We start from the raw sequence: 115,343 nt of genomic DNA on the forward strand, positions 1-115,343 counted from the left end.
TCCATGACTCGATGGAAGCCACTGTGGACCCTTATCCCGGGGTCCCGATTGGATGCCGATCACCCCGAAAACGGGGTCCTTATTCCATGCCGAAACACATTTGCCTTCTTCATGCCAATCCGCTTGGCGAGCTTCATGCCCGAGGCGTTGAGGGAAGACCACTTTTGGGTTCGATAAAGAAGAACAGTGGCGGCCTCGAACAAGTAAGTTCGGAGAAGCCGGTCGCCCCATCGAGATATCTTTCCGTTGGTGTCAGTTTCGCCGGATTGGCTGCGTCGCGGCATAAGGCCGAGGTAGGCGCCGACTGTCGAAGCCGATCGGAAGCGCGAGGGGTCATCGATCGTGTGGCGGAACGTTAGGGCCGTCACGACGCCGACACCTGGGACCGTCATCAGGCGACGCGTCGTCTCGTCCAGTTTTGCCAACCGGCGGACCTCGTTGTCGAACTTACCCTGTTGTTGACAGACGTTCTCATGGATCGAGAGCAGCGGCGATATCACGCTGAGAAGTAAATGATCAACGCCCAAGAGTTCGCTGACCTGGTCGCCGAACTGTTGGCCGATCGCGCGAGGGAATAGTAGTCCACATTCCTTGATCAAGCTGCGGACCTGGTTCTCGATGTCTCGGCGCATGGACACGAGCCGAGATCTGGCGACGAAGATCGCTCGGATCTTCTGGCTTTCCTCGCTTTTGACTTTGACCTCTCGATACCATCCAACCCGCACCAGTTCGGCAAGGCCTCGTGCATCATTTTGATCGCTCTTGTTCATACGGACCGACAAAGCTGCGTGCGCATGCCGAGCGTCGATGCAGACCGCCGGAAGCTCACCCCTGCGGAGTTCATGCCATAACCAACTCGCCATCGCCCCGGTCTCAAAGCCGACACACTCGGCATGAGGCGCATGTTTGCGAAGCAGGTCAGTCAAGGCTCCAGGATTAGACTTCGCTTTTCCTTCGAAGATTACTTGACCAGTCTCGTTGACAATGCACACAGCGGTTTCTCTTCGGGAGACGTCCAGCCCGACGTACTGCTTCATGGGAGCTCCTTCGAATCATTTGATTGCGAGGGCTCGACGATAACGGAGCTTGCCCGCCACGAGCGCTGACCGCAATTACGTCATCGTTTGGAAATTTGGCCGCTCGTATTGCCGCATCCGCGAGTGTTAGCCTAATGGCACCATTGCCAATGACGGTCGGATATCGATTGATCGGCCGCGCCAGATGGTTTTCCCAGCTTGCTCGACGAGAGGGGCTGTGGGCGGGTCGGCCCTACATAGCCCGAGCCGTCCGCAACCCCGGGCAATGGGGCAGCGGTCATGGCGTCGCCGAGCGGGCCTTGGGCGACCAACCGTTCGGCAGCCGTCCGTCTGAGCACCCTCAGCAGACGTTGCACAATCGAATGCTGTCTCTTTCCGAACTCCTCGGGGTATTTCTCGCTCAGCCGGCCGACAATTGCGAGAGCCGTGAGCTGCGGCTGCTCTGCGAGCCAGGCTTCGATCGCAGCAAGATGCGGGTCGAGCTTGGATGGCATGCGAACTCTGGTCTTATAGGGCCGACGAGTTCGCCAGTGCGTTCCATGCGGCTCGCCGACCGTTACCGTCTTGCCGAGCGGCTTCGCGAACGTCGCCGCGGTCGCTGGCAGGGCGCTAGTGTGAGCGGGTTGCAGGCCGCGCGCCTGTCCGGCACGATGATCGACGCGATTGCTTAGCTCCTCTTGGGTTGCGCGAATCTCCGCCAACAGTGCGACCAGATCAAGCGAGCGATACTGATCGCGGAGCCGTTTCTTCACGGCCGCGGTCACCTTGGGATGCGCCAATGCACGGTCGTTCACTTTAGCCCCTTCGCTACGCTTCTCCTTCAGCTTGAACGACGGCTGGAAGAAGTTGACATAGAGCCCGTGCGGCCGCATAGAGGCGGCCCATCATACGCGCCGTCTCGACGCCATCGAACCGGCCATAGAGCATGAGGCGGCGGACGACCGCACCATTCTTCTGCTCGACGCTCTTGAACCGCCAGCTATCGTTGCCGGTCTCGACAATGTCGCAGTGATAGGCTCAATCGGTCGAGCAGCGCGGTGGTCATCTTGGAATCGCCGAACACACTCGGCCATTCGCCGAAGGCGAGATTGGTGGTCACGATGACGGAGGCGCGCTCATAGAGCCGGCTGACGAGTTGGAAGAGAAGCTCCCCGGACTGAGAGGAGGGCAAATAACCGAGTTCATCCAGCACGATGAAGTCGATCCGGGCCAGATGCTCGGCGAGCCGTCCTTGCCTTCCGTTGTGGGTCTCGCTCTCAACGCGATTGACGAGATCGACGACGTTGTAGAAGCGGCCTCGGGCACCAGATCGGATGCAGCTTCTGGCGATGGCGATGGCGAGGTGGGTTTTACCGGTGCCGGTGCCGCCGACCAGAACGACGTTGCGCTGCCGTGCGATGAAGCCGCCGCCGGCGAGATCATTGACGAGCGTCTGGTTGATCGGCGTGCCGTCGAACGGAAGTCGGCGATGTCCTTGGCGAGCTGGTCTTTGATCGACCTGGCTTGCTTCTCGTTGATCTCGGCGTGGAGCAGGTCGCCGACAATGCGCTGGGGTTCGTGCTGGCGCTTGACAGCGATTGGCTAGGTGGCCGGACGGGATCATTCAAGCGTGGCGAGATCGGCCCGGATCTGTTCCGAGCCGCCTTTCGTGGCGGCCGGTCCTTCGGACAGTACGTCTATGTCCGGCGGGTGGTCGCTGCCGTCCAGAGTGCGTGGCGTCAGCACGAAGACCCCGACGCCAACGCCGGAACCTGGGCGCTGCTCGGAGCCGCATTGCGCGCACTCCGAGCGGCCGGCGTAGTAAAAATGTGTTCGCCAACGCGCAGCGTTGACGGCCGGATTTGCCGAAGTCCGTGTCTGTTTTCGAGGGGTAAAGCGGGACACACACACACACACACACACACACACACGAACTGTCGGCGCCTGCCCCAAACGGACTCGACGCCCGACCCAAGCCGATAGCAGCTTTTGGGCCCGATGCGGACCTCTCAGCGCTTTCTTTAAGATTGGCGCGCTTCAATATAAAGGAGGTTGATCTATCTTTGGCATGCAACTGGCAATTGTCGTTCAGGTGTCGACCGTCCGACTGAACAGGGGCACTGCATGTTTGGACGTGTGATTGGGATCGCTCTGCTTGCAGGATTAGCTGCGGTCTCGCAGTCACTTCAAGTCAGGGCCGAGAGCTTCGTTTAGTCAGCATTTTGTAGACGATGGCTGCAGCAGCGCGACGTCACCCCATTGGCGCCGATGCTGCTGAAATTGGATGGCTTCTGACGGAACAGGCTCGACCGTACGGCGCAAGCCTGGCGCGGAGCAGCCGCTTCGGCGCAAGCCCCTGGGCGCAATCGGCTCACGGATGGACACGGCGGCGAGGTCGTCAGCGAGGCGGCCTGTCAACTCCGCCGGTCAGCGCCTCCCCTCTGCTGCCGGAAACCGCAGGCGAGCCGCTTGCGAACATATCATCATAGGAGAACGGGATCCGTCGTTCCTGGCGCGTCCACGTCAGCACCGCCGCCTCCAATTGCGGGCGGACTTGCACTGCAAGGAACCTCGCTATCGACGGCTCGGGTCTGGCGCAGCTCGGCTGCCGAAACGCGATTCTGCCGTCATGGTGCGACCTATATTGTGGACGCCGGGGCCGTGCCTCCTCGCAGGACGCACGGCTACCCTCGCGATCAAAACTACGGTGTTTACTTGGCGTTCGCGCCGGGGCGGTCGTGCGGATTCCCTGCGAAGACGTCTACCTTGTGGTCACCCTCATTCTTGCCGCTTCCCTGGGCCGGCGGTGCGCCACCGTGGACAAAATCCAACTCGGTTTCGGCGATCTCTCTCAAATCGTCCATCTTTTTCAACGGAGTATCCATGACATTCTCCTTGGATCTGTATTGGACGAATTCTTGATCGGCGTTCGATCCCGCCGACTACTGGAGTCCCGGGGGCAGGTCTTTATTTTGGCCCGGAGGGGCATTACCATTCCCTGAAGTAGTGGTCATCTGCGATGCACCGTGGGGCTGCCCGCCCGGGTTCGCAGTTGTTAATTTTCCACCACAGACCTGCTCTAGTTCTTTCTCACTGAGTTCTCTCAGCGTCCGTCTGTCTTGCATGACGTTCTCCTTGCTTTGCTTGGAAGCGAACTGCTCTCGCGCGTTTGCCCCCGCAATACTCTCGCCAGAAACAGGCGCCTGCAATTCAGCGTTGGCTTTATGTCCTTCGATTTACGTCGTTCGGTAATCGGGACTCTAGCCCCACCAACGTGCGTTATAGCCTGCACTCGGGATGGGAACGCCGCAATCCGAACGCGCGCGCTCGCGCCATGAAACAAGAGGAGAAGTCGGGCAATCAGGCCACAGATTTAACAGCCGTAAGTAAGTAGCCAAGTCGCATTCCTTGATTATGACGTCCGCTTTTGATGCTGTGGACGGCTCCTCCACGGGCACGAGAGTGCCAAGGATCGGGCGCCGTTTGAGGCTCCCACGATTCGGAGGAGCAGCCTATGCAGTCAATTTCGACGATCGGTCTGGATATCTCGAAGTCCGTCTTCAAGTGCATGGCGTCGATGCAGCCGGCCAGGTGGTGATCCGGCGCCAACTCAAGCGCCGTCTCATGCTGTCGTTTTTTGAGATGTTGGCCGCCATGCCTGGTGGGGATCGAGGCTTGCGCGTCATCCCACTATTGGTCCCGCGACTGCAGGCGTTGGGGCATACCGTGCGGTTGATGCCTCCGGCGTACGTGAAGCGCTACGTCAAGCGGCAGAAGAACGACACCACGGACGCAGAGGCGATTTGCAGGCGGTCACGAGACCCAACATGCGGTTCGTGCCGACCAACACGGTCGAGCAACAGAGCTGTCTGATGCTGCATCGCGCGCGCCATCTCTTTATCCGCCAGCAGACTGCCGTGATCAATTCAATCCGGGCCTATCTTGCCGAGTTCGGGATTGTCGCCCCGGTCGGTCGCCGAGGTGTCGAGCAACTGCTGGAAGTCGTCGCCGATACAGCTGACCGCCGGCTCCCGGAGGTGGCCCGCGCGTGTCTTGAGGCTCTCGGCAGTCAGTTGCGGGCACTGAAGGCCAAACTCCTGGAGTTCGACAGACGCATCATCGCCTGGCACAGATCAAGCGCGACGAGCAAACGGCTGGACGCGATTCCTGGTGTCGGTCCGGCGCTGGCAACGGCGCTGGTCGCGAGCGTTGCTGATGCCAAGGCCTTCCGATCAGGTCGGGACTTCTCGGCCTGGGTTGGACTCGTGCTGAAGCAGAACTCGAGCGGAGGCAAGGACAAGCTTGGCAGTATCAGCAAGCAGGGCGATCGCTATTTGCGCAGCCTGTTCACGGCAGGCGCACTCGCCGTGATACGCTATGCCAACATCCATGGAACGGGGCATCGACCCTGGCTCTCCGCATTGCTGGCGCGGCGAGCAACCAAGGTCGCCGCCATCGCGCTCGCCAACAAACTCGCCAGGATAGCCTGGGCGATAATGGCGAGGAACGAACGCTACAAGGAACCCGCCGCTCTCATGGCGTAAAACGAGATCACGCCGGACATGCCGGTGTGACTTAACGGTTGGAAGGGCGAACAGCACTTAATGCAGCACCGGTCGATCCGGCGATCAGGACAACCCACACGGGCCACGGCATCGTTGAATGCGTGCTTTTGATCGGGACCTGATCCGCGGAGGGCAGTATGGCCAGCGGTCACGTGAACCGCGCAAACAGGCCGAACACATGGCCGCACCGACCAACGCCGCAAAGTGAAGATTCTCCTTGCCAACCCGGAGCCGTCCACAATGGCGCCGGAGGCGAAGATCGCGATGGGAATCAGCGAGTCAGCTATTCCTCAAACCCCAGATCGTCGTCGGCTCAATCCAATATGACTTCCGCGCTTGAGAAAGAGCTTGAGCGTGGGGAACGAGGCGCATCACACAAGGTACGTGCCGGCCATGACACGGAAGGTCGGGCAAATACCTCGAAAGAGGTATTATTCGGCTGATGAGCCCACGTTAGAGTGTCGGACCACGTATGGGCGTCCAAATTTTGACCTTGCCTGATCGAGGGTGGAATCACACAGGCGCGAGCGCAGATCGAGGCAACGATAAGCGTCATGAAATATCGGGGAGGCGCGACGTGCAGGCCCGATTGGTCTAAGGCAGCTTGGCCGATCTAAAGGCACATGCGACGCGACAGGGCTAGGCGGAGACCGTACGATGAAAATAGGATCAAGAGGCATCTTCATTGCCATTGTCGAGGACCGCCAGAAAGCTTGTAGATCGCATCACAAGCTTCTGCCTGTGCGAATGGCGATCGTTGTTTTCTTGCTATTGGCCTGCGTGTTTCATCAGGCTATGCCATCGATCGCGCGAACGAGTGAGCCTGAAGCTGAACCACAGATACAGCCCTATCCAATGCAGGCCATGCCTCGCCTGGCACAAGCCAAGCGCTCCCCTAACTCAAATACGGTTGGGATCGTGACGGGTCGCCCAAACGCGACTGACTTTGCAATCGCTCATGAGATCTCGACGGTTCTCGCGACCGGACAGGAGACTGGTCCGAGAGGGGAGGTCGCACTGCGGATTCTGCCGATGGTCGGCAAGGGCGGCATTCAGAACGTTCGTGACGTGCTAACCCTACCGGGCGCCGACATGGGCATTACGCCCACAATTCTGCTCGAGCGCCTGCGCGCCAGCAAGGAGTTGGGTGATATCTCGAAGAGCTTGGTCTACATCGCCCCCCTCTTCCACGAAGAACTCCACATCCTTGCGCGCCCAGAGATCCGCACTGTTGCTGACCTCGCTGGAACACGCGTCAACCTTGGGGAGGAGGATGGCGGTACGGAAGTCTTGGCGCGGGACATCCTCGGTCGACTGGGCGTGAAAGTGACAGAAATTAATGTTGATCAGAATGCAGCTGCGGAAGGCATGCGGAGCGGCGACATTGCGGCCACCTTGTTCATCACGGGCAAACCCGCCCGTTGGCTCGAACGATACGGGCGCGAGGACGGCTTCCATCTCGTTCCGGTGCCATACACTTCATCCTTGGAAGAGGATTATCTGCCGGGGACTTTCACCCACCAGGATTATCCGAACCTGATCGCTTCTGACGGGCGCATCGAGACGCTTGCGGTTGGTTCGGTCCTCATTGCTTCCAACTCGCCTCGGACAAGCGAGCGATACCAACGCTTGGAGACGTTCGTTTACGCGTTCTTCTCGCGCATTTCGGAGTTTGAGGGTCCAGCGCGGCACCCGAAATGGAAACAGATCAATCTTGCGGCGGTGTGGCCCGGGTGGAGCCGCTTCGCTCCCGCGGAACGCTGGCTGAAGCAGCACCCCTTGGCAACACCCGATGCCGACTCGCGGGCGGAGTTTGAGCGGTATTTGGATCAGTCGGGCATTGTTCCTTCCGCCACCGAGCGCGAACGCTTGTTTCAGGGTTTCCTGCGCTGGTGGCGGGAGCGGAGAGGCCGCTGACCGATCTCATATCCGTACAGGGTGGCCTTCGAGCAGCAATGGTAGGGGCATAACAATGATGAAGTGTGTATGTGCCATAGGCTTTCTGGCCCTGGCCATCCTCGCCGTGCCTCTGGCGGCGAACGCGCAGACAGCACGCAAAACCGAGACGCTCACGCCCAGTCCGCCGAATCGATTGGCGGTGCACATAAGCGACCGTGCTTTCGACCTTAGGGGCAGATTGAGCAGCACGATCTACATGCACAGGCGCAAGCCTAAACGAGTGGCGGTGCACATCAGCGACAGACGGAAGAGCGAGCGCATAGGATATAAGCAGGTGAGCTCGCTCGTAGATTTTCCGCCCTTCTTCCCCGGTATCGGCGCGCTTTACGTTCAGCCCAACACGCTCCCGAACGGACCATACCGTGCTTTCGACCGCAACGGCAGATTGAGCAGCACGATCTACATGCTCCCTATCGAGGACCTTGAGAATCGAAAACGATTCGATCTTGAAGGCCTCGCCGGAAAGGGGGACCACGTAACCGCCTACTTCAATTCCGGTCATCCTGGACTCGATAAGCCCCATTATCACATCCACATTTGGCACGTGAGCAAGAAGGGGGAAGAGCAGGTTAAATAGCGAGTAGCAGGATCTTAGGCATTGCCAGGATCGTGTGTGTCCGCAGACATTTGGTGAAGCAACTTCGGACTCCGCAGACGCCGAGATGGTGCAGGCGAAGTGTTGGACAAAAACATCCTGCCGCAGATTCCCGTCAAGCGCCTCGCGAACCGGAGGAGATCGCGCGCAGGGGTTTTCCTCGCCACCGACGAGGCTGGTTTCATCATCATGTGGCGCCCTCTCGTGGCTCCTGAGTTGAGGATTCTCGCGGACCAATGCTGATGTCGGGCATCGCCTTTGGCGCAAGGACCGGTCGGTCACTGCAGCGCTGTGGCACGCGATGCCCGCGCCCGACTTGCTTCACATCGACGACGCGCCCGGTCCGGACGATGGGTGCCTTGTAGTCCGGGAATACGCCTAGCATCGGCGCTAAATTACCGCCATGTTGATTGATCACGCGAAACAGCGCGCTGATGGCGGCTTGGTTGGTTGTGATCGAATATAGATTGCAGATGGTTCCACCTAACCCGATTTGCAACTCGACCTAACGTTCTTCAGTTGGATGCACGCACTTGTAAGGCGTGATTTGACGCGCCTCGATCAACTTGATCATGCGCGCGGGCGGCGCGTATCGCGGTGTGCGGCACGATCGGCACTTCAGCGAAGCTTCCAGCTTCGAGAGCGGCGTATCTTTAGGCCGGCGGATGGCGTCGAGAGGCAGGCTCGCGCGCGTCTTTGCAGCGGACGCACTCGACCTCCAGCCAACCAAGGCCGCCGTTGAGGCACTGACCGACCGTTGGGGAGGGCTGGGCAGGTCCGCCGTAGCCCTCCATGCGCACAGACCAGGCTGCGGCCTCCGCACGATCTGCCTCACGTTCGGCCTCCTGGGCACGCTTGCGGGCACCCTGCGCATGGATCTTCGCGCCCATGATCCGGCCGCCCCAGTTGACTTCGCGCGACTTGGTGCCCATGCGACATAGATTCCGGCGAACGGGCTGGGAGGCAAGCCGCTAGGCCTAGCGGCGTCGCCTGGCATGACGCCAAAAGGTTGGTCAACGACCAAAGAGCCGGCCTGAGAATATTTTTGAAATACCGAAATTTTCGGTTGATCCGTCGGGCAAAACAGTGGTTCATAAGGCGCTGGTTCAGTAACGAGGGTCAGCGCATATGGCCGATGAAATCGAGACAACTTCCGAGCTGTCAAAGATTGCAAAGCTCAATGGAGACTTCAGGAGGAACTATGGCACACTACTAGGGGCATTCCTGTACTTGCGGTCGATCAGTGCTGCGCGCAGTCGCTCCGCGTTTTGGGCCGCGTTCGCGTCCGTGGTCTCTTCTGCTGGCTTAGCGTTGTTGTGGAAGCACGGTTTTGAATGGCTGACCGGCGGCTGACCTCGCGTTCATGCAACTCAAAGCCGCACTGAGGTCCATCCAGCCGCTGATGCAGGGCGCTGATGACAGTCGCAAATGTGGGGCACCTACTTTGACCAAAGACCCGCGTCGAAATTCGCACGCGTCCGTCTCTTGTCTTGGGCAGATTAGCTGTGGGGAGCAGGAAGAAATCCTGGATCCGCTCATTGGCGGCATCAAGTCTAACGATCAGGACGAGATCAGATTTCTTGTACTTGAGCCTTAGTACCTCCCATCGAGGAGTAGGTCCGGAATATTGTTCTCCGTCAGATACCGCCCGCGCCAAGGTGACCGATACAGTCACATTGCTGCTTATAGTCAGCAGGCGGAGCTCTTGAAGAAAAGTGATGCTGCGCCGGCGTTTTTCCACCTCGCCGATGATGTCGCGGGCGATGGAGGCGATCAGTCGGTCCACCTTTGCCGCGGTCTCGCGAAAGCAATAGCGGGGATTGGGTTCGAAGCCGACCAGCCTGAATGCCTCCGCCAGCGATCCGAAACGTTGAGCGTAGGTCTTATTGTGGGGGATACTCTTTGTGGTCATCATCAATTTCAGCGACAAGCGGCGCTTCCGGCGGAACAGGGTGCGTAGGCGCTCGAGCATCTGTGCGTTGGACAGGACGCGTCCATGCTCGACCTGCGCAAGTCGACGCTGCGCCTTAGCGAAGAGACGTGGCGCAATGAGAGGCTTGAAGGCATTGTCCCCGCGAACCCACATCTCAGGCGGGTTGGCCACCTGCTTTTCGCCGAGCTTCTGAGAGCGACGGTTATAAACCAGATGCCCGGCATAGGCCTCGTTCTTGAGGGTGTTGCTGATGGTCAGCGAGGTCCACGGCTTGCCGCGTGCGTTGGGAATGCTGTTCGCATTCAAGTCGATCGCGATCTGCGTTCGGCTCTTTTTCCGGTCGACGAACGCCTTGAAGATGCGGCGCACGACCTTCTGCTCCGGCGCGGGACCAGGCACTAGCACGGTGCGCTGAGCTTTTAGGCTCTTGTGTTCCCCGTACTCCAGGACCCCTTTAGGCTTACCATGCTCGTCAAGCAGCATGCGGCGCAACCCATAGCCGGCCGGACCGCCGCGCCAGTAGCCGAGGCTTACGACCTGACACTGTCCGAGGAAGACTTTCTTTGACAGCTGCTTGCTGTAGTCGGCAGCCGCGACCCGCTTGATGTTCTTGAGAACAATGGAGGCCAAGCTCCCGTCGTTCTCGAACTCATCGGCGCAGTAGTGGACACGGACGCCCGCGCGTTTGCAAATAAACTCATAATAGGCGCTTTCATCCACGTCCTGAAACCGTCCCCATCGTGTGATGTCATACACCAGCACGCAATCGTAGTCGGCGCGGCCAAGCTGGACGTCCCGAATAAGATCCTGGAGCCCGGCGCGTCCCTGGATGCGAAGCCCACTGCGGCCGGCATCGGCATAAGTGCGGACAATTTTGATGTGCCGCCGCGCGGCGTGCGCGGCTATCGCCGCCATTTGGTTCTCGATCGAGTATTTCTGGGCATCCGTTGACATGCGGACGTATTGCGCGGCTTTCAATCCACGCAAAGCGGCATCGGCGGGAGGTGCTGTTGTCTGCATGGAACCGGCCCCGCTTGACTTTGAAAGGCAAGACTGGCCTGGAGAGGTGCACCGTCCGTTTCCGGCACCGGTCCGAGTTGAGACGAATACGATCAGTCTTTACGTGCTGGTGGGCCTCGAACTCGATAGGGAAGCACACCAGGGCAGGCGGAGGTTGGCAAGTATTCCTGGTGCCACTCACAAATGCTTTCCGGCCCGCTGCGTGATGAGCATTTTTATAGGTTCGGCCTTGCTTACAACGATGTGCAAGGCAATCAGCGTCGCGCCTACTGGGAACGTTGCCCGATGGGAGCGCACAAAGTCGATCCGGGCCATCAGCAGCATTCCGGCGATGATGATCAAGGGATCAGTGAATACGAAGTACTCAACCTTTAGACAGCGACGAGCGCCGAGTGCATCAATTGTGAGTGCAGCAAACATCAAAAGGCTGGCCTGACAAGCAAGCTGCCTGTGGCCCCGGCGCCACGCGTAGATGACACCCGGCACAATGAGCCACGTCAGGAAGACTATGGGGCGCGGGGAGGTAAAGAATCGGCGGCCTTTTGGCGGACTACCAAGTCCCGACGGCCCGAGTTAGGCTGCTCGCCGGTAAGAAAACAGGACCTCCGAAATAGTGGGTTTAGCGATGTAGCGGACCCCCGCTACCAAATCCAGCGTACACATTTGATTTCCCAAGACTTGGTCGATCGACATTTCGACGCGAGGGATGTCTCATTGATAGATCCGGAACGGTCGCTCATCAATGTCAAGCTAGCGCAAAACGAGCGCTCAGATCCGGGTCGCACACGCCCGGCTTGTCGCTGCGAGGCACTACATCTGGCAAATGGGGATCGTGGGAGCTTGCTGATCCTTTGGTGTTGGCAGACGGTGCGTGGCGATCCAGCGGTCTAAGCAATATCAGCGATCTCGCCAGCGCATCCTGGCGCAAACTGTGCCGAAACATCGGCGTAGCCCTCTTCGACCTGCCTTGAGGCAACTGAGCGAGCCGCATCTCGATCCGCTCAGCACCTTCATCGTGCGACCGAGCTGAGGGACGCAGCGGTTCCCCCAAAGGGGGCGCCGTTCCCGAGCGGATGGCCTGTTCGAGCGAGAATCGGGGCGACGCAATGCATGAACAACGGACGAGAATCTCCGTAATACCCACGTCGTTTGAAGCGAAGTCCTGTGCACAGATGCCGATGCACCGCCTCAATCGACCCGTCGTGGCGTCATGACAGCCCCTTGGAGCTTCCGCGTAAACGTGCTCTGCCAAAGCCAGAATTCACACTCAAAATCAAAGCGTTGCTCCGATACCATCGCCTCACGGCCGCGTGATATTTGTGCAACATCGGCGCGAAAACGATCCACTTGAGGGCAAAACGGTGACGTCTTTCGTTGATTGATCAAGGCTCTTAGGCTCTTATCCAACCCGCGACGGAGGGGGGCATCCCGAGGTCGTCCCGTTCTAGGTGGTTCGCTTAAGTCCCTCGCGTTCAGCGGGTGTGTCCGAAGGCGCGAAGCGACTAAGCGGTGAGTTAAGGGACAAGGGAACCAACCTTAGGGTGTCGTCACCCAGCGGATCCGGAACCTTCCCTATAGAGCAAACTTGGAGGTTTAACATGAAGTTGGTTAAGAGCCTTTTGCTCGGTTCAGCGGCGGGTCTGATCGCCGTTGGCGGAGCGCAGGCAGCCGATCTCCCCGTGAAGGCCAAAGCGGTCGAATACGTGAAGATCTGCTCCCTGTATGGTGCCGGATTCTACTACATTCCGGGCACTGACACCTGCATCAAGCTGGGTGGTTACCTGCGCGCTGAAGTCGCGCTGAACACCAACTCGGTCTATAATGGTCAGTTCAGCTCGAACAACGGTTCGCGCAACCGTCTGACGAACTACTACACGATGCGCGCTCGTGAAGATCTGAACATCGACACGCGCACCGCGACCGAGTACGGCGTTGTCCGCACCTTCTTCGATGGCGTCTTCTCGTGGACGACGGGTAACTATGCTGGCAGCGGCAGTGCGACCGGCGCGACCGTCTACAGCAGCACGCTGGGCCTCAACACCTCTGGTGCGACCCCGGCGCTGGTTGGTTCGACGATCAACCCGACCGACGGCGGTACCTCGGGCGGTTCGCTCGGCGTGTACTACGCCTTCATCCAGTTCGCCGGCTTCACCATGGGTAAGGCCGTGTCGCAGTTCGACGCGCCCTGGACCAACTATCCCGGCAACAACTATGACGGTCTCGTCGGCGGCAGCGGCACGGTCACTGGTGTCAACCAGTTCACCTACACCGCTGACTTCGGTCAGGGCGTGACGGCATCGTTCTCGGCGGAAGATAGGGCGGCCTACTATGATGCCGGCAACCTCAACATGACCGGCGCGACGGCGGGCGGCATCATTGGTGGCGCGTATGGCACCAACGCCATCGGCGGTACGCGTTCGCCGAACCTCGTCGGTATGGTGCGTGTCGACCAGGCCTGGGGTCTCTTCCAGGCGTCGGTGGCCGCGCATGACAACCACGTTGCCTATTACGGCGCGACCGAGCCAACTGGCCACCCCGACGACAAATGGGGTTGGGCGGTTCAGCTCGCTCTGTCGATCAAGAACATCCCGACCGGTGCGGGTGACGTGATCAACATTTCGGGCGTCTACACCGACGGCGCGACCCGCTACAACTTCCAGAATCTGGCGGGCAGCAGCTACTCGATGTTCGGCAGCTCGGGCATCGCCTACCAGAGCATCGGCTTTGCCAGTGCTCCGGACACCGTGTTCGTCACTGGTAGCCAGCAGGAGACCGTTAAGACCTGGGGCTTCCGCGGCGCTTACACTCACAACTGGGATCCCTACTGGAACACCGCAATCTACGGTGCTTACGCTCAGGCGCAGTTCGGCTCGCTTGCCAAGACCGCGATCTGCGGCGTTGGTGGCGCTGGCGGCGTGTTCGGTGGCCTCGCGGGTGTGACCGGTTGTAACCCCGACTTCGCCATCGGCCAGGTCGGTGTGATCACCCGGTGGACTCCGGTCAAGAACCTGACGTTCTCGGCTGACCTCACCTGGACCCACCTCGACCAGAAGTATTCTGGCGTGGTTGGCCTTACCCCCTCCGGTACGACCGCAAAGCCGACCGCGTTCTACGAGCTGAAGGATCAGGACACCGTTACCCTGCTCCTCCGCGCTCAGCGCAACTGGTAAGTTCGGTCTAACGACCTGACAGAGAGCCCCGGCGGGAAACCGCCGGGGCTTTTTTTGGTTTGCTTGCCGCGGAGCTTGCCTGCAATCAGGCGCCGGAGGTGCTTGTTGGCCTCGGGACGTCCGACATTGAGCCGGCTGATGCAACAACGCGCAAAGTCCGGAAGGCTCAGGAGAGCAATGATGTCCTTGTCCTCGCATGCGTCGCGGCCAAGGCTTGGGGCATATTCCCGAAAGATGCACCCGAATTTGGGTCGCGCCCGCGTAATGCTGACCGCAATTCAGGCAAGTTTCTCGAATTACTGCTGATTTTCCGGTTTTGGGATGGCGCGGCGGATCCCGCTGCCGCGACCAATGACCTTCAAAGCGCATCGATCTCCGGCAGCGGCCGCATCGCGCAGCGAAGCTCGCGCGAGGAAAGGAACTCTTGCGCATGATCGCGGCTTGAATCCGCGGACCAGCGTCGCCGCCGATTGCTGGTCTGCACGGCCCCGCCTCCAAGCCCCCATACCCCCCAAGGATGGGGCCGTGCTTCACAGCAGGAGATGCCCATGCCTGAGCCGACCGAGCAGGACATCAGAGAGCGCGCGCACCGACTGTGGGAGCAAGCTGGCAAGCCCGAAGGCCGTGAGGACGAGTTTTGGCAGGCTGCCGAGCAGGAGCTGCGCAACGAGGATAAGTCGAACACCACGCGGACGCCGGATACGCTGTGACCCGCAAGAAATGCCCATTCTGCTTCGGTCTGGGATGGGTCTGCTCAAACCATCCGCTCCGGGCCTGGAGTGACAAGCTGGGCGGCTGCCGGTGCGGTGAGGGGATGCCGTGCACCTGCAACACGGCCGAAGATCCCGAGATAAGAGTGGTGATCGTGGAAGCGGACACGACGTGGCACTAAAACAGCGACAGGTCCCCTCAGCTCGAAGTGCTGATTTTGGCTGCGTCTGAGGCTGCGCGGAACGGAGCTTTCAAAAATGAATTGAGGCTCTGAGCAGCACGGGCTGCGCCGCAGACCGATTCGCAGGGCGTGGTGGCCACCGTGGACGAGCAGCAAAAGATCGAGCACCAGATTGAGCTCGCAACGCGAGCCGCGGCGCTCGCCAAAGACGAAACCACTGTCGGGCGATTCCGGAGCTTTGCCGACGAGCTGACGCAAAAGCTCCTCCGCATGATGCGGCGCGGCAAGGTGCGGGCACGCGCCTACGAGCTCTGGGAGCAGGCCGGCCGTCCGGCCAACCGCGAACTGGACTTCTGGCTCGAAGCGGAGCGGCAGATCGAAGAAGAACGCGAACACAGGAAGGGCTCGGGACCGTCATAGCGACGATCGGTGCTGGCGCTGGATACCGACATTGGCAGCAAGGCGCTTGGCTCCGGCCGCTCGTCTCCTTGCGATAGAAAAAAGCCGCCGGGTTCTTCACCCTGGCGGCTTCAGAAGTCCGCAGCTGTTGATCGCCTCCCAGCTCGTGCGTACCGCCGTTACCTTGTTTGCGGCCATGCCTGGTCTTTGTAGGCGGACGCGGGTGATTCTGCTGTGACTTGAAGCACACAGTGGAAGGATGATGTCGGGTTTCGCGAAGATGCGCGAGAGCTCGGGGCAGGTCGGATGGGTAGAGCCCAGCAAAATCCATCACGCCTCGTATCCAATACAAGTCGGCAACGACGATCGTGAAGCCGAATTGCGGGTGGGACTGCTTCTCTGCCGCCCATCGGACAAAACCCCCGCCCGCCCGTTAACCCCCTTCCCACATAGATACTTCGCTTTATTGAAATTCGGGATCGATGTGTCGCCCGCCCTGGGCCCTCTTGGCTTTGAGAGGGTGGAGCGACGAAGTAAAGCTCGCAAAAGGCACTGCGAGACCGAAAAAACGTGCCTGCGAACCGGAGACGAGACCTCAAGCGGCGAGGAACGCTTCAGACCGCTCTCCGTTAGCGGAGCAAACTCCCGGAGCCGTCGCATGACCGATTATCCAAAGCCGCCATTTCCCGCGCAGCAGCAACCCATGCCTGGTTCGACCCGAGCGATGAATCCCAGGCCGGATCACGGCGAGGAGAGTTACAGGGGCGCCGGTCGTCTGGCTGGAAAGAAGGCGATCATCACCGGGGGCGACAGCGGCATCGGCCGCGCGGTCGCGATCGCCTATGCGAGGGAAGGTGCCGACATCGTCATCTCCTATTTGAACGAGGACGAGGATGCCGCCGAGGTCAAGGCGCTGGTGGAGCGGGAGGGACGCAAAGCCGTTCTGATACCCGGTGACATCCGCAATCCCGAGCATTGTCGTACGATCGTTCGGCGGACCATCGAGGAACTCGGCGGCCTGGACATCCTCGTCAACAATGCCGCTCATCAGGCCACGTTCAAGGACATCGCCGACATCAGCGACGAGGAATGGCAGCGGACCTTCGAGACCAACATCCACGCGATGTTCTATCTGACCAAGGCCGCGGTCCCGCATATGCGCCCGGGCGCCGCGATCGTGAACACGGCCTCGGTGAACTCCGACATGCCGAACCCCAGCCTGCTCGCCTATGCCACCACCAAGGGAGCCATCCAGAATTTCACCGGCGGACTTGCCCAGATGCTGGCGGAGAAGGGCATTCGGGTCAACGCCGTCGCCCCGGGTCCGATCTGGACGCCGCTCATTCCCTCGACGATGCCGGAGGATAGGGTCAAGAACTTCGGCAAGCAGGTTCCAATGCAGCGCGCCGGCCAGCCGGCCGAGCTCGCCACCGCCTATGTCATGCTCGCCGATCCGCTCTCGAGCTACACATCAGGGGCGACCCTGGCCGTCACGGGCGGCAAGCCGTTTATCTGACCGGCGACGTCAATCATCGCAATGACGACGTTGAGAGAGCATGGCTGCGCTCCTCTCGTGCCCCGGACGCAGCCACTTCAGCGATGCGCGGCAGAGCCTGGGCCCATCTTGCCGCATCGTACTGTCCGTCTTCTCGGCCGCGGCTCTGCGCTACAATGCTCAAAGCGTTGCAGCTTGTTCGGGACACGTGAGTGAGCGCCGACGATGTTGCTTGCGCTCACCCGGGCCCCGTCAGCTGCGATACCACGCCCCCAGATTCCACGTTATGGTGTCCCACCCCGAGATGTCGACCATGAGGTTGTTGACGCCGGCGTTGACGATGTTGCGCGAGAGCAGCGGCAGGAACACGTTGGCTTCACAGAAGATCTCGTCGACCTTGATCAGCAGCGCGGCGCGCTTGACCGGATCGAGCTCGTTCTGCGCGGCCTTATAGGCCTTGTCGGCCTCGGGATCGGAATAGCGCGAGTTGTTGCGGCCGAGCCATTTGTTGTCCTTGCTGGCGATCTCCCAGGAGACGCACTGGTTCAAGAACCGCTCCGGATCGGGCTGCGGCTGCGTCGTGTTGTACATCTCCATGTCGGCATAGAATTTCGAGTAGGTGTCGGGGTTGCCGACGTCGGAGGAAAAGAACACCGATGCGGTGACCGATTTGAGCTCGATCTCGATTCCGGCCTTCTGGCAGGCCTGCTTGATGATGGCCTGGGTCTTCTGGCGCGGGGCGTTGGTCGAGGTCTGGAAGACGTATTTGAGCTTCTTGCCGTCCTTCTCGCGGATGCCGTCCGCGCCCTTCTTCCAGCCGGCCTCGTCCAAGATCTTGTTCGCCTTGTCGATGTCGAACTCGTATTTGAGCTTGCTGGACTTGAACTGCGGAGGCTGGTTGACGAAGCTCGCGGTCGCGATGCCGCCGCGACCGTAGATGAATTTCTGGATCGACTCGCGGTCGATCAGCAAGTTGATCGCGCGGCGCACGGCCGGATCGGACAGCGTCGGGTGCTTGGTCTTGACGCTGGAGCGCTCGCCGTCGACCTCGGTCCACGGGTCGGTCGTGTTGAGGATGATGAACTCGACATTGCCGGACACGGTGACGTCGACCCTGCCTTTTCCGCTCGCCTCCATGCGCTTGAGCACCTCCTCCTCCACCTGCATGTTCCAGGCATAGTCGTATTCGCCGGTCTGCAGCACCGCGCGTGCCGCGGACACCGCGTCGCCACCGCCCTTGACCTCGAGCGTGTCGAAATGCGGCTGGTTCTTGACGTGATAGTCGGGATTGCGTTCGGCGCGGATCATGTCGCCCGGCTTGAACTCCACGAACTTGTAGGGCCCTGTGCCGACCGGCCTCAGATTGCCGGGCGCTTCGCGCGACTTGGCGCCGGCATAGTCGCCGAAATGATGCTTTGGCAGGATCTGACCGACTGAGCCGACGAACGGGTCGGCCCAGAACGGCGTCGGCGCCTTGAAGGTCACCTTGACTGCGTGGTCGTCGATCTTCTCGACCTTGATGTCCTTGTAGGAGCCCGTGGTGTAGGCGGCGGTTGCGAGATCCGCGGCGTACTGCCAGGTAAAGACGACGTCGTCAGCGGTGAAAGGCTTGCCGTCATGCCATTTGACGCCCTGCTTGAGCTTCCACATCACGCTCATGCCATCCGCTGCGAGGCCGCCGTTCGCCTTGGTTGGAACCTCGGCGGCAAGGCAGGGGATGAGATTGCCGTCCTTGTCCCAGCCGGCGAGCGGCTCAAAGAAGACGCGCGAGGCGATCTGGTCCTTGGTGCCGCTCGCGAAATGCGGATTGAGCAAAGTGGGAGCCTGCCAGAGCAGGAGTTTGAGCGGGCCGCCGCCGCCCGCCTTGGTCGGCTTGTACGGCAGCGTGGCATCCGCCATCGCCACATCGTGCCAGACCAGGATCTGGCTCGCGATCGGCGCTGTGATTCCGATCGTGGCTACCCTTTGGATGAACGAGCGTCGCGACAGCGTGCCTTGCTTCACCTCCGCGATCAGATTGCGGATTTCATTCTCGTTCATCAGATGCTCCCCACTCGTCCCAAGAAAAAAGTCGTCACCAGCCGTGACGCAGTCTAGCTCAGGAGGTGAGCGCGGTGGAGTCGAAGATGTCGCAGTGGTGCGGAGACGAGGCGACCACGTCGCGGTCAGGCGGCGTTGGGATCTTGGCGTTCTCGCCCTTGCGCAGCGCCACCGTTCGCCGGATGCCGCTTTGCCGTGACGCGCCTCCCGCCTGTGGAAGGTGCCGTCGCCGCCGTGATTTCGTTTCCTGTTTGGTGCCGAATGGAGAAAGTGCGCCCGCCACGGCCGGCCAATATGGATTTCAATTTCATTGATTTCGCGCGGCGGAGAAGCGAATACGGTTCCAATCGTTGCCGCAAGACCATGGAGACCAAGATGTCGTTTCGCCTGCCCCTGATCCTCTCGACTTTGCTCGCGGCCTGGTCGGCGGCGGCTGCCGCCGAGACCGTCAAGATCGGCGTGACGCCGGGACCGCACGCGCAGATCTTGGAAGCGGTAAAGCCGATCGCCGCCAAGCAGGGCCTCGACATCCAGTTGATCGAGTTCTCCGACTATGTCGTGCCGAACGCGGCGCTCGATGCCGGCGAGATCCAGGCCAATTCATTCCAGAATCAGCCCTACCTCGACAACCAGAAGGCCGACCGCGGCTACAAGATCGAGGCCGTCGCGCTCACCGTGAACTTCCCGATCGGCGTGTACTCGAAGAAGCACAAGGCCTTCTCCGATATTCCCGACGGCGGCAAGATCTCGATTCCGAACGATCCAACCAATGGTGGTCGCGTGCTGCTGCTGCTGCGCGACAAGGGCGTGATCAAGCTGAAGGAGGGCACCGGCTTCAAGCCGACCGTGCTCGATATCACCGAGAATCCCAAGAAGCTGAAATTCATCGAGGTCGATGCAGCGCAGGCGCCGCGCGCACTCGACGACGTCGACGCCGCTGCGATCAACACCAATTATGCAACTCAGGCGGGCCTCGATCCCGTCAAGGATCCGATCCTGCGCGAGGACCCGAAGGGGCCCTATGTCAACCTGATCGCCGTCCGCAGCGCGGACAAGGACAAGCCCTGGGTCAAGACCCTCGTCGACAGCTACCACACGCCGGAGGTCAAGGAGTTCGTCCTGACCAAGTTCAAGGGCGCGGTGCTGCCGAGCTGGTAGGCAACCTGCTCAGCCATGGTCCAGCACAGCGGTGATCCCGGCGGGCAGCCCTGCGCAATGCCCGCTTGTCTGGAGCTGCGGCAACCGACATCATCGGCTCGTGGCCATCCTCGCCCGACAGGGGTCGTATGAAACGCTTTGCAAACCTGAAACGACTGGGATTTTTCACGCGGCTGCTCGATGAGGCTCCGCCGGCCGAGCGATATCGCCATGCGGCCGAGCAGATCGTGCACGCGGAAAAGGCGGGGCTCGATTCCGCCTGGATTGCCCAGCATCATTTTCACGAGCGCGAAGGCGGCCTGCCGTCGCCCTTCGCCTTTCTCGGCTACGTCGCCGCGCAGACCTCGCGCATCCGTCTCGGCACCGGCATCGTGACGCTGCCGCTGGAGAATGCGGTGCGGGTGGCGGAGGATGCCGCGGTGCTCGATCTCCTCTGCAATGGCCGTTTCGAGCTCGGCGTCGGCACCGGCGGCAACCCATCGGCCTTCGCCGCCTTCGGTCTCGACAGTGCGCAGCGCAACGAGATCTTTGCCCGCAATCTGGAGGTCGTCCGCGCGGCGTTGGTCGGCAAACCTCTTGATGGCGGGGACAGGCTCTATCCGCAACGGCCGGAATTGGACAAGCGCATCTGGCAGGCCACATTCTCGGTCGCGGGCGGTGCCCGGGCAGGCAAGGCGGGCGATGGCCTATTGCTGTCGCGCACCCAGCCGCGGACCAAGGAGGCGCCGAAGGCCACGCTGGCCGAGATCCAGAATCCGATCATCGATGCCTATCTCGAAGCGCTGCCGCCAGGATGCGAGCCGCGCATCATGGCCTCGCGCAGCGTCTTCGTCGCCGATGACCGGGCTGAGGCGATGCGCCTTGCCGACATCGGGCTGCGGCGCGCGCTGCCGCAATTCCTCAAGGGCGGCCACGCCAGGCCCGGCGAAACTCTGGAGGAGATGATCACCGCGTTCGACACTCATGTCGGCGCAGCCGACGACGTCATCGCCTCGCTGCGCAACGATGCCACGCTGGAACGGGTGACCGATCTGGTGTTCCAGGCGCATTCGGTCGATGCGCCGCATCCCTATATCCTGCGCTCGATCGAGCTGGTCGCGGAAAAGGTCGCGCCGGCACTGGGCTGGACCCGAGCAGCGCCCGCTGTGGCCTTGGCGGGCTGATCGGAATCAACGGGAATTACCTCGCAAGGCTGATGATGGGAACGCAAGATATCATCGACACACTCGCCGGCATCGAACCGGGATCGGCTCTGGATGCCATCCGCGCACGTCGCCTTCAGGCGCGCGAGAACGCGCAGAAGAGCTATCTCGCGCTGTTCGAGCCGATCGATACGAGCGCGTTCTCGCTTACCGAGCGTGCCGCGGTCGCGGCCTTCGTGACCGGACTTCATGGCGAGTCTCCCGTCGCAGCGTTCTATCGCGAGAAGCTTGCGGCGAATGCGGATGGCGCGCCTTTGCTCGAAGCGATCAAGGCCGAGATCGAACGCGGCAAGACCTCAGGCCCGTATGGCGCGTATCCAGCAGGACCATTGTCAGTCGAGAACACGGCCGGCTTGATCTACCGCGTGAGCGCGGAAAGCAAGCCGGTCCTTGGCGCCCGGCTCGTTGCGGCGCTCGAGCATGCGCATCTGTTGGTGTTCCGTCCCCGCGATGCGGCCTCTGCCGACATGAAGGCGCTGCTCGTCGCCGGCTGGTCGAACACCGGCATCGTCACCTTCTCTCAGCTCGTTGCGTTCCTGTCGTTCCAGGTGCGCGTCGTCACCGGCCTGCGCGTACTCGGCGCTTCGCTCGGGCCTACCGCGGCGGGAGCGTAAGGAGACTGCACATGAGCGCTGCAAACAATGTCAATCCACCCGTCGTCTTCACCCAGGACGAGCTCGGCTGGGTGTCGTGGATCGATCCGCTGCCCGAGGGCGAGCTGACCGAGCGGCATTTCGCTGGCCTCGTCGATCGCGCCCGCGCCAAGTCGGAATATTTTCGCCTGCTGGTGCGCGACCCTGAGGTGCTCGAAGCCCGCACCAAGACCGACAAGGATATTTTCTACAACGTCGCCGACGGCCTGCCGCGCGCCGAGCGCGAGCTCGCGGCGGCTGCGACGTCGCGCTACAACGGCTGCATCTATTGCGCATCCGTGCATGCGCGGTTTGCCAGCACCTATTCCAAGCGCCGCGACGACGTGCAGCGCCTGCTCGACGAAGGGGTTAAGGCGGACCTCGGCGAGCGCTGGAACGCCGTGGTCAAGGCGTCGGTGGCGCTGAGCGCAACGCCGATCGCGTTCGGCCCCGACAACGTTGAGGAGCTGCGCCACGCCGGTCTCGACGATGCCGAGATCGTCGATGTCATCAACGGCGCGTCGTTCTTCAACTGGGCGAACCGGCTGATGCTGTCGCTTGGCGAGCCCACTAGATAAGCAGTGTCACTGGCACATAAATTGCCGCTTGTTCGTAACACCTGAATGGATGGAGCCGTGCATGAGCAACATCGATCGTCGGTCCCTGGTTAAGGGCTCGCTTGCCGCCATGATGGCGGGAGCCGCCATCTCGCGCAGCGCATTCGCCCAGTCGTCCGAGCCGATCCTGCTCGGCGTCAGCGGTCCCCTGACGGGGCCCAACGCCCAATACGGCGCGCAGTGGAGGCAGGGCTTTGATCTCGCGCTCGACGAGATCCACGCCGCCGGCGGCATCAACGGCCGCAAGCTCGCCTACCAGTTCGAAGACAGCCAGAGCGATCCGCGCCAGTCGGTGGCGATCGCGCAGAAGTTCGTCTCCGATCCCCGCATCGTCATGGAGCTCGGCGATTTCTCGAGCCCGGCCTCGATGGCGGCCTCGCCGATCTATCAGCGCGGCGGCCTGGTGCAGTTCGGCTTCACCAACTCGCATCCCGATTTCACCAAGGGCGGCGACTTCATGTGGAGCACGTCCGTAAGCCAGGCCGACGAGCAGCCGCTGCTGGCATCCTATGCCGTGAAGCGACTCGGCTTGAAGAAGCTGGCGGTGCTGCACCTCAACACCGATTGGGGCCGCACCAGCCGCGACCATTTCGTCAAGGCGGCCAAGGAATACGGCGCCGAAATCGCGGTTACCGAAGGCTACATCGCGGAGGAGCGCGATTTCCGCTCCACCCTGGTGCGCGTGCGCGACGCCAATCCCGACGGACTGATCCTGATCTCCTATTATTCCGACGGCGCGCTGATTGCGCGTCAGGCGCGCCAGGTCGGCCTGAAGCAGACCATCTGCGCGGCGAGCTCGGTCTACTCGCCGAAATTCCTGGAGCTCGGCGGCGAGGCAGTCGAGGACGTCCACCTCGGCACGCGCTATTTCCCGGAAGACCCGCGGCCCGAGGTGAAGAAATTCATCGCGGGCTTCAAGGCCAAGTACAACGGGCAGGAGCCCGACGCCTTCAACGCCTATTCCTATGACGCGATGAACATGGCCGCCGCCGTCCTCAGGATCGGCGGCACCGATCGCCGCGCTATCCGCGACGCTTTCGCCAAGGTGAGAGACGTCTCCAGCGTCATCTTCGGCTCGGCGACGTTCGACGTCGAGAGCCGCCGCGTCAAGGGCGCCATGAATGCCGAGCTGGTCGTGCGTAACGGCAAGTTCGCACTCTGGGACGGCAAACGGGCCTGATAATGATGACCGGAGCGATCGCTCCGGTCCCCTTCCTCTGATTGGAAATGCTGCGTGGCTTCCTGGCTCGACTACACGATCAACGGGCTGATCGTCGGCAATGTCTACGCCCTCGTTGCGGTCGGGCTCGCGCTGATCTTCGGCGTCAGCCGGCTGATCAACTTTGCGCAAGGCTCGATCTATCTCGTCGGCGCCTATATCGGTTGGGTCGCGGTGGTGCAGCTGCATACTCCGCTGCCGCTCACCATCATTGTGGTCGCGGTCGCTGCCGCGATCGTCGGGTTGATCATCGAGCGGTTCGGCCTCCGTCCGCTGCAGAACTCGGTGCGTATCGCGCCGCTGTTGGCAACGATCGGCATCAGCTTCGTGCTCGATCAGCTGGTGATGCTGACCTTCTCGCCCAATCCGCGTGCGCTTCCGAGCCAGTTGCGGGACGTCCGCTTCCAGGTCGGTAACGGCACGATCGGGCCGCTTGATCTGCTCATCGCCGGCGTTGGCGTCACCAGCGCGCTGCTGCTGTTCGTGTTCCTGCGCTACACCAAGCTCGGCTGGGCGGTGCGCGCTACCGCGCAGGACCGTGACGCCGCCATGCAGATGGGCGTCGACGTCAACCGCGTCAATCAGGCCGTATTCGGCATTGCAGCGGCGCTCGGCGGGGTCTCCGGCATGCTGGTCGGCATGTACTACAATCAGATCGACACCGCGATGAGCCTTCAGGCCACGCTCAAGGGCGTGGTCGCGGAAGTCGTCGGCGGCGCCGGCAACGTGCCAGGCGCGGTGGTCGGTAGCCTGCTGCTGGGATTGGTCGAGAGCTACGGCGTCGCCGTGTTCGGTACCAGCTATCGCAATCTGTTCGCGTTCCTGTTGTTGGTCGTCGTGCTCGTGCTGCGGCCGAACGGGCTGTTCGCGAGTGCGCGGCAGGCGCCGCCGGAGCCGCTCACCGGCACCTTCATCGCGCCGAGCCGTCCTGTGCGCATTCCGCGCTGGGCCTTGGTGCTTGCAGTCGGTGGGTTCGCGATCCTGCCGCTGTTGCCGGTGTCGTTCTACGTGCTCCAGACGCTGATCAATGCCTGGCTGCTCGGCATGCTCGCGCTCAGCCTGACGCTGGTTGCGGGGACTGTGGGCCAGGTCTCGCTCGGCCATGCCGCGCTGCTGGCGATCGGCGCCTACACCGCCGCGCTTCTGTCGCTGACCTTCTCTGTGCCGGTCGGTCTCGCCATCATCGGCGGCGGCCTGATGAGCGCTGCGCTCGGTACGCTCCTGATCTCGCCGTCGTTCCGCCTGCGCGGGCACTACGTGTCGATCGCAACGCTCGCCATCGGCGAGATCGTGTCGCTGGTGATCCTAAATTGGGAGAGCGTCACGCGCGGCCCAATCGGCATCTCCGGCATTCCGCCGCTATCGCTGTTCGGCTACGACCTGATCAGCCCATCGTCGGTCTATTGGTTCAGCCTTGCAGTGATGGTCGTGCTGGCGCTGCTGCAGGGGCGTCTGCTGACCTCGCATCTCGGCCGCAGTTTTCGTGCCATCCGCGATGACGACATCGCCGCGCGCGCCTATGGCCTCAGCCTCAACCGCTACAAATCGCTCGCCTTCATCTTCGGCGGCTTCGCTGCCGGCGTCAGCGGCGGCATCGCCGCGCATCTCTATTCCTACATCAACCACGAGACCTTCAACACGCAGCAATCCATTCTGGCGCTAACCGTCGTGATCCTCGGCGGCCTCGGCAATGTCGTCGGCGCAATTCTCGGATCGGTGGCGCTGGTCGGCCTGCCCGAGGTCTTCCGGATCGCGGCGGAGTATCGAATCCTGATCTACGGCATCGTGCTGCTGCTGCTCGTGCGGTTCAGGCCGCAGGGCCTGCTGGGGACGATCTGATGGCGGAGCAGCACCTGCCCATGTTGTCCCTGCGGGGCCTGACGCGTCGCTTCGGGGGTCTCACCGCAGTCGATGCCATCGATCTCGATCTCGCCAGAGGCGAGCTGATCAGCATCATCGGCCCGAACGGCGCCGGCAAGACGACGCTGTTCAATCTCGTGACCGGTCTCGATCGGCCCGACGCCGGTAATGTCAGCTTCGCAGGGCAGGGCATCACCGGCCTGTCGCCGGAGCGGCTCGCCGGCCAGGGCATCGCGCGCACGTTCCAGCTCGGTCGCGTCTTCGGCAATCTCAGCGTGATGGACAACGTCTTGATCGGCGCGCATACGCGGCTGCGTGCGGTGAAGCCGGCCGTGCCGGTGATCGGCCCGCTGCTGGAGCTGGGCCTTGCGCTGCTGCGGCCCTCCAGCGTCAAAGCGGAGGAGGAGCGGCTGCGCGAAGAGGTGAAGACCATTCTCGCTCGCTTCGGCGAACGGCTGCTGCCGCGGATCGAACAGCCGGCCTATAGCCTCTCCTACGCCAACCGCCGCCGCATCGAGATCGCGCGCGCGCTGGCGCTGAAGCCGCGGCTGCTGCTGCTGGACGAGCCGACTGCCGGCATGAACCCAACTGAAACTGCGGAGATGCAGGCCCTCGTCGCCGAGCTCAAGGCGGAGGGGCTGACCATCCTCCTGATCGAGCACAAGCTGGAAATGGTGATGCGCCTGTCGGACCGCGTCATCGTCATGGACGGGGGCAAGAAGATCGCGGAAGGCCCGGGCGAACAGGTGCGGAGCGATCCCAAGGTGATCGAGGCCTATCTCGGCCATGGTCTCTCCGGAAAGGCGGAGCAGGAGAGCGCGGCATGACGAACTCCTCGATGGAGCCGTTGCTGGCATTGTCTGATGTCAACACCTTCTACGGCCAAGCCCAGGTACACTTCGACCTCTCGATATCGGTCGCGCGCGGTCACATCGTCTGTCTGCTCGGCGGCAATGCCAGCGGCAAGTCCACGACGATGAAGATCATTCTGGGCCTGGTGAAGCCGCGCTCTGGTGATGTGAGGTTCGACGGTGCCTCGCTCATCGGGCTGACCACGCCGCAGATCGTCCGTCGCGGCATCGCCTCGGTGCCGGAGGCGCGGCGGCTGTTCGCGGACATGAGCGTGCGCGAGAACATCCTGATGGGCGCCTTCGTGCGCAACGACCGCGATGTCGTGGCCCAGGATCTCGACAGGATGCTCACGCTGTTCCCGAAGCTCGGCCAGCGGTTGTCGCAGCGCGCCGGCTCGCTCTCCGGCGGCGAGCAGCAGATGGTGGCGATGGCGCGGGCGCTGATGAGCCGTCCACGCATGATCGTGATGGACGAGCCGACGATGGGCCTGTCGCCGCTCTATGTCGATCGCGTGCTCGAGCTGATCCGTACCATCAACCAGGACGGCGTCTCGGTGTTCATGGTCGAACAGAATGCCAGCCTTGCGCTCGAGATCGCGCATGAAGCCTATGTGCTCCAGACCGGCAAGATCGTGCTCTCCGGCCCGGCGCGGACACTGAAAGACGATCCCCGCATCCGCGACGCCTATCTAGGCGGTTCCGAGGCGGCGTAGAGCGAGCCGATCTCATGGTTCGGGACGGCCGCTATGGCGGGCTCCTCACCATGAGGGCCCAGGGCTTGGTCGCAAAACAAGACGTCATCCTGGAGCCCGCGCGAGCGGGGGTCTCGAAGGATGGCTGCATGCGCTGCTGCAGAACCGTGTCGTCCCTCGGGGATTGCACTGGTCAGTGTGATCATCTTGTGAAAAGATCATACCGGTGGCGCGACGGGGCGTGCAACGGACGGAATGGTTGTCGTGACGAGATGGTCTTTGCGGGCGGTCGAGCCCGGAGCTGCGCTGCTGTTCAGCGGGCTCATCGCCGCCAACATCGCCGCGTGGACCTGGGCCTTCGCGCTGTTCGGCGACCGGCCGACGGTGATGGCGACCGCGCTGCTGGCCTGGGTCTTCGGGCTCCGCCACGCCGTCGATGCCGACCACATCGCCGCCATTGATAACGTCGTGCGCAAGCTGATGCAGGTGGGCGGCGCGCCGCGCAGCGTCGGCCTCTATTTCGCGCTGGGCCATTCCACCGTCGTGGTGGTCGCGACCATGCTGCTCGCGCTCGGCGTGGTGAGCCTCGGCGGCGACAGCCTGCTCAAGGAGATCCGCGGCCTGATTGGCACGTCGGTCTCGGCGCTGTTCCTGCTCATGATCGCGGCCATCAATCTCGCGATCTTCGCAGGCTTGTGGCGGACGTTTCGCATGGCGCGCGAGCAGGGCGTTCACGACGCCGCGGGCCTCGATGCGTTGCTCGCCAATCGCGGCATCCTGGCGCGGCTGCTTGGCCCGATGTTCCGCCTGGTGACGAAACCCTGGCACATGTATCCGCTCGGCTTCCTGTTCGGCCTCGGCTTCGATACCGCGACCGAGATCGGCCTGCTCAGCATTTCCGCCAGCGAAGCCGCGCGTGGTACCTCGCTCGCCGATGTCCTGGTCTTCCCGGCGCTGTTCGCCGCCGGCATGGCGCTGGTCGACACTGCTGACTCCGCGCTGATGGTGAGTGCCTATCGCTGGGCCTTCGTCGATCCCTTGCGCAAGCTCTGGTACAATCTCACGATCACGGGGGCTTCGGTCGCGATCGCACTGTTGATCGGCGGCATCGAAGCGCTTGGCCTGATCAGCGATCGTCTCGGCTTGGCCGGCGGCGTGTGGGCGGTGGTCGATGGTCTTAACGAGTCGCTGGCGAATGTCGGCTTCGTCGTGATCGCGCTGTTCGCGGTCGCCTGGCTCGTCTCCGCTTTGCTCTATCGCCGCATGTTCGCGGAGAACGGGAGCAATGCGGCGCGCGGCTTCGATGCGGCCGAGGCGGCGTCGGTGATGAGACGCTGAATCCAGGCTTAGAGCGCGGCCGCGCTTGGCGAAGGCTCGGCTGGCATATCATCGCCATTGGGATCGCCCGGCGCCGTCGCCCAGGCGAGCTCCACCAGCGTCACGATCCGGCGTCCGGCACCGTCGAGCTGGCAGACGATCAGGCCTTGCTCCTCCATATAGCTGAGCAGGCGCTGCGCGCGGCGCAGTGAATGCGAGCCATAGGCGCGCGCGATCGCGGCATCGCCGGGACACGGCCAGCCTTCCTTCGCCGCCCTCGCGATCATCATGAACACGCCCTGCATGTCGTCGGGCAGGATCGAGGCGCGCAGCGACACGTCCTGCCAGGCGTCGTCCTCAGCCAAATCGGTGCCGAGCCCGGCGCGCGCGTGCGTCAGCATGCGGCGGAATTCGTTGAGATCAGGCACTGCCGCACCGAGCCCCTCGATGCGGCAGCGGACCACGAATTCCTGATAGAGCACGCCGATGGCGCGGAAGCCGGCATCGGGGTCGGCGAGCACGGCACGAAGGGTACGATCCACGCGCTCGCGCCGTTCAGCGAGCTCTTCAGCGCTGACCGGCAGCTCGATCGGCTCCGTGCGCGATTCCGGCGTAGCTGCCGCTTTCGCGGCGCGGAGCTGCTCGAGCAGATCCGGCGCCGGCCGGCGCTGCGGCCGGCTGGCGTCGGGCGGCGGCGCGGCCAGGATCACGGCGCGCGCGTCTTCCAGCATCGCTTCCGGCAGCGGCATCAGCCGCGGCGTGGAATTGCGCGGGCAGGTAGCGGTCGGGCCGATGTTCAAACGCAGGGGACGGCGCGATAGCGCAGGTCCCAGCGCCATGAACTGGCCACGCTCGAGATCGCGAAAAGCTTCGGCCTGCCGCCGCTCCATGCCAAGCAGGTCGGCGGCGCGCGCCATGTCGATGTCGAGGAAGGTCCGTCCCATCAGGAAGTTGGAGGCTTCCGCCGCGACGTTCTTGGCAAGCTTCGCCAGCCGCTGGGTCGCGATGATGCCGGCGAGCCCGCGCTTGCGGCCGCGGCACATCAGATTGGTCATCGCGCCGAGCGACAGTTTGCGCGCTTCGTCCGAGACCTCGCCCGCAACCGCCGGCGCAAACAGCTGTGCCTCGTCGACAACCACCAGCATCGGGTACCAATGGTCACGATTGACGTCGAACAGCCCGCCGAGGAACGCCGCGGCGCGCCGCATCTGGTTCTCGGCATCGAGCCCCTCGAGATTGAGCACGGTGGAGACACGATGCAACCGCGCGCGCTCGCCGGCGACCTGAAGGCCGCGCTCGGTGTGATCCTCGGCCTCGATCACCAGATGGCCGAAGCGATCGGCCAGCGTGACGAAGTCGCCCTCGGGATCGATGATGGCCTGCTGCACCCAGGGCGCGCTCTGTTCCAAGAGCCGCCGCAACAGATGTGATTTGCCGGAGCCCGAATTGCCTTGCACCAGGAGCCGGGTCGCCAGCAGCTCCTCGAGGTCCATGGCCGCCGCGGCGCCTGCCGTGGTCTGCCCCATCTCGATCGCAACCGTCATGTCCCCGACTCAAGTCCCGTCATTCGCGGACAGGGGCTTATCAACCCGGCCGGGGCGCGTCGAGCGCTACCGCGCGAATCAGGCCGCGTTGCCCACGGCGGAGTTCAGGCGTGATGCGACAACCGTAAAAGCGCGGGCCGATATGGCGGATGCGGATTGTCGTCCTCGTTCTCGGGAATGGCGCAGGAGCCGAATTCCTGCCTGATCCGTTCGATCTCGGCGATGCGCCCATGCAGCCGCTGCAAATGCTCGGGCGACGTCGCCCGCCAGAACCGGAAGGTGTCGGCGGTGAGCGGCACGAACGCGGTGCCGAACAGCGTCGGCTCCGGAACAATGGTGCGTCCGAGCAGCAGGAACCGCTCGGTGCCGGACACGACGAGGGTCGCGTAGCCGCGGTTTCCGATCCGCCTGACGCCGTTCAGCGACCATTCGGCAAGCTTGCTGAAATACGGCTCCTCGCGCCACCGGTCGGGACAATCGTCGTCCACCGTGACGTTGACGGCGTCCTGGCTGAAATGCACCACGATGCCCGACTTCGCCGGAAACCAGTCGTCGTCGAGATGGCCCTGCAGCCAGGCACAGACGAACGACCGGCACATTTGCGGGCGGCGATCGTAGATGGTGCATCCGGTGCCGGCCTGCCAATGTTTGCAGAGCTGGTTCACCGGCTTGTCGACGCCGGCGACTTCGAGGATATCGCAGCAGGCGTTGCACGATCCGCATTGCCGGGCAGGGCGGGCCGCCTTCGGCAGGCCGGTCGCGCGAAAGCCCTGGCCGTCGCGCACCAGCAGCTTCTGCTTCTCCAGTGCGGTCAACGCCCGCTCGATCTTGAGACGGGACAGTCCGGTTGCGTCGATCACGCCCTTCATCGTCGTCGCGCCTGCCTCGACCGCGCGGACGACGCTCAGCATCGCCTGGTCCATTGTTGTTGTTCTTGTTCTGGTTCTCTCAGCCGTGCATTGCGTTTGGGCCGGACAACAGACCGGCAAACAGGTCGTAGACACTTGACCTAAAAAGATATGTTGCTCATCTCTCTGTCGGCTGGGCAATAAGCCGAGCCTGTCCCGCGTGCATGCAACGTCTGCGCGAATGAAGGTCCGGCACGTAAAGGAGAGCTCATTCGCGTCGAATCGGCTCGCTTTGCTCGCGAAGCGCCGGGATATGACGGGCGGCATGCCGTCGTCTCACGCAGTCGTGATATCAGCGGCCTGCGCGTCGGCGCGATGTGAAGGCGACCGGACCGCGTGACCAATCGAGATGCGACGACTATCGTTGAGTTTGCCCCACCCCGGGAACAGTGCCGTACGCCGAACCTGCAGTGATGCTGGTTCAGATCGCCACGGCGGGCGCAGCGTGGGTGACGTTTGGTGCAACGATCGGCCGGTCGCGCTGGTCGCGGTGACCGGCCTGATCTGGATCAATCGCTCTGCAGCCTGTGAGCGCCGATGTCGCTGGAAGCGGCGCCCCTACTGCGCGCCGGATCCGCCCTGCACGATCTTCTCGTTGAGCTTCTGGTCCACGGTGTCGACCGTGCGGTCGATCTCGGCATTGGGCACACCGAGCTGATGCGAGATCAGCTTCACCAGCAAATCGACGCGCTCGATGAAGGGCGCGCCGCTCGCGACCGCGCGGGCGGCCGACGACGGCTTGAGGAGGCTTTCGGCGGCCTTGGCATATTTCGCGAACGGCACCTGGTCCTGCGGGTCGGCGCCGAGGCGGCGGGCGATGGCATCGACATGATCGTAGATCGTCTGCGAGCGCGCGAGATCGCCATGCACGGCGTCGCGGATCGACTGCGGCTCATTCGGCGTGATGCAGCGGTAATTGCCGGTCAGAAGCATCGACCATTTCGCCAGCGGCACGAACAACGAGTCGAACACCTTTAGCTTCACCGGCACGTCCTGGCGGTCGAGTGTCACCGCGTCGATGTCGGCTTCGAGCTCGCGCAGCAGCTTGTTGTGCTTCTCGTCTGCGAATACCGATGCCTTGAAGTTCGTGGGCAGGCCGACATGGAGCACATTCGCCGCCTCTTCCGGCGGACGGAACGCCTGCGGGTCGGGCGAGCACAGCGTCACCAGCCCGGGCTCGAATCGCTCCCACACCTGCGCATTGGTGTAGGCCTCCTCGAGATCCATGTCTGCGAGGGCCGGAATCCGCTTCAGATAGGGTAGCGGCGGCATGTTCATGATCGACAGGCACGGCAGCTTCGCCGCGGCGATCTTGACCATGAGAACGCGCACGGTGTGGTTGGTGTATTGCGGCTCCTGCATCGCGAGGCCGACCAGGTCGTAGCGGGAGAGGTCGACATTGGCCGGCGTCACCGCGTCGAGCTTGCCGGGCAAGTCGCGCGAGAAGATCGCCCGGTGCACCGCCTCGTCGCGCAACTTGATGCGCACTTCGGTACCGTCCCGATTGATCAGCTCCGCGGTCTTGGCGCGACACACCAGGGTCACGTTATGCCCAGCCATCAAGAGCTTCGTGCCCAGTAGGGATCCGTAAGAAGCTCCGAGAATCAGGATGTTACGCGCCATATTTCGTCCCTTGGCAGTCGTGCAGTTTTGTCCCCTCCGCCGTCCGGAGGGGGAATTGCGGGCATGTAAAGCGAAGTGCGTGGGGATGGCAACTGGGATAATGCATACAACGGGGCACCGATGGACGGATGGTGCGGAAAGCGAAATCCGGAGGCGCTCGCCCGGCGGGCAGCTTCTATCGCCCCATATCCCGGCTCAACCGAGAGGGGTGATCATGTGTCGCGATGAGCGCAAGACGTACGGCGTCCCGCGCTGACGTTAGATGCTAAAGGGCGGCCCGTTCGGCCGCCATCTAGATTTCGGCGCGCCGATCTCACTTCACCATCGCGCCGTAAACGATGTCCTGGACCTGTTCGCGATAATACTTCCTGAGCTCGCCCGGCGCCGCCGTTCCCACGACGACGACGAGACGCTCCTTGGGATCGCAGAAGAACTGCGTCCCGTAGGCGCCGTTCCAGGTGAACTCGCCGGGATTGCCGGGGACCGACGAGAGGCCTTCGCTGGTGCGGACCGCAACCGAAAGGCCAAAGCCGAAGCCGCCGCGATGCGGCTCGATGTTCGCCACGTTGTTCTTGATCTCGGGACCGAGATGGTTGGCCGTCATGTGATGCACGGTCTTGGGGGAGAGAATGCGCTGGCCATCGAGCTCGCCACCATTGAGCAGCATCTGCCCGAAACGGACGTAGTCGCCGATCGTCGCGAACGCGCAGGCACCGCCACAGTCGAATTTAGTCGGCGTGTCCAAAAGCTTGATCGCCTGGGGCTTGCCGGTCAGCGGATCATTGGCGAACGGGCGGGCAAGGCGAGGGCGCTGTGCGTCCGTCGGGTGGAAGGTCGCATCCCTCATGGCGAGCGGCTGCCAGACGTTGGCAGCGAGATAGTCACCGAGCTTCTGCTCGCTCACCTTCTCGACCACAGCACCAAGCACGTCGATCGAAAAACCGTATTCGAACTCAGTCGAGGGCTGATGCGCCAGCGGCAGTTTTGTGATGCGATCGATGAAGGCCTGGGTGTCGCCTTCGATCGCAGGCGCTATGCCATCGGGATATTGCCGCGCCACCGGACTGGAGCTGTCGGGGCGGCCGCCATACATCAGCCCGGACGTATGCCGGTAGAGATCATGGATGAAGATCGGCGAGGCCTGCGGCTCGAGCTTGAGCGATCCGTCTGCCTGATGCACGCCGACCTTCATGTCGGCAAAGCCCGGATAGTAGTCGGACAGCTTGGCCTGAAGCGGCAACTGGCCTTTTTCCATCAGCGTCAGGCCCGCGACCGCTGCCATCGGCTTGGTCATCGAGGCCAGCGCGAAGATCGCGTCGACAGGCATCGGCGTGCCCTTGTCTGGATCAAGCATGCCGTAAGCTTTGTAGTGCAGGAGCTTGCCGTCCCGCGCCACCGCGACGACCGCGCCGGGTACGCGTTTGGCGGCGATCTCGCGCGCGAAGAAACTGTCGACGCGTGCAAGGCCCTGTTTGGAGAAGCCGACATCGTCGGGATTGGCTTCCGGTAGCGGCGCTGCACTGGCCGTACCGAACGCGATGGCGGCAGCCGCCGCCGCGATCATGGCGATCGTCTTGTTCATTGCGTCCTCCCAAAGGCGCGAGCTCGTTATGCAGTGGCTCGCGAATGCCGAGATCACACGTCCGCGACCGAGCGGAGTCAAGCGCGGGCAGAACATGTCTGGGACGCGCCGGAGATGCCGGAACCTATCGTCCTTCGCCGGCGCGCCACAGCGCATCGAGGCCGTGCCGGTAGGTCGGGTGAGCAAGCGTGACGCCGAGCTCGCGCTTAAGTTTCGCGTTGGAGACCCGGGCGCTGCTGGCATAGAAGCTGCGGGCCATCGCCGACATCTCGGCTGTCGCGAACGCTTCTTCGGGCGGCGGTGCAACGCCCATCAGCTGCGCGGCGTAGGCGATCACGTCCTGCGGCGGCGCGGGCTCGTCGTCGCACACGTTCCAGGTGCCGCCGTTCGGGTGACGGACAGCGGCCATGATGGCGCTCGCGATGTCGTCGACGTGGATGCGGTTGAAGACCTGTCCCGGCTTGATGATGCGCCGGGCCGTTCCCGCACGCAGGGTTACGAGCGCATTGCGGCCGGGGCCATAGATGCCCGCAAGCCTGAGGATCGCGGCAGCGCCGCCTGTTGCGTCCGTCCAGGCTTGCTCCGCCGCGAGCCGCATCCGCGTGCGTTCGAACATCGCCTGTGGCGGCGTGCTCTCGTCGACCCATCCGCCGCAGTGATCGCCATACACGCCGATGGTCGAGAGATAGACGACGTTGCGGCGACCTGCCGCCACTACGTCCGCAAGACCGGTGACAGCGGGATCGCCGGAGCTGCCGGGCGGGATCGATATGAGAAGGACGTCGGCGTCGCTGATGCGTTCGACCGTGGTGCGATCCAGATCACTCCCGGAAAAGGCTTGCACCTCGATGTCGGTGAGATCATCCCGCTGCCCGGGATCGCGCACGGTACCGGCGACGTGCGAGAAGGCGCCGCCGAACCTGCAGACGAAGTGCCTGGCGCTATAGCCGATGCCAAGGATGAAGAGCCGCATGCCTCTGCCGTGCTGGTCGGAGTTCCCGTCGCGCTCGCTGCGCGCCTCTCCGCTCATAAGAGATTTTTGGGGCGGGCAAAAGATATTGCAATTTGTCTCACCTGCGGCCGCGGGCGATGGTCACCCGCGCATTAGGAGAGATCATCGATCATGCAGGCAGAAGCATCCGCCACGCCGGTAGCATGCAATGCTGCCGACCTGATCCGGCGCGCCGCCGCGCTCATCTTCGATGTCGACGGCACGCTTGCCGAAACGGAGGAACTGCACCGGCAGGCGTTCAATCATGCCTTCTCGCGCCACGGGCTCGGCTGGGAATGGGACCGCGCCGTCTACAAGGACCTGCTGCGGGTGACCGGGGGCAAGGAACGCATGCGCGCCTACCATGCAAGGCTGCGGATCGCCCAGCCATTGACGGACGAGGACATCGCGGAGCTTCATCGCATCAAGACCGCCCATTATGCCGAGCTGGTCGAGACCGGCTGCTGTCCGTTGCGGCCAGGCGTGGCGGAGCTGCTCGCCGCGGCGAGGGCGCGCGGCCAGCGGCTCGCGATCGCGACCACCACTTCTCACGGCAATATCGACGCACTGCTCTCGCAGGCGCTGGGGCCGGGCTGGGCCAGGGTTTTCGACGCGATCGTTGCCGGCGACGACGTGCGGCACAAGAAGCCTGCACCGGACGTCTATCTCGAGATCCTGGCACGGCTGAAGCTGACGGCGCACGATTGTGTGGCGATCGAAGACTCCGCTAATGGCCTGATCGCGGCCTCACGAGCCGGCATACCGGTTCTGATCACGCGCAGCATGTTCTTCCGGGACGATGATTTCAGCGCTGCGCGGGCCGTGCTGGACGATCTGTCGAGGCTTGGATGAGGTGCTAAACAAAAAACTCGCAAAACAACCCCATGCACAGTAGATCACGCCGGCGTGATCATCGTGTTCAGTGGACGCGGTGGCTCGGGCTATCCTCTTCCGCCTGCCCGACAATCTGCGCGATCGGGCTTGATTGGTGATGCACCAGGCGCCAGCCGTCGCCGACGCGGCGGAAATGGTTCGCCGCCGCCAAAGCGGTGCCGTCGACGATCTCGATGCAGAGCACGCGCGCGCTGTCGCCGTCGACGATGGCCTGCGGTTCGGCGCAGACGATCTGCGGCCGCTGCGGATTCTGCAGGATGTCGCGCCAGCTTCCGATCACGGTGGCCCGCCCGATAATGGCCGGCCAGCCGGAATGGATGCAGGAAATGGCGTCATCATCCGCCCACATCCGCTCCATTTCGTTGAAATTGCCGGCCGAAAAGGCGGCGTAGAAGGCCGCGTTCGCAGCGATGACCTTGCTGTCTTTTGCCATGCCTCCCGGGTGCGGCAATGGCAGGCAAAAATCAAGCGCGACTTCCGTCCGCTTTGACCGCGGTGCAGCATTCAAGATGCTGCGCGCGTTGTGGTCACGCCCAAACGTGCGCCGCCACCGCCCGCCGTGCGCCATCCTGGTAGAGACGGCCGAGCGCCGAAGTCACGGCCTCGCGCAGGCGCGGCTCTGCGCCAAAAGGTCCGAACACCTTGGCGACCCCGAGCATTGCGGGCGCGAGCCGTTCGGCGATGGGACCTGCCTCGCGCGCCAGTGCGGCGAATTCGCCGGCGAGCGGATCGCGCACGTCAATTGCGCGGCCCTGCTCGTCGAGGCCAGTGACATAGCGCATCCAGCCGGCCACCGCGAGCGCATGGGTTGCGATCGGCAAATCCTTGCGCAGGCGATCCTGCATCGCGCCGAGCAGGCGCTGTGGGAGCTTTTGCGAGCCGTCCATCGCAATCTGCCAGGTGCGGTGGTGAAGTGCAGGATTTGCGAAGCGCTTGAGCAGCGAGGCGCGATAGGCGGCGAGGTCCGTGCCTGAAGGCATTGTCAGCGTCACCGCGGCCTCTTCCATCACCTGCGCGGCGAGACGGGCGAAATGCGGGTCCTGCATGGTGTCGGCGATGGTCTCGTAGCCTGAGAGATAGCCGAGATAGGCCAGCGCCGAATGGCTGGCGTTGAGCAGCCGCAGCTTCATCAGCTCGAACGGCTTGACGTCGCTGACGAGCTCGACGCCTGCGGCGGCGAGATCGGGCCGGCCCGCGGTGAAGCGGTCCTCGACCACCCATTGCGTGAACGGCTCGGTCATCACCGGCCATGCGTCGTGAAAGCCCAGCGCGGATGACACCGCATCCCGGTCGGCATCCGTGGTTTCCGGCACGATGCGGTCGACCATCGTGCAGGGGAAAGCGACTGCATCCGCGATCCACTTGCCGAGCTCCTTCGAGCGCAGCGCGGCGAACTGCGTCACGATGCGCTGCACGGTTTGGCCGTTGGCGGCGAGGTTGTCGCAGCACAGCACGGTGAAAGGTGGAAGGCCCTGCGCCCGCCGGCGCGCCAGCGCGGCAACAATGAAGCCCGGAGCCGAGCGCGGTGCGTCGAAATTGTTGAGATCGTGCACGATGTCGGGATTCCGCTCGTCGAGATCGCCGGTTTGCGGCGTGTGGCAATAGCCCTTCTCGGTGACGGTCAGGGACACGATGCGAATGGCGGGATCGACCATGCGCCCGACCAGCCGTGCCGGATCCTCGCGAGCGACGACGCTGTCGAGCAGAGCACCGATGACGCGGTGCTCGGTGCCTTCGGCCGATCGTATGGCAACTGTGTAGAGGTGGTCCTGTGGGGCAAGGGCGTCGCGCGTGTCCGGGCTGCGCAGGCTCGCGCCGACGATACCCCAGGACGCGCTGCCTGCGGCAAGGCAGTCGTCGATGACGACGGCCTGGTGTGCACGGTGAAACGCTCCCAAGCCCAGATGCACGACGCCCGGCGTGACGCGGGAACGGTCATAGGCCGGGCGGCGGATGCCGGGCGGCAGCCGCTCGAGATTGGTGCGGCCAAGGCGCGTTGAACGAAGGCGCATGGACGTCTCCCCTTTGCTTTGCCGCTGCTTGACATGGCGCCTGTCCTCGGTCAATGCTCCGGTCAATTGGTAAGACCAATTTTCCAAATTGGCCGGTCGCGGGTACACGAGGTGCCTCGCGACCCGTTCGGGAGGACCAGCGTGCCGCTGGAAGCTGTGGAGGCGAGACGGCTCTATCGCCAGGTCGCCGATCAATTGCGAAGCCTGATCGACAGCGGCGAGTACGCCGTCGGCAGCCGCTTGCCGACCGAGCGCGAGCTCGCCGAGCAGCTCAAGGTATCGCGGCCGACGGTGCGCGAAGCTTTGATCGCGCTCGAGGTCGAAGGCCGTCTCCGCATCCGGGTCGGGTCCGGCATCTACGTGATCGAGCCCGCCGCCGTTGCGGCACCGGCACCCGCATCCGTCATCGAGGGCCCGTTTGAGCTGCTGCGCGCCCGCGAATTCCTGGAAAGCGCCGTCGCCGAAGAGGCCGCGCGCGTGGCGACCAAGGACGACATCGCCCGCATCGATGCGTTTCTTGTCGCGATGGAGAATGTCGAGCATCCCGGCGAAGCCTCGATGGTCCATGATCGCGCGTTTCACATCGCGATCGCCGGGAGCCTCGGCAATGCCGTTCTGGTGCGCGTGGTCGGCGAGCTGTTCGATCAGCGCCTCAATCCCTATTTCGCCCAGCTTGCGCATTATTTCGAGAGTCCGGGCACGTGGCGCACGGCGCTCGACGAACATCGCGCGGTGCGCGATGCAATCGCGGCGCATGATCCGCAGGCCGCGCGCGATGCCATGCGCAATCATCTGGCGCGCTCCCAGGAACGCTTCGCGCAGAATTTTGGCGCCGAGAACGCGGTGGGATCCTCGTCCGGACCCAGCCGCACGGTGCGAGCCGCGGCAAAACCGTCAAAACCGAAACATGCGCCGAAGAAGCGGGCTGCGAGCAGCAGCGCACGACGGCGATGAGATTGGGCGGCTCGCTTCCGCTTTGGGGCGGGCGAACAAGAAGCAGACTTGAACGATGGAGGAAAAGTCGATGTTGAAGAAGATGACGATTGCCGCGGCGCTCTCCGCCGCCGCGCTGCTGGCTGCGACCAATGCAGGCATGGCGCAGACCAAGCTCAAATGGGCCCATGTCTACGAGACCTCGGAGCCGTTCCACACCGCATCGGTTTGGGCCGCGCAGGAGATCGGCAAGCGCACCAATGGCCGCTATCAGATCGAGGTCTATCCGGCCTCACAGCTCGGCAAGGAAGCCGACATCAACCAGGGGCTCTCGCTCGGTTCGGTCGACATCATCATCTCCGGCTCCAGCTTTGCGGCCAAGAGCTTCCCGCCGATCGGCGTGACCTACTATCCCTACACTTTCCGCAACGCCGACCATCTTCTCGCCTATACCAAGAGCGACATCTTCAAGGAGCTCGCCAAGGGCTACGAGGACAAGAGCGGCCATCACATCGTCGCGGTGACTTATTACGGCGTGCGCCAGACCTCGTCGAACAAGCCGATCAAGACCTGCGCCGATATGAAGGGCCTGAAGATGCGCGTGCCCGACGTGCCGGCCTATCTCGCAATGCCGCGCGCCTGCGGCGCCAACACCGCGCCGATCGCGTTCGCCGAAGTCTATCTCGCGCTCCAGAACGGCACCGTCGAGGCGCAGGAGAATCCGCTGACCACGATCGAGGCCAAGAAGTTCTACGAGGTGCAGAAGCACATCGTGCTGACCGGCCACATCGTCGACCACCTCAACACTGTGATTGCGGGCGCGCTGTGGAAGAAGCTCAGCGACGACGACAAGAAGATCTTCACCGACGTCGCGCAGGAGGCGGCCGCCAGGGCCACCGAGGAGATCAAGCAGAACGAGGCCAAGCTCGTCGCCTTCTTCAAGGAGAAGGGCTTGAGCGTGACCGAAGTCGACAAGAACGAGTTCCGCGACGCCGTGCTGAAGAACGTTGCGTTCGAGACTTTTGGTTACCGCAAGGCCGACTGGGAAAAAATCCAGGAAGTCAAATAGCAGTGGCTGTCATTCCGGGGCTCGCGAGCGAGAACCCGGAATCTCGAGGTTCCGGGTTCGACGCTGACGCGTCGCCCCGGAACGACGTTGAGGTCCATTGAGGAGCAACCCATGTCGACCGCCGAAATCCACCGGCAGATCACCGCGGACGAGATCGCCCATACCTTCGAGGAAGAGGCGACGCCGAAGGTCGATCTCGGCATCTACGCGCTCGAGGACTGGCTGGCGCTCGCGATCTTCTGGGTGATGGCGCTTGCCGTTTTCCTCCAGTTCTTCACCCGTTACGTGCTCAACGACAGCTACGCCTGGACCGAAGAGATCGCGACCTACTGCTTGATCGGCGTGGTCTTCATCGGCTCCTCGATGTGCGTGCGGCTGTCGCGCCACATCCAGGTCGACCTGGTCTACCGCTATCTGCCGCAACCCGTGGCGCGCGCGCTGTCGACGGTGATCGACCTGATCCGGATCGTCTTCTTCGGCTATGCCATCAAGCTGGTCTGGGTCTACATCCAGATCATCGGCGACGAGCAGATGACCACGATCAATCTTCCCAAGGACTACGTATATTATGCTGTGCTGCTCGGCTTCGTGCTGATGTTCGCACGCTCGGTGCAGGTGGCAATGCAGAACTGGCGACAGGGCTACTCGGTCCTCGAACGTCCCGGTGCCTATGACGGATCGGAAGGATAGGACCATGCTGCTGTTGCTCGGGGGCTTTCTCGTCCTGATGCTGCTCGGCGTTCCCGTGGCGATTGCCATGGCCGCGTCGTCGCTGCTCTACATCCTGGTCAGCGGCGTGACGCCCGACGTCACGCTGGCGCAACGCATGATCGCCGGCGTCGAGAGCTTTCCGCTGCTCGCCGTGCCGTTCTTCATCCTGGCCGGCAACCTCATGAACATCGCCGGCGTTACGGGGCGCATCTACAAATTCGCCGTTGCGCTGGTTGGCTGGATGCGCGGCGGCCTCGGCCACGTCAACATCATCGGCTCGGTGATCTTCTCCGGCATGTCGGGCACTGCGATCGCCGATGCCGCCGGTCTCGGCACCATCGAGATCAAGGCGATGAAGGACCACGGCTACTCCACCGAGTTTTCGGTCGGCGTCACCGCGGCCTCGGCGACGCTCGGGCCCATCATCCCGCCGTCGCTGCCCTTCGTGATCTACGGCATGATGGCGAACGTCTCGATCGGCGCGCTGTTCCTCGGCGGCGTCATTCCCGGCGTCGTCCTGACCCTGTTCATGATGGCCACCGTCACCTACTTCGCGCACAAGAACAAATGGGGCAGCGATACGCCGTTCTCCTGGCCGCAGCTCGGCTCGGCCGGGCTCGAGATCGTCATCGTGCTGTCGTTCCCGCTTGCGATCTGGCTGATGACGCTCGCCGGCATGTCGACCAACATGGCGGTGGTGATTGGGCTTGGCGCGCTGCTGGTGATCGACTGGTATTTCGACTTCTCCGCGGTGATGGCGCTGATGGCCCCGGTGATCCTGATCGGCGGCATGACCCTCGGCTGGTTCACGCCCACGGAAGCCGCCGTCGCCGCGGTGATCTGGTCGCTGTTCCTCGGCCTCGTGCGCTATCGCACCATGACGTTCCAGACCGTCGCCAAGGCGACCTTCGACACTATCGAGACCACGGCCTCGGTGCTGTTCATCGTCACGGCAGCCTCGATCTTCGCCTGGCTGCTGACGGTGTCGCAGGCGGCCCAGATGTTGTCGGACTGGATGCTCAGCATCACCCACAACAAATGGGTGTTCCTGGCGCTCGCCAACGTCCTGATCCTGTTCGTCGGCTGCTTCATCGACACCACGGCGGCGATCACCATTTTGGTGCCGATCCTGCTGCCGATCGTGCTCAAGCTCGGCATCGATCCCATCCATTTCGGCCTGATCATGACGCTGAACCTGATGATCGGACTGCTGCACCCGCCGCTCGGCATGGTGCTGTTCGTGCTCGCCCGCGTGGCAAAACTCTCGGTCGAGCGTACGACGGTGGCGATCCTGCCCTGGCTGGTGCCGCTGATGCTCGCGCTGATCGCGATCACCTACATTCCCGAACTGACGCTCTGGCTGCCAAAATACATGGGACTTTCCAAATGACTTCCACTGCTCTTGCCGCAACCCTGTTCGGGCCCGAAGACCTGCGCATGATCGAGCATCCGCTCGACAAGCTCAGCGACGGCATGGTGCGCGTCCGGTTCGGCGCCGGCGGCATCTGCGGCTCGGACATGCACTATTTCCGCCACGCCCGCACCGGTGATTTCGTCGTGAAGTCGCCGCTGGTGCTCGGCCACGAGATCTCCGGCGAGATCGTGGAGATCGGCGGCGCCGCGGCGAACCTGAAGATCGGCGACCGCGTCGCCGTCAACCCGTCGCGCTGGTGCGGCCATTGCGTCGCCTGCCGCGAGGGGCGGCCGAATCTCTGCGAGAACATCTACTTCATGGGCTCGGCCTCGAAGACGCCGCACATGCAGGGCGGCTTCGCCAATTACTTCGATGCGGTCCCGGCGCAGTGCGTGAAGATCCCGGATCACGTGTCCTATCAGGCCGCAGCGCTGGCCGAACCGCTCGCGGTCTGCCTGCACGCGGTCGCGCGCGCCGGCCACATCGAGGGCAAGCGCGGCATCATCTTCGGCGCCGGCCCGATCGGGCTTCTGACCATGCTGGCCGCGCGTCGCGCCGGTATGACTGATGTCACGGTGGCCGACATTGCGCCGGCGCCGCTCGCCTTCGCAAGCCGGCTCGGCGCCTCGCACGTCGAGAACGTCTCGGACGGGGAGGAGGGTCTGAAGGCGCAGGCGGCTTTGCGTCCCTATGATGTCGCGTTCGAGGTCTCGGGCACGGCCGCCGGCCTTGCCAGCGCGATCGGCATCGTCAGGCGCGGCGGCATCGTGGTGCAGATCGGCAATCTGCCGGGCGGGCAGATCCCGACGCCGTCGAACGCGGTGATGGCGAAGGAGATCGACCTGCGCGGCTCGTTCCGTTTTGGCTTGGAGTTCATGACGGCGGTGGAACTGATTGCGGACGGCAGCGTCGACGTGCTGTCGCTGGTCACCGCGGAGCGGCCGCTGTCGACCGCGCCCGATGCGCTCAGGCTGGCACTCGACCGCTCGCAGAGTGTCAAGGTCGTGCTGACCGCGAATTGATCGGAGACAACGCATGATGCTGGAGGGATGGCGCTGGTACGGGCCGGACGATCCGGTCTCGCTCGACGATGTCAGGCAGGCCGGCGCGACGGACATTGTCTCGGCGCTGCATCAGGTGCCGATCGGCGAGGCCTGGACGCGCAAGGCGGTCGAGGAGCGCAAGAATTTCATTGAGAACGGGCAGCCCGGCCGCTCGCAACTGACCTGGTCGGTGGTGGAATCAATTCCGATCCCCGACGACGTCAAGCGCCTCGGTGCTAAGGCGACCAAGTCGATCGAGGCGTGGATCGCGAGTCTCGAAGCGGTGGCCGCTTCAGACATCAAGATCATCTGCTACAACTTCATGCCTGTCGTCGACTGGTGCCGCACCGATCTGGAATGGGAGCTGCCGAACGGCGCCCGCGCCATGCGCTTCGACCAGGACCGCTTTGCCGCCTTCGAGCTGCATATCCTCAAGCGTCCTGCTGCGCTTCAGGAATATTCGCCGGAGCAGCAGGCCCGCGCGAAACAGCTGTTCGAGAAGATGAGCCAGGCCGACATCGACTATCTCGTGATGGTCATTGCCAGCGCGCTGCCGGGCTCGACCACCGAGCCCATGACCATCCCGCAATTCTGCGATCGGCTCGAGACGTATCGCGACATCACGCCAAAGATCCTGCGGCGGCATCTTGCCGAATTCCTGGGCCGTGTCGCGCCGGTCGCCGAGCAGCTCGGTGTATCGCTGACGCTGCATCCGGATGATCCGCCGCGCCCGCTGTTCGGCCTGCCGCGCGTTGCCTCGACGGCCGAGGACTACCAGGCGCTGTTCGACGCCGTGCCGTCCAAGGCGAACGGCATCTGCCTGTGCACGGGATCGCTCGGCGTTCAGCCTGAGAACGATCTGCCTGCGATGGCGGAGCGCTTTGGCTCTCGCATTGCCTTTGCCCATCTGCGCGCAACAAAGCGCGAGGCTGATGGTCTTTCATTCTACGAGTCCGATCATCTCGACGGCGACGTCGACATGATCGCCGTGCTCAAGGCGCTGTTAAAGGAGAACGCGCAGCGTTCGCCCAACAAGAGAATCGTGTTCCGTCCCGATCACGGCCATCGCATGCTCGACGACCTCGCCGCTACCAAGCGCACCAATCCGGGCTACACCGCGATCGGCCGCCTGCGCGGCCTGGCCGAACTCCGCGGCGCAATCCGCGCGATCCAGCATCGGTAGAGGCTCGCTTCTCATCCGTTAGGGAGGCGTTTATCCACACCATCATTGCGAGCCAACGGGTCCGCGCGAAGCACGGCCCGAGGACAGGCTCCGCGAAGCAATCCCGGGTCTTTTCGCCGAGGGATTCTGGATCTGCTTCGCTGCGCTCGCAATGACGTGGAGAGAGGAGAGCACCCCAGCACCGCCTGCTGATGGCATGCTGCCGTCGCCGGGATTTGATACAAATTCACCCGATCGCGAAGTCGGCTGCCGTCTCGGCATGAATGGCCGTCGTGTCGAACGTCTCGACCGAGGTATCGTCATTGCCGACCAGCATCGTGATCTCGGTGCAGCCGAGGATGATGCACTCCCCGCCGGCGCGGACGAGCGCAGCCATCACGTCCTGATAGCGCCGGCGCGAGGGAGCGGTGACAGTTCCAAGACACAGCTCATCGTAAATGATCCGGTTCACATCGGCGCGCGCCTCAGGGGGAGGAACCAGGACGTCGAGATCATGCGCGCGCAGCCGGTCGATGTAAAAGTCTTGCTCCATCGTGAACTTGGTGCCGAGCAGCCCGACCCGGCGGTATCCTTTCGCCCGTATCCGCTGCGCCGTCGCATCGCCAATGTGAATCAACGGAACGGTCACGCTGGAGCTGATCTCGGGCGCCAGTTTGTGCATCGTGTTCGTGCACAGCACGATCGCCCGCGCGCCGGCGCTTTCGAGACGCCGCGCGACTGCCGCCAGGCTGGCGGCGGCCTCGCTCCAGCGGCCGCCGTACTGCATCTCCTTGATCTGCTGAAAATCGTAGGAATACAGCAGCAGCGGCGCCGAATGCAGCTTGCCCATGCGGTCGCGGACCCGCTCATTGATGAGCCTGTAATAGAGCGCGGTGCTCTCCCAGCTCATGCCCCCGACTAGGCCGATGGTTTGCATTCGGTCTCCACACATGTTGGTTCGGCCGGATCGTAGACGAAGACGTCGACGCTTGCCATCAGGTGTGTGGCCCATGGCGGACGCCGGCGCGGACGGGGCCTCAAAGCCCGATCGTGCAAACGGCAAGGGCGGGCATGACGCCTGCGCAGGCGGCGAGAAGCCTTTCGATCTTGCACGTCCTGCCGGCCTGTCCTACGCCAATTCCGCACACAATTGGCGAGGCGCTGGGCGCGTCGTCAAAGCCTTGAGGGAGCCGTCATGACCATTCGCAACACCCGCACCGGGGGCCAGATCCTGATCGATCAGCTCGTCGCCCAGGGCGTCGAGCGCGTCACCTGCGTGCCGGGTGAGAGCTATCTGGCGGCCCTCGATGCGCTGCACGACAGCCCGATCGATGTCGTGATCTGCCGCGCCGAAGGCGGCGCTGCGATGATGGCGGAGGCCTATGGTAAGCTCACCGGCCGCCCCGGAATCTGCTTCGTCACGCGCGGGCCCGGCGCGACCAATGCCAGCCACGGCGTCCACATCGCGATGCAGGATTCGACGCCGATGATCCTGTTCGTCGGCCAGGTCGATAGCGGTATGCGCGAGCGCGAGGCATTCCAGGAGCTGGACTACAAGGCCGTGTTCGGCACCATGGCGAAATGGGCCGTCGAGATCGATCGCCCCGACCGCATTCCGGAGCTGGTCGCGCGCGCCTTCCGTGTCGCCATGCAGGGCCGCCCTGGTCCCGTCGTGATCGCGCTGCCGGAGAACATGCTGATCGAGACCGCAGCGGTTGCCGACGCCATGCGCATCGAGCCGGCGGTGAGCTGGCCGGCGCCGGCCGATATCGAGAAGCTCGGCGACATGCTCGCCGGCGCCAAGGCGCCGCTGGTCATTCTCGGCGGCTCGCGCTGGACGGATGAGGCGACCAGGAGCATCGCCCGCTTTGCCGAGCGCTTCGACCTGCCGGTCGCGACCTCGTTCCGCCGGGCTTCGCTGATCGACGCCGACCATTCGCATTACGCCGGCGATCTCGGCATCGGGCCGAGCCCGGGCCTGAAGGCGCGCATCGAGGGCGCCGACGTCATTCTGCTCATCGGCGGCCGCATGTCGGAGATGCCGTCCTCGTCTTACACGCTGCTCGGCGTTCCGGTTCCGCAGCAGAAGCTGATCCACGTGCATCCGGGCTCCGAGGAGCTCGGCCGCGTCTATCAGCCGGCGCTGGCGATCCAGGCGACGCCCGCTGCGTTCGCGGCGGCCGTCGAGACGCTGAAGCCCGCCGGAACGGCGGCCTGGAAGGGCGAAGCGGCGAAGGCGCATGCCGATTATCTCGCCTGGACCGAGAAGGCGCGCGAGCTGCCAGGCACGTTCCAGTACGGCCAGGTCATGACCTGGCTGCGCGACCGCCTGCCCAAGGACGCGATCGTCTGCAACGGCGCTGGCAATTATGCCGGCTGGATCCATCGCCACCACCGCTTCCACAGCTTTGCCGCGCAGCTCGCGCCGACCTCGGGTTCGATGGGCTATGGCGTGCCGGCGGGCGTGCTGGCAAAACGGCAATATCCGGACCGCGTCGTCGTCGCCTTTGCCGGCGACGGCTGCTTCCTGATGAACGGCCAAGAGTTCGCGACCGCCGTGCAGTATGACGCACCGCTGATCGTCATCATCGTCGACAATTCGCAATACGGCACCATCCGCATGCACCAGGAGCGGGATTATCCCGGCCGCGTCGTCGGCACCCAGCTCAAGAACCCTGATTTCGCGATGTACGCGAAAGCGTTCGGCGGCCATGGCGAGCGCGTCGAGCGCACCGAGCAGTTCGCACCGGCGTTCGAGCGCGCGCTCGCTTCGGGCAAGCCGTCGATCCTCCACTGCATCATCGATCCGCGCGCGATCTCGGTCGGCAAGGACTTTGTGCCCGCGGTGAAGGCTTAGGCGATGGCGACCGGCCGCCACGTCGCAATCATCGGTGCCGGCGCGATCGGCGTGATCAGCGCCATCGAGGCGCTGCGCGAGGGCCATCGCGTCACGCTGATCGACCCGGGCGAGCCCGGTGGCGAGCAGGCGGCGAGCTATGGCAATGCCGGCTGGCTGTCCTCGCATTCGGTGATCCCGCCGGCCGAGCCGGGCGTCTGGAAGAAGGTACCGGGTTATCTGATGGATCCGCTCGGGCCGCTCGCGATCCGGTGGTCTTATCTGCCGAAAGCGCTGCCCTGGCTGATCAAATATCTGCTCTCGGGCTGGACCGAGACGCGGGTCGAGAAGACCGCCTTTGCGCTGCGCGACCTCTTGAAGGACGCACCGCTCTTGCACAAAAAGCTCGCGGAAGAAGCGGGCGTGCCTGAACTGATCGAGCGCAACGGCGTGATGCATGTGTTCCCGTCGCGCGGCAATTTCGACAGCGATCTCGGCTGGCGCCTGCGCAAGCGCGTCGGTGTCGAATGGCTCGAGCTCAACGCCGACGAGATGCGCCAGCGCGAGCCGGACCTGCATCCGCGCTACACCTTTGGCGTGGTGGTGGAGGAGGCCGGCCGCTGCCGCAATCCCGGCGCCTATGTCGCAGCACTCGCCAATCACGCGCTCGCCAGCGGTGCGAAGCACGTGCGCGCCAAGGCGACAGGGCTAAAACTCTCCGGCGACAAGCTCGTCGCCGTCGTCACCGAGACCGGCGAGATCGCGTGCGATGCCGCAGTGGTGGCGGCGGGCGCCCGCTCGAAGCAACTTACTGCGTCGGTCGGCGATCCGCTGCCGCTCGAGACCGAACGCGGCTATCACGTCATAATCGAGAACCCGGAATCGGGGCCGCGCAGCTCGATGATGGCGTCCGATGCCAAGATGGTGGTGAACTGGACCGACAGGGGCCTGCGCGCTGCCGGCACGGTCGAGATCGCCGGCCTCGAAGCCGCGCCAAACTGGAAGCGAGCCGAAATCCTGCGCAACCACCTCATCAGCATGTTCCCCAAGCTGCCGAAGGACATGCCAGCCTCGCGCGTCAAGACCTGGTTCGGTCATCGTCCGAGCATGCCGGATGGACGGCCCTGCATCGGCCATGCGCGGGCCTCACGCGATATCGTCTATGCGTTCGGCCATGGCCACATCGGCCTGGTCGGCTCGGCGCGTACCGGCCGTCTGGTCGCGCAGCTCCTCAGCGGCAAGCAGCCTGAGATTCCGCTGGCGCAGTTCGCACCCGATCGTTTCCTCTGAGATCGCACCATGAATCCTCCAGCCGATTCGTCCTCCCGCATTGCCCGTGGCGGCAAGGCCATCTATGGCGCGCCGCTCGGTATTTTGATGCTGGAAGCGCGCTTTCCGCGCATCCCCGGCGACATGGGCAACGGCACGACCTGGCCGTTCCCCGTGCTTTATCGCGTGGTGAGTGGCGCTTCGCCGGAGAATGTGGTGCTGAAGGGCGCAGCCGGCCTGCTGCCCGATTTCGTCGATGCCGCGAAAGACCTGGTGCTGCTCGGGGCCGAAGCCATCACCACCAATTGCGGCTTCCTCTCGTTGTTCCAGAAGGAAATCGCGGCCGCCGTCGGCGTGCCGGTTGCGACCTCGTCGCTGATGCAGGTGCCGTGGGTGCAGGCGACCTTGCCACCCGGCAAGCGCGTCGGTCTCGTCACGGTGTCGGCCTCGACGCTCTCGCCCGCCCATCTCGAAGGTGCCGGCGTGCCGCTCGATACGCCGCTGGTCGGCACCGAAAACGGCAAGGAGTTTTTTCGCGTCCTGATCAAGGCCGAGAAGGACGATATGGACGTGGCGCAAGCCGAGCGCGACGTGGTCGAAGCCGGCAAGCAGCTCGTCGCGAAGAATCCGGAGGTCGGCGCCATCGTGCTCGAATGCACCAACATGCCGCCTTACGCCGCAGCGCTCCAGGCCGAGGTCGGGTTGCCGGTCTATGACATCTATTCCATGATCACCTGGTTTCATGCTGGACTGCGCCCGCGCGTCTTTGCGTGAACGTGTCCTTGAGATCGTCACAAGTCCTGGAGTGAACCCATGAAGCTATCCGGCAAGGTCGCCGCCATTACCGGCACGGCGCGCGGCATCGGCAAGGCTTGCGCGAAGAGATTCCTGGACGACGGCGTCAAGGTCGTCATCTCGGATGTCGATGCTGACGGCTTGGCCGCCACGGCGGCCGAGCTCGGACGGCCGGATGCCTTGCGCACCGTGGTCGCCAATGTCGCCGCGCGCACGGACGTGAATCATCTTGTCGCAATTGCTGCCAAGGAATTCGGCCGGCTCGACATCATGGTCAACAATGCCGGCGTGGCCCGCAATCAGGACCTTCTCGATATCTCAGAGCAGGATTTCGACGAGGTCATCGCCATCAATCTGAAAGGCGCGTTCTTCGGCGTGCAGGCGGCGGCGAAGCAGATGATCGCGCAGGGCGGCGGCGGGGTCATCATCAACATGTCCTCGGTGAACGCGCTGCTGGCAATTCCGACGCTCGCGACCTACGCCATCTCCAAGGGCGGCATGAAGCAGCTCACCTCGGTCGCCGCCGTCGCGCTCGCCCCGCACAACATCCGCGTCGTCGCGGTCGGGCCCGGCACGATCCTGACCGACATGGTGGCTTCGGCGATTTATACGTCCGAGGATGCGCGCAAGACCGTGCTATCGCGCACGCCGGCCGGGCGCGGCGGCGAGCCGAGCGAGGTCGCCTCGGTCGTGGCGTTCCTGGCCAGTGACGATGCCTCCTACATCACCGGGCAGACGATCTATCCGGATGGCGGCCGGCTGATCCTGAACTACACGGTGCCGGTGAAGGAGAAGTAGGGCTGGAAAGTCGTCCCACATGCGCTGTCATCGCCCGGCCGGTGAATCCATCCCCCCTTCGCGGGGCATGACAGCAGTTGTGAGGCGGCGGTTTGCCTCTTACTCCGCCGCAACCGTCATCCTGTGTCCGAGCCGCTTCGAGATGCCGCCGGCGCAGTCGCGCAGCGCATGCCCGATCGGGCTGTCCCAGCGCGCATCAAAGGTGCCCTCCGGGCCCATCGCGGTGATGACGAGCGCGACGTGGCCGGAATGATCGAAGACCGGTGCTGCGAACGCATTGACGCCGGGCAGAGGATCGCCGAGCGCGCGGGCGAGGCCATGCTTGCGAACCTCCGTGAGCATCTCCGCGGCCTTCGCGCCTTTCACCGCGCGCTTGGGATTGTAGCCGACGCCGTGGCGGTCGAGGCCGCTCTCCAGCGCGGCACTGATCGTCTTCTCCGGCAGGAAGGCCGCGAAGGCGCGGCCGGTCGCGGTCTCCAGCAGCGCCATCACCGAGCCGGCCCGCATCACGATGTGGACCGGCTGGGCCGGCTCTTCCAGTTGCACCACGGTGGGACCGTGCGTGCCCCAGACCGCGAGCGAGACCGCGTGGCCGATCTGGCTTGCGAGGGCCGCGATCCTGGGACGTGCGATGCGCACACCGGAGAGGCGGCGCAGGCTGATCAGGCCGAGCTCCAGCGCCAGCGCGCCGATCTCGTAGCGGCCGGTGGTCTCGTCCTGCTCGATCAATCCAATGCGCGAGAAGCTGGCGAGATAGGGATGCGCCTTGGCCGGCGTCATGCCGGCTTCGCGGGCGAGATCGCGCAGCATCATCGGCTCGCCGCTCCTTGCGAGCGCGCGGAGCAGTTCTCCGCCGACCTCGATCGACTGGATGCCGCGGCTTGCCCTCTTCATGCGCCTCCTGACGTGCGTCCGCTTACGCCGCCTTGCGCTTGGCGGCGCTGTCGGCAAGGTGTCGTCCGGCAATGTAGCCGAAGGTCAGCGCCGGCCCAAGCGTGATGCCGGCGCCGGGATAGTTGCCGCCCATGATGCTCGCCATGTCGTTGCCGGCGGCATAGAGCCCCGGAATCACCCGACCTTCGGCGTCGAGCGCGCGCGCGTTCTCGTCGGTGACAATGCCGGCATAGGTGCCGAGATCGCCGATCACCATCTTGATGGCGTAAAACGGGCCGTGCTCGATCGGCGCGACGCAGGGATTCGGGCCGTGCAGCGCATCGCCCTGGTAGCGATTATAAGCCTTCGAGCCCTTGCCGAAGGCGGCATCCTGGCCCTGTGGCGCGGTCGCATTGAATTGCTTGACGGTCTCGGTGAACGCCTTGGCATCGATCCCGGCCTTCGCCGCGAGCGCTTCCAGCGTGTCGCCACGCATGAGGTAGCCGGTCTTGAGGTGATGGCCGAGCGGCATCGGGAAAGGCGGCACGCAGCCGAGGCCGTATTTGCGTAGCGTCTTGTGATCGCAGACCAGAAACGCCGCGATCTCCTCGCCGGGCTTGGCGGCCTTGATCATGGCCTGGACGAAGTCGTGATAGGAATTGCCCTCATTGGTAAAGCGCTTGCCGTCGCGCATCACGGCGATCACGCCGGGCTTGGCGCGGTCGATGAAATGCGGCATCACGCCCTTCGAGCCGTCCTTGCGCGTGGTCAGCGACACCGGCACCCAGGCGGCCGCGTTCGGCAGGCGATCCTCGACATGCCCGCCGGCACTTTCCGCAAGACGTAGGCCGTCACCAATGTTGCCGGTCGGTCCCGGCGAATAGTGCTCATTGCCCGTCGGCGCATGTGGAAACATCTTTCTGCGCCGCTCGACATCGTGCGGAAAGCCACCGCAGGCGAGCACGACGCCCTGGCGCGCACGGACGCGCACATCGCGTCCCTCGCGCGAAACGATTGCGCCGGTCACGGCACCGTTCTCGACCGAGAGCTCGCGCACCGGCGAGGACAGCCACATCGGAATCTTCAGGTCGAGCGCAGATTTCGCCAGCCGTCCTGCGAGCGCATTGCCGTTGGTGAGCGTCATGCCGCGGCCGTAGTGCAGCACGTCCATCAGATGACGTGACAGGCGCTTGGCGACATAGGCCGCCGAGGTCAGCGACTTCGTCACGCGCATGAAGTGGATGATCTCCTTGCCGGAGCCGAGCATCATGCCGAACACGGTCAGTTCGGGCAGGGGCATGCCGAGAGTCTTGATGAGGTCGCCGAGCTCGCGGCCGTCGAATGGGCGCGTTACCATCGAGCGGCCGCCCTGCGCACCGCCGGGCGCCTCGGCATGGTAGTCGGGAAACACCAGCGGCATGTCAAAGCGCAGCGCGGTCTTGGTGGTGAAGAAATCGACCGCTTCGGGGCCGGCGCTGAGGAATGCATCGACCCGCGCGGCGTCGTAATTGTTGCCGGCTTCGTGGCGAAGATAGGTGCGGGCCTGCTCCGGCGTCTCCTCGATGCCGTAAGCCCTGGCGAGCGAGGTGCCGGGAATCCAGAGCCAGCCGCCGGAGCGGGCGGTGGTGCCGCCGAAGCGCGGCTCCTTCTCGACAATGAGCACGTCGAGGCCGCGATAACGCGCGGTGATTGCCGCCGACATGCCGGAGGCGCCCGATCCGGCCACGAGCACATCGCACTCGTAAGTCTCAATTGTGCTTTGGTCGCTGCCGGTCATCTGGATCTCACTTCTTCAGGAGCGGACATTTGGACTCGGAGACCGGGCGGAAGGCTTCCTCGCCCTTCATGGTCTTGACGATGTCCAGATAATCCCACGGCTCTTTGGACTGCTCGGGCGACTTCACCTTGGCGAGATACATGTCGCGGATGACGCGACCGTCCTCGCGCAAGCGTCCGCCATGGACGAATGTATCCTCGATCGGCAGTTCGCGCATCTTGGCCATGACCTTGGCGGAATCGTCTGTTCCGGCGGCTTTGATGGCTTTGAGATAATGCAACACCGAGCCGTAGACGCCGGTCTGGATCATGGTCGGCATCACCTTGGTGCGCTCGTAGAACTTCTTCGACCAGGCCCGGGTCGCCTCGTCCATGGCCCAGTATGAGGCCGTGGTCATATAGGTGCCCTGCGCGGCCTTGAGGCCGATCGCGTGCACGTCGGTGTCGAACATCAACAGGCCGACCAGCTTCTGGCCGCCCTGCACCAGCCCGAATTCGCCCGACTGCTTGATGGCGTTGTCGGTATCCTGGCCGGCATTGGCGAACGCGACCACGTCGGACTTCGAGCTCTGGGCCTGGAGCGCGAAGGAGGAGAAGTCGGCCGTATTGGTCGGGTGCTTGACGCCGCCGAGCACCTTACCGCCCATCTCGTTGATGAAGCGGGTTGCGTCCTTCTCGAGCTGCTGGCCGAAGGCGTAGTCAGCGGTGATGAAATACCAGGACTTGCCGCCTTCCTTGATCACGGCGGAAGCCGTCACCTTCGACAGCGCGTAGGTGTCGTAGGTGAAATGCACGGTGTTGGGGCTGCACAGCTCGTCGGTCAGCGAGCTCGCGCCGGGGCCGGAGAGCAGAGCGATCTTGTTGCGTTCGCGCACCATGTTGTGAACGGCAATGGCGATGCCGGAATTGGGGATGTCGACGACGGCGTCGACCTTGCCGTTGTCGAACCAGCCGCGCACGATCTGCACGCCGACGTCGGTCTTCATCTGGTGGTCGGCGCTGATGATCTCGACCGGCTTGCCGAGCACGGTCGGCCCGAATTCCTCCACCGCCATCTTGGCGGCTTCGACCGAGCCAGGTCCGCTGTTGTCGCGGCCCCAGCTCGACAGGTCCGTCAGCACGCCGATCCGGACCGCGTCGTCCGAGACTTGTGCAGTAGCAGCAGACGTCATGGCCGCGAGCATGGCGTAAGCCAAAAGCCCTCTCATCGTCGTTCCCTCGCTTATTGGCCGCTTGGCGCGGCTGGTCTTGTGGCTGCAAGTTAGATAATAGCGAATGAATTTGTCAATGGCGAATGCGAGGCCGGATTTGGCAGTCAGGGTCCGTGCAGGACATGAGTTTGGAGCATCGGTGCTCATTCCAGCGCGATTTGGCCATGATGAGCACCGGAATCGACGGGCAGGGCACGGCAGCGACAGGGTCTCTGCGCCAGCGGAGAACTCGACGACGACGCATGTTGGCACGCTCGCGGTGTTCTCGACCTATGCGGTCGGCTTCACGGCGCGGCTGATCGGCGGCGCGACCATCGGGCACTATGGCGGCCGGCTCGGCCGCCTCATCGTCGCGGCGAGCAGGCGGGATTTGCCGCGTTCGGAAACACCAGGAAGGTGATGGTCGCCGGCGCGAGCCGGATTGCTCCTGCCGGTGTTGCGTGCGCCTCAAGCCGGGGCAATCTGCCATCGGCAGTCAGCGCGAGCGTCTTCTCGTTCAGCTGCACAATCGTGCCTTGCAACCGCGCCGCATGCAGTGCGTACTGTTCGGCTGAGTCCGAGAGCGTCAGCGGGCGCGATGCGCGGCGCGACGTGTTGATTGCGAGCAGCGACACCGCACCTGCCATGGTCGGATGGCAATGGGCGTAGAGATGAAGATCTGGTGAAGCGGCCCTGTCTGCATCGAGCACGATCGGTCCCATCAACCGGCGCCAGAGCAGCGCAGCCCAGTAACTCGGCCGTGGCCGGAACGTGGCTTCGTCGAGCAGACCGTAGTCGCTGGCAGCGAGGGTGTTGTGCATCACCACCTGGACGCCGGCCTTCGCCAGGCGTCCGAGCTGGTCGAGATAGCGGAACGTGTCGAGAAAGGTCCGGTCCCATCGGCTGCCGCCGCAAGCCGCATCAGCCGTCTCAGTCAGCCAGATCGGCTTGCCCGGCTCGAATGTGTCGCGCAGCGCCTGGTAGGTCGCGCGTGTCGCATCCGTGCGTGCCAGCCATCCCTCCGAGAGCGCCTGCGCCGGATCATCGTGCCCGCCGCAGCGCGGCGAGATCGTGTTGTAATGATGATAGGAGAAGCGATCGACGCCGGCGCCGGATGCAGCGAGCAGATCGCGCGTGGCGATGCCCGCCCCGGATGGCGATGGCGCGTCGCCAACCGAGCCTGGCCCGAGGATCAACGTCTCAGGCGCGTCGCGCCGCACCCAGTCGCGGAAGATCTTGAAGTCGCGGCCATAGGCGGTCGCGTCATAGCCGGCCGGTGCGCCGTTGGTCGCTGCGAGCGTCGGCTCATTCATGAATTCGGCGGCGGCGATGCGGCCGCCCAGCGTGCGCGTGGTGTCGACGAGCTGCTGCGCCTGATCCGGTTTCCACACGCCATCGGCATCGCGGCTGCCGGGACTGATCGCAAACGAGGTGACGATCTCGGCATCGACCGCGCGCGCGAACTCGACGACGCCGCGCCACTGGTCGTGGCTGAGTACGGAGTTGAACCCCGGCGGCGGCTTTCCCGGCGCGTCGGCCAAGAACGTCGCATTGGCCCAGGTGCCGCTCACGCGCAGATAGGCCGGGGACAAGGCGGCGGCGAGCAGGCGCAGGCGTGCATTGGTCAGATCGATCGGCGGCCTTGCGCTGTAACGATCCCGCTGGTCGAAGGCCCGTGCCGTTCGCGGATAGGGCTTCCAGAACCGTCCGCCGGTCACCTCCACCATTTCGATGTTGTAGGACTGAAAGCGTATATCGACCGTTCCGATCGCCTTCAATTCCGTCGCCACGAGGGGCCCGTCACCGGCGCGCCCCGCGCACATCGTTGCGGCCACGAGCAGCGCAATCGTCAGCGCGCATCCCGCTGCGTGACCGGTTGGGTGCGTTCGGGATCCCCGGCTGTCGTATGCGGCCCGGTGCTTCGTCATGCGTTGCCGGTCCGGATGCATGAGGCAACCCTGGTCTTTGCCTAGTTCGGCAATTTATCTCTATTCTACCCTGCGATCGATCCCGAGGGCTTCCGGGCCGCCCGCCGCCGGTGGTCTCGGGCAGGGAGGGGCGGGCGTCAGCCGAGCATCAACCAGGGTGGGGGCACAAAAAATTTGTGGCAGCCCCCTTGAAATTGATATCGGTTTTTCTAAGTCGTTTTTCGCCGCGAGAGCGGTGTGCCGGATGCCAGAATCGGGTCCGGCACGGGCGCCGGGCTGGTCTTTTCGGACCCGTCTGAAATCCCCGCCTTGCGCTCCTTCGTATCCATCTTGCTCTTTGGAGGACTTGGTTATGAGGACCAGTTTCGACTTCGCGCCCCTGTGGCGCTCCACCATCGGCTTCGACCACCTGGCCGACCTCGTCGACAGCACGCTGCGCCAGGCGACGGAGGACAATTATCCCCCCTACAACATCGAGCGTTCCGGCGAAGATCATTACCGGATCAGCCTTGCCGTGGCGGGCTTCGGCGCCAACGACATCACGGTGACGGCCGAACAGAACGCGCTCACGATCGAAGGCAGAAAGCCCGAGGGCGCTCCGCGCGAGTACCTGTATCAGGGCATCGCCGCGCGTCCTTTCCGCCGCGTGTTCAACCTCGCCGACTATGTCCAAGTGAAGCAGGCCTCCTTCCAGGACGGGCTCCTGATCATCGACCTCGTCCGTGAGGTTCCGGAAGCCATGAAGCCGCGCCGGATCGCGATCAACGGCGGCACACCTGCGGCATCGCAGATCGAGCAGAAGAAAGCAGCCTAAGCATTCGATCGGGCGAATGGCGGAACGCGGCGCAAGGATGCGCGCCGCGCTCCCCGAGGCATGGAGGAGAGAACCATGGCTTTTCGTGATCTCATTCCCTGGTCCAGGAACCAGGAGCTCGCGCCTGCGCGCGATAACTTCGATCCGTTCCTGACGCTTCATCGCGAGATGAACCGTCTGTTCGACGATGTCTTCCGCGGCTTCGGCGGGACCAGCCTGTCGCCGCTGATGGAGGGCCGTTTCGGCTGGCCGAAGGTCGAGCTCAGCGAGACCGACAAGACGCTGACCGTCTCGGCCGAACTTCCCGGACTGGAGGAGAAGGACGTCCAGGTCGAGATCGCCAATGGCGTCCTGACGCTCCGCGGCGAGAAAAAAGCCGAGCGCAACGGCGAAGGCAGATACTTTACCGAGCGCTATTACGGTGCTTTCGAGCGGCAGATCCCGCTGGAGGGCGTCGAGGAGGACAAGGCCGAGGCGTCGTTCAAGAATGGCGTCCTGACCGTGTCGCTGCCGAAGTCGGAAAAAGCACGCGAAGGCGTCAAGCGCATCGCGATCAACACTCATTAGCATCAATCGCAGACGGCGGCGGTCGGCGCCGCCGTCCATCGTCAACAAACCCGTCCCTTGGAAAGGAGCATGAGGGGAGGACCGATGACCAACGTGAACACCAATGCCGGCACTCTCAACCCGCTGTTTCATCCCGCTGCCCATTACGACTCGCCTGCCGACGTCCTGAATGCCGAGGAGCTCTCCACGCCGGAGAAGCGGATCATCCTGTCGTCCTGGGCCTCGGACATGTACGCGGTCGAATCCTGTCCCGCTCTGCGCGAGATACCAGGCATGAGCCACACCGTACGGCTCGCCGATATTCTGACGGCGTTGCGCCGGCTCGACGGCGACAATGACAATGACGACCCGCCGCGCGGGGGCGGCGTCCCGATGCGGTTGCGGCGGCCCTGGGCCGCCGCCGAGAGGCAAGCCGCATGATGCTCACGCACACTGTTCTGACGCTCGTGCTGATCGGTCAGGCCTCGGCGGCCTTCGCCGTTCCTTATCTGGCCATGCACGGTCTCATCGCCGCGCCGCGTGACTGAGGCCACAAAGTTCTTTCATTCAAATCCTGGGCTAGGCGGCAGGTGACGAAGATGAATGCTGTGCGTTTGCTTTCGCTGGCGTTGCTGTTGCTGACGCTCCCGGCATCGCAGCCCGCCGCTGGCCAAATTCCGGACCTGAAGACGGGCGGCTCGGTACCGACCCTGGCGCCGCTGGTGCGTCAGGTGACGCCGGCCGTGGTCAACATCTCCGTGCATGGCCGCGTGCGCGAGGACAATCCGCTCTATCGCGACCCTCTCTTCCGCGAGTTCTTCGACGTCCCCCGGCAGATCGAGAAGGAAGTCAACGCGACCGGCTCCGGGGTCATCGTCGATGCCCAACGCGGCTACGTACTCACCAACAATCACGTGGTCGAAGGCACCTCCGCCGTTCAGATCACCACCAAGGATGGCCGGCAGTTCTCCGCGAAGGTTATCGGCCGCGATCCGCCGACGGACGTTGCGGTGCTCCAGATCCAGAACCCGGCCGGGCTCAAGGCGCTTTCCTTCGGCGACAGCGACGCGCTCGAAGTCGGCGATTTCGTGCTTGCGATCGGCAACCCATTCGGCCTCGGCCAGACCGTGACGTCCGGCCTCGTCAGCGCGCTGGGCCGGACCGGACTCGGCAAGCAGGGTTATGAGGACTTCATCCAGACCGATGCTGCGATCAACCCGGGCAATTCCGGCGGGGCGCTGGTCAGCCTGCGCGGAGAACTGGTGGGCATCAACTCGGCCATCATCTCGCCGGCCGGCGGCAATGTCGGCATCGGCTTTGCGATTCCGGTCAACATGGCGCGGAAGGTGATGGAGCAGATCGTCGCCAAGGGCCGCGTCGAGCGCGGCCGGATCGGCATTTCGCTGAAGGACCTGCATCCATCAGTCAACAAGGGATTCAACGAAGGTGCCGTCATTGCGGAGATTGCGGCGGATTCGCCGGCGCAACAGGCAGGCCTGCGCAAGGGCGATATCATCACCAGGGCCGACGACCGCCCGATCCGCACCGCCGCCCAGCTCCGCAACACGATCGGCCTTGCGCGCATCGGCGAGGAGGTCAAACTCGTCCTGCTGCGCAATGGCGCCCCGCTGACGGCCGTCGTGAGAGTCGCCCCCGCGCCCGAAACAAGCAGTGCCGCCGCTGGCAACCGTTTCGTCCGTTAGCGGGTTCGCACGGCGCGGTATCCAGCAAGCCGCGCCGATCCATGTTGCTGGCACACCGAATATCGACTATCAGCCGGATCGGCGCGCATGACGCTGCCCAAGCAAAGGCAAAGGGAGCACCCGAGATGACCTCACCCACGCGACGTGATTTGCTCGCAACCGCGGCGGCGGCTACCGCCGTTTCGATGACTGGGGTCGCACCGGCCGTCGCGCAGGGCGGACCCAAGCCGATCTTTCCAGTGCCGATGGTGACGATCCCGATCGTCGGTGAGACCCAGGTGTTTCAGGTGCGCCGCATCTACTGCATCGGGCGCAATTACGCGGCGCACGCGATCGAGCGCGGCTCGGATCCGAACCGCGAGCCGCCGTTCTTCTTCCAGAAGCCGACCGACGCGATTCAGAACGTCGCGATCGGCGAGGTCGCCGATCATCCCTATCCGTCGCTGACCAAGAACTATCATCACGAGGTCGAGCTGGTTGCGGCGCTGAAATCCGGCGGCACCAACATTCCGGTCGAGAAGGCGCTCGACCATGTCTATGGCTATGCGCTCGGGCTCGACATGACCCGGCGCGATCTTCAGAACAGCATGGCCGCGGAGAAGAAGCCCTGGGAGATCGGCAAGAGCTTTGATCATGCGGCCGTGCTCGGTCCGATTCACCCGGCAAGCAAGACTGGCCATTTCGAGAAGGGTGCGATCTCGCTGGCAGTCAACGGCACCGTCCGGCAGAACTCCGATCTCAGCAAGATGATCTGGAGTGTCGCCGAGCAGATCGCAAAACTGTCGGAAGCGTTCGAGCTGAAGGCCGGCGACATCATCTATTCCGGCACGCCGGAGAATGTCGGCCCGGTGGTGAAAGGCGACGTGCTCGTGTGCAAGCTCGAGGGTCTGCCGGACATGTCGATCAGGATCGTCTAGCAGTTGCGCTGAGTGGCCCGCGTGGAGCCCCGGTTGACGGCGCAAGAGCTGCTAACGCCGAGTTCCATCGATTGCCCTTGGTTGGCCGGCAAGCGAACTTGGTACGGCCATATTTGAGCAGGAGTGATCTGCCGCGAGGGAGGCGCTCCGATGAACAAAGCTGTGATCACCGCTATTGCGATGCTGGCTTGCGTGCCGGCGAGCGCAGTTGCGCAGGAGCGCGCGGGCGATGCAGCGCTCGGCGCCCTATCCGGTGCGGTCGTACTGGGTCCGGTCGGCGCCGTCGCCGGAGCGCTGGTTGGTTATACCGCCGGACCTTCGATCGCCCGGTCCTGGGGCCTGAGAGGTTCGCCGTCGGCAAGACACCGGCAGCCGCCACGTCGCGCGGCCGCGACCCGCGTCCCACCGCGCACGCGCGAGGCGATGGCCGCCACCAATGGCCAGACGAGCGCTGCTGGCAACCCGACCCCGCCGGCTCAAGCCGCGCCTGCCGTGCCGGCCCAGACCTCGGCTCCGCCCGTTCAGGGCTTCGACTGAGGCGCGGCTTCAACCGACACCTCGGCAGGTTGAAGGTCGCCCGCGCGGCCAGCCGAAGTGACGGCGATCTAGGGTAGGCCCAGGATTTTCTTCGCGGCGCGAAGATGCGGCTTGTCGATCATCTGGCCGTCGAGCCGCAGCGTGCCGGCATTGGGATTGCTCGCGAATGCCGCGATTACCTTCTCCGCCCATATGCGTTCGGCCTCCGTCGGCTCGAAGGCCGCGTTGACGACATCGACATGCTTGGGATGGATCAGCGCCTTGGCTGAAAAACCGTCGCGTCGTGCCGCGCGCGTCTCGGCGTCGAGGCCGGCGAGATTGTCGATGTCGGTATAGACGGTGTCGATCGGCGCAACCTCGGCCGCGGCCGCCGCCATCAGGCAGAGATCGCGCGCGAGCCGATAGGGGCTGTGGAACACGCCGCCCGAAGCTTTCTCGGTGGCGCCGAGCGAAGCCGAGAGGTCTTCGGCACCCCACATCAGTCCAGCGAGGCGAGGGGAGCAGCCTTTGTAGCTGCCAAGCCCGAAGATGGAGCCGGCGGTCTCCGTCGCGACGCAGACGATGCGCGTCGCGCCGACCGCGATGCCGGCCGCCGCCTCGAACGCTTCGAGCCAGGTCGCCACCTGCCGCACATCGTCGCCGCCTTGCGATTTCGGCAGCACGATGCCGTCGGGCTTGCCCGGCATCACCGTGGCGAGATCGGCGAGCGCCATGCCGGTGTCGAGCGCGTTGACACGGACATAGAGCTGGTGCGGGCCGCGAGAGCCCTTCAGCATCGCCAGCGTCAACCCGCGCGCCTGCTCCTTCTTCGCGGCGACGACGGAATCCTCGAGGTCTATGATCAGCGCGTCGGCCTTGCCTTCGCTCGCTTTCTCGAATTTGCGCGGGGAATCACCCGGCACGAACAGCATCGAACGCATCAGACCGGCCTCTTGTGCATCATCGCCATGCGCCGGCATTTGCCGACGATCTCGTCGTTCTGGTTGAGGGCGTGGTGCTCGAACTCGACGATGCCCGCCCTCGGGCGCGATTTCGATTCCCGCAACGAAAGCACCTTCGTCGTCGCCCGCAACGTGTCGCCGTGGAAGACCGGCTTTGGAAAAGTGACGTCGTTCATGCCGAGATTGGCAACAGTGGTCCCGAGAGTCGTATCATAGACCGTCATGCCGATCATGATACCGAGGGTGTAAAGACTGTTGAAAATGCGCTGGCCGAACTCGGTCTTCTCGGCGAAATGCGCATCGATGTGCAGCGGCTGCGGATTGAGCGTCAGCAGGCTGAACATGGTGTTGTCCATCTCGGTGACGGTCCGGGTCAGCGGATGCCTGAACTCTTGGCCTACGGAGAAGTCCTCGAAATAAAGTCCGGCCATCGCGGTTTCCCTCCTTGCGAAATAACGACGCGCTCGCACCGTCGCGCCGCATGACCCTATGCATGGTACACGCACTTGGCAGGCAAATTCACGTATCTGTACTGAGTTTTTCGAGCTAAAGAACGCAAGCGAGGGAAGGTCCGGCGCGGCAATCTTCCATCGCCGGTTGGGTGGGCTCGAAGATCGGGCACGTGAGTCGCCGCGGCTCCTAGCACGGAGATCAAGAACATGGATTTCGCGCTCACCGATCAGCAGGAAGCCATTCGCGACGCCATCGCCAAGATCTGCGAAGGCTTTCCCGATGTCTATTGGCTGAAGAAGGATCACGACGGCGGCTTCCCGCACGACTTTCACAAGGCGCTGGCAGATGCCGGCTGGCTCGGCATCTGCGTGCCGGAGGAGTATGGCGGCTCCGGGCTCGGCATTACCGAAGCCGCGATCATGATGCGCACCATCGCGGAATCCGGTGCCGGCATGTCCGGCGCGTCCGCGGTGCATATCAACGTGTTCGGACTCAATCCCGTCGTCGTGTTCGGCACCGAGGAGCAGCGCAAGCGCATGCTGCCGCCGATGGTCGAGGGTCGCGAGAAAGCCTGTTTCGCAGTTACCGAGCCCAACACCGGTCTCAACACCACCCAGCTCAAGACCCGCGCGGTCGCCAAGAACGATCGCTACATCGTCAACGGTCAGAAGGTGTGGATCTCGACCGCGCAGGTCGCGCACAAGATCCTGCTGCTGGCGCGCACCACGCCGCTGGAACAGGTGCGCTCGCCGACCCACGGCCTCAGCCTGTTCTACACCGATTTCGACCGCAACAAGATCAAGGTCCACGAGATCGAGAAGATGGGCCGCAAGATCGTCGATTCCAACGAGCTGTTCTTCGAGGATTTTGAAATTCCGATGGAGGATCGGATCGGCGAGGAAGGCAAAGGTTTCGAGTACATCCTCGAAGGCATGAACCCGGAGCGTATCCTGATCGCGGCGGAAGCGGTCGGTCTCGGCAAGCTCGCGCTATCGCGTGCGACCGAATACGCCAAGACGCGTGTGGTGTTCAACCGGCCCATCGGCAAGAACCAGGGCATCCAGCATCCGCTGGCGGTGAACTGGGTCGAGCTCGAGGCGGCCTGGTTGATGGTGATGTCGGCGGCCTGGCAATACGACAAGCGCATGCCCTGCGGCGCCGCCGCCAATGCGGCAAAGTATCTCGCCGGCGAGGCAGGCTTCTCGGCTTGCGAGCAGGCGGTGATGACCCATGGCGGCTTCGGCTATGCCAAGGAATTCCACGTTGAGCGCTATTTGCGCGAGATCCTGATCCCGCGCATCGCGCCGGTCAGTCCGCAGCTCGCGCTCAGCTTCATCGCGGAAAAGGTGCTTGGCCTCGCCAAGTCTTACTGAGCGACTCTTCCGGCCCAAACTCAAAAGGCTGTTCCTATTCGGCGGCGATCCGTTCCATGGCCATGGCACGAAGCCGGGCGCGCTGAATCTTGACGCCATTGGCGCTGTCGGTGACGGGGAAGGCATCCACGACATAGACCCGCGCCGGCACCTTGTAGCCGGCGAGCCGCTCGCGCAGACGGGCGATCAGCGCTTCCTGTCGCGGCGGCTCTCCAGCTGGGATCACGAAGGCGACGCAGCGGGCCTGTCCCTTCAGGTCGATCGCGACCACCTGGGCGTCGGCGACACCGGCGCACGATTTGAGCTCGTCTTCGATCTCGCCGGGCGCGACCAGGAAGCCGCCGAGCCGCATCGCATCGCCGGCACGGGTCTCGTAGACGAACGAACCATCGCCGCGCAGCCGGCCGATGTCGCCGGTGCGGAAGAAGCCATCGGCGGTGATCGCTTCCCGCGTCGCCTCGGGATTGTTGAAGTAGCCGAGGAAGCACGACGGCGCGCTGATCTCGATCTCGCCGGAGACGCCCTGGGCCGCAAGCTCGCCGATCTCGACATCGCGGATGCGGATTTTTGCGTCCGGCGACATCGGCCAGCCGCCGCCTTCGATGCGATCGGCGAAGGCATCGCTACCGCGGCCGATCGAGAACAGCGCCTGCACCTCGCTCGAACCGTACAAGCCGAACAGCGGCATGCCGCGCATCTCGGCCTCCGCGGCCAGCTCGCGCCAGCCGGGCTGGAATGCGGCGAAGCCGCAGATTTCGAGATGCGGAAACGGTCGTGGTGCATCGGTGAGCGCGAGGATGCGGCGGAACATCTCGTCCGAGCCGAATGAATGCGTGATCCTGCACTCCCCCAGGATTCTTACGGCCGGCGCCGCCTCGAAAGCATCGAGTACATGGATGGTCGCGCCCGCTGCGATGAAACCGAGCAGGCTCGTCATGCCAAAAGTGCCGCATAACGGCAGCATCGCCAGCAGCGAATGGCGCTGCGGATCAAGCTGCAGCGCCTTGGCGACGGACGCGGCATGCGTCGCCAGCGTCCGCTGCGAATGGGCGACGAGCTTCGGGCCCTTGGTCGTGCCCGACGTCGTGTACAGCAGGACGGGCAGATCGACGTCCTCCTGAGCCGGCGGGGCAGGCGGATAGGACCTGTCGAAGGCGTCGAACCGCACACTCGGCCATTGCGCGGGGATCGCGGTCTTGCCCACCACGGCAAGCTGTTGCAGCGCGGGCACCTCGTCCTTGGCGACATCGGCGAGAATGGCGGCAAAATCGATCGAGCGGAATGCGGCCTCGACCACCATCAGCTTGGCACCGGACAGGCGGAGCAGATGCGCGACCTCCGCACTGCGATAGCGCGTATTGACGGCGGCGACGACCGCGCCCAGGCGGGCGGCGGCGAACAGCAGTGCGAGCCATTCGATTCGGTTGACCAGCCAGACCGCGACGACGTCGCCCCTCCCGATGCCCTGCGCGGCGAGCCAGGCGGCGGTCTGCTCGATCCTTCCTGAGAGCTCCGCACGCGAGATCGGCGTGCCATCGAACACGAGGACGCGACTGGCCGCCTCGGTCGGGATCAGCGCTTGCAGCGAATATCTGTCGATCAGCATGGCGATCGGAGTAACCCGATCGTGCAAAGCTGTCTACTTGGTGCCGAACATCCGATCCCCGGCGTCGCCCAGGCCCGGCACGATGTAGCCGTGGTCGTTGAGCCGCTCGTCGATCGCGGCGGTCCAGACCGGCACGTCGGGATGCTCGCTCTGGAACTGCGCGATGCCCTCGGGCGCGGCCAAGAGGCAGACGAAGCGGATGTCGCTGGCACCGCGCGCCTTGAGCAGGGACGCGCCGGCGCAGGCCGAATTGCCGGTGGCCAGCATCGGGTCCATCAGGATAACGGTGCGATCGGACAGGTCCTGCGGCGCCTTGAAGTAATATTCCACGGCTTGCAACGTCTCGGGGTCGCGGTACAGCCCGATATGAGCGATGCGCGCCGAGGGCATCAGCGCCAGCATGCCGTCAAGGAAGCCGACGCCCGCGCGCAGGATCGGCGCCAGTGTGAGCTTCTTGCCGGCGATCTTCGGCGCCTGCATCGGGGCGATCGGCGTCTCGATGTCCACCAGCTCCAGCGGCAGGTCGCGCGTCACCTCGTAGCCGAGCAGCATCCCGATCTCGTTCAGGATCTCGCGAAAGCTCTTGGTCGAGCGGTCCTTCTCGCGCATCAAAGAGAGCTTGTGCTGGACCAAGGGGTGGGCGACGACGTTGACGCTGCTTGTGCTCATGAAACCGCTCTACACGGTTCCGTGAAATTGCGCCAGATCGGCCGAGTCTTTTCCGCGGGATACGCCGCCGCAAACGGGCATCGCGACCGCGCTGCGTGCCCGGTCGCTCGCCTCATAGGCAACCACGGTCAGTTCGCGGTCGATCGCTGTGTGGAAGCTCTAGACTCCGAGCCGCGTGCCAGAAGCGTGATCACGAGCGTCAGGATCGCGCTTCAGTAGTTGCATGCTACTTGTCCGGGGCGGGCGCCGCGCCGATCGTGGCGCGCCTCGACTGCGGCGTCCAGCAGTCCGGTAACTCACGCTCGCGCGACAGCGCACATGCCACTCGCCGTCGTCATAGGCGATGCGGCGGACCTGCCACATCGGCTTTCGACGGGACGACAAGCGTGTGTCGCTAGCCCCCGCCACCAGCCTTTATGAGATTCCTATAACTTCGCCATAGCCCTCATCTCGAAAACCTATGCCCCTGGTGTCACTTCAGCGCGGTCAAAAGTTCAGGTCGGTGCCCCGCGGAAATGCGCCTGCGTTTCCTTCGAGCCTTGTCGGGTCCCCGAGAAGCGGTTGCGCCTGACATCAGGGCGCAACGAGGAGTATCTCCATGATGGACATTCTGATGCTGGCGCTGGCCTTCGGCCTGTTCGCGCTCGCGATCGGCTACACCTATACCTGCGAACGGCTGTGACGGAGCGGATCATGATCTTCGATTACGCGCTCGCCGGTGCCGTCTCGTTCGGCCTCCTGGCCTATCTCACCTATGCGCTGCTGCGGCCCGAGCGGTTCTGAGCCGTGCTGCTGATTCTCGAATTGTTGCTGGCGGATGCCATGCTCGTCGCCAGCCTGCTGACGGTGCTTCTGCCTCTGCTAAGTCGGCGCCATGCCTGAAGGGTTGATTCCATGACTGTGATCGGTTGGCTCCAGATCATTCTGTTTTGCGCCATTATCGTTGCGCTCGCAAAGCCGCTCGGCGGGTACATGACGCGCGTGTTCAACGGCGAGCGCACCTTCCTGTCGCCGGTGCTGCGTCCGATCGAGGCCGGCATCTACTGGATCTCCGGCGTCGACGAGAAGCGCGAGCAGCATTGGCTGACCTATACGGTCGCCATGCTGCTGTTCCATATCGCCGGTTTCCTCGTCATCTACGGCGTGATGCGGCTTCAGGCCGTGCTGCCGTTCAATCCGGCCGGGCAGGGCGCGGCCGCCGAGGATCTCTCCTTCAACACCGCGGTCTCCTTTATCACCAACACCAACTGGCAGAACTACGGCGGCGAGAGCACGCTGTCCTATCTCGTGCAGATGCTCGGCCTGACGCACCAGAACTTCGTGTCGGCCGCGACCGGCATCGCGCTGGCGATGGCCCTGATCCGCGGCTTCTCGCGCGCCTCGGTGCGCACGGTCGGCAATTTCTGGGTCGACGTCACGCGGTGTACGCTCTACGTGCTGCTGCCGATCTGCGTCGTCTATGCGCTGTTCCTGGTCTGGCAAGGCATGCCGCAGACGCTCGGGCCGTATATCGAGGCGACGACGCTCGAAGGCGCCAAGCAGACCATCGCGGTCGGCCCGGTCGCTTCCCAAGTCGCGATCAAGATGCTCGGCACCAACGGTGGCGGCTTCTTCAACGCCAACGCCGCGCATCCCTTCGAGAACCCGACCGCGCTGTCGAACTTCGTGCAGATGCTCTCGATCTTTGCGCTCGGCGCCGCACTCACCAACGTGTTCGGCCGCATGGTCGGCGACCAGCGCCAGGGCTGGGCAATCCTCTCCGTGATGGGCGTGCTGTTCCTGGCTGGCGTCGCCATCGCCTATTGGGCGGAAGCGAACGGCACCGCGACGCTCCATGCGCTGGGCCTGACCGGCGGCAACATGGAAGGCAAGGAGGTCCGGTTCGGCATCATCGCATCCTCGCTGTTTGCCGTCGTCACCACGGCCGCTTCGTGCGGCGCAGTCAACGCGATGCATGACAGTTTTACCGCGCTCGGTGGCATGATCCCGCTGATCAACATGGAGCTCGGCGAAATCATCGTCGGCGGCGTTGGCGCCGGCATGTATGGCATGCTGCTGTTCGTCATCCTCGCGATCTTCGTCGCGGGCCTTATGGTTGGCCGCACCCCGGAATATGTCGGCAAGAAAATCGAGGCGCGTGAGGTCAAGATGGCTATGCTGGCCATCCTGGTGCTGCCGCTGATGATCCTCGGCTGGACCGCCGTCGGCGTGGTCTATCCGGCGGCAGTCGCCTCCATGGCGAATGCCGGCCCGCACGGCTTCACCGAAGTGCTCTACGCCTTCACATCGGCGGCCGGCAACAACGGCTCGGCCTTTGCCGGGCTCACCGGCAACACCTTCTTCTACAACCTGACGCTGGCAAGCGCGATGTTCGTCGGCCGCTTCTTCATGATCATCCCGGCCATGGCGATCGCGGGCTCGCTTGCGGAGAAGAAATCGATCCCGGCGTCCGTGGGCACGTTCCCGACCACCGGAGGCCTGTTCGTCGGCCTTGTGGTCGGTGTCATCCTGATCATGGGCGGCCTGACCTTCTTCCCGGCGCTCGCGCTTGGCCCGATCGTCGAACATCTGGCGATGAACGCCGGCAACCTGTTCCGATTGTTGGAGTGACCTCCATGGATACGATGCAACTGCAAAAACGTGCGCCGATGTCGGCAATGCTCGATCCCAGAATCGTGATGCCCGCGATCCGCGCCTCCTTCGCCAAGCTCGATCCGCGTCTGATGGTGAAGAATCCCGTCATGTTCGTCGTCGAGGTCGTTGCAGTGCTCACGACTGTGATCTTCCTGCGCGACCTCGTCATTGGCGGCGCGAACCTCGGCTTCACCTTCCAGATCATCGTCTGGCTCTGGTTCACGGTGCTGTTCGCCAATTTCGCCGAAGCCGTGGCCGAAGGCCGCGGCAAGGCGCAGGCCGAATCGCTGCGCAAGACCCGCACGGAAAGCCAGGCCAAGCTCCTCACTGGTGCTGGCGAGAATTTCAAGCTCGTGCCGGGCACGAGCCTGAAAGTAGGCGACATCGTGCTGGTCGAGGCCGGCGACACCATCCCTTCCGACGGCGAGGTGATCGAGGGCGTCGCCTCCGTCAACGAGGCCGCCATCACCGGCGAGTCCGCGCCCGTGATCCGCGAATCCGGCGGTGACCGCTCTGCGGTCACGGGTGGCACACAGGTGCTGTCGGACTGGATCCGCGTCCGTATCACGGCAGCCCAGGGCTCGACCTTCATCGATCGCATGATCAAGCTGGTCGAGGGCGCCGAGCGGCAGAAGACCCCGAACGAGATCGCGCTCAACATCTTGCTCGCCGGTCTCACTATCATCTTCGTGTTCGCCACCGTCACCATCCCCAGCTATGCGGCCTATGCCGGCGGCTCGATCTCGGTGATCGTGCTGGTCGCGCTGTTCGTGACGCTGATCCCGACCACCATCGGCGCGCTGTTGTCGGCGATCGGCATCGCCGGCATGGACCGTCTGGTACGCTTCAACGTGCTGGCGATGTCCGGCCGCGCGGTCGAGGCGGCCGGTGACGTCGACACACTGCTGCTGGACAAGACCGGCACCATCACGCTCGGCAACCGGCAGGCGATTGCCTTCCGTCCCGTGCGCGGAGTGACCGAGCAGGAGCTGGCGGATGCAGCTCAGTTGGCCTCGCTCGCGGACGAGACTCCGGAAGGCCGATCCATCGTGGTGCTGGCGAAGGAGAAATACGGCATTCGCGGCCGGGACATGGCCGAGCTTGGCGCGACCTTCATCCCATTCACGGCGCAGACCCGCATGAGCGGCGTCGATGCCGGTGGCGCGTCGGTGCGCAAGGGCGCGGTCGACGCCATGCTGAACTATGTTAGCGGCGGCGCGCCGCTGGCGGTTGCCTCCGGCAACGTGGCGCGGGCAACCCAACCGGCCGCCCTGTCGGATCTCGGTCGCGAGATCCAGACCATTGCCGATGAAATATCGAAGGCCGGCGGCACGCCGCTCGCGGTCGCCAGGGACGGCAAGCTGCTCGGCGTCATCCAGCTCAAGGACATCGTCAAGGGCGGCATCCGCGAACGCTTCGCCGAGCTGCGCCGCATGGGCATCCGCACCATCATGATTACAGGCGACAACCCGATGACGGCGGCCGCGATCGCGGCGGAAGCGGGCGTCGACGACTTCCTGGCGCAGGCAACCCCCGAGGACAAGCTCCGGCTGATTCGCGATGAGCAGGCCAAGGGCAAGCTGGTCGCCATGTGCGGCGACGGCACCAACGATGCGCCGGCGCTCGCGCAGGCCGACGTCGGTGTCGCCATGAACACCGGCACCCAGGCCGCGCGTGAGGCCGGCAACATGGTCGATCTCGACTCCAACCCGACCAAGCTGATCGAGGTGGTCGAGATCGGCAAGCAGCTCTTGATGACGCGCGGTGCGCTGACCACGTTCTCCATCGCCAACGATGTCGCCAAGTATTTTGCGATCATACCGGCGATGTTCCTGGCGTTTTACCCCCAACTCAACGTGCTCAACATCATGAGCCTGTCGAGCCCGCAGAGCGCCATCCTGTCGGCGATCATCTTCAACGCCCTCATCATCGTGGCGTTGATTCCACTGGCGCTGAAGGGCGTCGCCTACCGCGCCGTCAGTGCCGGCGCGCTGCTCCGCCGCAACCTGTTGATCTACGGCCTCGGCGGCATCGTTATTCCCTTCATCGGCATCAAGGCTATCGACCTCGTCGTCACCGCCTTGCATTTGGCTTAACACCGTCATTGCGAGCGAAGCGAAGCAATCCAGAGATACTTCCACGGTCGAAAGGCTGGATTTGCTTCGTCGCTTCGCTTCTCGCAATGACGAAACAATTAGGAGAAACACATGCTCAGAGAAATTCGCCCCGCTATCGTGCTCTTGCTGGTGCTCACCGCCATCACGGGCCTTGCCTATCCGCTCGCAATGACTGCCATCGCCGGCACGTTGTTTCCGGTGCAGGCGCAGGGCAGCCTAATCGAAAGGGACGGCAGGGTGGTCGGATCCGCTCTGATCGGGCAGGAGTTCAACGACGACAAATATTTCCACGGTCGTCCCTCGGCGACGCTGGCGCCCGATCTCAACGATTCGACCAAAACTGTGCCGGCGCCCTACAACGCTGCCAATTCGGGCGGCTCCAATCTCGGCCCCACCAGCAAGGCGCTGGCCGACCGGCTGAAGGAAGATGTGGACAAGCTGAAGGTGGAAAATCCGTCCGCGCCGGTACCGATCGATCTGGTGACGACGTCAGCTAGCGGCCTTGATCCCGACATCTCGCCGGAAGCGGCGCAATTCCAGGTGCCGCGCGTGGCGAAGGCACGGAATGTGCCGCAGGACCAGGTCAGGCAGCTCGTGACGGCCAATACCGAAGGCCGTTTGCTAGGCCTGATCGGCGAGCCCCGCGTCAACGTGCTGGCGCTGAATCTCGCGCTCGACCGCGCCGCGAAGTAGTATAGGCTCAGCACGCCGGGATGATTATATTGGCCTGATGGTTCAACCGCGCCGCGATCCCGAACAACGTCCGTCGCCTGATGCGCTGCTGGAAACCGCGCGTCGGGCAGAAAGCGCGAGCGGCAAGCTGAAGATCTTCGTGGGCGCCGCCCCGGGCGTCGGCAAGACCTACGAGATGCTGCAAAGCGCCCACGCCAAGCGCAAAGCCGGCATCGACGTCGTGGTCGGCTTCGTCGAGACCCACGGCCGGGCTGAAACCGAGGCGCTGGTGCGCGGGCTCGAAATGGTCCCCCGCAAGAGGATCGACTACCGCGGCCGGATCGTCGAGGAGATGGACCTCGATGCCGTGATCGCGCGGCGGCCGCAAATTGCGCTGGTCGACGAGCTCGCCCACACCAACGCGGTTGGCAGCCGCCACCCCAAGCGCTATCTCGATGTCGAGGAACTGCTCTCCCATGGCATCGACGTCTATACCGCCGTCAACATCCAGCACATCGAGAGCCTGAACGACGTCGTCGCCCAGATCACCCATGTGCGGGTGCGCGAGACGGTGCCGGATTCGGTGTTCGATCGCGCCGATGCGATCGAGCTGATCGACCTCACGCCCGACGACCTGATCCAGCGGCTGAACGAGGGCAAGGTCTATGTGCCGAGGCAAGCGGAGCGGGCGCTGGAGCATTACTTCTCGCCGGGCAACCTGACCGCTCTGCGCGAGCTCGCGCTGCGACGCACGGCCGAGCGGGTCGACGAGCAGCTCCTCACCCACATGCAGGCGAACGCCATCGCCGGTCCCTGGGCTGCGGGCGAACGTATCCTCGTCTGCGTCAGCGAGGATCCGCGCGCGGCCGGGCTGGTGCGCTATACCAAGCGGCTGGCCGATCGGCTGCATGCCCCGTTCACCGCGCTCTCGATCGAGACGCGCCGCTCGCTCCAGCTTTCCGACGAGGAGCGCGACCGGCTGGCCGATACGCTGCGGCTTGCCGAATCGCTCGGCGGCGAGGCGCTGACGATTCCCGCTGTGGGCCGCCGCATCGCCGACGACGTTGTGAACTTCGCGCAAGGCAACAACGTCACCCAGATCGTGATCGGCAAGTCGACCCGCTCGCGCTGGTTCGAGATAACGCGCGGCTCGGTCGTGCATGACCTGGTGCGCCGCGCCGGCAACATCACCGTCCACGTCATCGCCGGTGACGAGCTGCCCGGCGAGGCCGTGCCCAAGACCGCGGTACAGACCGCTGCGCGCGTGGAGCCGTTCAATCCGCTGCCCTATCTGAAGGCGCTCGGGATCGTGCTGATCGGGCTCGGCGCCGCGGAGCTGATCCAGCCCCGGTTCGGCATCGAGAATGTCGACCTCGTGCTGCTGACTGCGGTGGTCGCGGTCGCGGTCCGCTACGGCCTGTGGCCGTCGCTGCTCGCGACCGTCGCGGCCTCGCTGTGCTACAATTTCTTCTTCCTGCCGCCGATCTATACCTTCACGATCACCGACCCGACCAACGTTGCCGCCTTCGTGCTGTTCATGATGGTGGCGATGATCGTCTCTAATGTCGCGGCGCGCGTGCGCATCCAGGCCGACACCGCGATCGGGCGGATCCGGATGACCGAGCAGCTCCATGCCTTCAGCCGCAAGCTCGCCGGCACTGCCACGCTCGACGATGTGTTGTGGGCAACCGCCTATCAGATCGCGCTGATGCTGAAGGTCCGCGTCGTGTTGCTGCTGCCGGAAGAGGGCCTGCTCACGGTGAAATCCGGCTATCCGCCGGAGGATGAGCTCGATCAGGCCGACCTCGCCGCCGCCAATTGGGCCTGGAGCAACGACCGCACCGCAGGCCGCGGCTCGGACACCCTGCCAGGTGCGAAACGGCTGTTCCTGCCGATGCGCACGGGCCGTGGTCCGATCGGCGTCATCGGCATCGACAACGACCGCACCGGGCCGCTATTGACCCCGGACCAGCGCCGGCTGCTCGATGCGCTGGTCGATCAGGGCGCGCTCGCGATCGAACGCGTGCTGCTGGTCGAGGACATGGATCGCGTCAAGCGCACCGTCGAATCCGAACGGCTGCGTTCGGCGCTCCTGACCTCGATCTCGCACGATTTGAAGACGCCGCTGGCCTCGGTCCTCGGGGCGGCCTCCACCATGCGCGACCTCGACGGCGCGCTCTCTGACACCGAGAAGCGCGACCTGCTCGCGACCGTGATCGACGAGTCCGAACGGCTCAACCGCTTCATTGCCAATCTGCTCGACATGACCAAGCTCGAATCCGGCGCCATCGTGCCCAATACGGCGTTGCACGATCTCGGCGAGATCGTCGGGAGCGCGCTGCGGCGAGCGGCCAAGATCCTCGCTGCTCACAAGGTCGAGCTTGTGCTGGCGGCCGATCTGCCGATGCTCGAGCTCGATGCCGTGCTGTTCGAGCAAGTGCTGTTCAACCTGCTCGACAACGCCGCAAAATATTCGGCGCCAGACACCACGATTGCGATCCGCAGTCAGCGCGAGCGGGATCACGTCGTTCTCGATATCGCCGATGAGGGCGGCGGCATCCCACCCGACGAGCTCGAGAGCGTGTTCGACAAGTTCTATCGCGTGCAGAAGGGTGATCATGTCCGGCCCGGCACCGGGCTCGGCCTCGCCATCTCGCGCGGTTTCGTCGAGGCGATGCGGGGCACGATCTGGGCCGCCAACCGCAGCGACCGGAGCGGCGCGATTCTCACCATCCGTCTGCCCGTCCCAGTGCAGACCCACGCATTGGATACCGCCGCATGAGTGCTGCCCCGATCAAGGTCCTGGTCATCGACGACGAGCCGCCGATCCGTAAACTGCTGCGGATGGGGCTGACGACGCAGGGCTATGAGATTCTAGAGGCGTCTAACGGCAAGACCGCGCTGGACAAGCTTGCCGAGGAACCGGCGCTGATCATCCTCGATCTGGGCCTGCCCGACGTGCAGGGACACGAACTGCTGCGCACCATCCGCGCCCGCAACGAGGGGGTGCCGATCGTGGTGCTGTCGAGCCGCGGCGACGAGGCGGGCAAAGTGCAGGCGCTCGATCTCGGCGCCGACGATTACCTGACCAAGCCGTTCGGCATGGAAGAGCTTCTGGCCCGCTTGCGTGCCGCGCTGCGCCACCAGCTTCAAATCAAAGGCGAGCGCCCTGTATTTCGCACCGGCGATCTCTCCGTCGACCTCGTCCGCCGCATCGTCAAGGTCGGCGAGCGCGAGGTGAAGCTGTCACCGAAGGAATACGATCTTCTTCGCGTGCTGGTGCAGCACGCCGGCAAGGTGCTCACCCACCGCTTCCTGCTGAGGGAGCTCTGGGACGAGCTGACCGACGCGCAATATCTGCGCGTCTATGTCCGCCAGCTCCGCCAGAAGATCGAAGCCGACCCGGAACGGCCGCACCATGTGCTGACCGAGACGGGGATCGGATACAGGCTGAAGGCGGGGGATTAGACCAGCCGTCATTCCGGGGTCGATGCTTTGCGTCGCGCTGGAATGACAGTCAACCCGCCTTGCGATGCCTTGCCGTCGACCGGTGCGCCTTTTTCGCGCTGCGATGGCGCCCGGTCGACCGGCGCGCGTGGGACTTCGCCGATGTCCTCCCGCCGCCGCGTCCCTTCAAGCTCTGCTTCAGCGCGTCCATGAGGCTGACGACGTTGCTCGGCCGCTCCTCGGGCTCCGGCAGCTCGATCTTCTTGCCGCTGGCCTTGCGCTTCACCAGCGCCTTCAGCGCGTTCTCGTACTCGTCCTTGAATTCGCTGGGGTCGAAATGCGCGGCCTTGCTGTGCAGGATGTGACCGGCGAGCTCGACCATGTCCTTGGTGATCTTCGGGCTCTTGATGTCATCGAAGAACTGGTCCTCGTCGCGCAGCTCGTACGGATAGCGCAGCGTGGTGCCGAGCAGGCCTTTACCGAGAGGCTCGATCGCCATCACGTGCTCGCGATTGGTGAGCACGATTTTTGCGAGTGCCACGCGGTCCTGATCCTTCATCGCGTCGCGGATCACTGCGAAGGGGTCGGCCGCGGCCTTGCCGTCGGGCGCGATGTAATAGGGGTGATTAAGGTAACGCTTGTCGATCTCCTCGCGCGGCACGAAACTCTCGATGTCGATGGTGTGGTTACTCTCGATCTGCACCGCTTCGAGCTCCTCCGGCTCGATCTCGACATACTTGCCCTTGCGCAGCTCGTAGCCGCGGCCCTTCTGGTCGCTCTCGACCACGTCGCCGGTCTCGGAATCGATCATCTGCTGCTTAAGCCGGTTCCCGGTCTCGCGGTTGATGAGATGAAACCGCGTCTTCTCGGCGGCGGTTGCGGCGGGGTAGAGCACGACGGGGCAGCTGACCAGCGAGAGCTTCAACGTTCCCTTCCAATAGGCACGCGGGGCCATTCCATTCTCCAGCGTTTTCAAGGCGTTTTGGAACCCCAACCCGGCCATGGGGTTTTGGTTCCGGGTGGGACTTTGGCCGTGATAGGCTTGATGCCGAAAGAGAAGCGGGACCGGTCGTGCTGCAAAAACTCTCCACTTACCGACAGAAGCGTGACTTCGAGAAAACGCCCGAGCCATCGGGCAAGACCGCCGTGGCGCCGTCGAAGCAGCGGCGCTTCGTGATCCAGAAGCACGATGCGAGCCGGCTGCACTACGACCTCCGACTCGAGTTCGACGGTGTCTTCAAGTCCTGGGCCGTGACGAAGGGGCCCTCGCTCGATCCACATGACAAGCGGCTGGCGGTCGAGGTCGAGGACCATCCGCTCGACTATGGTGATTTCGAAGGCACGATCCCCGAAGGCCAGTATGGTGGCGGCACCGTGATGCTGTGGGATCGAGGCTATTGGGAATCAGAAGATCCGGAAGCCGGCTTCAAGAAAGGCGATCTCAAGTTCACCCTCCATGGCGAGAAGCTGCAGGGAAGCTGGGTGCTGGTGCGCATGCGCAACGACCGCACCGGCGGTAAGCGGACAAACTGGCTGCTCATCAAGCATCGTGACGAATATGCGCGCGAGGGCAGCGACAACGACATCCTCGAGCAAGACAAGTCCGTTGCTTCTGGCCGAGCGTTGGAGCAAATCGCTGAAGGAAAGGGGCGCGCGCCCAAGCCCTTCATGCTGGCCAAGGGGCCGAAGGGCAAGGCCGACGCGGTCTGGCAGTCCAACCGCGCCGAGGAGACGAAAGGGCGCACAGTGAAGCCCGCGCCGCGCACGGCGTTGAAGGCCAGACCGACGGCGAAGAAGACAGCCGCGACAGCAGCGAGCGCCAAGAAGGTCTCGGAGATGCCGGACTTCGTGGCGCCGCAGCTCTGCACGCTGGTCGAGCGGCCGCCGGCCGATGGTGGCTGGTGCCACGAGATCAAGTTCGATGGCTATCGCGTCCAGCTCCGAGTCGAGGACGGCGAGGCGACGCTCAAGACGCGGAAGGGTCTCGACTGGACCGGCAAATTCGCCTCCATTGCCGAGGAAGCGGGGGCGCTGCCGGACGTGCTGATCGACGGCGAGATCGTCGCGCTCGACCACAACGGCGCGCCGAACTTCTCCTCGCTTCAGGCTGCGTTGTCGGACGGCAAGACCGACGAGTTGATCTTCTTTGCCTTCGATCTCCTCTTCGCCGAGGGCGAGGATTACCGTCGGCTGCCGCTTGGCGAGCGCAAGGCGCGGCTGAAGGAGCTTCTGGAATCACGCAAGCGGAAAACGAGCCAGATCCGGTATGTCGAGCATTTCGAGAGCGGAGGCGATGCCGTGCTGCAATCGGCCTGCAAGCTCGAGCTCGAGGGTGTGGTGTCGAAGAAGCTGGATGCGCCGTATCGCTCCGGCCGCACCGAGAGCTGGGTCAAGTCGAAATGTCGCGCCGGCCACGAGGTGGTGATCGGTGGCTACAAGACCACGAACGGCAAGTTCCGCTCGCTAATGGCGGGCGTGCAGCGCGGCGATCATCTCGTCTTCGTCGGCATGGTCGGCACCGGCTTTGGGGCGGACAAGGTCAAGCGCCTCATGCCTTCACTGAAGGCCATGGAGGCCAAGCAAAGCCCCTTCGGCGGCAAGAACGCGCCGAAGAAGACCCGCGAGGTGCACTGGCTGAAGCCGGAGCTCGTCGCCGAGATCGAGTTCGCCGGCTTCACCGCCGACGGCAATATCCGTCAGGCCGCGTTCAAGGGATTGCGGCAGGACAAGCCGGCCAAGGAGGTTGAGGCGGAGACGCCGGCGGATACCGAGCTCGCCGAACCCTCGGCCAAAGGAGCGAAGCGCGCAAAAGCGCGGCCAGGTGCGCGGTCGGCCCTGGGCGGCAGCAACGCCGAGGTCATGGGCGTCGTGATCTCCAAGCCGGACAAGGAGCTGTGGCCCGAGGACGGACATGGCGATGCCGTGACCAAGCTGGATCTCGCGCGCTATCTCGAAGCCGTCGGCGAATGGATGATCGTGCACCTCAAGGGCCGGCCATGCTCGCTGATCCGCGCGCCTGACGGCATCAAGGGCGAGTGCTTCTTCCAGCGCCATGCCATGCAGGGGACGTCGAACCTTCTGGAGCTCGCAAGAGTCTCCGGCGACCGCAAGCCGTATTTGCAGATCGATCGGATCGAAGGGCTCGCGGCGGTGGCGCAGATCGGCGGCGTCGAGCTGCATCCCTGGAATTGCGCGCCCTATGCTTATGACACGCCGGGCCGGCTGGTATTCGATCTCGATCCGGCGCCCGACGTCGAATTCGCCGACGTCGTCGAGGCGGCCAAGGAGATGCGGCAGCGGCTCAGCGATATCGGCATGGACAGCTTCTGCAAGACCACAGGCGGCAAGGGCCTCCACGTGGTGGTGCCGCTGCTCCACGGCGCGCGCGACAAGGTGAGCTGGAAGGAGGCCAAGGCGTTTGCGCAAGGCGTCTGCCAGTGGATGGCCGATGACGATCCCGAACGCTATCTGCTCAACATGTCGAAGAAGCTGCGCAAGGGAAAGATCTTCCTGGACTATTTGCGCAACGACCGCATGTCGACCGCGGTTGCCCCGCTGTCGCCGCGCGCGCGCACCGGTGCCACGGTGTCGATGCCCGTGACTTGGGCGCAGGTGAAGAGCGACCTCGATCCGAAGCGATATACGATGCGGACGGTGCCGGGCCTGCTGGCGCGATCGAAAGCGTGGGAGGGCTATGATGATGCCGCCGCATCGATCAAGGCGGCGATCAAGAAGCTGGCGGGAAAGGTGAAGTAGATTTGTGCTACCGCGCGTCGCGCGTAGGGTGGGCACGCTCGCCTGCCCACCCTACACGATCCGCCTTCGGCTATATGCGTCCCATCAGGAGCAGGATCAGCAGGATGATGATGACGAGTCCGAGGCCGCCGCCGCCGTAATAGCCGGTGCCGTAGAACGGTCCGCCGCCGATGCCGCTGAAGCCGCCGAGCAGGGCGATGACCAAGATGATCAGAATGATCGTGCCGATAGACATGCGAATCTCCTCCAGCCCTTTCTTGAAAGGGTCGTCTGACCTGTCCCGTTATCCGGGGGCAACTTGCCGCAGGTTTGAAAGTTCCGGCTTCGCAATGCGGGTTCCGGCTTCAGCATGTTTGGAACTTTTGCCTTTCCATGCGGCATGATGAGGTGAGGATCAGCAGCAGGGTCACGGCCATGGCAGAACCGCTCGTCGTCTCAATTCCGCATCGTCTCGGCCGCGACGAGGCGGTACGCCGGCTCAAGACGGGGCTTGGCCGCGCCGCGGCAAGCATTCCCGTGATGCAGGTCGAGGAGGAGCGTTGGAGCGGCGACTGCATGAATTTCCGCATCCGCGCGCTCGGGCAGATCGCGACCGGCCAGGTCGACGTTGCCGAAGATCACGTCCGGGTCGAGGTGGTGCTGCCCTGGCTATTGCAACGCTTTGCCGAGATGGCCCAGGGCGCGATCAGGAAGCGCGGACAGTTGCTGCTGACCAAAGACGGAAAGTAGCCTCAGGCGCGCACGCGCTGCCGCATCGGCTTCGCTGCACTGGCGGTGCGCGCCTCGATGATGGTCCCGGGAAGATCGCGCAGGGCCTGCGCGAGCGGCAGTTCATCGCCTGCAAACCCTGCCGCGGTGTAGCCGGAGATATCGACGGTTGCATCGAAGCCTTCCAGCGCCGGCCATTCCCGGCCTCCTTGCGTGAACGGCGCGAAGTGACGCCCGACCGCGACGATCGCGGCCGCCCGGCCATGGCGGCGGGCGAAGGCGATGACGTGCTCAGCATGCCCGCCGCGAACCTCGAGTGGCTGATAGTCACCCTGGACGAAGATGTCGGGGAGCCGATTGCGCAGCTTGAGGAGATGACGGGTCCAGGCCAGCTTGAGCCGGCCGTCCGGCCAGGCCTTGATCAGGTCGCTCCAGTCCGGAGCTTCCAAGGACGTCAGCGCTCTGCGGCGCGCGGCAAAGTCCACCGGCCGCCGGTTGTCGGGGTCGACCAGCGACAGGTCCCAGAATTCGGTGCCTTGGTAGAAGTCTGGCACGCCCGGCAGCGTCGCCTTGAGCGTGAGCTGGCTCAGCGAGTTCAATATGCCGAGCAGTGCGACGCGGCGGGCTAGGGTCTGCAGAGCCTCCAGGAATTCTGCGGATTGAGCGGGGTCGAGGATCTTGCCGATGAAGCTCTTGAGGCCGTCTTCATACGCTTCATGCGGATTGAGCCAGCTCGTCTCCTCCTTGCCTTCACGCGCGGCCTTGAGGGCATAGGCTTGGATGCGCTCGACGAAATCAGGACCGACCGGCCCTTGGAGCGGCCAGGCGCCAAGCAGGGTCTGGTAGAGCATGTACTCGAATGTCGCCGACGGCGCGCGGAAACTATCTCGGTGGGTGAGATGCGGCGCGTTCAACACCTTCCAGCGCGCCACCGCGCTGGTCCATTCGCCGGGAATCTCGCTGAGCGCCGCGATCCGCGCGCGGGCATCCTCGCCGCGCTTGGTGTCGTGGGTGGCCGTGGCGGTCATGCCGTGCGGCCATTCCCTGGCACGGGCCTGCATGGCCTGATGAAAGGCGGGAATAGTAAGGCCGACGCTCGCGGGATCACCGCCGACCTCGTTCAGCCCGAGCAGCCGGTGGAACTGGTAGAACGCGGTGTCCTCCAGCGACTTCGCCATCATCGGTCCGGTGAATTGCTGCACCTTCAGCGCGAAGCGGCGCACGCGCGGCGCGCTGTGTGGGGGACGCCCAGGCTTGAGCAGGTCCATGGTCAGAGCGTCGCGCAGGAAGTCGAAAATGCCTTCATCCGCGGCGAACCATTCCCCGCGGGCGCGTTCGATGGTCTCATCGATCAGCTTGCGATCGTGTGCGGTCGGCGCGCTCGTCGTGAGATAAGTGCGGTAGACCGGGAAATGCAGCACATAGAGCTCGAGCGCCTGGCGCAGGCTGTCGGCGGAGAAGTCGCGCGTCGAGTAATGCCCGTTGGCAATGCGCGCCAAAAGGCGCGTCAGCACGGTGAACTCGCTGGTGAGCAGCGTCTCCAGCACCCGCCGCTTGGCGTCCTTGACGTAAGGCGCAAGCCGGGGCGGCCGGTTGCTGATCTGCCGCCAGGTCTCGTCCAACGCCGTCAGCCCCTTGGCGTCGACCAGCACCTGGGTGATGACGTTCATCCATTCATAGCCGGTGGTGCCCTGGACCCCGGCGAAGTGCGGCAGGCGCTCGTGCTCGCACAGGATCTTCTCGACCACTGTATAGAATGGCTTTGTGTTGCCTTGGGCGTCGCGGACCAGCCGGCGCAGCCGCTGGCAATATTGCGCGGGATCGCGCAGGCCGTCGATGTGATCGAGACGGATGCCTTGCAGTCTGCCGTCGGCGATGAGCTGCTTGACCAGCCGGTGCGTGGCGGCAAACGTGCCGGGATCCTCGACGCGCAAGCCGGCGAGGCCGTTGACGTCGAAGAAGCGGCGATAGTTGATGTCGCTGGAGGCGAGCCGCCAATGCCCGAGCTTGTAGTGCTGGCGCTCGAGCAGATGATGCAGCGCCAGCGTCTGGGCGGGACGGTCCTTGGCAGCGCGATAGGCGGCAAGACCGCGCGCAATGATGTCGGCAGCACCCGCAATGTCCTTGAGCTCTGCCTTGAACGCGGGAGCTTCCTTGCGGTTGGGACGGCGCAGTCCGGTGTAGTGCGCCGCGAGCGCGAGCAGGCGCTTGCCGGGCTCCGTTTCCCCCGCATCCGCCTCCTTGACGATCATCCGCAGCACTTCGCCATAGCGCTCCGGCGCGACGGGTAAGCGGTGCTCGAAATACCAGGCGGAAAGACTGCCCTGGTCCGGATCATAACGCAGCTCGATCTCGCCGCGCTCGAGCGCCTCGCCATAGGACGCGCCGAGAATCGGCAGCAGCACGCCGCCGCGGGCGCGGAAGGCCAGTTGATCCCAGTCGATGTCGAATGAGACCGCATGCGGTGAAGCCTGGCCCCACTCCAGCACGTCGAGCCACCAGGGATTGTCGGCAAAATGCACGCCGACGTGATTGGGCACGAAGTCGATGATGAGTCCGAGGTCGTGATGGATCAATGTTTCGCTCAGCCGCGCGAAACCGGTCTCGCCGCCGAGTTCGGGGCTGAGCTGGCTGTGATCGACCGTGTCATAGCCGTGGGTCGAGCCCTTGCGAGCCTTCATCACCGGGGAGGCGTAGAGATGTGTGATCCCGAGCGCCTTCAGATAGGGCACGACCGCGGCGGCCTTGTCGAAGCCGAAATCCGCGGTGAGCTGGAGCCGGTAAGTCGCGAGCGGAATGGCGGGAGGCATGCTAACCTCCGAGACGCCAGACCACCGACCAGGGCGGAAGCCGCTCGCCGGCCTCGCCGCCCCAGATCGGCGTGCCCGAATTGAGGTTGGAATACGCGACATCCTTGTCCGAGAGATTGGCGGCCAAGCGCAAAGTCCTGCCGTCGCCCATTCGCCAACGCGCGGTGAGCAAGCCCGTATCCGCTGCCTCGGCATCGCCGAAACTTGCTCCTTTCAGACGGGGCACGACCTCCTGGCGGCGGACGGCGAGCAGCTCGCGCACCAGCGCGAGTCGTGCCTTCTGTTCGGAGGTGCGGCCGGTCCAGTCGAGCACGGCCGATTGCAGCGTGGCCGGATCGAGCGGATCCGGTACCTCGTCGCCATATTTCTCGTAAGCCCAGGCATATTCCTGCTTGCGCCCCTTGCGGACGGCATCGGCAAGGCCGCCCTGAAAATCGCAGAAGAACGGGAAGGGCGCTGTCGAGCCCCATTCCTCGCCCATGAACAGCATCGGGATCATCGGTGCGAGAAGCGTCACCGCGAGCGCGGCTTCGATCTGCTTTGATCCTGCCAGGCTCTCGAGCCGGTCGCCGAGTGGGCGGTTACCGATCTGGTCGTGGTTCTGGAGAAAATTGACGAAGGTCGCCGGCGGTAGCTCGCCGCTCGGCTCGCCGCGCGGCTTCTTGCCCCAGAATTCCGAGATCTCGCCCTGGTAGACGAAGCCCGATGCGAGCGCGCGCGCAAGACCCAAGCGCGGGGTCTGGTAGTCGGCATAGTAACCGGCGAGCTCGCCGGTCAGCATCACGTGCCAGACGTGGTGATAGTCGTCATTCCACTGCCCGCGGTATTTGCCGTTCGGCGGCTCCTGGGCGGCATCGAGCAGGCTCGCGCGGTTGTCACCGTTCTCCAGCACGAGATGGATGTGCCGTCCCGTGGCCTTGGCGAGCTCGCCGGCGGCGACGCTGAGGTCTTGCAGCATCGACTGCTCGCCGGGCACCGCCATGATGTGGTTGGCGGCATCCAGCCGCAGGCCATCGAAGCGGTAGTCGCTGAGCCAGGACAGCGCGTTCTCGACCGCGAATGCGCGCACCTGCGGCACGCGATAATCGATCGCGCTGCCCCAGGGCGTGTGTGCCTCGGTAAAGAAGGTCGGCGCATAGCGGCCCAGGTAATTCCCCTCGGGACCGAAATGATTGTAGACGACGTCGAGGAACACCATGAGCCCGCGCAGATGTGCCTCGTCGATCAGCGTCTTCAGGTCTTCGGGCCGGCCATAAACGCTATCGGGCGCATACCACAGCACGCCATCATAGCCCCAGCCGCGGCGGCCGGCGAAATCGGCCAGCGGCATCAATTCCAGTGCAGTGATGCCGGTCGCTGTGAGATGATCGAGCTTGTCGATCATGGCCCGGTAAGTGCCCTCCGGCGTGAAGGTGCCGACATGGGCCTCGATCAGCACCGTCTCTTCCCAAGGGCGGCCGCGCCAATCGCGCGCGCGCCAGGCGAAGGCATCGTGATCGATCACCTCGCTCGGGCCGAACACATCCGCGGGCTGGAATGCCGAGGCCGGATCGGGCACGTCGATCTCGTCGTCGATCCGGAATTTGTAATCGCTACCGGCGCGCAGGCCGGCAATGTCGGCCACGTACCAGCCATCCTGCCGGCGCTGCATCGCGCGTCTTCTGTCGAGCAGGAGATCGACACGGCGCGCACCGGGCGCCCACAGCCGGAACGACACGCCGTCCTTGGTCGGCCTCGCCCCGAAGGATGGCCTCATAGCGCCCCCGCGAAGGCGAGCACGGATCGCGGCGGCGCCTTGCTGTCGCTTCCGGGCAGAAAGTCGATCGAGTTCAGCCTGGCCTCGGTCGTGTTGAGGATCTGCTGCCAGCTCTTGTATTCGGTCATTTTGGGCAATTTGAATGCGATCTCTTCAGGAGCGGCGTTCAGAACGATAAAGATCGCGGCGCTGCCCGGTTCCATCGGTCCCATCACATAGGAGAGAAACCTCCCTTCCGGGAATTTCCAATCGTTCTCCGTCATCTCGTCGCCGGCCGGCGTGAGCCACAGCGCACCGTAGGAGATGCCGTCCTTCGGGCGGCCATCGAGCCAGCGATGGCTGCGCAGTTGCGAGAACCGGCGGCGGATGTCGGCGAGATGGGCGACGAAATCGACCATGTCGTCGTCCTCTTTGCCGAGATTGTCCCAATTGATCCAGCCGATCTCGTTGTCCTGGCAATAGGCATTGTTGTTGCCGGTTTGAGAATTGCCGACCTCGTCGCCGGCGAGGATCAGCGGAACGCCTTGCGCCAGCATCAGGCAGGCCAGCACATTCTTGCGAAGCTGCCGGCGCAGGCCGAGGATCTGGGGGTCGTCAGTCGGGCCCTCGACGCCGCAATTGTTGCTGTGGTTGTCGTTGGAGCCGTCGCGATTCTCCTCGCCGTTGGCCTCGTTGTGCTTCTCGTTGTAGCTGAAGAGGTCGGCGAGCGTGAAGCCGTCATGCACGGTGATGTGGTTGATGCTGGCGCGAGGCCGCCTTCCGTCATGGTTGAAGAGGTCGGATGACGCCGTCATACGGCTGGAGATATCGCCAATCAGGCTGCCTTCGCCGCTCCAGTATCGGCGCATGGCGCTGCGGTAGCGATCGTTCCATTCCGACCATTGCGAGGGGAAGGCGCCGACCTGGTAGCCGCCGAGCCCAAGATCCCACGGTTCGGCGACGAGCTTGACGGTCGCCAGCACCGGATCCTGGCGGACCGCGGTCAGGAACGAGCTGCCGCGATCAAAACCGTTCGGGCCGCGCGCCAACGTGGTGGCGAGGTCGAAACGGAAGCCGTCGACATGGCAGACCTCGACCCAATAGCGAAGCGAATCCATCACCATCTGGAGCACGCGCGGATGGGTGAGGTTCACCGACGAGCCGCAGCCGGTGAAGTCGTCGTAATAGCGCGGGTTCTCGCGGCTCAGCCAGTAATAGGAGGCGTTGTCGATGCCGCGGTAGCACAGTGTCGGCCCGAGGTGATTGCCCTCGGCGGTGTGGTTGTAGACAACGTCCAGCATCACCTCGATGCCGGCGTCGTGCAACCGCGCGACCGTTGTGCGGAAGGAATCGAGCGCGTTGTCCTGCGCGTAGCGCGGCTCGGGCGCGAAGAAGGACAGGGTGTTGTAGCCCCAGTAATTGGCGAGCTTCTTCTCCACCAGGATGCGGTCGTCGACGAAGCTGTGCACCGGCAGGAGCTCGATCGTGGTGACGCCGAGCCTCTTCAGATGCTCGATCATCGCCGGCGATGACAGACCGCCATAGGTGCCGCGCAGGTTCGGCGGCACGTCATCGCGCTTCTGCGTCAGGCCCTTGACGTGGGCCTCGTAGATGATGGTGTCTTCCCAGGGGATGTTGGGCCTGATCTCACGTCGGCCCCAGTTGAAGGTCTCGTCGACGACGACGGCCTTCGGCATGCCACGCGCATTGTCGCGCCGGTCGAACGACAGGTCCTCGCGTGGTGAGCCGGTGCGGTAGGCGAAATGCGCATCGCTCCAGACCAACCGTCCTGCAAGCCGCTTGGCATAGGGGTCAAGCAGCAGCTTGTTGGCGTTGAAGCGGTGGCCGTGCTCGGGCTCGTAGGGGCCATGCACGCGATAGCCGTAGAGCTGGCCGGGCGAGACGTCGTTGAGATAGCCGTGCCAGACGTCTTCGGTCCTCTCAGGCAATTCGATGCGTTCGAGCTCGCGGCGGCCCTGTGTGTCGAACAGGCAGAGCTCGACCTTCTGCGCGTTGGCAGAGAACAGCGCGAAATTGGTGCCGCGTCCGTCCCAGCTTGCGCCGAGGCGTGCGGGCGATCCAGCAGTCAGGCGCATGTGTCAGCTTTCCGGAACGAGGAAGATTGCTGCAAGCGGCGGAATCGTGAGGCGAAGCTCGCCGCCCTCGGCGTGAACTTCGCCGATGTTGCCGACATTGCTGCCGCCATAATGGGCGGAATCCGAGTTGAGCACTTCCTTCCACTTGCCGCCAAAAGGCACGCGAACGCGGTAATTCTGATAGACGTTCGGCGAGAAGTTGACGATCACCAGGCATCGCGCCTGCTCGTCGAAACCCTTGCGCAGCCAGGCGAAGACGTTGCGGTTGGCATCGTCGGTGATCAACCATTCGAAGCCGGCCTGGTCGCAATCCATCTGATGCAACGCCGGCACCGCGCGATAGAGCCGGTTGAGATCGCGGATCAGCGCCTGGATGCCGGAATGGTACTTGTATTCGAGCAGGTGCCAGTCGAGCGAGTGGTCGTGGTTCCATTCGCGGCTCTGCGCGATCTCCGCACCCATGAACAACAGCTTCTTGCCGGGATGGCCGAACATGAAGCTGTAATAGGCGCGCAAGTTCGCAAAGCGCTGCCATTCGTCACCGGGCATGCGGCCGAGAATCGAGCGTTTGCCGTGCACGACCTCGTCATGAGACAGCGGCAGGATGAAATTTTCCGAGAACGCATAGTGCAGGCCGAACAGGATCTCGCCGTGATGGTGCTTGCGGTAGATCGGATCCTTGCTGATGTAGCTCAGCGTGTCGTGCATCCAGCCCATGTTCCATTTGTAGCCGAAGCCGAGCCCGCCGAATTCGACCGGGCGCGAGACCTGAGGCCAGGCGGTGGACTCCTCAGCCGCCGTGGTCGCCTGCGGGAAGCGGGCGAACACCTCCGTGTTGAAGCGGCGCAAGAAGTTGATCGCCTCGATGTTCTCCCGACCGCCGTACTGGTTCGGAATCCACGCGCCGGGCGGCCGGCTGTAATCGAGATAGAGCATGGATGCCACCGCATCGACGCGCAGCCCGTCGATCGCGTAGCGCTCCAGCCAGAACAGAGCGTTCGACACCAGGAAGTTCGTCACTTCGGTGCGGCCGTAATTGTAGATCAGCGTGCCCCAATCCAGATGACGACCCTGGAGCGGGTTGGCGTGCTCGTAGAGCGCGGTGCCGTCGAAGCTGCCGAGGCCATGCGGATCGTCCGGGAAATGGCCGGGCACCCAGTCGAGCAGCACGCCGACGCCCTCGCGATGGCAGGCATCGACCAGCGCGGCAAAATCCTCCGGCGTGCCGAAGCGGCTGGTCGGCGCATAAAGGCCGGTCGGTTGGTAGCCCCATGAGCCGTCGAACGGATGCTCGCTGACAGGCAGGAATTCGAGATGGGTGAAGCCCATGTCGCGCGCGTAGGCCGGTAGCTGTTCGGCCAATTCGCGATAGGTGAGCCATTCGTTGCCGTTCTTGCGCCGCCACGAGCCGAGATGGACCTCGTAGATCGACATCGGCGCCGACAGCGCGTTGATGCCGTCGGGCGCCGGCCGTGGCCGCGGCAGATGCGCCTCGTCGAACACGATGGAGGCGGTCTTCGGCCGCACCTCGCTCGCGAACGCCAGCGGATCGGACTTCAGCGGAAGCAGATGGCCGTGCGGGCCGATGATTTCGAACTTATAGTGATCACCAACCTTCGCATGCGGGATGAATAGTTCCCAATAGCCGCTGCCGCGGACCCGCATGGGATGGCGCCGGCCATCCCAGAAATTGAAATCGCCGACCACAGAGACGCGCCGCGCATTCGGCGCCAGCACCACGAAGCCGATGCCATCGACACCTTCGTGCCGCAACGGATGGGCGCCGAGCTTGTCGTAGAGGCGCTGGTGAGTGCCTTCGCCGAGCAGATAAAGGTCGAAATCGGTCAGGATCGGCGGAAAGCGGTAGGCATCCTCGAACTCGACGACGTTGCCGCCGAATTTTGCGCGCAGCTGATAACGTTTTGAGGCGTTAGGCAGCGCCCCGATGAACAGGCCGGAATCGTGCACGCGGTCGAGCGGGGCGACTTCGCCATGCTCGCCGACCACCTCGACATTGGAGGCTTCGGGCAGAAAGGCGCGCACCACGCTTCTACCGCCCTCGGGGTGCAGCCCGAGATAGTGGAACGGATCGGAGTGGCGGCCCTCGATGATCGCGTAGGCCTCGGCAGGCAGTTTAGGCATGGGCTTCGCCCTCGGCACTGGACAGAATGCGAAGCAGTCCGGTCAGCGGCGCATGGAGCCCCTCAGGCCGGTGGGACAGCTCGTACTCTACTTCGTCGAACGCTTGATCAAGCAGGAAGAACCTTAACAGGCCTTGCGCGGATTGCGGATTGTCCGGCCACAGCCGCCGATCGGTCATGGCTTCGCGATAGGCGGACAGGAAGGTTGCGGTGGCGCGCTCGCGCCATTCGTCGAGCGCAGCCGTGAGCCGGCTCTGCTCGTCGGAGGCGCCCGTGAGCGCGCGACCGAGAGCCGTGTTAACCGAAACATCAATCGAGTGGATCAGGCCCGCAACGTCGCGCGCGGCCGGCGCCTTGCGCCGCTTGTCGACCAATGGAACACGCGGATCGCCATCGAAGTCGATGATGAAGATATCGTCCTTCACGATCAGAGTTTGTCCGAGGCGGAAGTCGCCATGATGACGGATGTTCAACCCGCCGATCCCGGAAGGCAATAGCGCATTCAGTCGGTCGGCCAGGGTCGCGCGCGCCTCCGTGAGCTGATCGATCAGCGGCCGGTCCGCCTCCCGCAGGCCGTCGCGGCTTTCGGCCAGCCGTTCGAAAACCTGCTCGGCGCGCGCCTTAAGCTCGGATACGAGGCGCTTGACGTACGCGGGGCCGATCGGCTCCGGAGCGAGATCGTCCGGCGTTGCCGCGGCCAGAGCGACATGCAGCTCGCCGAGCCGCCGGCCGATCTGCGCCACGAAGTGCAGATAAGGCGCCTGCTCCTGGGTCTCGCGCAGCGTTTCGCCCGCTGGCAATACGCGCTGCTCGTCGATATAGCGATCGAGATAGCCCGTTGTCATCGTCCAGCCGTCGCCCTGGTTCTCAACATAGGCATGCAGCACGCCGAGTGTGCTGCGCTGCTCGCCCTCGACCAGCTCGACGCTGCCCAGCAGCGGCGGCGTATTGGCAAAGCGTGCGACCTCCGTGAGATAATGGCCGATCTCGATCTCGGGACTGACGCCGCTTTCGAGCCGCCGATAGATCTTGACGACGTATTGGTTGTCGACCAACGCAGTGCTGTTCGACTGTTCAATCGCGCGGATGCGTTCGGGCTCCTTGATGATGTAATCGGCAAACCGGCTGGTTGCCTTGAACTCCAGCCGCAGATTGTTCTCCTCCACCACCAGATTCTGCGACAAATTGCGCAGGAACAGGCCGATGAAGATCTGGTCGGTCGCGACATCGAGCAGCGTGCCTTCGCGCGCGCCCTGTCGCACGGCGGCGAGCGCCTTCGGATTGAAGCGCTCGCGGTCGAAACGCACCCACTCGATCTGCAACGGCAGCACGTAGCGTGTCGCCACGTCTCCTTGCTTGGTCTCGAAGAACGCGATCCAGGGCCGGTTGTCGCCGATGTCGCAGAACGGCACCGCCGAGGTCAGCGCGGTCTTGATGTGCTTGGCATTGTGCTCGGGATACCACCGCGTCCGCGAGAGGAATCCCGGCAGCACGTCGCGCTCGAACACGCCACGCTCGCGGGCGAGCGACACCCAATTCGAGTTCACCGGCACCACCAAGGTCTCGAACTCCGGCACCGCGCGCGGCGTCACCGGCTCGGACTTGTCGCGCTCCTGAAGCTGGAACCAGTAGAAGCCGTAGGGCCCCAGCGTGATCATGTAGGGCAGTTCGCCGATCGGAGGAAAGCGCGTGCGGCCGAGCATTTCCTGCGGGATGCGGTCCTTCCAGGGCGACAGATCGAGCTCGGTTGCCTGCGCGGCGCGCGACAAATTGGCGACGCAGAGGATCACCTCGTCGCGATATTGCCGGACATAGGCCAGCACGGCGCGGTTGGCGGGGCGGATGAAGGTCATGGTGCCGCGGCCGAAGGCGAGCGTCGACTTGCGCACCGAGATCAGCCGCTTGGTGGCGCTGAGCAGTGAAGACAGGCTGCGCGACTGCGCCTCCACATTCACTGCTTCATAGCCGTAGACCGGGTCCATGATCAGCGGCGCATAGAGGCGGGCCGGATCGCAGCGCGAGAAGCCGCCGTTCCGGTCCGGACTCCACTGCATCGGCGTGCGGACGCCGTTGCGGTCGCCGAGATAGATGTTGTCGCCCATCCCGATTTCGTCGCCGTAATAGATGATCGGCGTGCCCGGGAAGGACAGCAGCAGCGAGTTCATCAGCTCGATCTTGCGGCGGTCATTGTCCATCAGCGGCGCAAGGCGTCGGCGAATGCCGACATTGATGCGCGCGCGTGGGTCATTGGCGTAGGTGGTCCAGAGATAGTCGCGCTCGACGTCGGTGACCATCTCCAGCGTGAGTTCGTCATGATTGCGCAGGAACAGCGCCCATTGGCAGCTCGCCGGGATGTCCGGGGTCTGGCGCAGGATGTCGGTGATCGGGAAACGGTCCTCCTGCGCGATCGCCATGTAGATGCGCGGCATCAGCGGGAAGTGGTAGGCCATGTGGCACTCGTCGCCACGGCCGAAATATTCCTGCACGTCCTCCGGCCATTGATTGGCCTCGGCCAGCAGCAGCTTGCCCTTGGAGTAGGCATCGAGCTCCTGACGCAGGCGCTTGATGATCGCATGCGTCTCGGGCAGGTTCTCGTTCGAGGTGCCCTCGCGCTCGCACAGATAGGGAATGGCGTCCAATCGGAAGCCGTCGACGCCGGCATCCAACCAGCGCTTCATCACCTGGATGATGGCGCTCACCACGCGCGGATTGTCGAAATTGAGGTCCGGCTGGTGCGAGAAGAAGCGGTGCCAGTAGAAGGCGCCAGCCTCGGGATCCCACGTCCAGTTCGACTTCTCCGTGTCGGTGAAGATGATGCGCGTGCCCTGGTATTTCTGATCGGTGTCGCTCCAGACGTACCAGTTGCGTGCGCTCGAGCCCGGATGGCTGCGGCGCGCGCGCTTGAACCATTTGTGCTGGTCCGAGGTGTGGTTGACGACGAGCTCGGTGATGACGCGCAGGCCCCGCTTCTGCGCCTCCTGGATGAAGCGCTTGAAATCCTTCATCGTCCCGAAATCGGGATTGACCGCGCCGTAATCGGCGATGTCGTAGCCGTCGTCGCGGCCGGGCGAGGGGTAGAACGGCAGCAGCCACAGCGCGGTGACGCCGAGCTCCTGGAGATAGGGCAGCTTCTCGGTCAGGCCGGCGAAGTCGCCGATACCGTCATTGTTGCTGTCGGCAAAGGCCTTGACGTGGAGCTGGTAGATGATGGCGTCCTTGTACCAGAGCTCATCCACGATCTCGGCAGCCTCGGCTTTCCTGGTGTCGACGGAAGACAGAACATTCATGGCGTGAACCCTTACGCCAGGCCGCGGAACAGGAGCGCCGGATCGCGCTCGGGATCGATACGCAACCTGACCCCGCCCCATTCGATGCCGGACTGTTCGCCGGTGAGGAGGTTTTCGAGTGCCGCAACATGATGTCGCTGCCCCCTGACGTCAACAGTGACGTCACCGAGCGGCAGCCAGAATTCGCGCACATGGCGCGACAACGCGATCACGACGACGATAGTGTTGGCAGGCTCGGCCGCCTCCTTCACGAAGGCAATGGTTTCGCCGTCCTCGATGCCGAGGAAGCGCAAATTGGCCGTCTGCTGGAGCGCCGCATTCTCGTTGCGGACGCGATTGAGCGCGGTGATGTAGGGCTTGATGTTGCCGGGCGTGTCCCAGTCGCGCTGCTTGATCTGGTATTTCTCGGAATCCAGATATTCTTCACGGCCGGGGATCGCCGTGTGCTCAAGCAGCTCGAAGCCGCTGTAGATGCCGTAACTGCCCGACAGCGTCGCGGCCAGCGCAAGGCGCGACTTGAATGCCCAGGCTTCGCCGCTCTGGAGGTGAAAGGGCAGCAGGTCGGCTGTGTTGACGAACAGGTTCGGGCGATAGAAGTCGCGTTCGGGATAACGGGTCAGTTCGCCGAGATATTGCTCCAGCTCCCACCGCGAGGTGCGCCAGGGGAAATAGCTGAAGGACTGCGCGAAGCCGAGCTTGGCGAGCCCCTTCATCAGCTTCGGTCGGGCGAAGGTCTTGGAGAACAGGATCACTTCGGGATGTCGGCGGCGGATGTCGCGGATCAGCCACTCCCAGAACGGAAATGGCGCGGTGTCGTGATTGTCGATGGCGAAAATGGTCACACCATGGTCGATCCAGAACAGCATGGCATCGCGAAACGCGTTCCACAGCCCAGCCCTGTCGACGGAGTTAAAATCGGGGATGACGATATCCGAATAGGCGCCATCCACCGTCCGCACCGAGCGATCCGGCCGCCACTTGAACCATTCCGGATGCTGCGTCAGCCAGGGATGGTCCGGGGAGCATTGCACGGCGAAGTCGAGCGCGAGCTCGAGGCCGTACTCCAGGCAGGTCGCAACCAGTGCGTGGAAATCCTCGATCGTGCCGAGCTCGGGATGCAGCGCATCGTGTCCGCCTTCCGTGGTGCCGATCGCATAGGGCGAGCCGGGATCGCCTTCACCCGCCACCGGCGCATTGTTGCGGCCCTTGCGGCGGGTGTGGCCGATCGGGTGGATCGGCGTGAAGTAGAGCACGTCGAACCCCATCGCGGCGATGTCGGGCACGCGGGCGATGCAGTCTCTCAGCGTGCCATGCCGGCCGGGGGTCCGGCTCTGGCTGCGCGGCATCATCTGGTACCAGGCGCCAAAGCGTGCCCTATCGCGGTCGATGATCAGCGGAAAAGAGGCTGAGCGGGTGAGGTCGGGTCGCGACTGGCTCTCGGCCATGGCTTCGCCGAGCTCGGTTGCGAGCAGCGGGCCGACGTCGCCGCTCTGAAGAAAATCCTCGCACTGTCTGAGGATGACCAATGCTGCGTCTTGCCGCGCGCCCTGCGCCTTGGTCAAGAGGCCGGCGCCCTCGATGGCGTCGAGGGTGACATCCGCACCGGAGCGTTGCTTGCGCGCGACGCTGTGGGACCAGGTGGCGAACTCGTCGGTCCAGGCTTCGATGGCGTAGATGTATTGCCCGGCCTCGGTCGGGACGAAGGCGCCCGACCAGCGGTCATTACCGTGATGGGTCATCGGCTCACGCTGCCATTCGCGGTCCTGCTCACGGCGCCACAGCAGCGCGGCGCCGATCACGGCGTCACCGTCACGATAGATGTCGGCCCAGACCTCGACCCGGTCGCCCGCGATCCGCTTCACGGCAAAGCGGCCGCCATCAATCAAGGGATAGACGTCTTCGATGAGGAAAGCGCTGCCGGCTGCAGCACTTTCGACAGTTTGAATTGTCTTGTTCACGGTGATGCCATTGACAAGAAAGCAGGGGCCCGTTTCCCTTGTCGGGAACCTACGCTTGAGACCTATATAGAAAGCCGCTTGTGTGTCATTAGTTCCCGCTGGGAACGGCAGGCGCAGTTTGTGAGTTAAGCCCGACTAACGTCTTCCGCTGCCTCTTAAAATCGATGCCCCCGGCAAGTGGGTGGCTTGCAAGCTGCGTGCCGAATGGATCTTTTAGCTCAAGCCCGGATCAAGGGCGTTCAATCTGAATTCGTCGATGCCTTGGGAAAGCTGCGGGTCACCGACCCCGTGGCCCTCAAATCGATCCTCGACGCCCTGCCGGAAAAGCGGGTTTACCGCTTTGTCGGCGGGCCGGTCGTGGTGCGCGCCTTAGGGCATCCGCGAACGGAATTGGCGGCCATCGGTGCGCCACCATTGCAATGGAAATTGACGGCAAACGGCAAAATGATCGCGCAAGGCGAGACGCGTGAGCCCGTGATCGCCTGGCCTGCCGGCCTGCCGCTCGGCTATCATCGTTTGACTCTGACCGACGCGGAAGGCGTGACGGAAGAGGTGCCGATGATCGTGGCGCCCGAGCGCGCGTTCGGCGGCGATTTCGACCGCGGCTGGCTGCTTGCCGTGCAGCTCTATAGCGTCCGCTCCAGCCGCAATTGGGGCATCGGCGATTTTACCGACTTGGCCGATCTCGTCCGGCTCGCCAAGCAATTGGGAGCCGATGGTGTCGGGCTCAATCCGCTGCATGTGCTGTTCGACGACCACCCAGCCGATTGCAGCCCCTATTCGCCGAACAGCCGTCTGTTTCTCAATCCGCTCTATATCGACGTCGAGGCGATCCCAGAATTCTCGGCCGACCTCGTGCCGGATGCCGCCGCGACTGCAGCGCGGCTGCGCGAAGGCGACCGTGTGCCCTATACGGACATGGCGGCGTTGAAATGGCTGGGCCTGCGCGCTGCCTACAACAGTTTCGTGACGCGCGCGAGCGAAGCGCGCCGCAAGGCGTTCGAGGCTTTCCGCGCCGCCCGCACACCGCTGTTGTCCCGCTTTGCCTGTTTCGAGGTGCTGCGTCATCGCTTCACCGCGCCATGGTGGGAATGGCCGGTGGAATGGCAAAAGCCTGACGATGCGCAATGCGCCGAGCTGCGCAATGGGGCCGACAAGCGCGACGTCGAGTTCGTCGAATTCGTGCAATGGACGGCTGACAGCCAGTTGCACGCGGCCAAGGAGCTGGCGAGCCAGCTCGGCATGCGGGTCGGGCTCTATCTCGACGTTGCCGTCGGCGTGCAATCCAACGGCTTCGATGCCTGGAACGAGCAGATGGCGATTTCCCGCCATCTCGCCGTCGGCGCGCCGCCCGACGTGCTCAATACCGTCGGCCAGGACTGGGGTCTTGCCGGCTTCAACGCGGGCGGCCTGGAAGCTCAATCCTTCGTGCCGTTCGCCGACATGCTCGCCGCCTCGATGCGCCATGCTGGGGCCATCAGGCTCGATCACGTGCTCGGTTTGAAGCGGCTTTATCTGGTGCCGCGCGGCTTCAAGCCCGACAACGGTGCCTATGTGCAGATGCCGTTCGAGGCGCTGCTGGCGGCGGTGGCGTGCGAGAGCGCGGCCCACAAATGCATCGTGATCGGCGAGGACCTCGGCACCGTGCCGGAAGGCTTCCGCGAGATGATGCAGGATTTCGGCATCTGGTCCTACCTCGTCATGATGTTCGAGCGCGACGATACCGGCCATTTCCGCAACGTCGACCATTACCGGCCCAACGCACTGGTCACGCTGAACACCCATGACCTGTCGACCTATGCCGGTTGGCGCTCGTTCGGCGATCTCAGGATGAAGCGCTCGCTCGGTATCGATCCCGGCGAGAACGATCAGGCGCGCTGGGATGCGCTCGGCAGGCTCGACGAGATTCTGCGCCAGAACGGCATCAATGCGAACGACCTCTATTCGGTGCTCGCCTTCCTGTCGCGCACGCCGTCGCGGCTGCTCGCGGTGTCGCTGGAGGATCTGCTCGGCGTGATCGACCAGCCCAACATTCCCGGCACGATCGACGAGCATCCGAACTGGCGCCAGCGGCTCCCTGTTACGCTCGACAAGATCGCGTCCAAGATCGATCTCGCGGCTTTGAAGGCCGCGACGCGGGAACGTTCATTGAATGGCGGAAGCTGAAATCTGGGCTCGACGACATTGTCTCAGAAGATCGAGGACTATGCGCTGATCGGCGATTGCGAGACGGCCGCGCTTGTCGGGCGCAACGGCTCGATCGACTGGCTGTGCTGGCCGGCCTTCGATTCCGACGCCTGCTTTGCCGCGATCCTCGGCAGCCACAGGAACGGCCGCTGGCTGATCGCACCGAGCGAGGATGTCACGGCTACGTCGCGCCGTTATGTTGGCGATTCACTCATCCTCGAAACGCGCTTCGAGACGGACAATGGCACCGTCGCCCTGGTCGACTTCATGCCGCCGCGCGGCAAGGCGTCTGACATCGTGCGGCTGGTCCGCGGCATCAAGGGTACGGTGAAGATGCGGATGGAGCTCGTGATCCGCTTCGGCTTCGGCGCCGACATTCCCTGGGTGCGGCGGATCGACCATTCCTTGATGGCAATTGCCGGCCAGGACATGACTGTGCTGCGCACGCCTGTTGAGACCCGCGGCGAGAATCTGACCACGGTCTCCGACTTCGAGGTGACGGCCGGCGAGACCGTACCGTTCGTGCTGACCTACGGCCCCTCGCATCTGGCGCCGGTCGAGTCGATCGATCCAGAGATCGCGCTCGAGGAGACCGAAAGGTTCTGGCAGGAGTGGTGCAGCCACTGCACCCGCGATGGCAACTATCACGATCTCGTCATGCGCTCGCTGATCACGCTGAAGGCGCTGACCTTCGCCCCGACCGGCGGCATCGTCGCGGCACCGACCACGTCATTGCCGGAGAAGCTCGGGGGCAGCAGGAACTGGGACTACCGCTTCTGCTGGCTGCGCGATGCCACCTTCACGCTGCTGGCGCTGATGAACTCGGGCTACACCGAGGAAGCCCTGGCCTGGCACAATTGGCTCCTGCGCGCCGCCGCCGGCTCGCCCTCGAACATGCAGATCATGTACGGCATCTGGGGCCAGCGCCGGCTGTTGGAATGGGAGGCGGGCTGGCTCGACGGCTATGAGGGCGCCAAGCCGGTGCGCATCGGCAATGCCGCGCATGCGCAGCTTCAGCTCGACGTCTATGGCGAGTTGATTGACGCTTTCCACCAGTCGCGCATGGCCAAGCTCAAGCTCGACGAGGAGACCTGGGCGCTGGAATGCGCGGTGCTCAATCATCTCGCCGAGGTCTGGGACCGACCAGATCACGGCATCTGGGAGCGCCGCGGCCAGCCCAAGCACTACGTCTTCTCCAAGGTCATGACCTGGGTCGCCTTCGATCGCGGCATCAAGAGTGCCGAGACCTTCGGCTTCAAGGCGCCGCTGTTGCACTGGCGGGCCTTGCGCGAGGCCATTCATCGTGACGTCTGCAACAATGGCTTCGATGCGGACGAAAATACGTTCGTCGAGTCCTACGGCTCGAAGCTGCTCGATGCCAGCGTGCTGCTGTTGCCCGCCGTCGGGTTCCTGCCGCCATCGGATCCACGGATCCGCGGCACCATCGCCGCTGTCGAGAAATGGCTGATGCGCGACGGCTTCGTGCTGCGGCACGACCCGCGCGAGCTGCCGGCGGGGCAGCCGCCACTCGAAGGCGCGTTCCTGGCCTGCACGCTGTGGCTGGCCGATGCTCATGTGCTGTCGGGCGATCTCGACAAAGCACAAGTGTTGTTCGATCGCGTGGTAGGCATTGCGAACGATGTCGGGCTGCTGGCGGAGGAATATGATTCCGTGGCACGGCGCCAGACCGGCAACTTCCCGCAGGCGCTGACCCACATCGCGCTAATCAACACCGCGCATAATCTGTCGGCGGCCAGGCAGGAGAGCGAGAAGCCGGCCGTGCAGCGCTCGCAGTAGTGACGCAGCGGGCGCCTGCCGAGAATAGGTTAATTGATTCCGCTACGGAGGTGCGCTCCCTCTCCCACTTGCGGGAGGCCTGGGGTGGCGGTGTCTCTGCTGGGCGAAAACCCCCAAGAGGAGAGAACCCTCACCCGCCGCTACGCGGCGACCTCTCCCGCAAGCGGGAGAGGTTGAAACCAGCCGGCGGCAAACTCAGCCCACTCCATTCCGCTTCAAGATCATCTCTATCGCCTCCGCAAAACCGTCCTGCTCGTTGGTCGCGGTGACGTGAGTGGCGTTGTCCTTGACGTTGTCGGCGGCATTACCCATGGCGATCGAGACGCCGCTGACGCGGAACATCGCGAGGTCGTTCTGCATATCGCCGATGGTGGCGACCGCGTCGGTGGAAATGCCAAGGCGCTTGGCCATGGCCTGCACGAAGGTGCCCTTGTTGAAGCCGGGCGGGGTGATGTCGAGATAGTAGGTTTGCGAGCGTACCGCTGTGGCCTCGTTGCCGAGCGCCTCCTGCATCACCTTCTCGCACCGCTCAAGGCCTGCGGCATCGGCACTGGCGCCGACGATCTTGCAGGCGCTCGCAAGGTACGGCGAAAAATCCGTCACGATGGTCGGATCGGCGCGGATCGTGCGCTGCTCATGCGCGACATAGCTGCCCTCGGGATTGTCGATCAGCCATTTGTCGGTGGTGAAGAGCCAGACGTCGGCGCCGTATGCGCGAAGGATCCGCAACGATCTCTCGGCCGCGCCCGCCGGGATGAGGTGCTGCTCGACCGGTCTCATCTCGGGATCGACGATCGAGGAGCCGTTGAACGGCCCGACCGGAAGCCAGAGCGCCAACGGCTCGATCAGGAAGCGCATGCCGATCGCGGGGCGGCTGGAGGTGATGGTGAAGCCGATGCCTGCCTGGTGCAGCCGCTGCACGACAGACCTCGCGCGCTCCGTCAGCGTCTTGTCCTTGGTCAGCAGCGTGCCGTCGACGTCGGAGACGACCAGTGAGATCTTCGTCATGGCAGGACCTTAAGGTTCAGGTTTTCTTATTCAGATATCTTGGCCTTAGCGCTTCGCCCCGCCCAACCTCAATTGCCGCACCACGCCGTCCACGATCGCCTCGACGGATTCGTCGATCGAGACGGTGATGACGTGCTCGCCCGCCTCCGGTGGCTCTAACGTGTTGAACTGGCTGGTCAACAGCTCGGGCGGCATAAAATGACCTTTGCGGTGGGCGAGCCGCTCGGCGATCAGCTCTTTCGTGCCCTTCAGGAAGACGAAGCGGACGTCGTCGCGTCCGCGCAGCAGCACGTCACGATAGGCGTGTTTCAGCGCCGAGCAGGCGATGATGACGTGCTCGCCGCGTCCGCAGACCCGCGCAATCTCGTCGGCGATCGCATTGAGCCAGGGCCAGCGGTCTTCGTCGGTGAGCGGATGGCCCGCCTTCATTTTCTCGACATTGCTGGCGGGATGAAAGCTGTCGCCGTCCTCGAAGCGCCAGCCGAGGCGCTCGCCGAGCGCCGCCGCAATCGTGCTCTTGCCCGAGCCAGACACGCCCATCACAATCAATGCACAAGGTGCTTCAACGCCCGCCACGAATTCCCTCCGGAAGCGCGGCCTGGTCGACCAGCCAGACGGTCTCACCATTCGAACGCGCCCGCAATGCCGGCAGAGTCTCCCCATTGAGGAGGCGCGTCAAGATCGGCCGCTTCTCGTGCCCGGCGATCCCGAACAGCATTTCGTGGCTGGATGCCAGAACGGGCAGGGTGAGCGAGACCCGCGGGACGAACGGCGCGACATTGGCGTTGGGCACCCCGACGACCCAGCGTTCGGTCTCCTTGACTTCGGGATAGCCGGGAAACAGCGAAGCGGTGTGGCCGTCCGGGCCTACGCCCATCAGGACCATGTCGAACAGCGGCCGTGCCGCATCGAGCCGGTCAGCGCCATAGAAGGCTTGCAGCTCGTGAGCATAGGCCTCGGCGGCGCGATCAGGATTTTCGGCCGTGGTCGGGATCGGGTGGATATGGCCTGAGGGCGCACTGCGATCGAGGAAGGTCGCGCGGGCGACCGCCATGTTGTTGAGGGGATCGCTTTGCGGCACGAAACGCTCGTCGCCGATGAACCAGTGTACGCGCTCCCACGGAATTCTTTCGCGCCAGGCGTCGCTGCCGAGCAATTGATAGAGCTTCCTCGGGCTGGAGCCGCCGGTGAGACAGATTGCGATGCGCGAAGGGTTGGCGGCGATCCGCGCCATAACCCGTTCGGCCGCGGTAAGCGCCAACGCTTCGGCGTCGGCCGCGACGATCAGTTTCGGCTGCTCGGCCGTTTCCATCACGAGTACTTCCGCCAGCTTCGTCCGTCGCGCCGGAGCAGCTCGTCCGCGCAGGCCGGGCCGTCGCTGCCGGCTTTATAGGTCTCGATGCCGTTGGTGCCCGCGCTTTGCCAGGCGTCCAGGAACGGCTGCACCGCATCCCACCCGGCCTCGATGCCGTCGGCGCGCTGGAACAGGATGTTGTCGCCGATCATGCAGTCGTAGATCAGTGTCTCGTAGCCGGTCGAGGGATCGGCGTGGAAATAGTCGCCATAGCGGAACTTCATCTCGACGCCGTCGATGGTGACGCTCGGTCCCGGGATCTTGGCGTTGAACTGGAGCTCGATGGTCTCGGTCGGTGCAATGCCGATGGTGAGAAAGTTTTGCGACAGGCGATCGACGGCCGTGCCTGAGAACATCGACAGCGGCGCCTGCTTGAACTTGATCGCGACCTCCGTACGCTTGTGGCCCAGCGCCTTGCCGGTGCGCAAATAGAAGGGCACGCCGGCCCAGCGCCAATTGTCGATCATCAGTTTGAGCGCGACATAGGTCTCAGTAGTGCTGCCGGGGTTGACGTCCGCCGTGTTGCGATAGTCCGGAATCTCCTCGTCGCCGATGCGGCCGGCGAGATATTGCGCGCGCACCGAGCTCCTCAGCGCTTCCTGCTGGCTCGGCCGCTGGATCGCGGTGAGAACCTCGGCCTTCTCCGAGCGGACGGAATGGGCGTCGAACCGGCTCGGCGGCTCGATGGCCACCAGCGACATCAGCTGGAACAGATGGTTCGGCACCATGTCGCGGAGCGCACCGGTGGCATCGTAGAAGCCGCCGCGATGGCCGACGCCGAGCTTCTCCTCTACCGTGATCTGAACGTGGTCGATATGATTGCGATTCCAGATCGGCTCGAACATGCCGTTAGCAAAGCGCAGCACCAGGATGTTCTGCACCGTCTCCTTGCCGAGGTAATGATCGATCCGGTAGATCTGGTGCTCATCCATGATCTTCAACAGTTCGGCGTTCAGCGCGCGCGCCGAGGCGAGGTCGGTGCCGAACGGCTTCTCGATGACGAGGCGCCTCCAGGTGCCGTTCTGCTTCATCAGGCCGGTGCGGCCGAGCGCGCGCGCGGTCGGCGCGAAAGCCGCTGGCGGGGTGGCGAGATAGAACAGCCGGTTGCCGCCGGTGCCTTCCGAGCATTCCAGCGTGTCGAGATGCTCGCGTAAGCGGTCGAACGACGGCGGATCCTTCGCATCGGCCTCGACGAAGGTCACGCATTGCAGCAGCTGTTTTGCGACGACGTCGTCAACCGGGCGCGTTGCAAACTCGCGCAGGCCCTTCATCAGGCTGTCGCGCAGCTCGTCATCCGATTGAGCCTTGCGGCCCACGCCGACGACGCAGAATTTCTCCGGCAAAAGGTCTTCGGCGGCGAGATTGTAGAGCGATGGCATCACCAGCCGATGGGTCAGGTCTCCGGTCACGCCAAAGATGACGAAGGCGCAATTTTCCGGCTTGCGCTTTGGCTGCGGGTCTTTTGTCACGAATTGTCGGCCTTCGCTTGAGTACGTTTACTGCAGCTTCGAACTATTTTGACTTCGACACGCCGGGCTGCTTCGGCTCCTTGTGGCCGCCGAACCCGGCGCGCATTGCGGAGAGAATTTTCTCGGCGAAGGTGTGTTCCTTGCGGGAGCGGAAACGTGTGTAGAGGGCCGCGGTCAACACTTCGGCAGGCACCGCCTCGTCGATCGCCGCATTCACGGTCCAGCGTCCTTCGCCGGAATCCTCGACAAACCCGGAATATTCCGCCAACGCCGGGCTGTCGGCGAGCGCCGTCGAGGTGAGGTCGAGCAGCCAGGATGGGATCACGCTGCCGCGCCGCCACACCTCGGCAATGTCGGCGAGATCGAAATCGTAACGGTGGTCCGCCGGCAGCGCCTCGAGATTGGCGTTCTTGAGGATATCAAAACCTTCGGCATAGGCCTGCATCAGACCGTATTCGATGCCGTTATGGATCATCTTGACGAAATGGCCGGCACCGACAGGGCCGGCATGGATGTAGCCCTGCTCGATGCGGGGATCGCGGCCCTCGCGCCCCGGCGTGCGCGCAATGTCGCCGGCGCCGGGCGCGAGCGCGGCGAAGATCGGATCGAGCCGGTCCACCACCTGCTTCTCGCCGCCGATCATCATGCAATAGCCGCGGTCGAGCCCCCACACTCCGCCGGAGGTGCCGACGTCTACATAGTGGATGCCGCGCTCCTTCAGCGCCTTGCCGCGGCGGACGTCGTCCTGCCAGAAGGTGTTGCCGCCGTCGATGATGACGTCGCCCGCCTGCATCACGCCCGCGATCGTCTCAATCGTGGTCTCGGTGATACGCCCCGCAGGCAGCATCACCCAGGCCGTGCGCGGCCGCTCGAGTTTCGAGATGAATTCCTCGAGCGTGGCGGAGCCGATCGCGCCATCTACGGCAAGGCCGGCGACGGCCTTGGCGTCCTTGTCGTAGACCACGGCCTGATGGCCGTGACGCATCAGGCGGCGAACGATGTTGCCGCCCATCCGGCCGAGACCGATCATGCCGAGTTGCATGTGAGAGCTCCTTTAATTCAATGCGTCGCTAAGCGCCGTGTTGAGCGCTGCGAGACCTTTCTTGAGCCCGCCCTTCAGGTGGACGCGCAGCGCGCGCCGGCCGCGCTCGGTGAGCACGTCGAAATCGCCGCGCGCCTGCGCCGCCTTGATCACCCCAAAGCTCGCCTTCTGGCCCGGCACTGGCAGATCCTTGGCGTCGTCGGCGGTGATCTGGAGGAACACGCCGCTATCTGGCCCGCCCTTGTAAGCCTGCCCGGTGGAGTGCAGAAAGCGCGGTCCGAATTCGGCGCAGGTCGCGACATGCCGCTTCTCGCGCACTTCGAGCCGCATGGCCTGAAGTGCGTCGATGGTGGTCTTGTCGCGCGCGATGTAGCCGAGCAGGGCGACATAGTCGCCATGGCCCGAGCGCGACAGATGCGCCTTCAGCCATGAGGTAAGGTCGCCATTGGCGCCGGCGGCGCGCAGTGCCGTGGCGTTGGCTTCATCGGTGTAGAGGTCGGCTTCATCGGTGCTGACCACCGGCTGCTCGGCCGGCAGCGCGCCGGTCTTCTCGAACTCTGAAGTGAGCTCGCGGGTCTTGATCTTGGCCGCTTCCACGTCCGGCTGGTTGAACGGGTTGATGCCGAGAATGCTGCCGGCCACGGCCGTCGCCATCTCGAAGCGGAAGAACTCCTGGCCGAGATGGTCGATCGACTTCATGACGATCCGCACCACGGGATGGCCGGCGGCCTCGATCGCGGCAAGCTTGGAATCATGGGCGGCGTCCGCCTCGCCTTCGATGCGGATGTCGATGAAGAAGCGGTCGTTGCCGTAAATCGCGGGTTCACCCAGCGGCTCGCCCTCGATCGGGATCAGGCCCTTGCCCTCCTTGCCGGTCGATTCCGCGATCAGCTGCTCGGCCCAGGCGCCGAAATCGGCGATCTTCTTCGATGCCAGGATCGTCACCTTGTCGCGGCCTTCGAGGCCGGCGAGGCCCATGGCGAGGCCGAGCTGCACGCCCGGGTTCTCGGATGGCGGCACGTCCGGCCCGCAGGAGCGGGCCATCGCCAGCGCATGCTTGATGAAGGTCTTGATGTCTATGCCTGCGGTTGCCGCCGGCACCAGGCCGAACGGCGAGAGCACCGAATAGCGGCCGCCGATCGTGGGTTCGCCGTGGAAGATGCGGGCGTAGTTCAGCTTCTTCGCCGCTTTCTCCAGCGACGAGCCCGGATCGGTCACCGCGATGAAGCGGTGGCCGGTCTTCACCTTCGGCCCAACCGCCTTGGCAACCCGCTCATGGAAATAGTCCTTCATCGCGTTCGGCTCGGTGGTGCCGCCGGACTTGCTGGAGACGATGAAGACGGTGTTGGCGACGTCGATCCTGGCCTCCATCGCCCGCACTTCGGCCGGGTCGGTGGAATCCAGCACATGGAGTTTTGGGAAGCCGGGCTTCTTCCCGAAGGTTTCGGCCAGCACCTCCGGCCCGAGGCTCGAACCACCCATGCCGAGCAGGACGGCGTCGGAGAATTTCTGCCCCTTCACGCGGCCGGCATAGTCCTCGTAGTCGGCGATGTCGGCTCTTGCCGCGCTGTCGAGCCAGCCCAGCCATTTGTCCTCGTCGGTGCCGGTCCAGACCGACTTGTCGCGCGCCCACAGCCTGCGGATCTTGGCAGATGCGCGCCATTCCTCGGTGGTCTTGGCCAGGCTCGTGCCGAGCCCGTCGCCGAGCGAGAGCAGCTGGCGGTCGAGCGCGGGGCCGAGCACCACGGCCCGCTTGTGCGCGACAGCGCCATAGAGCTTATCGGCGGCATCGGCAAACTGCTTGACGCCGTCCTTGACCAGCTCCTCGGTGATCGCATCGAGCGAAATGCCGGAGCGCTCCAGCTCCTCGAGCACGCGGCGGGCGTCGTCGACATTCTCTTCCAGGCTGTCGCGCGGCTTGCCGTGATCGCGGAACGCGTCCAGCGTCGCCGGCGGCACCGTGTTGATGGTGTCGGGGCCGATCAGTTCCTCGACGTAGAGGACATCGCTGTAATCCTTGTTCTTGGTGCCGGTGGACGCCCACAGCATGCGCTGTGGCTTGGCGCCCTTGGCGGCGAGCTTGTCCCAGCGTGGCCCCGAGAACAGGCGCTTGAAATCCTGATAGGCGATCTTGGCATTGGCGATCGCGACCTTGCCCTTGAGCGCGGCGAGCCGTTCCTTTTCGGAGGGATCGTTGGCGCGGGCGATCTTCTCGTCGAGCTGCTTGTCGACCGTCGAGTCGATCCGGCTGACGAAGAAGCTCGCGACGCTGGCAACATGCGACGGGTCGCCGCCGCCGGCGACGTATGTCTCCAGACCGGCGAGATAGGCCTCGGCGACCTTCAGGTAGACGTCCCTGGAGAACAGCAGCGTGATGTTGATGCTGATGCCGTCGCCGATGAGCTGTTCGATCGCCGGCAGGCCCTCCGGCGTCGCCGGCACCTTCACCATCAAATTCTTGCGGTTGACGTCCTTCCAGAGCCGCCGCGCCTCGGCGACCGTGCCGGCGGTGTCCATCGCCAGATAGGGCGAGACCTCCAGGCTGACATAGCCGTCGCCTCCCTTGAGGCGGTCGTAGACCGGGCGCAGCACGTCGGCAGCATTCTGGATGTCCTCGACCGCAACGGCTTCGAACAGGTCGGCCACGGCGCGGTCGCCACGCTTCAGCGCCTTGCCGATCGGCGCATCGTATTCGTCCGAGCTGCCGATTGCCTTCTCGAAGATCGAGGGATTGGAGGTGACCCCTTTGACGCCGTCGGTGTCGATCAGTCGCTTCAGGTCGCCCTTGGCGATGAAGCCGCGGGCCAGGAAGTCGAGCCAGACGGCTTGTCCGTGCTTTTCCAATTCTTTGACGGGATTCATGATGTTTATCTATCTCCAAGCCTGCGGGCGAGGGGTTTCCGCGCCGGTCCTGACGCGCTATCCTCTAGCTTACATGCGCCCGCGAGGGAACCAATCAAGGGGACGGGAGTCATACCTCCGGTGTAACTCCGCCGCGATGATGGCGATCCAGGCGGCAGCAGCCGGCGGCGACATGGAGTGCGGCGGACTCCGATCCGTCCGTCATATGACGGCGAATGGCTGTGCTGAGGAAGCATGCAGCACATCGTGACGGGCTCATGCTCTTGCCAACCTCCGCAATCCGTCGCGCCGGCCACGAGCATCGCGGCGTGCCGCGATCTTGAAGTGACGTAACCGGTGACGCACTGCGGCTGTTGATCGCGGCGCGCAGAAATCCGCGCGTGGCAATCGCATCGTCTTCGATCGGAGAGCCGTTCGACGGATTTGGATACGTCGCTGCACGCTTGCCCGATTGCTGCCGCCGGTCCGCGCACCGCATTGCAGCAGGAAGATGAACGCGGCGCTCAAGGCTTCGCCGTACAAGCGTCATAAGATCGCCGCTGGCAGATCGCTATGCTGCAGCGCCGGATGAGCTTTCTCCCCGGTAATGCCCGGATGTTGCGAGCAAGTGACATTTTCTGGAAATGAGCCAATATGGATGTAGATTCGCTCAAATTACAGGCATGTGCCTGTTCGTAACTCAACGAGTGCCTACGTTGTGCGTTGCGTCGAGCCGGCACCCGGGTGTCCAATGATCGTCATGTGCTCACGCTGATTCGAAACGGCCTGAGGAACGGTCCGGTAACTGCATTCGTTTCAGCTTGTAGCGGAACTCACGCGGAGAGGGATCATGTACAACGATTCTCTATTCAACGCTTTCGCTCGGTCGTTCGAGGCGAGAAGCCAGCACGACTTATCGATGGCGGAATATCTGGAATCGTGTCGAAGCGATCCCATGAAATACGCGAACGCGGCCGAACGCCTGCTAGCTGCCATCGGCGAACCCCAGACGATTGACACGGCCAAGGACCCACGCCTTGGCCGTATTTTTTTGAACCGCACGATCCGCACCTATCCGGCCTTCGCCGGCTTCTACGGCATGGAAGAAACCATCGAGCGCATCGTCGGTTTCTTCCGCCACGCCGCGCAAGGTTTGGAGGAGCGCAAGCAGATCCTTTATCTGCTCGGCCCGGTCGGCGGCGGCAAATCCTCGCTCGCCGAGCGGTTGAAGTCGCTGATGGAAGTGCACCCCATCTACGTGCTGAAGGCCGGCGATGAACTTTCGCCCGTGTTCGAGAGCCCGCTCAGCCTGTTCGATCCCGATCAGCTCGGGCCGATGCTGGAAGAGAAGTACGGAATTCCGCGCCGGCGCCTCACCGGCCTGATGAGCCCGTGGTGCTACAAGCGGCTGGAAGCCTTCGGCGGCGATATCTCGCAATTCCGTGTCGCCAAGATCCAGCCGTCGCGGCTGCGCCAGATCGCGATCGCCAAGACCGAGCCCGGTGACGAGAACAACCAGGATATCTCTTCGCTCGTCGGCAAGGTCGACATCCGCAAGCTCGAGACCTACGCGCAGAACGATCCGGACGCCTACAGCTATTCCGGCGGCCTCAATCGCGCCAACCAGGGCGTGCTCGAGTTCGTCGAGATGTTCAAGGCGCCGATCAAGATGCTGCATCCGCTGCTGACCGCGACGCAGGAAGGCAACTATATCGGCACCGAAAACATCGGCGCGATCCCCTTCACCGGCATCATCCTCGCACATTCCAACGAAGCCGAGTGGGCGAGCTTCAAGGCCAACAAGAACAACGAGGCCTTCATCGACCGCATCTGCGTCATCAAGGTGCCGTACTGCCTCAGGGTCACCGAAGAGCAGAAGATCTACGAGAAGCTGATCCAGGGTTCCGAGCTCGCATCCGCTCCTTGCGCGCCGTCGACACTGGAGACGCTGGCGCGGTTCTCGGTGATGTCGCGCCTGCGCAAGCACGAGAACTCCACGCTGTTCGGCAAGATGCGGGTGTATGACGGTGAGAGCCTGAAAGAGTCCGATCCGAAGGCGCGCAGCGTCCAGGAATATCGCGACGCCGCCGGTGTCGACGAGGGCATGGACGGTGTTTCCACCCGCTTCGCCTTCAAGGTCCTGGCTGCGACCTTCAATCACGACCCGCAGGAGGTCGCCGCCGACGCCGTGCACCTGATGTACGCGCTGGAGCAGGCGATCCGCCGCGAGCAGCTTCCGGAGGAAACCGAGAAACGTTATCTCGAGTTCATCAAGGCGGAGCTCGCGCCGCGGTACGCCGAGTTCATCGGCAACGAGATCCAGAAGGCCTATCTCGAATCCTACTCCGATTACGGCCAGAACCTGTTCGACCGCTACGTCGATTACGCCGACGCCTGGATCGAGGATCAGGACTTCAAGGATCCCGACACCGGCCAGCTGCTCGATCGCGAGCTTTTGAACCAGGAACTGACCAAAATCGAGAAGCCGGCGGGCATTGCCAACCCGAAGGACTTCCGCAACGAGGTCGTCAAATTCTCGTTACGCTCGCGGGCCCAGAACGGCGGCAAGAACCCGACCTGGACCTCCTACGAGAAGATTCGCGATGTGATCGAAAAGCGGATATTCTCCCAGGTCGAGGATCTGCTTCCGGTCATCTCCTTCGGGTCGAAGAAGGACGGCGAGACGGAGAAGAAGCACGGCGAGTTCGTCGCACGCATGGTGGAGCGCGGCTACACCGAGCGTCAGGTTCGCCGGCTCGTCGAATGGTACATGCGCGTGAAGCAGGCCGGTTGAGGCGGATGGGAAAGTGGCCATTCACATTATTGACAGGCGCCTGAATCCAGGCGGCAAGAGTCTTGAGAACCGGCAGCGGTTCTTGCGTCGGGCCAAATCCCTGGTGCAGGGCGCCGTCAAGAAGACCTCGCAGGAACGCGACATCAAGGACGTCCTGGAGGGTGGTGAGGTCACGATCCCGCTCGACGGAATGCACGAGCCGCGCTTCCGCCGGGAGGGCGGCACGCGCGACATGGTGCTGCCCGGAAACAAGAAGTTCGTCGAGGGCGACTATCTCCAGCGCTCGGGCCAGGGCAGCGCCAAGGATTCCGGTCCGGGCGAGGGCGACAGCGAGGACGCCTTCCGCTTCGTGCTGAGCCGCGACGAGTTCGTCGACCTTTTCCTCGACGACCTCGAACTGCCCGATCTTGCCAAGCGCAAGATCGCGCAAACCGAGAGCGAGGGCATCCAGCGCGCCGGCTACACCACCTCGGGCTCGCCGGCCAACATCTCGGTGAGCCGAACGGTTCAGCTCGCGCTGGCCCGCCGCATCGCGCTCCGGCGCCCCCGCAAGAGCGAGATCGAGGAGCTGGAGGCCGAGATCGCCGCCTGCACCGACGAGGACGTTCGCGTCGAGTTGCTCGACAAGCTCGCCAAGCTCAAGGCGAAATCCAAGCGCATCCCTTTCATCGACCCGCTCGACATCCGCTACCGCCGCTTCGAGACGGTGCCGCGGCCGGTGGCGCAGGCCGTGATGTTCTGCCTGATGGACGTCTCCGGCTCGATGTCCGAGCACATGAAGGATCTCGCCAAGCGCTTCTACATGCTGCTCTACGTGTTTCTGAAGCGCCGCTACAAGCATGTCGAGATCGTCTTCATCCGCCATACCGACCGCGCCGAGGAGGTCGACGAGCAGACCTTTTTCTATGGCCCGGCCTCGGGCGGCACGCTGGTCTCCAGCGCGCTCCAGGCAATGCACGAGATCGTGCGCGAGCGCTTCAATCCGGCGGACTGGAACATCTATGCCGCGCAAGCCTCCGACGGCGACAATTCCTATTCCGACGGCGAGCTCACGGGCCTGCTGCTAACCGACAAGATCCTGCCGGTCTGTCAGTTCTTTGCCTATCTCGAGGTCGGCGAGTCCGGCGGCAGTGCCTTCGATCTCTCCGACTCCTCGCTCTGGACCCTTTACGAGCGCCTGCGCAGCAGCGGCGCACCGCTCTCGATGCGCAAGGTCTCGGAGCGCAGCGAGATCTTTCCGGTGTTCCACGACCTGTTCCAACGCCGCGAAACCAGCCAGGAGAAGGCCGCTCCATGACGGAACGCTTGTTCGAAGGCGCGGATTGGGATTTCCACACCTTGCAGCGTATCACCGATGCCTGCGAGGAGGTGGCGTTGCAGGATCTCGGGCTCGACGTCTATCCGAACCAGATCGAGGTCATCACCGCCGAGCAGATGCTGGACGCGTATTCGTCGGTCGGCATGCCGTTGTTCTACAAGCACTGGTCGTTCGGCAAGCATTTTGCGTTTCATGAGGCCTCCTATCGCAAGGGCCTGATGGGGCTCGCCTACGAGATCGTGATCAACTCCTCGCCCTGCATCTCCTACCTGATGGAGGAGAACACGGCGACGATGCAGACGCTGGTGATCGCGCACGCGGCCTTCGGCCACAACCACTTCTTCAAGAACAATTATCTGTTCAAGCAGTGGACCGACGCCGACGGCATCCTGGATTATCTCGACTTCGCCAAGAATTATGTCGCGAGCTGCGAGGAGCGCTACGGCCGCATCGAGGTCGAGCGCACGCTCGACGCTGCGCACGCGCTGATGTCGCACGGTATCGACCGCTATCCCGGCAAGAAGAAGCTCGATTTGCGCGCCGAAGAGAAGCGGGCAGGGCGCCGCCGTCAGCATGAGGAGGAGGTCTTCAACGATCTTTGGCGCACGGTTCCGAAGGGGGCCGCCAAGAGCCGGTCCGCACTCAGCGTCGAACGCCGCCGCAAGCTGCTCGGCTTGCCGCAGGAGAATTTGCTGTACTTCCTGGAGAAAAGCGCACCGCGGCTGGCGCCGTGGCAGCGCGAATTGCTGCGCATCGTCCGCCACATCGCGCAGTATTTCTATCCGCAGAGCCAGACCAAGGTCATGAACGAGGGGACGGCGACCTACGTCCACTACCGCATCATGACCAAGTTGCACGAGCAGGGCCGCATCACCGACGGCAACTTCCTCGAATTCCTGGGGTCGCACACCAACGTGGTGTTCCAGCCAGAATTCGATGATCCGCGCTTCTCCGGCTTCAATCCCTATGCGCTCGGCTTCGCCATGATGCAGGACATCGAGCGCATCGTCACCAGGCCGGAAGACGAGGATCGCGAATGGTTTCCCGATATAGCCGGCAAGAATGACGTGATGGGCGTGCTGCGCGACGTCTGGGCCAATTACCGCGACGAGAGCTTCGTCGGCCAGTTCCTGAGCCCGAAGCTGATGCGGCACTTCCGCATGTTCCACCTGCATGACGATCCCGAGGAGCGCGCGGGGATCCGGGTCGACGCCATCCACGATGAGCGCGGCTTCCGCCGCGTCCGCCGCGAGCTGGCACGGCAGCACGATGTCGGCTACATCGACGCCAATATCGAGGTCGTCGACGTCGATCTCTCCGGCGACCGCCGGCTGATCCTGCATCACCACGTTATCAAAGGCTCGCAGCTCAACGAGACCGACGCCAAGCGCGTGCTCCAGCACCTGGCCGATCTCTGGACGTACGACGTCGCACTGATCGAGGTCGACGCCAACGACAAGGTCCTGCGCGAATATGTCGTGAGCCCGCGCCCGATCACCGCGGCCGCCTGAGGCGGTTTGGTACGCGCGACGCCTGATTGGCTGAGACTCAGCTAGACGCCGGCGAAGTTGAAGCGAGCCCGCGGCTGCTCAAGTGACCAACATGGACCGCTGTATGCTAAGCCGGCCGCTTCACCGGTCTCTTCTTCACCTTGCTCGCATTCAGCTGTACCGCCGCCCGGATCAGTGCCTTCAACGCTTTCTCGTCGAGCTTCTCGCCCTCGCGAATATCGATCGCACGCCGCACGTTTCCGTCGAGGCTGGAATTGAACAGGCCCGCCGGATCCTCCAGCGCCGCGCCCCTGGCGAACGTCATCTTCACCACAGCCTTGTAGGTCTCGCCGGTGCAGATGATGCCGTCGTGCTCCCACACGGGAACGCCGCGCCACTTCCACTCCTCGACGACATCAGGATCGGCCTCCTTGATCAGCTCGCGAATTCGCCCCAGCATCTCGCCGCGCCAGTCGCCGAGCTCCTTGATCCTGCCGTCGATCAGCTTGGAGGGTGAAGCTTCAGTCGAGTCTGTCGTGCTGTGCTTCTTCGCGCTGCCAACGTTTTTCATCATCTCGCCTCGTTCACGCGTTGCTGCGGCTGACATAGGGCAGCGCAAACAAATATAGCCCGGTCGCAAGCAACGGAATGAGCGGGACGAGCGCCAGGAAGCCGATCCAGAGCGCCTGGACCTGCATGGCCATGGCGACGATGTTCGCGATGACGGCGAGCGTGAAAGCCATCGACAGCCAGCGATGAATCTGTCGAATCCAGATATGCGTGCTCATTGGGACCTCCTTTTGAAATGGATCGGGATGGACGCCGACGGAGCTAGCCTGCCCGCGCCAGCAGCTCGTCCAGCTTGGCAAAGAACTGCTTCCAGCCGGCATGCGCGCCGCCATAAGCCTGCTTCTGCGTGGGGCTGAAGCCCGCCTGCTCGACACGCAAATGAGTGCCTGCGCCCGTCGGCGTCAGCGTGAAGGTCACGACGCTTTTCAGGTCGAACGCTGCATCCTGATGCGAAAAATTCCAGGTGTAGGCGAGCGTCTTTTCCGGCTCGATAGTGAGCACCTCGCAATCCAGCACGCCGCCCCATTCGCCGCGAAGATTGAAGCGGTGGCCGACGACGGGCTTGAAGTCGTTCTTCATCAGCCATTCTTCGATCAGATGCGGCTGCGTCAGCGCGCGCCAGATTCGCTCCGCCGGGGCGGCAAATTCGCGCTCGATCACCACGGAGCGCGTTTCGCTTGAGGCTTCGTTCATTGGTCCATCCTCTTCAGGAGATCGTCGAGGGCGTCGAGCCGCCTCTGCCAGAAGCCGGCCATCTGGCTGGTCCAGTCGATCAGCGGATTGAGCGCGCCGGGACGCGCGCTGTAATGGGTCTGGCGTCCCTCGTGGCGGTCGCGCACCAGCCCGGCCTGCTTCAAGGCGCCGAGATGTTTCGAGACCGCCGGCTGGGACACCCCGGATCGCGCGGTCAGCGCCCCCACCGTCTGCTCGCCCTCGCGGCACAGCCGCTCGAAGATCGCCCGCCGCGTCGGATCGGCCAGCGTCCTGAACAGGAGGTCGTGAGCGGCGGACATGGAGGATCCATAACTCATAAGTTATGATGGACTCATAACCATAGAGTTATGGATGCGTCAAGTGCGCTGCAGTCAAGTGCGATGCGAATGAGTCAGAAGCCGGCACCGGGCGCTCCCTCTAACTTCTCCCGCTTGCGCTTGCAGGAGAGGTCCTGTCGTCCGCGCCGGCCACCAGCGATTGTTCGGCATCATGGTCCGGCTTGTTGTTCTGCCAGACTCGCACCCGTTCGAGCCGCACGATTGCCGACTTGTCGTCCTTCGACAGCGCAACACCGATGCCGCCGCCCTCGCAGTCGACGCCGCAGCCGAGGCGCACCTCGTTACCGCTCTTGGTGAACACGGCGTGGTTACACGAACCGCTGGAATCGAAATCGCCGGAGCGGTGACGGTACCTGAAGCCGAGGCGGAAAGAGTTGTGGAGCTCCTTGTCCTCCTTGTCGACCTCCGCGGAGATCAGCAGCTTCATCGCGGCGACCTTCTGCTTCGGGTGCCGCGCCAGGTGCTCGGCATCGTAGCGCCGCACGAAGCAGGCATAGGCCTTGTTGCCGGGCGCGCCGGCATACATGCGCGCATTGAAGGTTTCGGCCTCGGCTTGCTGGCCGCACGGATGTCGTCGGCCTCGTCGGCACGGGCGACGCTGCTCAGCGCAGCCAAAGGCAGGGCAGCAACGATGTAGAACTTCATCACGGCCTCGAGCGCGTGACAACTCGACCGCAGCAGGACAGAACTGCTGTCTGTTAGATGCAGGCGAGGCGCACCGCATTCAAGCTGCGCAAGTCGCGCGTGCGACCATCGGCTGCGCGGGCTCGGCTGTGTGCTTTCGCGCAGGGCCTTAGTCATCGGCGGGATCAAGAAGGTTCAAGCGGTGTTGCGCTTCGATCCTTCGGAACTCGATGCTGGCGATTTCTGCGACATTGTCTCGGTTCGTCAATGTGGTAGCCTTCACAGAACGACGGCGTTGGCTGTCGTAAGCTGGGGCTGCCTTGTGAGTTTGTGGAGTCCCCCCGCAATGGGCGAAATTCGCAACTTCAGATCCGGAAATCAGGATGGGCCGCCCCCGCACGGCCCCATGCCTCGTCGTCTCGCGGCGATCATCGTCGGCGACATCGCCTCCTACAGCCGCATGATGCAGGCTGACGAGGAGGGAACGCATGCCCGGGTCAAGCGGATCGAGCGGGATATCATCCAGCCCAGCATCGTCGAGCACCACGGAAGTCTGGTGAAGACGACGGGCGATGGTTTCATCGCCATTTTCGACAGTCCTGTCGAGGCCGTTCGATGCAGCATTGTCATTCAACAAAACCTCCTCGGCCGCAACGCCTCGCTTCCGAAGCATTCGCGGCTCGAATACCGAATTGGCGTCAATCTCGGCGACGTGATCGTAGAGCCGGACGATGTCTACGGCGATGGCGTCAACATTGCCACACGCATTGAGGGCATTGCCGAGCCCGGTCAGGTCTATATTTCGGGCGCGATCTACGAGCAGATCAAGCACAAGGTGGTGTGCGGCTATGAGTCGCTTGGGGACCGCAAGGTCAAGAACATCACCGATCCGGTGCGCGTCTATCGCGTGCTGCCGGACGCAGATGCTGTCGGCAGGACGCGAGGCCGGCGCGAGAATGTCCTGATCTTCCTCCTGAGCATTACCGTCATGGTGATCGCCACGGGCGTGCTCTGGTATTTCTTGGCGCAGCCCGGCAGGATCGACGAGCAGGCCGCCACGCCAACCGCTTCTCCGGCGGCGTCACCGATCCCCCAGCCGCTGCCGCGCGAGGCGGCGACCCAGACGCCGCAACCATCTCCGTCATTGGCTGCATCGCCGTCACCGGCACCGAGCCCATCGGTGGCGCCGCCGCGCGAACCCGAGATGATCGCCATTCGCGGCGGCAGCTTCGCGATGGGAAGCAATGACGATCCGACCGAACGGCCTGTCCACCAGGTCACGGTCAAGCCGTTCTCGATCGGCAAATATCCCGTGACGGTGCAGGAGTGGAACGAATGCGCCGCCGCCAAGGCCTGCGGATTCACGGCCACCGGCAAGGACGATGCCCCGGTCAGCAATGTGAGCTGGACCGATGCGCAGCAATATGTCACGTGGCTTGCGCAGGCGGCGAAGAAGCCCTACCGGCTTCCGAGCGAAGCCGAATGGGAATATGCGGCGCGCGGCGGAACGCAGACGAAATATTGGTGGGGCGACAAGCTTCAGCCGGGCATGGCCGGGTGCAAGGATTGCGGTGATCTTGCGGCCGAGCAGCCGGCCAAGGTCGGCAGCTTCAAGCCGAATCCATTCGGGCTCTATGACATGGGCGGCGGCATCGATCAGTGGGTCGAGGACTGCTGGCACAGGACCTATCAGGGCGCGCCGAGCGACGGCTCGGCGTGGAGCAGCGGAGATTGTAGCTCTCATGTCCTGCGGTCGGGCTCTTGGAAGAACGACTCAAGGTATGTGCGGCCGTCAAATCGCGATGGTTACGACACCAATGTCCGTTACCCCACGCATGGATTCCGTGTCGCACTCAGTCCGTAAGTACTGGAGTCAATTTGATGAAGATCATTTCCTGTGTCGCACTGGCGGCGGCGATCACATTGCTCCCGGGCGCAGCCTGTGCGCAGGGCAAGGCCGCGCCCAAGGATGCAAAGCTGTACTTCATCACGCCGCGCGACGGGCAAAAGATTCGCGGTGCATTCTGGGTCCGATTCGGCTTGCGCAACATGGGCGTGACGCATGCCGGCGACGACTACCAAAACGCCGGTCATCACCATCTGCTGGTCGACGTCAACGATCCCATCGATCCCAAGGAGCCGATCCCGCAGGATAAGTCGCACTTGCATTTCGGCGCAGGGCAGACCGAAACCATGCTCGACCTTCCGCCGGGGACTCACACACTCCAATTGGTGCTCGGCGATGCCAAGCACTATCCGTTCGAGCCCCCCGTCGCGTCGGAGAAGATCACGATACGCGTCCGGCCGACCGTCTCGGCGCGGAGTAAGTGATCACCGCAGGCTGGCGTTGATCTTGTCCAGCACTGCCGAGCCCGGGCACAGCGTATCCGCCTCCAGCGAGTTGAGCGGCGTCTCGACGGTGTTGAGGTGCTCGTGCAGATCGTCTGCGTCCGGGTCGACATAGAGCAGGCCGGTGACGATTTGGCCCTTGGCGGCGTGCTTCTGCAGGAACGTCATCGCGCCGAGACGGTCGTGCGGGTCGTAATCGGCATCGATCTTGCGCAGGGCGATCTTGGTGCCGTCATGCTGCTCGACCAGCTGCACCGTGCCCGGCGCATAGTCCACCGCGATCGGATCGCGGCCGACCAGCACGTCGAGCCGGTTCACCGCGTCGTTGTGCTCCCGGACATAGTCGAAGCTCTTGGTCGAGCCGGCGTGATTGTTGAAGGCGATGCAGGGGCTGATGACGTCGATGAAGGAGGCGCCCTTGTGCCGGATTGCGGCCGCGATCAGCGGCACGAGCTGGCTCTTGTCGCCGGAGAACGAGCGCGCGACGAAGGTGGCTCCGAGTTGCAGCGCAATCGCGACGAGGTCGATGGCGTTGTCGGTGTTGG

General features: G+C 63.8%; 91 protein-coding genes and 5 pseudogenes (1 of these 96 running past the window's edge). 51 read left to right on the forward strand and 45 right to left on the reverse strand.

Annotated features, from left to right (window positions below; all coding sequences use genetic code 11):
• Positions 1–59: 59 nt before the first annotated feature.
• From IVA87_RS13310 to IVA87_RS13325, 4 genes and pseudogenes are all read right to left on the reverse strand, one after another.
• On the reverse strand, positions 60–1,037 hold the full coding sequence (locus IVA87_RS13310; protein ID WP_247333808.1) for an IS110 family transposase: 978 nt from the start codon (positions 1,035–1,037) through the stop codon (positions 60–62).
• Positions 1,038–1,168: 131 nt separating this feature from the next.
• The gene (locus tag IVA87_RS13315) at positions 1,169–1,909 is read right to left on the reverse strand and encodes a hypothetical protein (protein WP_247333809.1); all 741 of its coding nucleotides are present in this window, start codon (positions 1,907–1,909) and stop codon (positions 1,169–1,171) included.
• Positions 1,845–2,615 (reverse strand): annotated as a pseudogene (istB, locus tag IVA87_RS13320) (IS21-like element helper ATPase IstB). Before istB ends, IVA87_RS13315 begins: the two are co-directional and overlap by 65 nt.
• A gap of 1,112 nt (positions 2,616–3,727) precedes the next feature.
• Entirely contained in the window at positions 3,728–3,901 is a 174-nt protein-coding gene (locus IVA87_RS13325; protein ID WP_247278627.1) for a hypothetical protein, read from the reverse strand.
• 629 nt (positions 3,902–4,530) lie between these two features.
• On the opposite strand from IVA87_RS13325, the pseudogene IVA87_RS13330 reads away from it, so the two are divergent.
• From IVA87_RS13330 to IVA87_RS13340, 3 genes and pseudogenes are all read left to right on the forward strand, one after another.
• Positions 4,531–5,560: pseudogene (locus tag IVA87_RS13330) on the forward strand (IS110 family transposase).
• Between the two features lie 678 nt (positions 5,561–6,238).
• Positions 6,239–7,498, forward strand: coding sequence for a TAXI family TRAP transporter solute-binding subunit (locus tag IVA87_RS13335; RefSeq protein ID WP_247333811.1), 1,260 nt, complete (start codon positions 6,239–6,241; stop codon positions 7,496–7,498).
• A 55-nt stretch (positions 7,499–7,553) separates the two neighbouring features.
• Positions 7,554–8,117 (forward strand): hypothetical protein, encoded by a 564-nt coding sequence (locus tag IVA87_RS13340; RefSeq protein WP_247333814.1) that lies wholly within the window; start codon positions 7,554–7,556, stop codon positions 8,115–8,117.
• Between the two features lie 355 nt (positions 8,118–8,472).
• On the opposite strand, the pseudogene IVA87_RS35355 reads toward IVA87_RS13340, so the two are convergent.
• The 4 genes and pseudogenes from IVA87_RS35355 to IVA87_RS13360 form a co-directional block, all read right to left on the reverse strand.
• Positions 8,473–8,610, reverse strand: a pseudogene (locus IVA87_RS35355) (SOS response-associated peptidase); the annotation flags it as partial.
• 30 nt (positions 8,611–8,640) lie between these two features.
• Positions 8,641–9,067 (reverse strand): annotated as a pseudogene (locus IVA87_RS13350) (hypothetical protein).
• Between the two features lie 308 nt (positions 9,068–9,375).
• A complete protein-coding gene (locus IVA87_RS13355) occupies positions 9,376–11,088 on the reverse strand; it encodes a recombinase family protein (protein ID WP_247333816.1) in 1,713 nt (570 codons plus the stop codon).
• A 177-nt stretch (positions 11,089–11,265) separates the two neighbouring features.
• Positions 11,266–11,508: a hypothetical protein gene (locus IVA87_RS13360; protein ID WP_247333817.1), complete on the reverse strand. Its 243-nt coding sequence runs from the start codon at positions 11,506–11,508 to the stop codon at positions 11,266–11,268.
• A gap of 1,178 nt (positions 11,509–12,686) precedes the next feature.
• Here IVA87_RS13360 and IVA87_RS13365 point away from each other — a divergent pair.
• The 5 genes from IVA87_RS13365 to IVA87_RS13385 all read left to right on the forward strand — a co-directional run bounded on the left by IVA87_RS13365 (position 12,687) and on the right by IVA87_RS13385 (position 17,065).
• Positions 12,687–14,258, forward strand: coding sequence for a porin (locus IVA87_RS13365; protein ID WP_247306981.1), 1,572 nt, complete (start codon positions 12,687–12,689; stop codon positions 14,256–14,258).
• A 59-nt stretch (positions 14,259–14,317) separates the two neighbouring features.
• The gene (locus IVA87_RS13370) at positions 14,318–14,692 is read left to right on the forward strand and encodes a hypothetical protein (RefSeq protein WP_247333818.1); all 375 of its coding nucleotides are present in this window, start codon (positions 14,318–14,320) and stop codon (positions 14,690–14,692) included.
• A gap of 114 nt (positions 14,693–14,806) precedes the next feature.
• Positions 14,807–14,968: a DUF2934 domain-containing protein gene (locus IVA87_RS13375; RefSeq protein ID WP_247333819.1), complete on the forward strand. Its 162-nt coding sequence runs from the start codon at positions 14,807–14,809 to the stop codon at positions 14,966–14,968.
• 314 nt (positions 14,969–15,282) lie between these two features.
• Positions 15,283–15,570 carry a DUF2934 domain-containing protein gene (locus IVA87_RS35360; protein WP_247333820.1) on the forward strand — a complete coding sequence of 96 codons (288 nt, stop codon included), beginning with the start codon at positions 15,283–15,285 and terminating at the stop codon, positions 15,568–15,570.
• 637 nt (positions 15,571–16,207) lie between these two features.
• A complete protein-coding gene (locus IVA87_RS13385; RefSeq protein WP_247307058.1) occupies positions 16,208–17,065 on the forward strand; it encodes an SDR family oxidoreductase in 858 nt (285 codons plus the stop codon).
• A 231-nt stretch (positions 17,066–17,296) separates the two neighbouring features.
• On the opposite strand, the gene IVA87_RS13390 is transcribed toward IVA87_RS13385, so the two are convergent.
• Positions 17,297–19,084, reverse strand: coding sequence for a peptide ABC transporter substrate-binding protein (locus IVA87_RS13390; RefSeq protein ID WP_247333821.1), 1,788 nt, complete (start codon positions 19,082–19,084; stop codon positions 17,297–17,299).
• A gap of 363 nt (positions 19,085–19,447) precedes the next feature.
• Between IVA87_RS13390 and IVA87_RS13395 the strand changes: the two genes are divergently transcribed.
• The 9 genes from IVA87_RS13395 to IVA87_RS13435 all read left to right on the forward strand — a co-directional run bounded on the left by IVA87_RS13395 (position 19,448) and on the right by IVA87_RS13435 (position 28,653).
• Complete coding sequence (locus IVA87_RS13395; RefSeq protein ID WP_247307059.1) at positions 19,448–20,242, forward strand: MetQ/NlpA family ABC transporter substrate-binding protein; 795 nt, start codon at positions 19,448–19,450, stop codon at positions 20,240–20,242.
• A 128-nt stretch (positions 20,243–20,370) separates the two neighbouring features.
• Positions 20,371–21,405 carry a putative FMN-dependent luciferase-like monooxygenase gene (locus IVA87_RS13400; protein ID WP_247333822.1) on the forward strand — a complete coding sequence of 345 codons (1,035 nt, stop codon included), beginning with the start codon at positions 20,371–20,373 and terminating at the stop codon, positions 21,403–21,405.
• 35 nt (positions 21,406–21,440) lie between these two features.
• Complete coding sequence (locus IVA87_RS13405; protein ID WP_247333906.1) at positions 21,441–22,058, forward strand: CMD domain protein; 618 nt, start codon at positions 21,441–21,443, stop codon at positions 22,056–22,058.
• A gap of 11 nt (positions 22,059–22,069) precedes the next feature.
• Positions 22,070–22,654 carry an alkylhydroperoxidase domain protein gene (locus IVA87_RS13410; RefSeq protein ID WP_247333823.1) on the forward strand — a complete coding sequence of 195 codons (585 nt, stop codon included), beginning with the start codon at positions 22,070–22,072 and terminating at the stop codon, positions 22,652–22,654.
• Between the two features lie 61 nt (positions 22,655–22,715).
• A complete protein-coding gene (locus tag IVA87_RS13415; protein WP_247333824.1) occupies positions 22,716–23,873 on the forward strand; it encodes an ABC transporter substrate-binding protein in 1,158 nt (385 codons plus the stop codon).
• A gap of 54 nt (positions 23,874–23,927) precedes the next feature.
• Entirely contained in the window at positions 23,928–25,751 is a 1,824-nt protein-coding gene (locus tag IVA87_RS13420) for an ABC transporter permease (protein ID WP_247333826.1), read from the forward strand.
• Positions 25,751–26,599, forward strand: a complete 849-nt coding sequence (locus IVA87_RS13425) for an ABC transporter ATP-binding protein (protein ID WP_247333829.1) — start codon at positions 25,751–25,753, stop codon at positions 26,597–26,599. The genes IVA87_RS13420 and IVA87_RS13425 overlap by 1 nt, the downstream gene beginning before the upstream one ends.
• Positions 26,596–27,336 carry an ABC transporter ATP-binding protein gene (locus IVA87_RS13430; RefSeq protein WP_247333831.1) on the forward strand — a complete coding sequence of 247 codons (741 nt, stop codon included), beginning with the start codon at positions 26,596–26,598 and terminating at the stop codon, positions 27,334–27,336. The genes IVA87_RS13425 and IVA87_RS13430 overlap by 4 nt, the downstream gene beginning before the upstream one ends.
• Before the next feature lie 234 nt (positions 27,337–27,570).
• Positions 27,571–28,653 carry a HoxN/HupN/NixA family nickel/cobalt transporter gene (locus tag IVA87_RS13435; RefSeq protein WP_247333832.1) on the forward strand — a complete coding sequence of 361 codons (1,083 nt, stop codon included), beginning with the start codon at positions 27,571–27,573 and terminating at the stop codon, positions 28,651–28,653.
• An 8-nt stretch (positions 28,654–28,661) separates the two neighbouring features.
• Here the strand turns inward: IVA87_RS13435 and IVA87_RS13440 are convergent, their stop codons facing one another.
• The 5 genes from IVA87_RS13440 to IVA87_RS13460 form a co-directional block, all read right to left on the reverse strand.
• Positions 28,662–30,176 (reverse strand): ATP-binding protein, encoded by a 1,515-nt coding sequence (locus tag IVA87_RS13440; protein WP_247333833.1) that lies wholly within the window; start codon positions 30,174–30,176, stop codon positions 28,662–28,664.
• Positions 30,177–30,280: 104 nt separating this feature from the next.
• Positions 30,281–31,099, reverse strand: a complete 819-nt coding sequence (locus tag IVA87_RS13445; RefSeq protein ID WP_247333834.1) for a YkgJ family cysteine cluster protein — start codon at positions 31,097–31,099, stop codon at positions 30,281–30,283.
• Positions 31,100–31,642: 543 nt separating this feature from the next.
• Positions 31,643–32,707, reverse strand: a complete 1,065-nt coding sequence (locus IVA87_RS13450; protein ID WP_247333835.1) for a 2-dehydropantoate 2-reductase — start codon at positions 32,705–32,707, stop codon at positions 31,643–31,645.
• 313 nt (positions 32,708–33,020) lie between these two features.
• Positions 33,021–34,289, reverse strand: a complete 1,269-nt coding sequence (locus IVA87_RS13455; RefSeq protein WP_247333836.1) for a serine hydrolase domain-containing protein — start codon at positions 34,287–34,289, stop codon at positions 33,021–33,023.
• A 124-nt stretch (positions 34,290–34,413) separates the two neighbouring features.
• On the reverse strand, positions 34,414–35,262 hold the full coding sequence (locus IVA87_RS13460) for an SDR family oxidoreductase (protein ID WP_247333837.1): 849 nt from the start codon (positions 35,260–35,262) through the stop codon (positions 34,414–34,416).
• Positions 35,263–35,412: 150 nt separating this feature from the next.
• Between IVA87_RS13460 and IVA87_RS13465 the strand changes: the two genes are divergently transcribed.
• Positions 35,413–36,132: an HAD family hydrolase gene (locus tag IVA87_RS13465; RefSeq protein ID WP_247333838.1), complete on the forward strand. Its 720-nt coding sequence runs from the start codon at positions 35,413–35,415 to the stop codon at positions 36,130–36,132.
• Between the two features lie 67 nt (positions 36,133–36,199).
• Here the strand turns inward: IVA87_RS13465 and IVA87_RS13470 are convergent, their stop codons facing one another.
• Together IVA87_RS13470 and IVA87_RS13475 are read right to left on the reverse strand one after the other, a co-directional pair.
• Positions 36,200–36,607 (reverse strand): nuclear transport factor 2 family protein, encoded by a 408-nt coding sequence (locus tag IVA87_RS13470; protein WP_247333907.1) that lies wholly within the window; start codon positions 36,605–36,607, stop codon positions 36,200–36,202.
• Positions 36,608–36,701: 94 nt separating this feature from the next.
• Positions 36,702–38,186: a mannitol dehydrogenase family protein gene (locus IVA87_RS13475; RefSeq protein ID WP_247333839.1), complete on the reverse strand. Its 1,485-nt coding sequence runs from the start codon at positions 38,184–38,186 to the stop codon at positions 36,702–36,704.
• Positions 38,187–38,327: 141 nt separating this feature from the next.
• Between IVA87_RS13475 and IVA87_RS13480 the strand changes: the two genes are divergently transcribed.
• The 6 genes from IVA87_RS13480 to uxuA all read left to right on the forward strand — a co-directional run bounded on the left by IVA87_RS13480 (position 38,328) and on the right by uxuA (position 44,539).
• Positions 38,328–39,140 carry a FadR/GntR family transcriptional regulator gene (locus IVA87_RS13480; protein ID WP_247333840.1) on the forward strand — a complete coding sequence of 271 codons (813 nt, stop codon included), beginning with the start codon at positions 38,328–38,330 and terminating at the stop codon, positions 39,138–39,140.
• A gap of 70 nt (positions 39,141–39,210) precedes the next feature.
• Positions 39,211–40,188, forward strand: coding sequence for a sialic acid TRAP transporter substrate-binding protein SiaP (locus tag IVA87_RS13485; protein WP_247307050.1), 978 nt, complete (start codon positions 39,211–39,213; stop codon positions 40,186–40,188).
• 111 nt (positions 40,189–40,299) lie between these two features.
• Complete coding sequence (locus IVA87_RS13490; protein WP_247278304.1) at positions 40,300–40,878, forward strand: TRAP transporter small permease; 579 nt, start codon at positions 40,300–40,302, stop codon at positions 40,876–40,878.
• Between the two features lie 4 nt (positions 40,879–40,882).
• Positions 40,883–42,289, forward strand: a complete 1,407-nt coding sequence (locus IVA87_RS13495; RefSeq protein WP_247307052.1) for a TRAP transporter large permease — start codon at positions 40,883–40,885, stop codon at positions 42,287–42,289.
• A complete protein-coding gene (locus IVA87_RS13500; RefSeq protein WP_247333842.1) occupies positions 42,286–43,335 on the forward strand; it encodes an L-idonate 5-dehydrogenase in 1,050 nt (349 codons plus the stop codon). Before IVA87_RS13495 ends, IVA87_RS13500 begins: the two co-directional genes overlap by 4 nt.
• 16 nt (positions 43,336–43,351) lie before the next feature.
• Positions 43,352–44,539, forward strand: coding sequence for a mannonate dehydratase (gene uxuA, locus IVA87_RS13505; RefSeq protein ID WP_247333908.1), 1,188 nt, complete (start codon positions 43,352–43,354; stop codon positions 44,537–44,539).
• Between the two features lie 226 nt (positions 44,540–44,765).
• Here uxuA and IVA87_RS13510 read toward each other — a convergent pair whose 3' ends face one another.
• The gene (locus IVA87_RS13510; protein WP_247333844.1) at positions 44,766–45,455 is read right to left on the reverse strand and encodes an aspartate/glutamate racemase family protein; all 690 of its coding nucleotides are present in this window, start codon (positions 45,453–45,455) and stop codon (positions 44,766–44,768) included.
• A 258-nt stretch (positions 45,456–45,713) separates the two neighbouring features.
• Here IVA87_RS13510 and IVA87_RS13515 point away from each other — a divergent pair, with 258 nt between their 5' ends.
• From IVA87_RS13515 to IVA87_RS13530, 4 genes are read left to right on the forward strand one after another with little or no spacing between them, the layout of a single operon-like run.
• Positions 45,714–47,375 (forward strand): thiamine pyrophosphate-binding protein, encoded by a 1,662-nt coding sequence (locus IVA87_RS13515; protein ID WP_247333846.1) that lies wholly within the window; start codon positions 45,714–45,716, stop codon positions 47,373–47,375.
• A gap of 3 nt (positions 47,376–47,378) precedes the next feature.
• Positions 47,379–48,644: an FAD-dependent oxidoreductase gene (locus tag IVA87_RS13520; protein WP_247333848.1), complete on the forward strand. Its 1,266-nt coding sequence runs from the start codon at positions 47,379–47,381 to the stop codon at positions 48,642–48,644.
• Positions 48,645–48,653: 9 nt separating this feature from the next.
• Complete coding sequence (locus IVA87_RS13525) at positions 48,654–49,397, forward strand: aspartate/glutamate racemase family protein (RefSeq protein ID WP_247333849.1); 744 nt, start codon at positions 48,654–48,656, stop codon at positions 49,395–49,397.
• 39 nt (positions 49,398–49,436) lie between these two features.
• The gene (locus IVA87_RS13530; RefSeq protein ID WP_247333850.1) at positions 49,437–50,216 is read left to right on the forward strand and encodes an SDR family oxidoreductase; all 780 of its coding nucleotides are present in this window, start codon (positions 49,437–49,439) and stop codon (positions 50,214–50,216) included.
• 99 nt (positions 50,217–50,315) lie between these two features.
• Here IVA87_RS13530 and IVA87_RS13535 read toward each other — a convergent pair whose 3' ends face one another.
• The 3 genes from IVA87_RS13535 to IVA87_RS13545 are packed head-to-tail and all read right to left on the reverse strand — an operon-like array spanning position 50,316 to position 54,073.
• Positions 50,316–51,110: an IclR family transcriptional regulator gene (locus tag IVA87_RS13535; protein WP_247333851.1), complete on the reverse strand. Its 795-nt coding sequence runs from the start codon at positions 51,108–51,110 to the stop codon at positions 50,316–50,318.
• A 22-nt stretch (positions 51,111–51,132) separates the two neighbouring features.
• Positions 51,133–52,866 carry an FAD-dependent oxidoreductase gene (locus IVA87_RS13540; protein ID WP_247333852.1) on the reverse strand — a complete coding sequence of 578 codons (1,734 nt, stop codon included), beginning with the start codon at positions 52,864–52,866 and terminating at the stop codon, positions 51,133–51,135.
• 7 nt (positions 52,867–52,873) lie between these two features.
• On the reverse strand, positions 52,874–54,073 hold the full coding sequence (locus tag IVA87_RS13545) for an ABC transporter substrate-binding protein (RefSeq protein WP_247333853.1): 1,200 nt from the start codon (positions 54,071–54,073) through the stop codon (positions 52,874–52,876).
• A gap of 142 nt (positions 54,074–54,215) precedes the next feature.
• Between IVA87_RS13545 and IVA87_RS13550 the strand changes: the two genes are divergently transcribed.
• Positions 54,216–54,476, forward strand: a complete 261-nt coding sequence (locus tag IVA87_RS13550) for a hypothetical protein (protein ID WP_247333913.1) — start codon at positions 54,216–54,218, stop codon at positions 54,474–54,476.
• Here the strand turns inward: IVA87_RS13550 and IVA87_RS13555 are convergent.
• A complete protein-coding gene (locus IVA87_RS13555) occupies positions 54,421–55,845 on the reverse strand; it encodes a hypothetical protein (RefSeq protein ID WP_247333855.1) in 1,425 nt (474 codons plus the stop codon). The two genes, IVA87_RS13550 and IVA87_RS13555, sit on opposite strands and share 56 nt — an antisense overlap.
• Before the next feature lie 490 nt (positions 55,846–56,335).
• On the opposite strand from IVA87_RS13555, the gene IVA87_RS13560 reads away from it, so the two are divergent.
• The 6 genes from IVA87_RS13560 (at position 56,336) to IVA87_RS13585 (ending at position 60,500) form a co-directional block, all read left to right on the forward strand.
• Positions 56,336–56,797 carry an Hsp20 family protein gene (locus tag IVA87_RS13560; protein ID WP_247278317.1) on the forward strand — a complete coding sequence of 154 codons (462 nt, stop codon included), beginning with the start codon at positions 56,336–56,338 and terminating at the stop codon, positions 56,795–56,797.
• Positions 56,798–56,872: 75 nt separating this feature from the next.
• Positions 56,873–57,364 carry an Hsp20/alpha crystallin family protein gene (locus tag IVA87_RS13565; protein ID WP_247278318.1) on the forward strand — a complete coding sequence of 164 codons (492 nt, stop codon included), beginning with the start codon at positions 56,873–56,875 and terminating at the stop codon, positions 57,362–57,364.
• An 84-nt stretch (positions 57,365–57,448) separates the two neighbouring features.
• On the forward strand, positions 57,449–57,784 hold the full coding sequence (locus IVA87_RS13570) for a hypothetical protein (protein ID WP_247295898.1): 336 nt from the start codon (positions 57,449–57,451) through the stop codon (positions 57,782–57,784).
• A 158-nt stretch (positions 57,785–57,942) separates the two neighbouring features.
• Positions 57,943–59,046, forward strand: a complete 1,104-nt coding sequence (locus IVA87_RS13575; RefSeq protein WP_247333856.1) for a trypsin-like peptidase domain-containing protein — start codon at positions 57,943–57,945, stop codon at positions 59,044–59,046.
• A 125-nt stretch (positions 59,047–59,171) separates the two neighbouring features.
• The gene (locus IVA87_RS13580) at positions 59,172–59,963 is read left to right on the forward strand and encodes a fumarylacetoacetate hydrolase family protein (RefSeq protein WP_247333857.1); all 792 of its coding nucleotides are present in this window, start codon (positions 59,172–59,174) and stop codon (positions 59,961–59,963) included.
• 150 nt (positions 59,964–60,113) lie between these two features.
• Complete coding sequence (locus tag IVA87_RS13585; RefSeq protein WP_247333858.1) at positions 60,114–60,500, forward strand: hypothetical protein; 387 nt, start codon at positions 60,114–60,116, stop codon at positions 60,498–60,500.
• A 68-nt stretch (positions 60,501–60,568) separates the two neighbouring features.
• On the opposite strand, the gene IVA87_RS13590 is transcribed toward IVA87_RS13585, so the two are convergent.
• Together IVA87_RS13590 and IVA87_RS13595 are read right to left on the reverse strand one after the other, a co-directional pair.
• Positions 60,569–61,420 (reverse strand): CoA ester lyase, encoded by an 852-nt coding sequence (locus IVA87_RS13590; protein ID WP_247333859.1) that lies wholly within the window; start codon positions 61,418–61,420, stop codon positions 60,569–60,571.
• A complete protein-coding gene (locus IVA87_RS13595) occupies positions 61,420–61,872 on the reverse strand; it encodes a MaoC family dehydratase (RefSeq protein ID WP_247333860.1) in 453 nt (150 codons plus the stop codon). The genes IVA87_RS13590 and IVA87_RS13595 overlap by 1 nt, the downstream gene beginning before the upstream one ends.
• 228 nt (positions 61,873–62,100) lie before the next feature.
• Between IVA87_RS13595 and IVA87_RS13600 the strand changes: the two genes are divergently transcribed.
• On the forward strand, positions 62,101–63,267 hold the full coding sequence (locus IVA87_RS13600) for an acyl-CoA dehydrogenase family protein (protein ID WP_247333861.1): 1,167 nt from the start codon (positions 62,101–62,103) through the stop codon (positions 63,265–63,267).
• Positions 63,268–63,301: 34 nt separating this feature from the next.
• Here IVA87_RS13600 and IVA87_RS13605 read toward each other — a convergent pair whose 3' ends face one another.
• Both IVA87_RS13605 and upp read right to left on the reverse strand, forming a co-directional pair.
• On the reverse strand, positions 63,302–64,873 hold the full coding sequence (locus tag IVA87_RS13605; RefSeq protein WP_247333862.1) for an AMP-binding protein: 1,572 nt from the start codon (positions 64,871–64,873) through the stop codon (positions 63,302–63,304).
• A gap of 33 nt (positions 64,874–64,906) precedes the next feature.
• Complete coding sequence (gene upp, locus IVA87_RS13610; protein ID WP_247333863.1) at positions 64,907–65,542, reverse strand: uracil phosphoribosyltransferase; 636 nt, start codon at positions 65,540–65,542, stop codon at positions 64,907–64,909.
• 693 nt (positions 65,543–66,235) lie between these two features.
• Between upp and IVA87_RS13615 the strand changes: the two genes are divergently transcribed.
• The 6 genes from IVA87_RS13615 to IVA87_RS13640 all read left to right on the forward strand — a co-directional run bounded on the left by IVA87_RS13615 (position 66,236) and on the right by IVA87_RS13640 (position 74,433).
• Complete coding sequence (locus tag IVA87_RS13615; protein WP_049823729.1) at positions 66,236–66,325, forward strand: K(+)-transporting ATPase subunit F; 90 nt, start codon at positions 66,236–66,238, stop codon at positions 66,323–66,325.
• A 111-nt stretch (positions 66,326–66,436) separates the two neighbouring features.
• Complete coding sequence (gene kdpA / locus IVA87_RS13620) at positions 66,437–68,152, forward strand: potassium-transporting ATPase subunit KdpA (protein WP_247333864.1); 1,716 nt, start codon at positions 66,437–66,439, stop codon at positions 68,150–68,152.
• 5 nt (positions 68,153–68,157) lie between these two features.
• Positions 68,158–70,272: a potassium-transporting ATPase subunit KdpB gene (kdpB, locus tag IVA87_RS13625; protein ID WP_247333865.1), complete on the forward strand. Its 2,115-nt coding sequence runs from the start codon at positions 68,158–68,160 to the stop codon at positions 70,270–70,272.
• A 111-nt stretch (positions 70,273–70,383) separates the two neighbouring features.
• Entirely contained in the window at positions 70,384–70,986 is a 603-nt protein-coding gene (locus IVA87_RS13630) for a K(+)-transporting ATPase subunit C (RefSeq protein ID WP_247333866.1), read from the forward strand.
• Positions 70,987–71,023: 37 nt separating this feature from the next.
• On the forward strand, positions 71,024–73,747 hold the full coding sequence (locus tag IVA87_RS13635; protein WP_247333867.1) for a sensor histidine kinase KdpD: 2,724 nt from the start codon (positions 71,024–71,026) through the stop codon (positions 73,745–73,747).
• The gene (locus tag IVA87_RS13640) at positions 73,744–74,433 is read left to right on the forward strand and encodes a response regulator transcription factor (RefSeq protein ID WP_247333868.1); all 690 of its coding nucleotides are present in this window, start codon (positions 73,744–73,746) and stop codon (positions 74,431–74,433) included. Before IVA87_RS13635 ends, IVA87_RS13640 begins: the two co-directional genes overlap by 4 nt.
• A gap of 49 nt (positions 74,434–74,482) precedes the next feature.
• Here IVA87_RS13640 and IVA87_RS13645 read toward each other — a convergent pair whose 3' ends face one another.
• The gene (locus IVA87_RS13645; protein ID WP_247333869.1) at positions 74,483–75,367 is read right to left on the reverse strand and encodes a Ku protein; all 885 of its coding nucleotides are present in this window, start codon (positions 75,365–75,367) and stop codon (positions 74,483–74,485) included.
• A 116-nt stretch (positions 75,368–75,483) separates the two neighbouring features.
• Between IVA87_RS13645 and ligD the strand changes: the two genes are divergently transcribed.
• Positions 75,484–78,168, forward strand: a complete 2,685-nt coding sequence (gene ligD / locus IVA87_RS13650; RefSeq protein WP_247333870.1) for a DNA ligase D — start codon at positions 75,484–75,486, stop codon at positions 78,166–78,168.
• 70 nt (positions 78,169–78,238) lie between these two features.
• Here ligD and IVA87_RS13655 read toward each other — a convergent pair whose 3' ends face one another.
• Positions 78,239–78,403, reverse strand: coding sequence for a DUF3309 family protein (locus IVA87_RS13655; RefSeq protein ID WP_084298933.1), 165 nt, complete (start codon positions 78,401–78,403; stop codon positions 78,239–78,241).
• Between the two features lie 179 nt (positions 78,404–78,582).
• On the opposite strand from IVA87_RS13655, the gene IVA87_RS13660 reads away from it, so the two are divergent.
• On the forward strand, positions 78,583–78,897 hold the full coding sequence (locus IVA87_RS13660; protein ID WP_247295929.1) for a polyhydroxyalkanoic acid system family protein: 315 nt from the start codon (positions 78,583–78,585) through the stop codon (positions 78,895–78,897).
• 2 nt (positions 78,898–78,899) lie between these two features.
• Here the strand turns inward: IVA87_RS13660 and treY are convergent, their stop codons facing one another.
• From treY to IVA87_RS13690, 6 genes are read right to left on the reverse strand one after another with little or no spacing between them, the layout of a single operon-like run.
• Positions 78,900–81,686, reverse strand: a complete 2,787-nt coding sequence (treY, locus tag IVA87_RS13665; RefSeq protein ID WP_247333871.1) for a malto-oligosyltrehalose synthase — start codon at positions 81,684–81,686, stop codon at positions 78,900–78,902.
• Position 81,687: 1 nt separating this feature from the next.
• Positions 81,688–83,442, reverse strand: coding sequence for a malto-oligosyltrehalose trehalohydrolase (treZ, locus tag IVA87_RS13670; RefSeq protein WP_247333872.1), 1,755 nt, complete (start codon positions 83,440–83,442; stop codon positions 81,688–81,690).
• A complete protein-coding gene (gene glgX / locus IVA87_RS13675) occupies positions 83,439–85,517 on the reverse strand; it encodes a glycogen debranching protein GlgX (RefSeq protein ID WP_247333873.1) in 2,079 nt (692 codons plus the stop codon). The genes treZ and glgX overlap by 4 nt, the downstream gene beginning before the upstream one ends.
• 3 nt (positions 85,518–85,520) lie before the next feature.
• On the reverse strand, positions 85,521–87,659 hold the full coding sequence (gene glgB, locus IVA87_RS13680; protein WP_247333874.1) for a 1,4-alpha-glucan branching protein GlgB: 2,139 nt from the start codon (positions 87,657–87,659) through the stop codon (positions 85,521–85,523).
• Positions 87,652–90,945, reverse strand: coding sequence for a maltose alpha-D-glucosyltransferase (treS, locus tag IVA87_RS13685; protein ID WP_247333875.1), 3,294 nt, complete (start codon positions 90,943–90,945; stop codon positions 87,652–87,654). The genes glgB and treS overlap by 8 nt, the downstream gene beginning before the upstream one ends.
• An 11-nt stretch (positions 90,946–90,956) precedes the next feature.
• Positions 90,957–92,903 carry a maltotransferase domain-containing protein gene (locus IVA87_RS13690; protein WP_247333876.1) on the reverse strand — a complete coding sequence of 649 codons (1,947 nt, stop codon included), beginning with the start codon at positions 92,901–92,903 and terminating at the stop codon, positions 90,957–90,959.
• Between the two features lie 204 nt (positions 92,904–93,107).
• Here IVA87_RS13690 and malQ point away from each other — a divergent pair, with 204 nt between their 5' ends.
• The gene (gene malQ / locus IVA87_RS13695) at positions 93,108–95,069 is read left to right on the forward strand and encodes a 4-alpha-glucanotransferase (RefSeq protein ID WP_247333877.1); all 1,962 of its coding nucleotides are present in this window, start codon (positions 93,108–93,110) and stop codon (positions 95,067–95,069) included.
• An 18-nt stretch (positions 95,070–95,087) separates the two neighbouring features.
• Positions 95,088–96,887 carry a glycoside hydrolase family 15 protein gene (locus IVA87_RS13700; RefSeq protein ID WP_247333878.1) on the forward strand — a complete coding sequence of 600 codons (1,800 nt, stop codon included), beginning with the start codon at positions 95,088–95,090 and terminating at the stop codon, positions 96,885–96,887.
• 195 nt (positions 96,888–97,082) lie between these two features.
• Here IVA87_RS13700 and IVA87_RS13705 read toward each other — a convergent pair whose 3' ends face one another.
• Genes IVA87_RS13705 through IVA87_RS13730 form a run of 6 tightly spaced genes read right to left on the reverse strand, consistent with a single transcriptional unit; the run spans position 97,083 to position 104,622 of the window.
• Positions 97,083–97,895, reverse strand: coding sequence for an HAD family hydrolase (locus IVA87_RS13705; protein WP_247333880.1), 813 nt, complete (start codon positions 97,893–97,895; stop codon positions 97,083–97,085).
• Positions 97,896–97,940: 45 nt separating this feature from the next.
• On the reverse strand, positions 97,941–98,471 hold the full coding sequence (locus IVA87_RS13710; protein ID WP_247333882.1) for a gluconokinase: 531 nt from the start codon (positions 98,469–98,471) through the stop codon (positions 97,941–97,943).
• Positions 98,458–99,207 carry a 6-phosphogluconolactonase gene (gene pgl / locus IVA87_RS13715; protein WP_247333909.1) on the reverse strand — a complete coding sequence of 250 codons (750 nt, stop codon included), beginning with the start codon at positions 99,205–99,207 and terminating at the stop codon, positions 98,458–98,460. Before pgl ends, IVA87_RS13710 begins: the two co-directional genes overlap by 14 nt.
• Entirely contained in the window at positions 99,207–100,718 is a 1,512-nt protein-coding gene (gene zwf / locus IVA87_RS13720; RefSeq protein ID WP_247333885.1) for a glucose-6-phosphate dehydrogenase, read from the reverse strand. Before zwf ends, pgl begins: the two co-directional genes overlap by 1 nt.
• 43 nt (positions 100,719–100,761) lie before the next feature.
• Complete coding sequence (gnd, locus tag IVA87_RS13725) at positions 100,762–101,760, reverse strand: phosphogluconate dehydrogenase (NAD(+)-dependent, decarboxylating) (protein ID WP_247333887.1); 999 nt, start codon at positions 101,758–101,760, stop codon at positions 100,762–100,764.
• A gap of 12 nt (positions 101,761–101,772) precedes the next feature.
• Positions 101,773–104,622, reverse strand: coding sequence for a bifunctional transaldolase/phosoglucose isomerase (locus tag IVA87_RS13730; protein WP_247333889.1), 2,850 nt, complete (start codon positions 104,620–104,622; stop codon positions 101,773–101,775).
• A gap of 829 nt (positions 104,623–105,451) precedes the next feature.
• Here IVA87_RS13730 and IVA87_RS13735 point away from each other — a divergent pair.
• Genes IVA87_RS13735 through IVA87_RS13745 form a run of 3 tightly spaced genes read left to right on the forward strand, consistent with a single transcriptional unit; the run spans position 105,452 to position 110,224 of the window.
• Positions 105,452–107,395 (forward strand): PrkA family serine protein kinase, encoded by a 1,944-nt coding sequence (locus IVA87_RS13735; RefSeq protein WP_247278348.1) that lies wholly within the window; start codon positions 105,452–105,454, stop codon positions 107,393–107,395.
• Between the two features lie 19 nt (positions 107,396–107,414).
• Positions 107,415–108,692, forward strand: coding sequence for a YeaH/YhbH family protein (locus IVA87_RS13740; RefSeq protein WP_247296121.1), 1,278 nt, complete (start codon positions 107,415–107,417; stop codon positions 108,690–108,692).
• Positions 108,689–110,224 carry a SpoVR family protein gene (locus IVA87_RS13745; protein WP_247295956.1) on the forward strand — a complete coding sequence of 512 codons (1,536 nt, stop codon included), beginning with the start codon at positions 108,689–108,691 and terminating at the stop codon, positions 110,222–110,224. Before IVA87_RS13740 ends, IVA87_RS13745 begins: the two co-directional genes overlap by 4 nt.
• A gap of 106 nt (positions 110,225–110,330) precedes the next feature.
• On the opposite strand, the gene IVA87_RS13750 is transcribed toward IVA87_RS13745, so the two are convergent.
• From IVA87_RS13750 to IVA87_RS13770, 5 genes and pseudogenes are all read right to left on the reverse strand, one after another.
• On the reverse strand, positions 110,331–110,774 hold the full coding sequence (locus IVA87_RS13750) for a DUF1801 domain-containing protein (RefSeq protein WP_247333910.1): 444 nt from the start codon (positions 110,772–110,774) through the stop codon (positions 110,331–110,333).
• Between the two features lie 13 nt (positions 110,775–110,787).
• On the reverse strand, positions 110,788–110,991 hold the full coding sequence (locus IVA87_RS13755) for a hypothetical protein (RefSeq protein WP_247278350.1): 204 nt from the start codon (positions 110,989–110,991) through the stop codon (positions 110,788–110,790).
• Between the two features lie 43 nt (positions 110,992–111,034).
• Complete coding sequence (locus IVA87_RS13760; RefSeq protein ID WP_247278351.1) at positions 111,035–111,466, reverse strand: SRPBCC domain-containing protein; 432 nt, start codon at positions 111,464–111,466, stop codon at positions 111,035–111,037.
• The gene (locus IVA87_RS13765; protein WP_247295962.1) at positions 111,463–111,786 is read right to left on the reverse strand and encodes a metalloregulator ArsR/SmtB family transcription factor; all 324 of its coding nucleotides are present in this window, start codon (positions 111,784–111,786) and stop codon (positions 111,463–111,465) included. Before IVA87_RS13765 ends, IVA87_RS13760 begins: the two co-directional genes overlap by 4 nt.
• Positions 111,787–111,940: 154 nt before the next feature.
• A pseudogene (locus IVA87_RS13770) lies at positions 111,941–112,470 on the reverse strand (hypothetical protein); the annotation flags it as partial.
• A 325-nt stretch (positions 112,471–112,795) separates the two neighbouring features.
• On the opposite strand from IVA87_RS13770, the gene IVA87_RS13775 reads away from it, so the two are divergent.
• On the forward strand, positions 112,796–114,313 hold the full coding sequence (locus IVA87_RS13775; RefSeq protein ID WP_247295967.1) for an SUMF1/EgtB/PvdO family nonheme iron enzyme: 1,518 nt from the start codon (positions 112,796–112,798) through the stop codon (positions 114,311–114,313).
• A 17-nt stretch (positions 114,314–114,330) separates the two neighbouring features.
• On the forward strand, positions 114,331–114,780 hold the full coding sequence (locus tag IVA87_RS13780; protein ID WP_247295969.1) for a DUF4399 domain-containing protein: 450 nt from the start codon (positions 114,331–114,333) through the stop codon (positions 114,778–114,780).
• On the opposite strand, the gene IVA87_RS13785 is transcribed toward IVA87_RS13780, so the two are convergent.
• On the reverse strand, positions 114,781–115,343 hold the 3' portion of the coding sequence (locus tag IVA87_RS13785) for a 2-oxoacid:ferredoxin oxidoreductase subunit beta (RefSeq protein ID WP_247295971.1). Its footprint extends 493 nt past the window's final position; only the last 563 of its 1,056 coding nucleotides appear in the window; its start codon lies off the right edge, out of view; it ends in the stop codon at positions 114,781–114,783.

It is taken from the genome of Bradyrhizobium sp. 147 (assembly GCF_023073935.1).
Taxonomy (GTDB): domain Bacteria; phylum Pseudomonadota; class Alphaproteobacteria; order Rhizobiales; family Xanthobacteraceae; genus Bradyrhizobium.

Bases quoted from the DNA above. Each gene is read 5' to 3' on its own strand.
- IVA87_RS13585 (WP_247333858.1), top strand. From the start codon at position 60,114: ATGAACAAAGCTGTGATCACCGCTATTGCGATGCTGGCTTGCGTGCCG.
- IVA87_RS13445 (WP_247333834.1), bottom strand. From the start codon at position 31,099: ATGGACCAGGCGATGCTGAGCGTCGTCCGCGCGGTCGAGGCAGGCGCG.
- IVA87_RS13570 (WP_247295898.1), top strand. From the start codon at position 57,449: ATGACCAACGTGAACACCAATGCCGGCACTCTCAACCCGCTGTTTCAT.
- IVA87_RS13635 (WP_247333867.1), top strand. From the start codon at position 71,024: ATGGTTCAACCGCGCCGCGATCCCGAACAACGTCCGTCGCCTGATGCG.
- IVA87_RS13760 (WP_247278351.1), bottom strand. From the start codon at position 111,466: ATGAACGAAGCCTCAAGCGAAACGCGCTCCGTGGTGATCGAGCGCGAA.
- IVA87_RS13750 (WP_247333910.1), bottom strand. From the start codon at position 110,774: ATGAAAAACGTTGGCAGCGCGAAGAAGCACAGCACGACAGACTCGACT.
- IVA87_RS13545 (WP_247333853.1), bottom strand. From the start codon at position 54,073: ATGAGAGGGCTTTTGGCTTACGCCATGCTCGCGGCCATGACGTCTGCT.
- IVA87_RS13575 (WP_247333856.1), top strand. From the start codon at position 57,943: ATGAATGCTGTGCGTTTGCTTTCGCTGGCGTTGCTGTTGCTGACGCTC.
- IVA87_RS13465 (WP_247333838.1), top strand. From the start codon at position 35,413: ATGCAGGCAGAAGCATCCGCCACGCCGGTAGCATGCAATGCTGCCGAC.
- treS (WP_247333875.1), bottom strand. From the start codon at position 90,945: ATGAATGTTCTGTCTTCCGTCGACACCAGGAAAGCCGAGGCTGCCGAG.
- IVA87_RS13360 (WP_247333817.1), bottom strand. From the start codon at position 11,508: ATGTTTGCTGCACTCACAATTGATGCACTCGGCGCTCGTCGCTGTCTA.
- IVA87_RS13565 (WP_247278318.1), top strand. From the start codon at position 56,873: ATGGCTTTTCGTGATCTCATTCCCTGGTCCAGGAACCAGGAGCTCGCG.
- IVA87_RS13605 (WP_247333862.1), bottom strand. From the start codon at position 64,873: ATGCTGATCGACAGATATTCGCTGCAAGCGCTGATCCCGACCGAGGCG.
- treY (WP_247333871.1), bottom strand. From the start codon at position 81,686: ATGCCTCCCGCCATTCCGCTCGCGACTTACCGGCTCCAGCTCACCGCG.
- IVA87_RS13560 (WP_247278317.1), top strand. From the start codon at position 56,336: ATGAGGACCAGTTTCGACTTCGCGCCCCTGTGGCGCTCCACCATCGGC.
- IVA87_RS13730 (WP_247333889.1), bottom strand. From the start codon at position 104,622: ATGAATCCCGTCAAAGAATTGGAAAAGCACGGACAAGCCGTCTGGCTC.
- IVA87_RS13515 (WP_247333846.1), top strand. From the start codon at position 45,714: ATGACCATTCGCAACACCCGCACCGGGGGCCAGATCCTGATCGATCAG.
- IVA87_RS13735 (WP_247278348.1), top strand. From the start codon at position 105,452: ATGTACAACGATTCTCTATTCAACGCTTTCGCTCGGTCGTTCGAGGCG.
- IVA87_RS13755 (WP_247278350.1), bottom strand. From the start codon at position 110,991: ATGAGCACGCATATCTGGATTCGACAGATTCATCGCTGGCTGTCGATG.
- IVA87_RS13340 (WP_247333814.1), top strand. From the start codon at position 7,554: ATGATGAAGTGTGTATGTGCCATAGGCTTTCTGGCCCTGGCCATCCTC.
- IVA87_RS13315 (WP_247333809.1), bottom strand. From the start codon at position 1,909: ATGCGGCCGCACGGGCTCTATGTCAACTTCTTCCAGCCGTCGTTCAAG.
- kdpA (WP_247333864.1), top strand. From the start codon at position 66,437: ATGACTGTGATCGGTTGGCTCCAGATCATTCTGTTTTGCGCCATTATC.
- IVA87_RS13590 (WP_247333859.1), bottom strand. From the start codon at position 61,420: ATGCGTTCGATGCTGTTCGTGCCGGGTGATTCCCCGCGCAAATTCGAG.
- IVA87_RS13435 (WP_247333832.1), top strand. From the start codon at position 27,571: ATGGTTGTCGTGACGAGATGGTCTTTGCGGGCGGTCGAGCCCGGAGCT.
- IVA87_RS13425 (WP_247333829.1), top strand. From the start codon at position 25,751: ATGGCGGAGCAGCACCTGCCCATGTTGTCCCTGCGGGGCCTGACGCGT.
- pgl (WP_247333909.1), bottom strand. From the start codon at position 99,207: ATGGAAACGGCCGAGCAGCCGAAACTGATCGTCGCGGCCGACGCCGAA.
- IVA87_RS13530 (WP_247333850.1), top strand. From the start codon at position 49,437: ATGAAGCTATCCGGCAAGGTCGCCGCCATTACCGGCACGGCGCGCGGC.
- IVA87_RS13440 (WP_247333833.1), bottom strand. From the start codon at position 30,176: ATGACGGTTGCGATCGAGATGGGGCAGACCACGGCAGGCGCCGCGGCG.
- IVA87_RS13310 (WP_247333808.1), bottom strand. From the start codon at position 1,037: ATGAAGCAGTACGTCGGGCTGGACGTCTCCCGAAGAGAAACCGCTGTG.
- glgX (WP_247333873.1), bottom strand. From the start codon at position 85,517: ATGCGCCTGACTGCTGGATCGCCCGCACGCCTCGGCGCAAGCTGGGAC.
- IVA87_RS13510 (WP_247333844.1), bottom strand. From the start codon at position 45,455: ATGCAAACCATCGGCCTAGTCGGGGGCATGAGCTGGGAGAGCACCGCG.
- IVA87_RS13460 (WP_247333837.1), bottom strand. From the start codon at position 35,262: ATGCGGCTCTTCATCCTTGGCATCGGCTATAGCGCCAGGCACTTCGTC.
- IVA87_RS13525 (WP_247333849.1), top strand. From the start codon at position 48,654: ATGAATCCTCCAGCCGATTCGTCCTCCCGCATTGCCCGTGGCGGCAAG.
- IVA87_RS13415 (WP_247333824.1), top strand. From the start codon at position 22,716: ATGAGCAACATCGATCGTCGGTCCCTGGTTAAGGGCTCGCTTGCCGCC.
- IVA87_RS13365 (WP_247306981.1), top strand. From the start codon at position 12,687: ATGAAGTTGGTTAAGAGCCTTTTGCTCGGTTCAGCGGCGGGTCTGATC.
- malQ (WP_247333877.1), top strand. From the start codon at position 93,108: ATGGATCTTTTAGCTCAAGCCCGGATCAAGGGCGTTCAATCTGAATTC.
- IVA87_RS13595 (WP_247333860.1), bottom strand. From the start codon at position 61,872: ATGGCCGGACTTTATTTCGAGGACTTCTCCGTAGGCCAAGAGTTCAGG.
- IVA87_RS13540 (WP_247333852.1), bottom strand. From the start codon at position 52,866: ATGACCGGCAGCGACCAAAGCACAATTGAGACTTACGAGTGCGATGTG.
- glgB (WP_247333874.1), bottom strand. From the start codon at position 87,659: ATGCCTAAACTGCCTGCCGAGGCCTACGCGATCATCGAGGGCCGCCAC.
- IVA87_RS13485 (WP_247307050.1), top strand. From the start codon at position 39,211: ATGTTGAAGAAGATGACGATTGCCGCGGCGCTCTCCGCCGCCGCGCTG.
- IVA87_RS13645 (WP_247333869.1), bottom strand. From the start codon at position 75,367: ATGGCCCCGCGTGCCTATTGGAAGGGAACGTTGAAGCTCTCGCTGGTC.
- IVA87_RS13535 (WP_247333851.1), bottom strand. From the start codon at position 51,110: ATGAAGAGGGCAAGCCGCGGCATCCAGTCGATCGAGGTCGGCGGAGAA.
- IVA87_RS13410 (WP_247333823.1), top strand. From the start codon at position 22,070: ATGAGCGCTGCAAACAATGTCAATCCACCCGTCGTCTTCACCCAGGAC.
- upp (WP_247333863.1), bottom strand. From the start codon at position 65,542: ATGAGCACAAGCAGCGTCAACGTCGTCGCCCACCCCTTGGTCCAGCAC.
- IVA87_RS13615 (WP_049823729.1), top strand. From the start codon at position 66,236: ATGATCTTCGATTACGCGCTCGCCGGTGCCGTCTCGTTCGGCCTCCTG.
- IVA87_RS13325 (WP_247278627.1), bottom strand. From the start codon at position 3,901: ATGGATACTCCGTTGAAAAAGATGGACGATTTGAGAGAGATCGCCGAA.
- treZ (WP_247333872.1), bottom strand. From the start codon at position 83,442: ATGAGGCCATCCTTCGGGGCGAGGCCGACCAAGGACGGCGTGTCGTTC.
- IVA87_RS13335 (WP_247333811.1), top strand. From the start codon at position 6,239: ATGAAAATAGGATCAAGAGGCATCTTCATTGCCATTGTCGAGGACCGC.
- IVA87_RS13640 (WP_247333868.1), top strand. From the start codon at position 73,744: ATGAGTGCTGCCCCGATCAAGGTCCTGGTCATCGACGACGAGCCGCCG.
- IVA87_RS13580 (WP_247333857.1), top strand. From the start codon at position 59,172: ATGACCTCACCCACGCGACGTGATTTGCTCGCAACCGCGGCGGCGGCT.
- IVA87_RS13385 (WP_247307058.1), top strand. From the start codon at position 16,208: ATGACCGATTATCCAAAGCCGCCATTTCCCGCGCAGCAGCAACCCATG.
- IVA87_RS13405 (WP_247333906.1), top strand. From the start codon at position 21,441: ATGGGAACGCAAGATATCATCGACACACTCGCCGGCATCGAACCGGGA.
- IVA87_RS13500 (WP_247333842.1), top strand. From the start codon at position 42,286: ATGACTTCCACTGCTCTTGCCGCAACCCTGTTCGGGCCCGAAGACCTG.
- kdpB (WP_247333865.1), top strand. From the start codon at position 68,158: ATGGATACGATGCAACTGCAAAAACGTGCGCCGATGTCGGCAATGCTC.
- IVA87_RS13355 (WP_247333816.1), bottom strand. From the start codon at position 11,088: ATGCAGACAACAGCACCTCCCGCCGATGCCGCTTTGCGTGGATTGAAA.
- IVA87_RS13395 (WP_247307059.1), top strand. From the start codon at position 19,448: ATGGAGACCAAGATGTCGTTTCGCCTGCCCCTGATCCTCTCGACTTTG.
- IVA87_RS13520 (WP_247333848.1), top strand. From the start codon at position 47,379: ATGGCGACCGGCCGCCACGTCGCAATCATCGGTGCCGGCGCGATCGGC.
- IVA87_RS13470 (WP_247333907.1), bottom strand. From the start codon at position 36,607: ATGGCAAAAGACAGCAAGGTCATCGCTGCGAACGCGGCCTTCTACGCC.
- IVA87_RS13780 (WP_247295969.1), top strand. From the start codon at position 114,331: ATGAAGATCATTTCCTGTGTCGCACTGGCGGCGGCGATCACATTGCTC.
- IVA87_RS13475 (WP_247333839.1), bottom strand. From the start codon at position 38,186: ATGCGCCTTCGTTCAACGCGCCTTGGCCGCACCAATCTCGAGCGGCTG.
- IVA87_RS13455 (WP_247333836.1), bottom strand. From the start codon at position 34,289: ATGAACAAGACGATCGCCATGATCGCGGCGGCGGCTGCCGCCATCGCG.
- IVA87_RS13655 (WP_084298933.1), bottom strand. From the start codon at position 78,403: ATGTCTATCGGCACGATCATTCTGATCATCTTGGTCATCGCCCTGCTC.
- uxuA (WP_247333908.1), top strand. From the start codon at position 43,352: ATGCTGGAGGGATGGCGCTGGTACGGGCCGGACGATCCGGTCTCGCTC.
- IVA87_RS13400 (WP_247333822.1), top strand. From the start codon at position 20,371: ATGAAACGCTTTGCAAACCTGAAACGACTGGGATTTTTCACGCGGCTG.
- IVA87_RS13430 (WP_247333831.1), top strand. From the start codon at position 26,596: ATGACGAACTCCTCGATGGAGCCGTTGCTGGCATTGTCTGATGTCAAC.
- IVA87_RS13660 (WP_247295929.1), top strand. From the start codon at position 78,583: ATGGCAGAACCGCTCGTCGTCTCAATTCCGCATCGTCTCGGCCGCGAC.
- IVA87_RS13600 (WP_247333861.1), top strand. From the start codon at position 62,101: ATGGATTTCGCGCTCACCGATCAGCAGGAAGCCATTCGCGACGCCATC.
- IVA87_RS13765 (WP_247295962.1), bottom strand. From the start codon at position 111,786: ATGTCCGCCGCTCACGACCTCCTGTTCAGGACGCTGGCCGATCCGACG.
- IVA87_RS13450 (WP_247333835.1), bottom strand. From the start codon at position 32,707: ATGGCGCGTAACATCCTGATTCTCGGAGCTTCTTACGGATCCCTACTG.
- gnd (WP_247333887.1), bottom strand. From the start codon at position 101,760: ATGCAACTCGGCATGATCGGTCTCGGCCGGATGGGCGGCAACATCGTT.
- IVA87_RS13495 (WP_247307052.1), top strand. From the start codon at position 40,883: ATGCTGCTGTTGCTCGGGGGCTTTCTCGTCCTGATGCTGCTCGGCGTT.
- IVA87_RS13490 (WP_247278304.1), top strand. From the start codon at position 40,300: ATGTCGACCGCCGAAATCCACCGGCAGATCACCGCGGACGAGATCGCC.
- IVA87_RS13390 (WP_247333821.1), bottom strand. From the start codon at position 19,084: ATGAACGAGAATGAAATCCGCAATCTGATCGCGGAGGTGAAGCAAGGC.
- IVA87_RS13375 (WP_247333819.1), top strand. From the start codon at position 14,807: ATGCCTGAGCCGACCGAGCAGGACATCAGAGAGCGCGCGCACCGACTG.
- IVA87_RS13745 (WP_247295956.1), top strand. From the start codon at position 108,689: ATGACGGAACGCTTGTTCGAAGGCGCGGATTGGGATTTCCACACCTTG.
- IVA87_RS13705 (WP_247333880.1), bottom strand. From the start codon at position 97,895: ATGACGAAGATCTCACTGGTCGTCTCCGACGTCGACGGCACGCTGCTG.
- IVA87_RS13775 (WP_247295967.1), top strand. From the start codon at position 112,796: ATGGGCGAAATTCGCAACTTCAGATCCGGAAATCAGGATGGGCCGCCC.
- IVA87_RS13630 (WP_247333866.1), top strand. From the start codon at position 70,384: ATGCTCAGAGAAATTCGCCCCGCTATCGTGCTCTTGCTGGTGCTCACC.